This window comes from Streptomyces sp. NPDC036764 (genome assembly GCF_055609385.1).
On sequence record NZ_JBVJPT010000001.1, the window covers coordinates 1,522,902 to 1,638,244 of the forward strand.

The 115,343-nt window shown below is 74.3% G+C and carries 16 protein-coding genes and 1 pseudogene (2 of these 17 cut by a window edge); all 17 read left to right on the top strand.

Annotation, left to right across the window (positions count from 1 at the left end):
- A protein-coding gene (locus ACZ69Q_RS06420) for an SDR family NAD(P)-dependent oxidoreductase (RefSeq protein WP_471037272.1) crosses the window boundary here: on the top strand, positions 1 to 3,572 show its 3' end. Its footprint begins 10,930 nt before the window's first position; the window shows 3,572 of its 14,502 coding nt (coding positions 10,931-14,502); its start codon lies off the left edge, out of view; its stop codon occupies positions 3,570 to 3,572.
- A gap of 50 nt (positions 3,573 to 3,622) precedes the next feature.
- Positions 3,623 to 18,706, top strand: coding sequence for a type I polyketide synthase (locus ACZ69Q_RS06425; RefSeq protein ID WP_471037275.1), 15,084 nt, complete (start codon positions 3,623 to 3,625; stop codon positions 18,704 to 18,706).
- Between the two features lie 155 nt (positions 18,707 to 18,861).
- Positions 18,862 to 22,017: pseudogene (locus tag ACZ69Q_RS06430) on the top strand (type I polyketide synthase); the annotation flags it as partial.
- 108 nt (positions 22,018 to 22,125) lie between these two features.
- On the top strand, positions 22,126 to 31,479 hold the full coding sequence (locus tag ACZ69Q_RS06435; RefSeq protein WP_471037278.1) for a type I polyketide synthase: 9,354 nt from the start codon (positions 22,126 to 22,128) through the stop codon (positions 31,477 to 31,479).
- 28 nt (positions 31,480 to 31,507) lie between these two features.
- Entirely contained in the window at positions 31,508 to 52,489 is a 20,982-nt protein-coding gene (locus ACZ69Q_RS06440; RefSeq protein WP_471037281.1) for an SDR family NAD(P)-dependent oxidoreductase, read from the top strand.
- A gap of 128 nt (positions 52,490 to 52,617) precedes the next feature.
- The gene (locus tag ACZ69Q_RS06445) at positions 52,618 to 54,603 is read left to right on the top strand and encodes an ABC transporter ATP-binding protein/permease (protein WP_471037287.1); all 1,986 of its coding nucleotides are present in this window, start codon (positions 52,618 to 52,620) and stop codon (positions 54,601 to 54,603) included.
- Between the two features lie 310 nt (positions 54,604 to 54,913).
- Positions 54,914 to 57,610 carry a BTAD domain-containing putative transcriptional regulator gene (locus ACZ69Q_RS06450; RefSeq protein WP_471037291.1) on the top strand — a complete coding sequence of 899 codons (2,697 nt, stop codon included), beginning with the start codon at positions 54,914 to 54,916 and terminating at the stop codon, positions 57,608 to 57,610.
- A 233-nt stretch (positions 57,611 to 57,843) separates the two neighbouring features.
- Complete coding sequence (locus ACZ69Q_RS06455; RefSeq protein WP_471037294.1) at positions 57,844 to 59,118, top strand: glycosyltransferase; 1,275 nt, start codon at positions 57,844 to 57,846, stop codon at positions 59,116 to 59,118.
- A 26-nt stretch (positions 59,119 to 59,144) separates the two neighbouring features.
- On the top strand, positions 59,145 to 59,807 hold the full coding sequence (locus ACZ69Q_RS06460) for a class I SAM-dependent methyltransferase (protein ID WP_471037297.1): 663 nt from the start codon (positions 59,145 to 59,147) through the stop codon (positions 59,805 to 59,807).
- Between the two features lie 32 nt (positions 59,808 to 59,839).
- Positions 59,840 to 61,042, top strand: a complete 1,203-nt coding sequence (locus ACZ69Q_RS06465) for a DegT/DnrJ/EryC1/StrS family aminotransferase (protein ID WP_471037301.1) — start codon at positions 59,840 to 59,842, stop codon at positions 61,040 to 61,042.
- A gap of 94 nt (positions 61,043 to 61,136) precedes the next feature.
- Positions 61,137 to 62,600: an NAD(P)/FAD-dependent oxidoreductase gene (locus tag ACZ69Q_RS06470; protein WP_471037303.1), complete on the top strand. Its 1,464-nt coding sequence runs from the start codon at positions 61,137 to 61,139 to the stop codon at positions 62,598 to 62,600.
- Between the two features lie 58 nt (positions 62,601 to 62,658).
- Positions 62,659 to 64,197 carry a GMC oxidoreductase gene (locus ACZ69Q_RS06475; protein WP_471037306.1) on the top strand — a complete coding sequence of 513 codons (1,539 nt, stop codon included), beginning with the start codon at positions 62,659 to 62,661 and terminating at the stop codon, positions 64,195 to 64,197.
- Between the two features lie 35 nt (positions 64,198 to 64,232).
- Complete coding sequence (locus ACZ69Q_RS06480) at positions 64,233 to 65,561, top strand: UDP-glucose dehydrogenase family protein (protein WP_471037307.1); 1,329 nt, start codon at positions 64,233 to 64,235, stop codon at positions 65,559 to 65,561.
- Positions 65,562 to 65,593: 32 nt separating this feature from the next.
- A complete protein-coding gene (locus ACZ69Q_RS06485; RefSeq protein WP_471037311.1) occupies positions 65,594 to 66,802 on the top strand; it encodes a glycosyltransferase in 1,209 nt (402 codons plus the stop codon).
- A 240-nt stretch (positions 66,803 to 67,042) separates the two neighbouring features.
- Positions 67,043 to 89,269, top strand: a complete 22,227-nt coding sequence (locus ACZ69Q_RS06490) for a type I polyketide synthase (protein ID WP_471037315.1) — start codon at positions 67,043 to 67,045, stop codon at positions 89,267 to 89,269.
- An 88-nt stretch (positions 89,270 to 89,357) separates the two neighbouring features.
- Positions 89,358 to 107,207, top strand: coding sequence for an SDR family NAD(P)-dependent oxidoreductase (locus tag ACZ69Q_RS06495; protein WP_471037319.1), 17,850 nt, complete (start codon positions 89,358 to 89,360; stop codon positions 107,205 to 107,207).
- A 47-nt stretch (positions 107,208 to 107,254) separates the two neighbouring features.
- On the top strand, positions 107,255 to 115,343 hold the 5' portion of the coding sequence (locus ACZ69Q_RS06500; RefSeq protein ID WP_471037322.1) for an SDR family NAD(P)-dependent oxidoreductase. It continues 4,574 nt past the right edge of the window; only the first 8,089 of its 12,663 coding nucleotides appear in the window; its start codon is at positions 107,255 to 107,257; the stop codon falls past the right edge of the window.

Below are 115,343 nucleotides of genomic sequence, written 5' to 3' on the forward strand. Positions count from 1 at the left end.
CCCACGTCGCCGGCATCCTCACCCTCGACGACGCCTGCGCCCTGGTCGGCGCCCGCGCCCGCCTGATGGGCGAACTTCCGCCCGGCGGCGTCATGGTGGCCGTCGCCGCCACCGAGGACGACGTGGCGCCGCTCCTCAACGGCGAGGTCGCCGTCGGTGCCGTCAACGGCCCCGACGCGCTCGTGCTGTCCGGTGCCGAGCCCGCCGTGGAGGCCGTCCTCGCCCGGCTCGGCGACCGCCGCTCCCGCCGACTGGAGGTGTCCCACGCCTTCCACTCCCCGCTGATGGACCCGATGCTCGACGACTTCCGGACCGTCACCGCCACCCTGACCCACCACCGGCCCCGCATCCCGTTCGTGTCCGCCGCGACCGGCGCCCCGGCCGGCGACGACCTCGTCTCGCCCGAGTACTGGGTGCGGCACCTGCGCGAACCCGTCCGCTTCGCCGACGCCGTCCGCACCCTCGCCGGCGCCGGAGCCGACGCCTTCCTCGAGATCGGCCCCGACGGCGGCCTCACCTCCCTCGTCGCCGACCTCGCACCCGGGGCCGCCGTCGCCGCAGCGCTGCTGCGCCGCGACCGCCCCGAGGAGGCGTCGGCGGTGGCCGCGCTCGCCGCCCTGCACGTCGAGGGCGTCACGGTCGACTGGACCGCCCTGTACGCCGGTACGGGTGCCCGGCGCCTGCACGACCTGCCGACCTATCCGTTCCAGCGGCGCCGGCTGTGGCCCACCGCCTCCCTGCGCTCCGCCGACGCGACCGGACTCGGCCTCGCCGCCACCGACCACCCCCTGCTCGGCGCCGCGCTGCCGGTCGCAGGGGCCGGGGACCTGGTCCTCACCGGCACCCTGTCGCGCACCCTGCACCCCTGGCTGGACGGTTCGGCCGTGGACCGCGCGGTCCGGCTGCCCGGTGCCGCCCTGGTGGAGGCCGCCGTACGCGCAGGCGACCAGGTCGGCACACCGCACGTCGCCGAACTCACCCTGACCGAGCCGGTGACGGTGCCCGACCAGGGCGCGCTCCAACTCCAGCTCCGTATCGCCGCCCCCGGCGACGACGGCGCCCGGCCGGCGTGGTGCCACTCCAGGCCCGCCCACGAACCGGACGCCGCCTGGACCGAGCACGCCCACGGCCGGCTCACCCCCGAGCCGCCGGCCCCCGCACCCGACACCACCCGGTACGCCGCCGGCCAGTGGCCCCCGCCCGACGCCACCGAACTCGCCCTGGACGACCTCTACGACCGGCTCGCCGACGCAGGTGTCGAACACGGCCCCGCCGCCCGCGCCCTGCGCGCCGCCTGGCGGCACGGCGACCACCTGTACGCCGAACTCGCCCTGCCCAAGGAGACCGGCGAACACGCCGGGTTCGGACTGCACCCGGTACTGCTCGACGCCGCCCTGCACGCCGCGCACGTCGTCACCGAGGCCGAACAGACCGAGCCCGAGCGGCTGCTCGCCGCCGAGTGGCGCGAGGTGACCCTGCACGCCGCATCGGCCACCGAACTGCGGATACGGCTGAGCGGCAGCGGCGACACCCGCGACCTCGTCGCCGCCGACCCCTCCGGTGCGCCCGTACTCACCGCCCGTGCCGTCGTCCTGCGCCCCGCGCAGCGCCGCGCCGACGCCCCCGCCACCGGACCCGACCTGCGCACCTCCCTGTTCCACCTGGACTGGGAGGAGCGGCCCGTACCGGCCGCCCCCGCCGAGCCGGCCCCCTGGTACGTCCTCGCGGCCGACGACACCGACCAGGCCCTCGCCCTCGGGTCGCTCGCGGAACCAGTGAAGTCCCTAGCCGAACTGCGAGAAGGTGACGACGCGCCGGTGCGGCTGCTCGCCGTCCCGCTCACAGGCCTCGACGACGCGGCCGTAGCGGTCCACGAACTGACGCACCGCGCACTGACGTTGACGCAGGAGTTCCTCGCCGAGGACCGGTTCGCCCGCACCCGCATGGTGTTCCTCACCCGCGGCGCGGTCGCACCCCACGGCGAGGACGTCACCGACCCGGCCGCCGCGGCGGTCTGGGGCCTGGTGCGGTCCGCGCAGATGGAGCACCCCGGCCGGTTCCTCCTCGTCGACGTCGACGGCGGCGCGTCCACCGCGGCCGTGCTGCCCGCCCTGCCGGACACCGACGAGGAGCAGTTCATGGTGCGCGACGGATGCCTGCGCGTGGCACGGCTCGCCCGCGTGCCCGACGCCGCCGCCACGGCCGACGTCGGCCCGGCCGGCTGGCGCACCGACGGAACCGTGCTCATCACCGGCGGCACCGGCGGCCTGGCCCGCATCCTCGCCCGGCACCTGGTCACCGCCCACGGCATACGCCACCTGCTGCTCGCCGGCCGGCGCGGCCCCGACGCCCCCGGCGCCGCGGAACTCCGCGACGAACTCGAGGCTCATGGCGCCCGGGTCACCCTGGCCGCCGCCGACGTCGCCGACCCGGCCGACGTGACCGCACTGATCGCCGGCATCCCGGCCGAGCACCCGCTGACCGCCGTCGTGCACACCGCCGGCATCCTCGACGACGGCGTCCTGGACGCCCTCACCCCCGACCGGTTCGACACCGTCCTGCGGCCCAAGGCCGATGCCGCCTGGCATCTGCACCGCGCCACCGGCCATCTGGACCTGGACGCGTTCGTCACGTACTCCTCCACCGCAGGTGTCGTCGGCAGCCCCGGCCAGGCCAACTACGCCGCCGCCAACGCCTTCCTCGACGCCCTCGCCCAGCACCGCGCCGCCACCGGACGGCCGAGCCACTCGCTGGCCTGGGGTCCCTGGGCGCACAGCTCCGGCATGACCGGCGCACTGAGCGAGGACCACATCCGGCGCATGAACCGCTCCGGCACCCCGCCCCTCGAACCCGAACTGGGCCTCGCCCTGTTCGACGCCGCCACCGCCCGCGACGACGCCCGGCCCGTGCTGATGCGCACCGCCGCCCGCACCGGCGCGGCGCTGCCCTTCGCCGGACCGGTGCCGCCCGTCCTGCGCGGACTGATCGGCGGACGCCGCACCGCCGCCGGCCGCAACCGCGCCGCCGAACTCGCCGCCCGCCTCGACGGACTGCGCCCCCAGGACCGCACCCGGCACCTCACCGAACTGGTGCGCACCGAGGCCGCGACCGTGCTCGGCCACGAAACACCCGAACAGATCGGCGCCGAGGACGAGTTCGCCGCCCTCGGCTTCGACTCCCTGACCTCCGTGGAGATGCGCAACCGCCTCGGCACCGTGACCGGCTTGCGCATCCCCGCCACCCTCGTCTTCGACCACCCCACCCCGCTCGCCGTCGCCGAGCACCTCGCCCGGCGACTCGGCCGCGGCCCCACAGCACCCGCCGACGCACTGCACGCCGAACTCGACCGCCTGGACACGGCCCTGGCCGGCGCGCTCGACGCCGACGGCCTCGACCCCGCCGCGCGCACCGGCGCCGTCGCCCGGCTGCGGGCCCTGCTCGCCCGGATCACCGACGACGGCGGCGAACGGCAGGGCGCGGACGACGACGTGCGCAAGCGCCTCGACGCCGCCGGCGCCGAAGACCTCATCGCCTTCATCGACAGCGAGATCGGCCGACCCACCGACCGCTGAACCGGGTCACATCTCCCCACCGGTCTCCCACCGAGGAAAGGGCATTGACCATGCCGGACGAAGCAAAACTCGTCGAGTACCTCAGGTACGTCACCGCCGACCTGCACGAGACCCGGCGACGTCTCGACGAGGCCGAGTCGGGGCGCCACGAGCCGGTCGCCGTGGTCGGCATGGCCTGCCGTTTCCCCGGCGGGGTGCGGACGCCGGAAGAGCTGTGGGAGCTGGTCGCCTCCGGCACCGACGCCATCACCGCGTTCCCCGCGGACCGCAACTGGGACCTCCAGGGCCGCGGCGGCTTCCTGGACGACGCCGGCGGCTTCGACGCGGGCTTCTTCGGCATCAGCCCGCGCGAGGCACTCGCGATGGACCCGCAGCAGCGGCTGCTGCTGGAGACCGGCTGGGAGGCGTTCGAGCGGTCCGGCATCGACCCGCAGGGCCTGCGTGGCAGCCAGACCGGCGTCTTCGTCGGCACCAACGGCCAGGACTACGTCCGCCTCGTGCACACCGCGAAGGAGGACCTGTCGGGACACGCCGGCACCGGCCTCGCCGCCAGCGTGATCTCCGGCCGCGTCGCCTACGTCCTCGGCCTGGTCGGCCCGGCGGTCACCGTGGACACCGCGTGCTCGTCGGCGCTGGTGTCGCTGCATCTGGCGGCGCAGGCGCTGCGCAGCGGCGAGTGCTCCCTGGCCCTGGCCGGCGGCGTCACCGTGATGACGACCCCGGCCGCCTTCGCCGGTTTCGACGTCCAGGGCGGCCTCGCCGCCGACGGCCGCTGCAAGGCGTTCTCCGACGACGCCGACGGCACCACCTGGTCGGAGGGCATCGGCGTCGTCGTACTGGAGAAGCTCTCGGACGCGATACGCAACGGCCGCCGCATCCTGGCCGTGGTGAAGGGCTCGGCGGTCAATCAGGACGGTGCGTCCAACGGTCTGACGGCGCCGAACGGGCCGTCGCAGCAGCGGGTGATCCGGCAGGCGTTGGCGTCGGCGGGGTTGAAGCCGGCCGAGGTGGACGCGGTGGAGGCGCACGGCACCGGCACCCGACTGGGTGATCCGATCGAGGCGCAGGCGCTGCTGGCGACCTACGGTCAGGACCGTGAACGGCCGCTGCTGCTGGGCTCGGTGAAGTCCAACATCGGGCACACGCAGGCCGCGGCCGGTGCCGCGGGACTCATCAAGGCCGTCATGGCCCTGCGCCACTCCGTCCTGCCGCCCACCCTGCACGTCACCCGCCCCTCCGGGCACGTCGACTGGACGGAGGGTGCCGTCGAGATCGCCACGACCACCACCGACTGGCCCGACACGGGGCATCCGCGTCGTGTCGGTGTGTCGTCCTTCGGTATCAGCGGCACGAACGCCCACGTCATCGTCGAGCAGCACACCCCGACCGCCGCCGAGCCGGAGCAGCCCGAAGTCACCCCCGGCGTCGTCGCCTGGCCGATCTCGGCCCGCACCGAGGCCGCACTGGAAGAACAGCTCGACCGGATCCGCGCGCAAGCGCAGGGGCGCCCGGCGCTGGACATCGGCTACTCACTGGCCATCGGCCGCTCGGCCTTCTCCCACCGGGCCGTCCTGCTCGCTACTCCCGACGGACTCTCCGAGGTCGCGAGGGCGGTCGCCGAGCCCGGTCCGCTTGCTGTGCTGTTCTCGGGTCAGGGGGCTCAACGGCTGGGTATGGGTCGGGAGTTGTATGGCCGGTTCCCGGTGTTCGCGCAGGCCCTCGATGAGGTGTTGGGGCTGTTGCCGCCTGGGGTGCGGGAGGCTATGTGGGGTTCGAGCCCGGAGGCGTTGGAACGTACGGGGGTGGCGCAGCCCGCGTTGTTCGCGGTCGAGGTGGCGCTGTATCGGCTGGTCGAGTCGCTGGGCGTCGTGCCCAAGTACGTGGCCGGTCATTCCGTCGGCGAGATCACGGCCGCACACGTCGCTGGAGTGCTGTCGCTGGCGGACGCGTGTGTGCTGGTGTCTGCGCGGGCGCGGTTGATGGAGGCGTTGCCGGAAGGCGGCGCGATGGTCGCGGTGGAGGCGGCCGAGGAGGAAGTGGTCCAGCATCTGGCGGACGATGTGGCGTTGGCCGCGGTCAACGGGCCGCGTTCCGTGGTGCTTTCCGGTACCGAGGGCGGTGTTGAGCGGGTGCTGGCCGCACTGGGGGAGCGGCGCCGCACACGTCTGTCCGTCAGCCACGCCTTCCACTCGCCGCTGATGGACCCGATGCTCGACGACTTCCGCACCGCCCTCACCGGGCTCACCGCCCACGAGGCGCACATCGATGTCGTCTCCACCCTCACCGGGGCGCCGATCCGGCCGGCCGGCCTCGCCTCGCCCGACCACTGGGTGCGGCACGCCCGGGAGACCGTGCGTTTCGCCGACGGCGTCAGTGCCCTCGCGGACGCGGGCGTGCGGCACTTCCTGGAGGTCGGCCCGGACGCCGTCCTCACGCCCCTGGTCGAGACCGCCGTACCGTTGCTGCGCCGGGACCGCGACGAGGAGACGGCCGCCGTGACGGCACTGGCCCGGCTCCACGCCGGTGGCGTCCCCGTGGACTGGCCGGCGCTCTCCGCCGGGACCGGCGCCCGCACCGTCGATCTGCCCACCTACCCCTTCCAGCACGAGCACTACTGGCCCGAGCCCGCCGACGCGGTGGCCCTGGCCGCCTCCGGTGACGGTGTGGACGCCGAGTTCTGGGCGGCCGTGGAGCGAGAGGACCTGGCGGCGCTCGCCAACCGGCTGGACATCGGCACCGAAGCGCTCGGCGGTGTGGTCCCCGCGCTGTCCGCCTGGCGCAGCAGACGGCGCGCCCGGTCGCTGTCCGACGCGCTGCGCTTCCGCGAGACATGGCAGCCGCTGCCCACGGCACCGCCCGCCGGACCCTCCGGCACCTGGCTCGTCCTGCTGCCCGCCGACGGGCCCGACGCCGACGGCGCCTGGCTCGACGCCGTGACCGGCGCGCTCGGACCTGACACCGTGACCGTCCGGGTCGGCAAGCGGCCGGCACGTGGCGAACTCGCCGAGGAACTGTCCCGGCTCACCGCCGACGGCACCCGTTTCACCGGGGTGCTCTCTCTGCTCGCCGGGACCGACGCCACCCGCTGGACCAGTGTTCCCGTCGGCCTCGTCGACACCGCCGTACTGCTCCAGGCCATGGACGACGCCGGGATCCGCACCCGGATCTGGGCCGCCACGCGCGGCGCGGTCGCCGCCTCGCCCGATGACACCGTGCAGCCGCTGCAAGCCGCGCTGTGGGGTCTGGGGCGGGTCGCCGCTCTGGAGTACCCCGACCGGTGGGGCGGGTTGATCGACCTGCCCGGGGAGCCGGACGACGTCGCGCTGCGTCGGTTCACCGCCTTCCTCGCCGCTCCCGGTGACGAGGACGAGGTCGCCGTGCGCGGCACCGGCCTCTTCGGACGTCGTCTCGTGCCGGCGCCGGGTGCGGACGAGGCCCCGGTGTGGGAGCCGTCGGGGACCGTCCTGATCACGGGTGGCACGGGTGCGCTGGGCGGTCATGTGGCCCGGTGGGCGGCCGAGCACGGCGCCGAGCACCTGCTGCTGCTGAGCCGGCGTGGCCGGCAGGCGCCCGGGGCGGCGGAGTTGGAGACGGAGCTGACCGCGCTCGGGGTGCGCGTGACCATCGCCGCGTGCGACACGGCCAACCGTGCGGAGCTCACGGCCGCGCTGGAGGCGATCCCGGCCGACGTGCCGCTCACCGCCGTCATCCACGCCGCCGGCGTCCTCGACGACGCCGTACTCAACGGCCTCACCCCGCAGCGCTTCGGCGCGGTGTTCCGCGCGAAGGTCAGCCCCGCGCTGCTCCTGGACGAACTCACCCGCGAGCATGGCCTGTCGGCGTTCGTGCTGTTCTCGTCGGTGGCCGGTGCGGTCGGCAACCCCGGACAGGGCAACTACGCCGCCGCGAACACGGTGTTGGACGCTCTTGCCCAGCGCCGCCGTGCCGAGGGCCTGCCCGCCACGTCCGTCGCCTGGGGTGCCTGGGACGGCGGAGGCATGGCCGCCGCGCTGACCGAGGCGCTGCGTGAAACCGGCACCACCGCCCTGGAACCCGGGCTCGCCCTCGGCGTGCTCGCCGAACTCGCCGTCGACGCCGCGCCCGTGACCGTCGTCGCCGACCTCCAGCAGCAGGACACCCTGCGGATGCTGTTCAGCATCCGCCCGTGCGCCGCCCTCAGCGCCCTGCCCACCGCCGAGGAGGCCCGCAGCGCGGCCCGCAGGCTCCGCGACGACACCCGCTCCGCCGCCTCCGTGCTGCGTCGCAAGGTGTACGCCGCCCCCGAGGACGAGCGTGTCCCGCTTCTGCTCGAACTCGTCCGCACGCACGCCGCAGGCGTCCTCGGCCACGCCGGACCGGAGGCCGTGGACGCCGAACGCGCCTTCCACGACATCGGCTTCGACTCGCTGACGTCGATGGAACTGCGCAACCAGCTCGCCCGCGCCACGGGCCTCGCCCTGCCCGCGAGCCTCCTCTTCGACTTCACCCGGCCCCGCACCCTCGCCGAGCACCTCGCCGCAGAACTCCTCGGCAGTCAGGACGAGTCGGACGGCCCGCTGCTCGCCGCGGAGCCCGCCGACACCACCGATGACCCGGTCGTCGTGGTCGGCATGGCCTGCCGCTTCCCCGGCGGCGTGCAGACTCCGGAGCAGCTCTGGGAACTGGTCGCCTCCGGCGGCGACGCCATCACCGCCTTCCCCACCGACCGCGGCTGGGAGATCCAGGGCCAGGGCGGCTTCCTGCACGACGCCGCCGACTTCGACCCCGGGTTCTTCGGCATCAGCCCGCGCGAAGCGGTCGCCATGGACCCGCAGCAGCGTGTCCTGCTGGAGACCGGGTGGGAGGCGTTCGAGCGGTCCGGCATCGACCCGCAGAGCCTGCGCGGCAGCCGCACCGGCGTCTTCGTCGGCAGCAACGGCGTCGACTACCACCACCTCATCGCCCGCGCCAAGGACATGGAAGGCCGCGGCGTCATGCTGTCGGCCAGCGTGATCTCCGGTCGGCTCGCCTACGTCTTCGGCCTGGAGGGCCCGGCGGTCACCGTGGACACGGCCTGCTCGTCGGCGCTGGTGTCGCTGCACCTGGCGGCGCAGGCGCTGCGCAGCGGCGAGTGCTCCCTCGCCCTGGCCGGCGGCGTTACCGTCATGACCACCTCCGCCGCCTTCATGGGCTTCCGCCACCACGGCGGCCTCGCCGAGGACGGCCGCTGCAAGGCCTTCGGCGACGACGCCGACGGCACCGGCTGGTCCGAGGGCGTCGGCATGGTCGTACTCGAACGACTCTCGGACGCCGTGCGGCACGGGCATCCCGTCCTCGCCACAGTGCGCGGCTCGGCGGTCAATCAGGACGGTGCGTCCAACGGTCTGACGGCGCCGAACGGGCCGTCGCAGCAGCGGGTGATCCGGCAGGCGTTGGCGTCGGCGGGGTTGAAGCCGGCCGAGGTGGACGCGGTGGAGGCGCACGGCACCGGCACCCGACTGGGTGATCCGATCGAGGCGCAGGCGCTGCTGGCGACCTACGGTCAGGACCGTGAACGGCCGCTGTTGCTGGGCTCGGTGAAGTCCAACATCGGGCACACGCAGGCCGCGGCCGGTGCCGCGGGACTCATCAAGGCCGTCATGGCCCTGCGGCACGCCGTCGTCCCGCGCACCCTGCATGCCGACGTGCCGTCGTCCCACGTCGACTGGTCCGTTGGGGCCGTCGAGATCGCCACCGCCAACACCGACTGGCCCGACACCGGCCGCCCGCGCCGCATGGGCGTGTCCTCGTTCGGCATCAGCGGCACCAACGCCCACGTCCTCCTGGAGCAGGCCCCGCGGGTCGAGGCGGAGGAGACGGTCGCTGTCACCCCGCGCGTCGTGCCGTGGCCCGTCACCGCCGTCAGCGAGGCCGCCCTCGACGCCCAGCTCACCCGCATCCGCGCCCACGCGGAGGACCACGCACCCGTGGACGTCGGCCACTCCCTGGCCATCGGCCGCTCGGCCTTCTCCCACCGGGCCGTCCTGCTCGCTCCGCCTGACGGACTCGCCGAGGTCGCGAGGGCGGTCGCCGAGCCTGGTCCGCTTGCTGTGCTGTTCTCGGGTCAGGGGGCTCAACGGCTGGGTATGGGTCGGGAGTTGTATGGCCGTTTCCCGGTGTTCGCGCAGGCTCTCGATGAGGTGTTGGGGCTGTTGCCGCCTGGGGTGCGGGAGGCTATGTGGGGTTCGAGCCCGGGGGCGTTGGAGCGTACGGGGGTGGCGCAGCCCGCGTTGTTCGCGGTCGAGGTGGCGCTGTATCGGCTGGTGGAGTCGCTGGGTGTCGTGCCCAAGTACGTGGCCGGTCATTCGGTCGGTGAGATCACGGCCGCACACGTCGCTGGAGTGCTGTCGCTGGCGGACGCGTGTGTGCTGGTGTCTGCGCGGGCGCGGTTGATGGAGGCGTTGCCGGAGGGCGGCGCGATGGTCGCGGTGGAGGCGACCGAGGCCGAGGTGCTCCCGTATCTGACGGAGGACGTGTCCCTGGCCGCGGTCAACGGGCCGCGTTCCGTGGTGCTTTCCGGTACCGAGGGCGGTGTTGAGCGGGCGTTGGCGGCACTGGGGGAGCGGCGGCACACCCGTCTGTCCGTCAGTCACGCCTTCCACTCGCCGCTGATGGACCCGATGCTGGACGACTTCCGCACCGCCCTCGCCGGTCTGACCTTCGGCGAGCCCACTCTGCGTCTGGTCTCCAACCTGGCCGGGGGTGACGGGCGTTCCGTCGAGCACTGGGTGCGTCATGTCCGTGAGACCGTACGGTTCGCCGACGGTCTGCGGGCGCTCGGGGACGCGGGCGTGCGGCACTTCCTGGAGATCGGCCCGGACGCGGTTCTCACCCCGCAGGTCCGGGAGAGCGTCACGGACGCCACCGAGGCCGTGCCGCTGCTGCGCCGGGACCAGGACGAGGAGACGGCCGCCGTGACCGCGCTGGCCCGGCTCCACACCACCGGCGTCCCTGTTGACTGGCCCGCCTTCTTCACCGGGACCGGCGCCCGCCGCGTCGACCTGCCCACGTACGCCTTCCAGCGGGCCCGGTACTGGCCCGAGGCCGCCGAGACGGCACCGCAGGGCTCCGGCGCGGACGCCGAGTTCTGGGCCGCCGTGGAGCGCGCGGACATCACCGCCCTCGCCGGGCGCCTCGACGTGGCCCCCGACGCGCTCGACGCGATCGTCCCCGCGCTGTCCTCCTGGCGCAGCCGCAACCGGGTACGTACGACCGTCGACTCCTGGCGTCACCGCGAGACCTGGCAGGCGCTGACCGCCACGGCATCCGGCCGTCGTGAAGGCACCTGGCTCGCGGTCCTGCCCGCCGACCCGGGCGCCGCGCCCTGGGCCCGCGCCGTCACCGACGCCCTCGGCCCGGACACCGCGCTGCTCGTCGTGGACACCACCGAGCGTGACGAACTCGCGGCGCGGCTACGGCAGTTCGCGACGGCCGACCCCGTCACCCGCGTCATCTCCCTGCTGGCCGCCGACACCGCCACGCTCTCCGGTGACGTGCCCGCCGGCCTGCCCGCGACGGCCCTGCTCCTCCAGGCACTCGACGACGCCGGTCTCGACGCACCGGTGTGGTCGGTGACCAGTGGCGCCGTCGCCACCGCCGGTTCCGGTGAGGGCCCCGTCGATCTGGCGCAGGCTGCCCTGTGGGGGCTGGGGCGGGTCGCCGCTCTGGAGTATCCGGACCGGTGGGGCGGGTTGATCGACCTGCCCGGCTCGCCGGACGATGCCGCGCTGCGCCGGTTCACCGCCTTCCTCGCCGCTCCCGGTGACGAGGACGAGGTCGCCGTGCGCGGGGCCGGTGTCTTCGGCCGGCGTTTCGTGCCGGCGCCGGGCGTGGACGAGGCTCCGGTGTGGGAGCCGTCGGGAACGGTGCTGATCACGGGTGGCACGGGCGCGTTGGGCGGGCATGTGGCCCGTTGGGCGGCCGAGCACGGCGCCGAGCACCTGCTGTTGCTCAGTCGGCGTGGCCGACAGGCGCCCGGTGCCCAGGAGTTGGAGGCCGCGCTCGGGGTGCGCGTGACCATCGCCGCGTGCGACACGGCCAACCGTGCGGAGCTCACTGCCGCGCTGGAGGCGATCTCGCCCGACGTGCCGCTCACCGCCGTCATCCATGCCGCCGGTGTCCTCGACGACGCCGTACTGGACGGGCTCACCCCCGACAGGTTCGCGGACGTCTTCCGGGCGAAGGTCCAACCGGCGCTGCTGCTGGACGAGTTGACCCGCGAGCGCGACCTGTCGGCGTTCGTGCTGTTCTCGTCGGTGGCCGGTGCGGTCGGCAACCCCGGACAGGGCAACTACGCCGCCGCGAACACGGTGTTGGACGCTCTTGCCCAGCGGCGCCGTGCCGAGGGCCTGCCCGCCACGTCCCTCGCCTGGGGTGCCTGGGACGGCGGAGGCATGGCCGCCGGAGTCCAGGACACCGAACGCGCCTCCGGGGCCGCGCTGCTCGACCCCGGCGCAGCGCTCACCGCGCTCGCCGAACTCGTCGCCGAACCGCACCCCGTCACCGTGGTCGCCGACCTCCAGCATCCGCCGTTCCTCCAGGCGCTGTTCAGCCTCCGACCGTCGCCCGCCCTTGCCGCCCTCCCCGCCGGCCGGGAGGCGCTGCGCACCGCACGCACCTCCCGGTCCGCCGGTGATGAGGCCCGGCGAGCGCTACGCGACCGGGTGCACGCGACGCCCGCCGGCGAGCGGCTGCCGCTGCTGCTCGACCTGGTGCGCACGCAGGCCGCCGCCGTACTCGCGCACCCCGACCCCGCCGCGATCCGCCCCGACAAGCCCTTCCAGGACCTCGGCTTCGACTCGCTCACGTCGATGGAGCTGCGTACCCGGCTGGCCCGGGTCACCGGCCTGCCGCTGCCCGCCGGTCTGCTCTTCGACCACCCGCGACCGCGCACGCTGGCCGAGCATCTCCTCGACACCCTGCTCGGCGAACCGGTCGCCGCCGCCGCGCCGCTGCCGACCGGTCGGGCCACCCCCGACGAACCCCTCGCGATCGTCGGCATGGCCTGCCGCTTCCCCGGCGACGTCCGGTCCCCGGAAGACCTGTGGGAGCTCGTCGCGGGCGGCCGGGACGCCATCGGCCCGTTCCCCACCGACCGGGGATGGGACCTCGACGTCCTCACGGGGGCGGGCCGGGGGCACAGCGCCACCGCCGAGGGCGGATTCCTCAGCGACGTCGCCGACTTCGACCCGGAGTTCTTCGGCATCAGCCCGCGCGAGGCCCTGGCGATGGACCCGCAGCAGCGCGTCCTGCTGGAGACGACCTGGGAAGCCTTCGAGCGGGCCGGCATCGACCCGCACACCCTGCGCGGCAGCCGCACCGGCGTCTTCGTCGGCACCAACGGCCAGGACTACGCCGAACTCGTCTCCCGTTCCAGCGAGAACATGGAGATGCACCTCGGCACCGGCCTCGCGGCCAGCGTCATCTCCGGCCGCATCGCCTACGTGTTCGGCCTGGAGGGGCCCGCGGCCACCGTCGACACGGCCTGCTCCTCCTCCCTGGTCTCCCTGCACCTGGCCGCCCAGGCGCTGCGCGGCGGTGAGTGCGAACTCGCCCTCGCCGGTGGCGTCACGGTGATGACCAGCTCCTCCAGCTTCTCCGGCTTCACCGCGATGGGCGGCCTCTCCGGGGACGGCCGCTGCAAGGCGTTCTCCGATGCGGCCGACGGCACCGGCTGGTCCGAGGGCGTCGGAGTCCTCGTCGTGGAGCGGCTGTCCGACGCCGAACGGCACGGGCACCGCGTCCTCGCCGTGGTCCGCGGCTCCGCCGTCAACCAGGACGGCGCCTCCAACGGGCTCAGCGCCCCCAACGGGCCCTCCCAGCAGCGCGTCATCCGTCAGGCCCTCGGCGCCGCCGGGCTCACGCCCGCCGACATCGACGCCGTCGAGGCGCACGGCACCGGCACGACGCTCGGCGACCCCATCGAGGCAGAGGCCCTGATGGCGGTGTTCGGGGCGCCCGAGCGCGCCCGGCCGCTGCTGCTCGGCTCGGTGAAGTCCAACATCGGCCACACCCAGGCCGCCGCCGGAGTCGCCGGCGTCATCAAGACCGTCATGGCCCTGCGCCACGGCACCCTGCCGCCCACCCTGCACGTCGAGACACCGTCCTCGCACGTCGACTGGTCCTCGGGCCCGGTGACACTGCTCGACCACGCCATCCCGTGGCCGGTCACGGGCCGGCCCCGCCGGGCGGGCGTGTCCTCGTTCGGCATCAGCGGCACCAACGCGCACGTCGTCCTCGAACAGGCCGCCGACCCGGTCCCGTCTGCGACGGCCGCCGACAAGGGCGCCGCGGCGGAGGCCGAGCGTGCGTTGCCGTGGGTGCTGTCCGCCCGCACCCCCGCCGCACTGCGCGGCCAGGCCGCCGCGCTCGCCGACGGCATCAGCCACAAGCCCGCCGCGGACCTCGCGGACGTGGCCCACGCCCTCGCCGCCGACCGGGCCGTGTTCGAGCACCGCGCGGTCGTCGTCGGCACCGGCCGCGACGCCCTCCTCGCCGGACTGGACGCGCTCGCCGCGGGCGACGCTCCGGCCGCCGGCGTCGTGCGCGGCACCGGCGACGGCGAGGGACGTACCGTACTCGTCTTCCCCGGGCAGGGCGCCCAATGGGCCGGCATGGGTGCCCAGTTGCTGGAGGAGTCCCCGGTGTTCGCCGCGCGCATCGCCGAATGCGCCGCCGCGCTCGCCGAGTTCACCGACTGGTCCCTCACCGACGTCCTGCGCGGCGCCGACGGCGCCCCCGCACTGGAGCGCGTGGACGTCGTCCAGCCGGCAACCTGGGCGGTCATGGTCGCGCTCGCCGCGGTCTGGGAGGCACACGGTGTCGTCCCCGACGCGGTCCTCGGGCACTCCCAGGGCGAGATCGCCGCGGCCGTCGTCGCCGGGGCGCTGTCCCTGACCGACGGAGCCCGCGTCGTCGCACTGCGCAGCCAGGCCATCGCCCGCCGGCTCGCCGGACGCGGCGGCATGATCGCGGTCCCGCTGCCCGCCGCCGACGTCGAACCCCTCATCGCCGCCCGCGACGGGCAGCTCTCCCTCGCCGCGGTCAACGCGCCCGACGCCGTCGTCGTCAGCGGCGACGCGGCCTCGCTCGACGAGTTCTTCGGCCGGCTCACCGACGACGGCGTCCGCGTCAAGCGCATCGCCGTCGACTACGCCTCCCACTCAGCCCATGTCGCCGACCTGCACGCCGACCTGCTCACCGACCTCGCGCCCCTCACCCCCCGCGCCCCGCGGATCCCGCTGCTGTCCACGGTCACCGGCGAACGCCTCGACACCGCCGCGATGGACGCCGAGTACTGGTACCGCAACCTGCGACAGACCGTGCGGTTCGCGGACGCCGTCCAGGCGCTGCTCGACCAGGGCTTCACCCGGTTCGTGGAGTGCGGTCCGCACCCCGTGCTCGCCGGCGCCGTCCAGTCGTGCGCCGAGGCGGCCGGCACCGACGCCGTCGCCGTCGGCACACTGCGGCGCGGCGAGGACGGCACGGACCGCGTGCTCACCTCCCTCGCCGAGGCCTTCGTCCGCGGGGTGCCCGTGGACTGGGCGGCAGCGGTCGGCGGCCGTTCCCGGGCCGTCGACCTGCCCACGTACGCCTTCCAGCGGCAGCGGTACTGGCCCACCGCCGGGGCCGTGACCACCGACGTGTCCGGCGCCGGCCTCGACGCGACCGGGCACCCGCTGCTCGGCGCCGCCGTCACCGTCGCCGACTCCGGCGACCTGGTCCTCACCGGCACCCTGTCCCTGTCCGCACAGCCCTGGCTCGGACAACACCGCGTGTCCGGCGCCGTGTTCTTCCCCGGCACCGGCTTCCTCGAACTCGCCGTCCGCGCCGGTGACGCCGCCGGCTGCGGCCGAGTCGACGAGCTCACCATCGCCGCCCCGCTCGTCCTGCCCGAACGTGGCGCCGTCCAGGTGCAGGTCCGGGTCGACGCGGCCGACGAGGAGGGCCGGCGCGGCATCCGGTTCCACTCCCGGCCGGCCCGCGGCGACGCCCCCTGGCAACTGCACGCCACCGGCGTCCTCTCCCACGACCCCGCCACCCCGGCCCCGCTCGACACCACCCAATGGCCGCCCGCCGGAGCCACCGAGATCGACGTCAGCGACATCTACCGGCGCTACGCCCGCGCCGGACTCGACTACGGGCCCGCCTTCCAGGGACTGCGCGGCGTGTGGCGGCTCGACGACGACGCCTACGCCGAGGTCGTCCTGCCCGAACCGGCAGGCACCACCCAGGGCCTCGGACTGCACCCCGCGCTCCTGGACGCCGTACTGCACGCCGGTGTCCACGCGGGCGAGGAGAACCACGAGCGGATGCTGCCGTTCGGCTGGCAGGACGTCACCCTGCACGCCTCCGGCGCGACCGTGCTGCGTGCCCGCATCACCCGCACCGGCCCCGACACCCTCACCATCGCCGCGACGGACGTCGAGGGCGACCCCGTCGTCACCGTCGGCACCCTCACCCTGCGCGCCGGCACCGACCGGCCCACCGCCACCGCCGCCGACGACCCGCGCGAGGCCCTGCTGCACCTCACCTGGGAACCCGCGCCGGCCGACCTGCCCGCACCCGCGGGCGCCCGCTGGGCAGTCGTCGGCGACGACGCCCACGGCCTCGGCCAGGCCCTGGCGCTGGCGGGGGAGAGCGTGGTCGCCTACGCCGAGACCTTCGCCGCCGCCATCGGCGAGGACGGCGACAACGGGCCCGTCCCGCACGGCTTCCTCCTCTCCGTCACCGGCGGCGAAGGCCCCGACGCCGTGCACGACACCGTCACCCGGACCCTGACGCTGCTTCAGGACTGGCTCGCCGACGAACGACTCGACCGCTCGCGGCTCCTCCTCGTCACGCGCGGCGCCGTCGCCCCTGACGGCGATGAGGTGACCGACCCGGCCGCGGCCGCCGTATGGGGGCTCGTCCGCTCGGCCCAGTCGGAGAACCCGGGCCGCTTCGTCCTGGTCGACCTCGACGAGGCGGAGACCTCCGCCACGGCCCTGCCCGCCGTGCTCGTCGCCGAAGAGGAACAGTGGGCGGTCCGCGACGGCCGCCCGCGCGTGCCCAGGCTCGCCCGGACCACCTCCGAGCGGCCGGACGAGAGCACCGGCGGCGTCCCCGACGGGAGTCCGGGCGGCACCGGCGGGATCGCCGACTGGAACCCGGACGGCACCGTCCTCATCACCGGCGGCACCGGCGGCCTCGGCGGCGAACTCGCCCGGCACCTCGTCACCCGGCACGGCATACGTCATCTGCTGCTGGCGTCCCGTGGCGGCGAGGCCGCGCCCGGCGCCGACGCCCTGCGCGCCGAACTCACCGACGCCGGCGCCTCGGTGACCGTCGCGGCCTGTGACGTCACCGACGCCGACGCCGTCGACGCACTGGTCGCCGCCGTGCCCGCGGAGCACCCGCTGACCGCCGTCGTGCACACCGCGGGCGCCCTCGACGACGGCGTGCTGTCCTCGCTGACCGCCGAGCGGGTCTCCGCCGTGCTGCGCCCCAAGGCCGACGGCGCCTGGCATCTGCACCGCGCCACCCGCGAGTCGGACCTCGCCGCGTTCGTGCTCTACTCCTCGGTCTCCGGCGTCCTCGGCAGCCAGGCCCAGGCCGGCTACTCCGCCGCCAACGCCTACCTCGACGCCCTCGCCCTCCACCGCCGCGCACAGGGGTTGCCCGCCACCTCCCTGTCCTGGGGGTTCTGGGCCCGCCGTACCGGCATGACCGCGCAGCTCACCGAGACCGACGTGCAGCGCATGGAACGCTCCGGGACCCCGCCGCTCGGCCTGGAGTTCGGGCTCGCGCTGTTCGACGCCGCGCTCACCCGCGACGAGGCCCACCTCGTGCCGCTGCGGATCGACCGGACACGCGCCGGCGGCGACGTACCGCCCCTGCTGCGCGGCCTGCTCGGCGGAGCCCGGCGCACCGCCGCCACCGCCACCCGGTCCTTCGCCACACTCCGTGACCGGCTCGCCGGGCTCGACGCCGCCGAGCAGCACAAGGCGCTCACCGACCTCATCGTGGAGACCTCCGCCGTCCTGCTGGGCCGGCGCGAGGACGGCCCGCTGGACCCCAACCGCGAGTTCCTCACCCTGGGCTTCGACTCGCTCATCGCCCTGGAGCTGCGCAACCAGCTCGGCGAGGCCCTCGGACTGCGGGTGCCGACGTCCGCCGTCTTCGACCACCGCACCCCCGCCCGGCTCGCCCAGTGGCTCCAGGGCCAGTTGGCCGCCCTCGGCAACCGCGCGGCGGCCGGCCCCGGCACGCTCACCGCGAACACCCGCGACAGCGCCCCCGACTCGGTGGTCAACCTGTTCTTCGACACCGTCAGGAACGGCAAGACCCTGGAGGCCATGCGGCTGCTGATGGCGGTCGCGGCGACCCGCCCGCAGGTCGAACTCACCGCCGAGGTACCGGAACTGCCGCAGCCCGTCGCCCTGGCCGAAGGACCCGCGCGGCCCCGGCTGATCTGCGTCAGCGCGCCCGGCGCCACCGGCGGCGTGCACCAGTACGCCCGTATGGCCGCCCCGTTCCGCGGCAGCCGGCACGTCAGCGCGCTGCCGCTGCTCGGCTTCGCCGAGGGCGAGGCGCTGCCCGCGGACAGCGAGGCCGCGGTACGGCTCATCGCCGAGAGCGCCCTGCTGGCCAGCGAGGGCGAGCCGTTCGTCCTCGTCGGCTACTCCATGGGCGGCACCTTCGCCTACCGCGCGGCGGGCGTCCTGGAGGAGACCTGGGGCATCCGGCCCGAAGGCGTGATCATGCTCGACACGCTCAGCCTCGAGTACAAGGCGGGGGAGGGCGTCGACTGGGACCAGTTCCACGAGAACTACCTCGCCGACATGGACAAGCCCGCGGTGAAGCTCGACAGCGCCCGGCTGTCGGCGATGGCCCAGTGGTTCCTGCGGATGACCACCGGCGGCGCGGAACGCTACAAGACCGGCGTGCCGAGCCTGCTGATCCGCTGCACGGCCTCCATGCCCGCGGTCGACCGCGGCGACCAGGCCCCGCCCGTTCCGGCCCACACCACCCGCATGATCGACGCCACCCATCAGACCCTCATCGCCGAGCGGTCCCACGAGACCGCCCGGCTGATGGAGGAGTGGCTGCGGGCCCTGGAGTCCGAGGGGAACTGACCGCACCTGCCCGCCGGGATGAGGTCTAAGGAAAACCGAGACCGCCCCGACCTACCTTCCACAACAGTCTCGTTGAGTGCTTGAACCATCGGAGGCGGTGCGGCATGACCATCCTGTCCGGACTGGAATTCTTCGACCTGCACGACCCGGTCGCCGCCGAGCCGGTCGCGGTCGTCGCCATGGCCTGCCGACTGCCCGGCGGGATCACCGGCCCAGAGGAGCTGTGGGAACTGCTCCTCGCCGGCGGCGACGCCATCGGCCCGCTGCCCGCCGACCGGGGCTGGGACCCGGACGACCTGGACGGGCCGGACCGGGCCGCCGTGCCCCGGCGCGGCGGATTCCTCGAATCCGTCGCCGATTTCGACGCCGACTTCTTCGGGCTCTCACCCCGCGAGGCCGTCGCCACCGACCCCCAGCAGCGGCTGCTCCTCGAGACCGCCTGGGAGGCCGTGGAGCGGGCCGGCATCGACCCGCTGTCGCTGCACGGCACCCGCACCGGCGTCTACGTCGGCGTCAGCGGCGAGGACTACGCCCTGGCCACGGCGCGCGCCGCCGGTGACGCCGCCGCAGGCGCCGTCACCGGCACCGCGCCCGGCGTCGCCTCCGGCCGCCTCGCCCACGTCCTCGGGCTGCGCGGCCCCGCACTGACCCTCGACACCGCGTCGTCCTCCTCACTGACCGCCCTGCACTGCGCGGTCCGCGCCCTGCGCGCCGGGGAGTGCACCCTCGCCCTGGCCGGCGGGGCCAACGTGCTGTCCACGCCGCGCAGCCTCGTCGGCTACGCCCGGCAGGGCGGCCTCGCCCCCGACGGCCGCTGCAAGCCGTTCTCCGCCGACGCCGACGGCACCGCCTGGGCCGAGGGCGTCGGCGTCCTCGTCCTGGAGCGCCTCTCCGACGCCCGCCTGAACGGCCACCCCGTGCTCGCCCTCGTCCGCGGCACCGCCGTCAACGCCGACGGCGCCACCGACCGGCTGACCGCGCCGAGCGGCGTCGCCCAGCGCGAGCTGATCGCCCTGGCCCTGCACGACGCGGGGCTCGGCCCCGGAGACGTCGACGCCGTGGAGGCACACGGCACCGGAACCCGCGTCGGCGACCCCGTCGAGGCCGAGGCCCTCCTCGCCACGTACGGGCGTGAGCGCGAACACCCGCTGCTCATCGGCTCCGTGAAGGCCAACCTCGGCCACGCCCAGGCCGCCGCGGGAATCACCGGCCTCATCAAGACCGTGCTCGCCCTGCGGCACGGGACCCTGCCCGCCACCCCGCACCTGTCCGAGCCGACCCCGGCCGTCGACTGGACCGCAGGGTCGGCGCGGCTGCTGACCGAGTCCACCGACTGGCCCGCCACCGGAAGGCCGCGCCGCGCCGGCGTCTCCTCCTTCGGCATCGGCGGCAGCAACGCCCATGTCGTCCTCGAACAGGCACCGCCCGCACCCGTCGCGGCCGAGGGACCCGACAGCAGCCCGCACGTCGTGCCCTGGGTGGTCTCCGCGCGGTCGGCGAACGCCCTGGACGCTGCGGTCGCCCGACTGCGCAGGCTGGACCCCGCCGATGACCGGGCCCGCGCCGACATCGCCCACTCGCTGGCCGCCGGACGGGCCACCACGCTGCCGCACCGCACCGTCCTGCTGGCCTCCGCCGACGGCACGCCCACCGTGGCCCGCTGCATCGCCGAACCCGGCCTGTCCGCCGTGCTGTTCGCCGGACGCGGCGGCCCGCACGCCGCACAGACCCGTGCCCTCGCCGAGCGGTTCCCGGTGTTCGCGCGAGCCTTTGCCGCCGTACGCGAGGCGTTCGACGGTCTGCTGCCCGAACCGCTGCCCGACCTCGTGGGCGGCGACACGCCCGGCACGGACACGACCGGCACCGTCGAACCCCTCCTGTTCGCCCACGAGATCGCCCTGTACCGGCTCCTGGAATCCCTCGGCCGGACCCCCACCCACGTCGCGGGACACGGGCTCGGCGAGATGGCCGCCGCCCATGCCGCAGGCGCGCTGTCCCTCGCCGACGCCTGCCGGGTCGTCGCCGCCCGGGTCCGGCTGGCCGAGCGGCTCGCGCCCGCCGCCACCATCGCCGTACGCGCCACCGAGGCCGAGGTGGTACCGCTGCTCACGGCGGGCGTCGCCATCGCGGCCGTCGACGGCCCCGACCGGCTCGTGCTGTCCGGCGCGGCGCGGGAAGTCGCCCGTATCGCCGACACCTTCGCGGCGCAGGGGCGCGCCACCACCGCACTCCCGGCCCCGCACGGACTGAACTCCCCGCTCGTGGCCGACGCACTCGACGCGTTCCGCAGGGATCTGGCCGGCCTCGAACCACGCACCCCGCGCATCCCGGTCGTGTCCACCCTGACCGGCACCCGCGTCACCGGCACCGACCTCGCCTCGCCCGCCCACTGGAGCGGCCAGGTGAGCGACACCGTACGGTTCGCCGACGCCGTCACCGCCCTGCGTGACGCGGGGGTGCACACCTTCCTCGAAGTGGGCACGGATGCCGCCCTCACCGCGAGCACCGTCGAACTGCTCGCCTGGAGCGGCGTGGTGACCGTCGCCGCGCAGCGCGCCGGCACCGACCCCGAGACGGCCCTGCTCACCGCGCTCGCCCGGCTCCACGTCACCGGCAGCGACGTGCACTGGCCCGCCCTGTTCACCGGCACCGGCGCCCGCCGCACCGAACTGCCGACATACCCCTTCCAGCGCGAACGGCACTGGCCCACCCCGGCGGACCCGACCGCCCTGCCCGCGCCCGACCTCGCCCGTGCCGACGACCTGCCCGCCGCCGACCCCGACGCGCTACGGGCCCTCACCGGCCCGCGCCGGGTCCGCGCGCTGCTCACGCTGGTGCGCACCGAGGCCGCCGCCGCCCTCGGACACGCCGATCCCGGCCGCGTCGAACCCCGCGTCGCCCTGCGCTCCCTGGGGCTCGACTCCTATGCCGAGACCGAGCTGCGGGTGCGCCTCGGCAAGGTCACCGGCCTCGACCTGCCGGCCACCCTGTTCTACGACCAGCCGACCCCGGCCGCGCTCGCCGCCCGGCTCGCCGAGCACCTCGACGACCAGCCGCGCCCCCTGCCCGACTGGCCCGCCGGCTTCGAACAGGCCCTGCGCGGCCTGCCCGGGGACCACCCCGAGCGCCGCCGCGCCGTACACCGCCTCGAAGCCCTGCTGACCGACCTCGGCCATCGCGCACGGGGAGGCCGCGTCAACGGCGGCCGTGCCACGGCGGACGCCACCGACATCGCCGCCGCTCCCGTCGACCGGCTACTGGACCTCATCGACCAGGAGTTCCCGATCGACAAGGAGTTCCCGGTCCGCTGACCGGCGCTTCAGGGCGGCACCCCACCTCCCGAAGCCAGCGACCCACACGACCCGGCGGGCCCCCACCCGCGGGTCACGTACGCCCCCGCCGACGCGATGGGACATCCCGTGCAGGAAGAGCAGCAGGACACAGTCGTCGACTACCTCCGACGGGTCACGGCGGAGCTGCGCCGCGCCCACCGGCGCATCGAGGAACTCGAGACCGACCGCGCCCCCGGAGCACTGGGCGACGACCCCGTCGCCGTCGTCGGCATGGGCTGCCGCCTGCCCGGAGACGTCACCTCGCCCGAGGACCTGTGGCGGCTCGTCGACTCCGGCGGGGACGCCGTCACCGCCTTCCCCGCCGACCGGGGCTGGGACCTGACCGCGCTGCTCGCCGAGAGCACCGCCCGCGGCGGCGGGTTCCTCGGGGGTGCCGACGCCTTCGACGCGGAGTTCTTCGGCATCGCGCCCCGCGAGGCGGCCGCGATGGACCCGCAGCAGCGGCTGTTCCTCGAAGTCGCCTGGGAGGCCCTGGAGAACGCCGGCATCGACCCGCAGTCCCTGCGTGGCAGCCGCACCGGCGTGTACGCGGGCACCTACCAGTGGGACTCCGGCCGCCCCGGCCCGGGCGACGGCCCCGGCGACGGTGCCGGACACGTCATGACCGGCACCGCCTCCAGCGTCCTGTCCGGCCGGCTCGCCTACGTCCTCGGCCTCGAAGGCCCCGCCCTGACCGTCGACACCGCCTGCTCCTCCTCGCTGGTCGCCCTGCACACGGCCGTCCAGGCGCTGCGGGCCGGAGAGACCGCACTGGCCGTCGTCGGCGGCGTCACGGTGATGTCCGACCCGGCAGTGTTCACCGAGTTCAGCCGGCAGGGCGGACTCGCTCCCGACGGCCGCTGCAAGCCGTTCTCCGCGGACGCCGACGGCACCGGCTGGTCCGAGGGTGTCGCCGTCCTCGTCGTCGAGCGCCTGTCCGACGCCCGCCGCCACGGGCATCCCGTCCTGGCGCTCGTACGGGGCAGCGCCGTCAACTCCGACGGCGCCTCCAACGGCCTGACCGCCCCCAGCGGCCGCGCCCAGCAGCAGGTCATCCGGCAGGCCCTCGCCACCGCCGGCCTCGACCCCGCCGACGTCGACGCCGTCGAGGCACACGGCACCGGTACCCGGCTCGGCGACCCCGTCGAGGCGTCCGCGCTGCTCGCCACCTACGGCCAGGACCGCGAACGGCCCCTGCTGCTCGGCTCGTTGAAGTCCAACATCGGGCACACCCAGGCCGCCGCGGGTGTCGCCGGAGTCATCAAGACGGTGCTGGCGATGCGGCACGGCAGGCTGCCGCGCACCCTGCACGCGGACGACCCGACCGGCGCCGTCGAGTGGACCGCCGGCCGCGTCGAACTGCTGCGGGACGGCACCGACTGGCCGCGCACCGGCCGTCCCCGGCGCGCCGCCGTGTCCGCGTTCGGCATCAGCGGCACCAACGCCCACGTCGTCCTGGAGGCGGCGCCCGAGCCGCAACCGGCGGCCGAGCAGGCCCCGTCGCCCGCACGCGCGGTGCCCTGGCCGCTGTCCGCCCGCAGCGCCGAGGCGCTCGCCGACCACATGAGCCGAGTGCGTGAGCGGGCCGCCGGGTACGACCCGCTCGACGTCGGCCACTCGCTGGCCGCGGGACGTTCCTCCTTCGAGCACCGGGCCGTGCTGCTCGGCTCAGCTTCGGACACCCCGCCGCTCGCCGAGGCCGTGGCAGGCGACGACGAGCCGTCCGTCGCAGTGCTGTTCTCCGGGCAGGGCAGCCAGCGCCTGGGCATGGGGCGCGAACTCGCCGCCCGTTTCCCGGTGTTCGCCGCCGCCCTGGACGAGACCCTCGCCGAGCTCGACCCCCGTGTGCGGTCCGCGATGTGGGGCGAGGACGAAGGGACGCTGCACCGCACGGAGTTCGCGCAGCCCGCCCTGTTCGCCGTCGAGGTCGCCCTGTACCGGCTGGTGGTCTCCTGGGGTGTGCGGCCCGAGTACCTCATGGGCCACTCCGTCGGCGAGATCGCCGCCGCCCACGTCGCCGGTGTGCTGTCCCTGGCCGACGCCTGCCGCCTGGTGTCCGCGCGGGCCCGCCTCATGCAGGACCTGCCGGCCGGCGGTGCGATGGTCGCCGTGGCCGCCGGCGAGGACGAGGTCCGTCCGCTGCTGAGCGACGGCGTCGTCCTCGGCGCGGTCAACGGGCCGCGTTCCGTTGTCCTTTCCGGCCCGGACGAGGCCGTGGAGTCCGTCGCGACCCGCTTGGCGGAGGCCGGGCACCGCACCGCTCGCCTGCGGGTGTCGCACGCCTTCCACTCACCGCTGATGGAGCCCGCCCTCGACCCGTTCCGTGCGGCCGTCGCGGAGCTGTCGTTCGCCGAACCCGCCCTGCCCGTCGTCTCCAACGTCACCGGACGGCTCGCCGAGCCCGGCGAACTGACCTCCCCCGACTACTGGGTACGCCATCTGCGCGAGACGGTCCGCTTCGCCGACGGCGTGCGCACCCTGGCCGGGCACGGCGTCGGCGCCTGGCTGGAGGTGGGCCCCGGCGGTGTCCTCGCGGCCCTCGCCCAGGAGACCCTGCCGCCCGGCGCCGTCGTCACACCCCTGCTGCACGGCGGCCCCGACGAGGAGCACTCCGCCGTCACGGCCCTGGCCAGGCTCTACGTCCACGGCGTCCCGGTCGACTTCACGGCGCTGTTCGCCGGGACCGGGGCCGGGCGGGTCGCGCTGCCCACCTACCCGTTCCGCCGCAGCCGCTTCCCCTTCCGCCACGCCACCCGGGAGGCGGACGGCACGGACCTGTGGTCGGCGCTCGGCCGCACCGAACCGGCCGCGCTCGCGGGCCGCCTCGGGGTCACCGAGGACGCCGTCCGCTCCGTCGTGCCCGCCCTGCTCTCCTGGCGGTCCCGGCACCGCAGCCGGGCCGCCCTGGACGCCCTGCGCCACCGGGAGCACTGGCAGCCGTACACCATCCCGTCGCCCGGTCGGACGACCGGCACCTGGCTGCTTCTCCTGCCCGAGCACGACGATCCCTGGGCCGACACGCTGGCCGCCGCCCTCGGCACGGCCGCCGCACCGGTTCGCTGCCCCGCCGACACCGACCGAGCCACGCTCGCCGCAATGCTGCGGGACGCAGCGGGCGACAGCGAGCCGGCGGGCGTGCTGTGCCTGAGCGCGCTCGACGACTCGGACACGATGGGCAACGCTTCCGTGCCGGCCGGGCTGCTCGCCGCGCTCACGGCCGTACAGGCGACCGGCGACGCCGGGCTGCGGGCACCCGTGTGGTGTGCGACCCGGGACGCCGTGGCCGCCGCCGACGTCGACCGGGCCCGGGGCCTTGCCGGATCCGCTCTCTGGGGCTTCGGCCGGGTCGCCGCCCGGGAGATACCCGACCGCTGGGGCGGCCTGCTGGATCTGCCCGCCGACGACCCCACCGCCCACACCGTCGCTCTCGCGCTGGCCGCCCTCACGGCCCCGCAGGGCGAGGAGGAAGTGGCCGTACGCGCCGGCGGAGCCCTCGTGCGACGGCTCGTGCCGGCGCCCCGGCGGGAGCCCGAAGTGCCCGGCGCGACGTCCAGCGGGTGGCGTCGCGCCGGCACCACCCTCGTCACGGGCGGCACCGGCGGTCTCGGCGCGCAGGTCGCACGTCGGCTCGCCGAGGAGGGCGCCGAGCATCTGCTGCTGGTCTCGCGCCGCGGCCCGGACGCGCCGGGCGCGGACGACCTGAGACAGGAACTCGCCGAGGCGGGATGCGGGGTGGACATCGCCGCGTGCGACGTCGCCGACCGGGACGCGATCGCCGCTCTGCTCGCCGCGATCCCGGCCGACCGGCCGCTGTCGGCCGTCGTGCACGCGGCGGGAGTCCTCGACGACGGCGTGCTGGAGCGGCTCACCCCGGACCGGTTCGCCGACGTGTTCCGCGCCAAGGCCACCGCCGCGCTGCACCTCGACGAACTGACCCGGCACCACGACCTGTCGGCGTTCGTGCTGTTCTCCTCCGTGTCCGGCACCCTCGGCAACCCCGGCCAGGCCAACTACGCGGCGGCCAACACCGTCCTCGACACCCTCGCCGCCCGCCGCCGCGCCGAGGGGCTGCCCGCCGTGTCGATCGCCTGGGCGGCCTGGCGCGGCGCCGGCATGGCCGCCGGACTCGACGACGCGCAGGGCCGGCGGTCCGGACTGGGCGGCCTCGACCCCGAACTGGCCCTGACCGCCTTGCTGGAGGCCACCGCCGACCCCCACCCCGCCCTCCTGGTCGCCGACCTCGCCCCGCTGGCCGCCGCACTGCGAGCAGGCCCGCGCAGCAGCCCGGTCCTCGACGGCCACCCCGCCGCACCGGCCCCGGACCGCACATCGGACGCGGCCGGCACCGCCCTGGCCGACCGGCTGCGTACGGCGCCGCCCGCCGAGCACCCCACGCTCGTCCTGGACGCGGTGCGTGCCGAGGCCGCCGCGGCCCTCGGTCACCGCCGGGCCGCCGACGTGCCGCCCGACCGGGCGTTCCGTGGCTCCGGGTTCGACTCGCTCACCGCCGTGGAACTGCGCAACCGGCTCGTCGCCGCGACCGGGCTGCCACTCGCCGCCGGAGTCGTCTTCGACCACCCCACACCGCGCGAACTCGCCGGACACCTGCTGGCCGCCCTCACCGGCACCGGCGACACCCGTGAGACTGCACCCGTCGATCCACCCGGACCCGGCGGCGACGCCGACGACCCGGTCGTGATCGTCGGCATGGCCTGCCGGCTGCCCGGCGGCGCCGACTCCCCGCAGCTCCTGTGGGATCTGCTGACCGAGGAACGCGACGCCATCGGGCCCTTCCCCGGCGACCGCGGCTGGGACCTGACGGAGTTCGCGGACGGCGGGCGCCTCGAAGGCGGATTCCTCTACGACGCCCACGACTTCGACGCGGCCTTCTTCGGGATCTCCCCGCGCGAGGCGGTCACCATGGACCCGCAGCAGAGGCTCCTGCTGGAGACCGCCTGGGAGGCCGTGGAGCGGGCCGGCATCGACCCGCAGACCCTGCGCGGCACCCGCACCGGCGTCTTCGTCGGCAGCAACGGTCAGGACTACGCCCATGTCGTCAGCGGCTCCGCCGAGCGCACCGAGAGCCATGCCGCCACCGGCCTCGCCGCCAGTGCCCTGTCCGGCCGCGTCTCCTACTCCCTCGGCCTGACCGGGCCCGCGGTCACCGTCGACACCGCCTGCTCCTCCTCGCTGGTCGCCCTGCACCAGGCGGTGCGCGCTGTCCGCGCCGGTGAGTGCGCGCTCGCCCTCGCCGGCGGCGTCACCGTGATGACCGACTCGGCGAGCTTCGCCCGCATCCAACGTCTCGGCGCCATCGCCCGCGACGGCCGCTCCAAGGCGTTCTCCGACGACGCCGACGGCACCGGCTACTCCGAGGCCGTCGCCCTCCTCGTCGTCGAACGCCTCAGCGAGGCACGGCGCCGGGGCCATCGGGTACGGGCCGTGATCCGCGGGTCGGCCGTGAACCAGGACGGCGCCTCCAACGGGCTCACCGCGCCCAACGGGCCCGCCCAGCAGCGCGTCATCCGCGAGGCCCTGGCCGACGCCCGGCTCGGCCCGGCAGACGTGGACGCCGTCGAGGCCCACGGCACCGGCACCCGGCTCGGCGACCCCATCGAGGCCGAGGCCCTCCTCGCCGCCTACGGCCAGAACCGCGAACGGCCCCTGCTGCTGGGGTCGGTGAAGTCCAACATCGGGCACACACAGGCGGCGGCCGGCGCGGTCGGCGTCATCAAGACGGTGCTGGCCCTCGAACACGGCACCGCGCCGCGCACCCTGCACGCCGACACGCCGTCCACCCGTGTCGACTGGACCACGGGCGCCGTACGCCTGCTGCGGTCCGCCCAGGAATGGCCCGACACCGGACGCCCCCGCCGCGCGGCCGTGTCCGCGTTCGGCATCAGCGGCACCAACGCCCATCTCGTACTGGAGCAGGCGCCCCCGCAGCCCGCCGAAGAGCCCACCGCGGACATGACCCCGCCGGCCGACACCCCCGACGTGCCCCTGCTCCTGTCCGCCCGGACCGCTCCCGCGCTGGCCGAACAGGCCGCCCGCATCGCCCAGTTCCTGCGCTCCCGGCCCGGGACCGAGCCCGCGGCGGCCGGCTGGTCGCTCGCCACCACCCGCGCCGCCCACCAGCACCGTGCCGTCGTCGTCGGTCACGACCGAGTCCGGCTCCTCGACTCGCTGGACGCCCTCGCCACCGGCACCGCCGACCCCGCCGTCGTACGCGGCACGACCGCCGAGAGCGCCAGCGGACCGGTGTTCGTCTTCCCCGGCCAGGGCTCCCAGTGGTGGGGGATGGGCCGCGAACTGTACGACACCTCGCGGGTGTTCCGGGCCACGGTCGACGACTGCGCCGACGCCCTCGCCCCCTACGTCGACTTCTCGCCCGTCGATCTGCTGCGCGGCGACGGCGACGACCCCGACGTACTGCACCGGGCCGATGTCGTGCAGCCCGTCCTGTTCTCCACCATGGTCGCGCTCGCCGCCCTCTGGCGTTCCCTCGGCGTCGAACCCGGGGCCGTCGTCGGCCACTCGCAGGGGGAGATCGCCGCCGCCCATGCGGCGGGTGCGTTCACCCTGGAGGAGGCGGCGCGGCTCGTGGCGCTGCGCGGCCGGACCATGCTCGAACTCGGCGGGCTGGGCGGCCTGATGACGGTGTTCGCGCCCGTCGACCAGGTCGAACCGCTTCTGGAGGCATGGCCCGGACGGGTCGGCGTTGCCGTCCTCAACGGGCCCTCCACGGTCGTCGTCTCCGGAGAGAACGCGGCCCTCGACGAACTGCGCGAGGAGTGCGCACGCAGGAACCTGCGCACCAAGGACGTCAAGTCCGACATCGCCGGGCACGGCCCCCAGACCGAGGCCGTCAAAGCCCAACTCATCGCGGCCCTGGGTGAGTTGCACCCGCGCCCCGCGCGCGTCCCGTTCTACTCGACGGTGACCGGCGGCCGCCTCGACACCACCGCCCTCGACGCCGGCTACTGGTACCGCAACCTGCGGCAGACCGTGCGCATGGAGGCGGCCACCCGTGCGCTGGTCGCGGCCGGACACCGGGTCTTCGTCGAAAGCAGCCCGCACCCCGTCCTGGCCGGCGCGATCGGAGAGACCTGCGAGGCGGCGGGCGCCGAGGACGCCGTCGTCCTCGGATCCGTGCGCCGACAGGCCGGCGACGCCCGCGCCTTCCTGCTGTCGGCGGCGGCGGGCTGGACGGCGGGCCTGCCCGTCGACTGGCGGCCCTGCTTCCCCTCCGCCGCCCGCTCCGAGCCGGTCGAACTGCCCACCTACCCCTTCCAGCGGCGCCGCTACTGGCCCACCCCCGACACCGCCCCCACGCAGGCCGGCGCCGGCGAGGACAGTGCCTTCTGGGACCTCGTCGACGACGCCGACACAGCCCGCCTCGCCGCCGAGACCGGAGCCGGTGAGCCCGAACTCGCCGCCGCCCTGCCCGCCCTGGCCGGCTGGCGGCAGCGGTCCCGGCGCCGGGCGCTCGCCGCGTCCTGGAGCTACCGGGAGGTCTGGCAGCCGACGGCCACGAGCATCGCGGCGACTCCTGTCGATCGCCTCGTCGTCGTCCCGGACACCCACAGCGCCGACCCCTGGGTGGCCGCCGTCGTAGCCGCCCTCGGACCCGGCACCACCCGCGTGGACATCGACCCCGCCACCGCCGACCGCACCACCATCGCCGCCGCACTGCCTACCGAACTCACGCTTGTGGTCTCCCTGTTGGGGCTCGCCGAGGACCCCGCCGACGTCCGCCACCCGGCGGTCCCCGCCGGGCTCGCCGCGACCGTCGCCCTGCTCCAGGCTCTCGCCGACCGGCCTGCCGGCCCCCGCCTGTGGTGTCTGACCCGCGAAGCCGTCGCCGCCCTGCCCGGCGACCTCGCCCGCCACCCGGTCCAAGGCGCCCTGTGGGGACTCGGCCGGGTCGCCGCCCTCGAACACCCCGCACTGTGGGGCGGCCTGGCCGACCTGCCGGACACCGTCGACACCCGCTCCGGCACACTTCTCGCCGCGCTGCTGACCGCCGACGCCACCGAGGACCAGGTGGCCCTGCGCCCCTCCGGTGCCCACGCCCGCCGTCTCCTGCCCGCCGGAGAGTCCACCGCGGCCAAGCCCTGGCGCACCGGCGGCACCGCCCTCGTCACCGGCGGCACCGGCGCCCTCGGCAGCCGCCTCGCCCACTGGGCCGTGGCCCGGGGCGCGTCCCACGTCCTGCTCCTGAGCCGGCGCGGACCCGACGCCCCCGGAACCGACACCCTCACCAAACAGCTCACCGAACTCGGCGCCCGTGTCACCGTCGCCGCCTGCGACACCGCCGACCGGGCCGCCCTCGCCGCCCACCTGGACGCCCTGCCCGCCGACCAGCCGCTGACCACCATCATCCACGCCGCCGGCGTCTCCGACGGAGACAGCGAGACCACCGCCCTGACCCCGGACACCTTGGAGGCGCTGCTGCGGGCCAAGCTCCTGGGCGCCCGCCACCTCCACGAACTCACCGCGGACCGCGACCTCGACGCGTTCGTACTGTTCTCCTCCGGCGCCGCCTCCTGGGGCAGCGGAGGCCAGCCGGCCTACGCCGCCGCCAACGCCTACCTCGACGCCCTCGCCGGGCACCGCCGCGCCGCCGGCCTGCCCGCCACCTCCGTCGCCTGGGGCGCCTGGGGCGAGACCGGCATGGCCACCGAACCAGGACTCGCCGCCGAACTCGCCCGCCGCGGCGTCCACCCCATGGACCCCGACACCGCGCTCACCGCCCTGCAACGCGCCCTCGACGAGGACGTGACCGGCCTGACCGTCACGGCCACCGACTGGACGGCGTTCCTGCCCGCCTTCACCGCCGCCCGGCCCAGCCCCCTGCTGTCCGAACTGGCACAGGCCACCGAACCCCGGCCCGCCGACGCCCCCGAACCGGAGAGCGGCCCCGGCCTGCGCGACCGGCTCGCCGATCTGCCAGACGTCGAACGCGGCCGACTGCTCCTCGACCTCGTCCGCACCGAAGCCGCCGCCACCCTGGGCCACTCCGGCGCCGACGCCGTACCCGCCGAACGCGCCCTGCGCGACCTCGGCTTCGACTCCGTCAGCGCCGTCGACCTGCGCAACCGGCTCAAGGCCGTCACCGGCCTCGCCCTGCCCGCCTCCCTCGTCTTCGACCACCCCAACGCCGCCGCCGTCGCCGCCCACCTGCGCACCGAACTCTTCCCCGACGCCCCGGCCGCCACCGCCGCCGGCGACGACCCGGACGCCGCCGTCCGCGCCGCCCTCGCCGCCATCCCGCCCGCCCAACTGCGCAAGGCCGGTCTGCTGGAGCTGATCCTGCAACTCGCCGACGGCGACCCCGCCACCACCGAAGCCCCCACCGGCGGGGGCGACGCACACGACCTGGACGCCCTCGACGGCGAGAGCCTGCTGCGGCTCGCGGCCGAGACCACCTCGGACTGACGCCCCGCCCGACTTGAGAGAGCCCGCATTGAACACACCCAACCCCTACGTCGAGGCGCTGCGGACCTCCCTGAAGGAGAACGAGCGGCTGCGCCGGCACAACCAGCAGTTGATCTCGGCGGCCGTGGAACCCATCGCCGTCGTCGGCATGGGCTGCCGCTACCCCGGCGGCGTCGCCTCCCCGGAAGACCTGTGGGACCTCGTCGTCGACGGCCGCGACGCCATCGGCCCGTTCCCCGCCGACCGCGGCTGGGACCTGGCCCGCCTCACCGGCGACGGACCCGGCCGCAGCCGCGCCCACGAGGGCGGCTTCCTGGACGCGATGACCGAGTTCGACCCCGGGTTCTTCGGCATCGCCCCCCGCGAGGCACTCGCCATGGACCCGCAGCAGCGGCTCCTGCTGGAGACCGCCTGGGAGGCCCTCGAACGCGCCGGCATCGCCCCCACCGCACTGCGCGGCAGCCGCACCGGCGTCTTCGCGGGCACCACCATCCAGGACTACGGCAAGGTCGTCGCCGAAGCCCGCGAGAACATGGACGTCTACGCCACCACCGGCCACGCCGCCGGCGTGATCTCCGGACGCATCTCCTACGTCCTCGGCCTGGAAGGGCCCGCCGTCACCGTCGACACCGGCTGCTCCTCCTCCCTCGTCGCCCTGCACTGGGCCGTGCAGTCCCTGCGCGCCGGCGAGTCCGCGCTCGCCCTCGCCTGCGGCGCCACCGTCATGTGCACCCCGGGCACCTTCGTGTCCTTCACCGCCCAGGGCGGCCTCGCCTCCGACGGCCGCTGCAAGCCGTTCTCCGCCGCGGCCGACGGCGTCGGCTGGAGCGAGGGCGCCGGCGTCCTCGTACTGGAACGCCTCTCCGACGCCCGGCGCAACGGCCACCCCGTGCTCGCCGTGGTCCGCGGCACCGCCCTCAACCAGGACGGCGCCTCCAACGGCATCAGCGCCCCCAACGGGCCCGCACAGCAACGCGTCATCCGCGCCGCCCTCGACAACGCCGGTCTCACCCCCGCCCAGATCGACGCCGTCGAGGCCCACGGCACGGGCACCACGCTGGGCGACCCGATCGAGGCACAGGCCCTCCTCGCCGCCTACGGCCAGGACCGCGAACGGCCCCTGCTGCTGGGCTCGGTGAAGTCGAACATCGGCCACACCCAGGGCGCCGCCGGAGTCGCCGGCGTCATCAAGACCGTCATGGCTTTGCGGGCCGGCCTGCTCCCGCGCAGCCTGCACGCCGAGCAGCCGACCCCCGACGTCGACTGGACCGCCGGTTCCGTACGACTCCTCACCGCGAACACGCCCTGGCCGCGGACCGACGCCCCACGCCGCGCCGGTGTCTCCTCCTTCGGCATCAGCGGCACCAACGCCCACATCGTCCTCGAACAGGCCCCGCCCGCCGAGGAACCCGAGGCCACGCCCGCCCCGGCCCTGACGCCGTGGCCGGTCTCCGCCCGCACCGCCACCGGCCTCGACACCCAGCTCCACCGGGTCACGGCCGCCGCCGCCGACCTGGCCGCCCTGGACGTCGGCCACTCCCTCGCCGCCGGACGCGGCTACCTGGAACACCGCGCCGTCCTCCTGCCGCACGAGGACGGAGTGAGGGAACTGGCCCGCGGCACGGCCGGAGAGGGCGGACTCGCCGTCCTGTTCACCGGCCAGGGCAGCCAACGCCTTGGCATGGGCGGCGAGTTGTACGAGCGCTTCCCCGTCTTCGCCGAAGCCCTGGACGAGCTGCTCGGCCACCTCGACCCCGCCCTGCGGGACGTGATGTGGGGCGACGACGAGGCCGCGCTCAACCGCACCGAACACGCCCAGCCCGCCCTCTTCGCCGTCGAGGCCGCCCTCTACCGGCTCACCGAATCGCTGGGTGTGCGCCCCGGCTTCGTCGCCGGGCACTCCATCGGCGAGATCACCGCCGCGCACGTCGCCGGAGTGCTGTCCGCCGAGGACGCCTGCGCCCTCGTCACCGCCCGTGGCCGTCTCATGCAGGCGCTGCCCGAGGGCGGCGCCATGGTCGCCGTGGCGGCGTCCGAGGACGCGGTGCGCCCGCTGCTCGGGGACGAGGTCGCCCTCGCCGCCGTCAACGGCCCGGCCTCCGTGGTCCTTTCCGGAGCCGAGGACGCCGTACTCGCGGCCGCCGAGAAGCTGCGCGACGCCGGGCACCGCACCCACCGGCTGACGGTCTCGCACGCCTTCCACTCACCGCTGATGACGCCCGTCCTCGACGACTTCCGCACGGTCGTCGCCGGGCTCACCTTCAACGACCCGTGGCTGCCCGTCGTCTCGACCGTCACCGGCCGCACCGCCACCGCCCGCGAACTGCGCGACCCCGACCACTGGACCCGGCACACCGTCGCCACCGTGCGGTTCGCCGACGCCGTACGCAGCCTCGCCGCCCAGGGCGTGCGCGCCCATCTCGAACTCGGCCCCGACGGTGTGCTCAGCCCCCTCGCCGACGAGACCCTCGCCGACCCCGAGACGATCGCCGTACCCGTCCTGCGCGCCGGCCGCCCCGAGGAACTGTCCCTGATCACCGGCCTGGCCCGGCTGCACACCGCCAGCGCCGCCGGCACCGTCGACTGGGCCGCCCTCTACCAGGGCACCGGTGCCCGCCGCGTGGACCTGCCCACCACCGCCTTCGAACGGCAGCCCTACTGGCCCACCGGCACCGGCCGGGCCCGGGACGCCGCCGGGCTCGGCCTCGGCGCGTCCGGTCACCCGCTGCTGGCCGCCACCGTCGACCTGGCCGACGGCGAGGGCGTCGTCCTCACCGGACGCCTGACCCCCGCCCGGCAACCATGGCTCGCCGACCACGTCGTCCACGGCCGCGTCCTGCTGCCCGGCAGCGCCTTCCTGGAACTCGCCCTGCGGGCCGGCGACGAGGTGGGCTGCGACCGCGTCCACGACCTCACCCTCACCGCCCCGCTCGAAATCGCCGAACGCGAGGCCGTCCACCTCCAGGTACGCGTCGGCCCACCCGGCGCCGACGGCCGCCGCCCCGTCACCGTCCACTCCCGCCCCGACACCGCCGACCCCGACGCCGAGTGGACCGTCCACGCCACCGGCCGGCTCGACACGGCGTCGGACAGCGTGGACCACGCATCCCTCGGCACGGCGTCGGACAGCCCGGCGGACCCGAACCTCGGCACCGCCTGGCCACCGCCCGGTGCCGAACCCATCGACCTCACCGACTGCTACGACCACCTGGCCGACCTCGGCTTCGAATTCGGGCCGGTCTTCCGCGGCCTGAGCGCCGCCTGGCGACGCGGCACCGAACTCTTCACCGAGGCCACCCTGCCGAACGCGGCGCACGGCGACGCCACCGCCTTCCTGCTCCACCCGGCCCTGGCCGACGCCGCCCAGCACGCCGCCACCCACGGCGACCTCGGCACCCTCAGCGAGGGCGGCCTGCCCTTCGCTTGGGAAGGGGTCCGCCTGCACGCCTCCGGCGCCACCGCCCTGCGCACCCGCATCGCCCGCCTGGCCGACGACACCGTCACCCTGACGGCCACGGACCCCGGGGGCAACCCGGTCCTGACGGTGGACGCCCTGCTCACGCGCCCCGCGGCAGCGACCTCCCGCAACGCCCCCGACGCCCTGTTCACCGTCGACTGGCAGACCCTCACCGAGACCACGGACACCGGCCTCCACCTCGTCGTCATCGGGCCCGACGCCGACGGCCTGGCGGACACCCTGCGCGCTCCCGACACCACCGTCACCGCCGCTCCCGACCTCGCCGCGATCGACACGGCACCCCCCGTGGTCCTCACCCGCATCACCTGCGAAACCGACGACACATCCATGCCCAGGGCCCTGCGGGCAACCACCGAACACGTCCTGAGCCTCGTCCGGTCATGGCTCGCGGACCCCCGCTTCACCGACTCCCGCCTCGTCGTCGCCACCCCCGCCACCGGCGACCTGCCGGCCGCCGCCGCACGCGGCCTCCTGCGCACCGCGCAGAGCGAGAACCCCGGCCGCATCACCGTCCTCCACCTCGACGGCCCCGTCGACAGCCCACTGCTGCGCCGCGCCCTGACCACCGCCGAACCCGAAGTGCGCGCCGACGCCGAGGGCCTGCGCGTCCCCAGGATCGTCCGAGCCCCGCGCGCCGCGGCACAGCCGCCGACTTGGGAAGTCTCCGGCACCGTCCTGGTCACCGGCGGAACCGGCGGCCTCGGCGCCCTCGTCGCCCGCCACCTCGTCACCCGGCACGGCGCCCGCGACCTCCTGCTCGTCTCCCGCCGAGGCCCCGACGCCCCCGGCGCCGACCGGCTCACCACCGACCTCACCGAACTCGGCGCCCGCGTCCGCGTCGCCGCCTGCGACATCGGCGACCGCGACGCCCTCGCCCGACTCCTGGACGGCGAGCACCTCACCGCCGTCGTCCACGCCGCCGGTACCGTCGACGACGGAGTGGTCGGCGCCCTCACCGCCGAACGCCTAGACACCGTGCTGCGGCCCAAGGCCGACGCCGCCTGGCACCTCCACGAACTCGCCCCCGGCGTCGGCACGTTCGTCCTGTTCTCCTCCGCCGCCGGCACCCTGGGCGGCGCGGGCCAGGCCAACTACGCCGCCGCCAACGCCTTCCTCGACGCCCTCGCCGCACACCGCCACACCCTCGGCCTGCCCGCGCTCTCCCTCGCCTGGGGTCCGTGGGACGTCGCGGGCAGCGCCATGACCGGCGATCTCACCGACGTGGACCGGGCACGCCTCGCCCGCTCGGGCTTCCCCTTCCTCACCCCCGAGGACGGGCTGGCCCTCCTCGACGCCGCCCCCGCCACCGGACACACCACCGTCCTCCCCATCCGCATCGACCTCGCCGCGCTGCGCACCCGGGACGACGTCCCCGCACTCCTCAGCGGCCTGGCGACCCGCCGCCCCACGACAGGCCGTACGACACTCACCACGGCCGCTTCCGCCACCGCGCCGACGGACGCCCTCGCACAACGGCTCACCTCACTCGAACCCGCCGACCGCAGGGCCGCGCTCCTCGACCTGGTCCGCGAACACGTGGCCGCCGTCCTCGGCCATCAGGACCCCCGACGCGTCGAGGCCGGCCGGGCCTTCCGCGACCTGGGCTTCGACTCCCTGACGGCGGTGGAACTGCGCAACGCCCTCGCCACGGCGACGGGTCTGCGGCTCCCCGCCACCCTGATCTTCGACCACCCCACACCCCGGGCGCTGGCCGAGCACCTGCTGTCGAACCTGCTCCCGGACACCGCCACGGACACGACGGCACAGGTAGCGCCATCCTCGACGACTCACGCCGACGACCCGGTGGTGGTCGTCGGGATGGCGTGCCGGTACCCCGGCGGAGTCCGCTCACCGGAGGACTTGTGGCGGGTGGTGTCGGAGGGTGTGGACGCGGTGGGCGAGTTCCCGTCGGACCGCGGCTGGGACCTGGAACGCCTCTACCACCCCGACCCCAACAATCCGGGCACTTCCTCCACCCGGGCGGGTGGCTTCCTCTACGACGCCGGCGACTTCGACGCGGACTTCTTCGAGATGAGTCCGCGTGAGGCGTTGGCGACGGATGCGCAGCAGCGGTTGCTGCTGGAGTCGGTGTGGGAGGCGATCGAGCGGGCGGGCATCGATCCGTCGTCGTTGCGCGGCAGCCGGACGGGTGTCTTCGCGGGCGTGATGTACAACGACTATCGGGAGCTGTTGCCGGGGGAGGAGTTCGAGGCTTTCCGGGGCAATGGCAGCGCGCCGAGTATCGCTTCGGGGCGAGTTGCTTATGCGCTGGGCCTTGAAGGGCCTGCGGTATCCGTGGATACGGCGTGTTCGTCTTCGCTGGTGGCTCTGCATCTGGCGGCGCAGGCGTTGCGTGGTGGTGAGTGTTCGCTGGCGGTGGCCGGTGGTGTGACGGTGATGTCGACGCCGACGACGTTTGTGGAGTTCTCCCGGCAGGGCGGTCTCGCCGCCGACGGCAGGTGCAAGGCGTTCTCCGACTCGGCTGACGGTGTCGGCTGGGCCGAGGGTGTGGGTGTGCTGCTGCTGGAGCGGCAGTCGGACGCGGTGCGTAACGGGCACCGGATCCTGGCGGTCGTCCGCGGTAGTGCTGTCAATCAGGATGGTGCGTCGAACGGGCTGACCGCGCCGAACGGGCCTTCGCAGCAGCGGGTGATCAGGCAGGCACTGGCGTCGGCTGGGCTGGGTGCCGGGGACGTCGATGTCGTGGAGGCGCATGGCACGGGTACGACGTTGGGTGACCCGATCGAGGCGCAGGCGCTGCTGGCGACGTATGGCCAGGATCGTGAACGGCCGTTGCTGCTCGGCTCGGTGAAGTCGAATCTGGGTCACACGCAGGCCGCTGCGGGTGTCGCTGGTGTGATCAAGAGTGTGCTGGCGATGCGGCATGGTGTCGTCCCGCGCACCCTGCACGTGGATGCGCCGTCCTCGCATGTGGACTGGTCGGCGGGTGCCGTGGAGCTTGTCCGCGAGCCTGTGGCTTGGCCGGACAACGACCGTCCGCGCCGCGTCGGCGTGTCCTCGTTCGGCGTCAGCGGCACGAATGCCCATCTGATTCTTGAGCAGGGGCCGGTGGAGCCGGAGGTCGAGAAGACGGCGGACCCGTCCGGGATCGTCCCCTTGGTCGTGTCCGGCAAGACGGCCGACGCGCTCGACGCTCAACTCGACCGCCTGCGCTCCGGCATTGAGGGCTCCACCCTCAACCTCGGACAGGTACTCGCGACCGGCCGGACCCGGTTTGCGCATCGGGCGGTGTTGCTGGCGTCGGCGGAGGGCGTCACGGAGGCGGCCAGGGGAGTGGTGGCCGAGGGTCCGCTCGCGTTCGTGTTCTCCGGCCAGGGCGCTCAGTGTCTCGGCATGGGTCGTGAACTGTACGACCGATTCCCGGTGTTTGCCCGGGCCCTGGACGAGGTCCTTGCCCAGCTCGACCCTGCCATGCGCGAGGTGATCTGGGGCGAGGACGAGGAGGCCCTGAACCGCACGGAGTTCACCCAGCCCGCGCTCTTCGCCGTCGAGGTGGCCCTGTACCGGCTGGCCGAATCCCTAGGGGTGCGGCCGGACTTCGTGACCGGTCACTCCGTCGGGGAGATAGCCGCCGCGCATGTCGCGGGCGTGTTCTCGCTCGCGGATGCGTGCACGCTGGTGTCGGCACGTGCCCGGCTGATGCAGGCCCTTCCCGAGGGTGGGCTCATGCTGGCCGTGGAGGCGGGTGAGGGCGAAGTCGCTGCTCACCTCGTCGACGGTGTGTCCATCGCGGCGGTCAACGGGCCGTCCTCGGTGGTGCTTTCGGGCACGGAGGAGGCTGTTCTCGCGGTCGCCGCCGCCCTGCCCGGCCGCCGTACCAGCCGCCTACGGGTCTCGCACGCCTTCCACTCCCCGCTCATGGATCCGATGCTGGAGGACTTCCGCGCCGCGATCGCCGGTCTCCACTTCGCCGAGCCGCGCATCCCGCTCGTCTCGAACCTCACCGGCACCCTCACCACCCCGAACACGGCCGACTACTGGGTCCAGCACGTCCGCGAGACCGTCCGCTTCGCCGACGGCATCCACACCCTCACCGACCAGGGCGTGACGCGCTTCCTGGAGATCGGCCCCGACGGCACCCTCACCGCCCTCATCGAGCAGACCGCCCCCCAGGACGCTCTCGTCGTCCCGACGCTCCGCAAGAACCGTTCCGAAGAGGAAGCCGCTCTCACGGCGCTGTCCCGGCTCTTTACGAACGGCGTTCCGGTGGACTGGGCTGCCCTCTTCGCCGCAAACGGAACCGGAATCGGACTGCCTGAGGTCGTCCCGACCTACCCCTTCCAGCGTCGGCGCTTCTGGCCGGAGCGCTCGCTGTCGGTTAAGGACGCCATCGCCCTGGGGCTGGAGCCCGTTGGGCATCCGCTGCTCGGCGCAGCCGTGCCGCCGGCCGGTTCGGACGGCATCGTTCTGACGGGTCGGCTGTCGCTCGCCGCGCACCCGTGGCTCGCCGACCACACGGTCCATGGCCGCTCGTTGCTGCCCGGCGCCGCACTCGCCGAACTCGCCCTGCGGGCCGGTGAGGAGTACGACTGCCGACGCCTCGCCGAGCTGACGCTGGGCACGCCGCTGATCGTGCCCGACGAGGGGGCCGTACGCCTTCAGGTGACCGTCGGCCCGGCCGACGCGGACGGGCGGCGGCCGGTGACCGCGCAGTCGTGTCCGGAAGCCGATCCGGGGGCGTCTTGGACCGTCAACGCGTCCGGGCTGTTGGAGGGTGGGGAGGAAGTACCCGCGTCCGAGCCGGAGTTGGCGGTGTGGCCACCGGCCGGCGCCGAGCCGGTCGAACTCGACTCCTTCTACGCCGACCGGGCGTTGACCGGGTTCGGGTACGGGCCCGCCTTCCGGGGGTTGCGTGCCGCCTGGCGGCGTGGTGACGAGATCTTTGTCGAGGCCGAGCTGCCCGAAGGTACGGAGCCGGGTGGTTTCGTACTGCATCCCGCCCTGTTCGACGCAGCTCTGCACGGTACTTCGCTGCTCGTGGGGGACGGTGTGGTGCCGTTCTCGTGGGAGGGTGTCGCGCTGTACGCCGAAGGGGCCGCGGCGGTGCGGGGCCGGTTGTCGCTTCTCCCGCCGGACCGTGTGCGGGTGACCCTCGCCGACTCGGCGGGACAGCCCGTGGCCGGTGCCGACGCGCTCGCTGTCCGTGCCGTCACGGCGGGGCAGTTGGCCGAGGGAGGCGCGCCCGGACCGCTCTACCGGGTCGAGTGGGTCAGGCCGGCCGTGGACGTGGCCCGCGACCCCGGTGCGGTGTGCGTCTCCGGGGACGGCGACGGCACGTTCGCCGCGGTGTTGCGCGAGGCGGGCCTCGTTTCGGAGGAGGACGGCGCGGAGGCCGAGGTCCTGGTACTGCCGCCGCCCGCGCGGGAGGTGCGGACTGCCGTCGGCGACGCGCTGGCGCTGTTGCAGGGCGCCCTGGCCGAGCAGTCCGAGCGCCGCGTGGTCCTGGTCACCCGGGACGGCGTCGATCCCGCCGGGGCCGCGCTGCGTGGGCTGTTGAGGTCTGCCGCCGCCGAGCACCCCGGCCGGCTGGCCGTGCTCGCCCTCACCGATCCGGCTCCGCAGGCGCTGCGTACCGCACTAGGCTTGCTCGGCGACGGGACCGAGCCCGAGGTCGCTGTGCGGGGCGAGGAGGTTCTGGTGCCCCGGCTGGGGCGGTTGCGGGGGCCGGCCGGTGAGAGGCAGGCACCGGCTTGGGGCGAGGGCAGTGTTCTGCTCACCGGTGGCACCGGGGGGCTCGGTGCTGCCGTGGCACGGCATCTCGTCGCCCGGCACGGAGTGCGGGATCTGCTGCTGGTCTCGCGCCGAGGTCCGGACGCGCCGGGGGCCGCGGACCTGGTCGCCGAGCTGACGGAGGCCGGTGCCCGTGCCGAGGCCGTGGCGTGTGACGTGGCCGACCGTGCCGCGCTGGCGGCGCTGCTGGCCGTGCGGACCGTCGGCGGTGTGGTGCACGCGGCCGGGATCCTCGACGACGGCGTGGTCACCGCGCTGACCGAGGAGCGGGTTTCGGCCGTACTGCGGCCGAAGGTGGAGGCCGCCCGGCACCTGCACGAACTCGTCGACGCCCATGTGCCGTTCGTCGTGTTCTCGTCGGCCGCAGGGGTGCTCGGAAGCGCCGGCCAGGGCAACTACGCCGCCGCCAACGCCGCCCTGGACGCGCTGATGCGCGAGCGGCGCGGCGCGGGGCTGCCGGGGCTGTCGCTTGCCTGGGGCCCGTGGGAGGCCGCCGCCGGAATGACCCGGCAGCTCACCGACGCCGACCGGGCCCGCATGGCACGCACCGGGCTGCTGCCCCTGTCCACGGCGACCGGGCTCGCCCTCTTCGACGCCGCCCTGACCCACGACGAACCCGTCGTGCTGCCCCTGAGCCTCGACACCCAGGCACTGGCCCAAGCCGGACCCGACGCACCGGCCGTACTTCGCGGACTCGTGCGAGACCGAGTCCGGGACCGTGTTCTCGACCGGCGCCGTACCACCGCGTCGCCCACCGCCGGTGACGTGGGTCTCGCGGCCACACTGGGGCGGCTCGGGCCCGAGGAGCAGTGGCGCGAGCTGCTCGGTCTGGTGCGCGGGCAGGTCGCCCGCGTCCTCGGGCACCGCCGCGCCGACGCCGTGGATTCCCGGCGGCCCTTCCGCGAGCTGGGATTCGACTCCCTCACGGCCATCGAGCTGCGCAACGGCCTCGCCGCCGCAACCGGCATGCGACTGTCCGCGACCCTCGTCTTCGACCACCCGACCGCCGCCGACCTCGCCGCGCATCTGCACGAGCTGCTGACCGGCGGCCCGGTCCCCGGCGGGGACACGGCCGAGGCGGACGCCCGGCGGGCCGCCACCGACGACGACCTCGTGGCGATCGTCGGCATGGCCTGCCGCTTCCCCGGCGACGTCGCCTCCCCGGACGACCTGTGGCGGCTGGTGACCGACGGCGTCGACGCGATCGGCGACGTACCCGCGGAGCGCGGCTGGGAGGAGACCAGGCGCGGCGGATTCCTCGGTCGTGCGGGCGACTTCGACGCCGAGTTCTTCGGAATGAGCCCGCGCGAGGCACTCGCCACGGACGCGCAGCAGCGGCTGCTCCTGGAGGTCTCCTGGCAGGCCGTCGAGGACGCCGGGATCGACCCGGTGACGCTGCGCGGCAGCCGTACCGGAGTCTTCGCCGGCGTCATGTACGGCGACTACGGCACGCTCCTCACCGACGAGCGGTACGCGGGCCTGCGCGGCGCCGGCAGTGCCCACAGCGTGGCCTCCGGGCGGGTGGCGTACACCCTCGGCCTGGAAGGGCCGGCCGTCACCGTCGACACCGCCTGCTCCTCCTCGCTCGTGGCCCTGCATCTGGCCGCCCAGGCGCTGCGCGGCGGCGAGTGCACCCTCGCCCTGGCAGGCGGCGTGACGGTGATGGCGACCCCCTCGACCTACGTCGAGTTCGACCGCCAGGGCGGCCTCGCCGCCGACGGCCGCTGCAAGGCGTACTCCGACACGGCCGACGGCGTCGGCTGGGGCGAGGGCGTCGGCCTGGTCGTGCTGGAGCGACTGTCCGACGCCCGCCGCAACGGGCACCCCGTGCTGGCGGTCCTGCGCGGCTCCGCCGTCAACCAGGACGGCGCCTCGAACGGCCTGACCGCACCCAACGGCCCCGCTCAACAGCGCGTCATCCGCCAGGCGCTGGCCGCCGCCGGGCTCGACCCGAGCGACGTGGACGCCGTCGAGGGCCACGGCACCGGAACCCGGCTCGGCGACCCCATCGAGGCGCAGGCCCTGCTCGCGACGTACGGACAGGACCGCGCGCAACCCCTGCTGCTGGGCTCGGTGAAGTCCAACATCGGGCACACCCAGGCCGCCGCCGGAGTCGCCGGAGTCATCAAGACGGTGTTGGCCCTGCGGCACGGGATCGTGCCGCGCACCCTGCACGCCGACACGCCGTCCACGCACGTGGACTGGGAGACGGGCGCCGTGCGCCCGGTGCGTGCGGACACCTTGTGGCCGGAGGTGGACCGGCCGCGCCGGGCAGCCGTCTCCTCCTTCGGCGTCAGCGGCACCAACGCCCACCTCATCCTGGAGGCCGCCGCGCCTCAGTCGCCCGAGCCCGAACGGGAGCCCGCCGCCGTGACACCGGCCGTGGTTCCCTGGGTGATGTCGGCCCGCACCCCCGCCGCTCTCGACGCCCGAAAGGCCCGGATCGCCCACCGCGACGACATCCTGGACGTCGGCTTCACCCTCGCGGCCACCGCCCGCACCGCCTTCCCGCACCGCGCCGTGGCCCTCGCCACGGACACCGGCGGCCCGGTCGAGATCGCCCGGGGCATCGCCGCCGAACCCGGCCCGACGGCCTTCCTCTTCTCCGGTCAGGGCGCCCAACGCCTCGGCATGGGACGCGAGTTGTACGACCGCTTCCCGGTCTTCCGCGCCGCCGTGGACGAGACGCTGGAGCTGCTCGACCCAGGTCTGAGCGGCGTGTTGTGGGGCACCGACGAGGCGGCGCTGAATCGGACCGGCGCCGCCCAGCCCGCCCTGTTCGCCGTCGAGGTCGCCCTGTACCGGCTGCTGGAGTCCCTCGGCCTGCGCCCCGACGTCGTGGCCGGGCACTCCGTCGGTGAGATCGCCGCGGCGCACGTCGCCGGAGTGCTGACGCTGTCCGACGCCTGCCGCCTGGTCACGGCCCGGGCCACGTTGATGGAGGCCCTGCCGCAGGGCGGTGTCATGGTCGCCGTCGAGGCCGGCGAGGACGACGTACGCCCCCACCTCGCCGCCGGGGCGTCCCTCGCCGCCGTCAACGGACCCGCCGCCGTGGTCGTCTCCGGCGACCCCGGCGCCGTCGAGGCGACCCTCGCCGCGCTCCCCGGCCGGCGCGCCACCCGCCTCCCGGTCAGCCACGCCTTCCACTCGGCGCACATGGACCCGATGCTGTCCGACTTCCGTGCCGTACTCGACACCCTGGAGTTCCGGGCGCCATGCCTGCCCGTCGTGTCCGCCCTCACCGGAACCGCCGTCGGGGAGGACGAGTTGACCGACCCAGGCCACTGGGTACGGCAGGTGCGCGACACCGTCCGCTTCGCCGACGCCGTCCGCGCCATGGCCGGCACCGGGGTACGGACCTATGTCGAGGTCGGCCCCACCGCCGCTCTCTCGGCGCTCGTCGAGTCGATCCTGTCCGAGGGCGCCGACACGGACCTGGACCCCGAGGCCGAATCGGATGCCATCGCCTTCGCCGTGCCGGTGCTGCGGTCGGGCAGGCCCGAGGAGAGCACGCTGGTCACCGCGCTGGCCCGGCTGTTCACGACCGGTGTGCCCGTCGACTGGCCCGAGCTCTTCGCCGGGACGGGCGCCATCCGCACCCGACTGCCCGGATACCCCTTCCAGCACCGCCACTACTGGCCGACCGCCACAACCCTCCGCGGTGACGTCCGCGGCTCCGGACTCACGGCCGTGCACCATCCGCTGCTGGGAGCGGCGGTCCGCCTCGCCGACAGTGACGCCGCCCTGTTCACCGGCCGCGTCTCCACGGCGACCCATCCCTGGACGACGGGGCATCGCGTCGCCGGCCGGGTCGTCCTGCCCGGCACGGCCCTCGCCGAACTCGTCGCCCGAGCCGGCGCCGAACTCGGCCACGGGCACATCGCCGAACTCACCCTCGCACAGCCACTGGTGCTGCCCGACAGCGATGCCCTGACCCTTCAGGTGTCGGTCGCCGAACCCGACGACGCCGGCCTGCGCCCCGTCACCGTCTCCTCCCGGCACGACGGCGACCCCGACGCGCCCTGGCTGCGCCATGCCGTCGGCCTGCTCGCCGCCGACACCACCGTCGCACCCGGCCTTGAGCCGGGAACCGAAGCGGCCGCCTCGTGGCCGCCGGCCGGCACGGAGGAGGTCGATCTCGACGCCTTCTACGCCGAACTGGCCGACACGGGCCTCACCTACGGCCCGCCGTTCGGCGTGCTCACCGCCGTCTGGCGGCGCGGAACCGAGGTGTTCGCCGAGGCCGCCCTCCCCGACGACACCGACACCGACGGCTTCCTCCTGCACCCCGCCCTGTTCGACTCCCTCCTGCACGCCGCCGCGTTCACCGGGGGCACGCCGGGGCTCCCGTTCGCCTGGCGTGACGTGGACCTGTATCTGCACGGCAGCCGCACGGGTGCACGTGCGCTGCGCGCCCACATCGTCCGCGACGCGGACACGAGTACGGACATGGGTACGGGCGCCGCCACGGACGCTGTGCGCCTCACGGTCACCGACCCCTCGGGCACACCGGTGGCATCCGTGGGTTCGCTGGTCACCCGACCGCCGTCCCCGACCAGCGGCACGACGGCCCCCAACGCCCTGTACCGACGTGCCTTGGCGCCGGTGGCGTACCCCGAAGCGTCGACGGCTCCTCGTCTCGCCGTACTCACCACGGACTCCGCCCCGGCCTGGGCGCCACAGGACGCCGAGATCCTGCGCGTCCTGGACGCCGCCCCCGACCCCAACACGGCGGCGCCGGATCTCGTCCTCACGGAGATCACCGCCGGGGAACTGCACACCACACTCCGCCACACCCTCGACCTCCTCCACACATGGCTCGCCGCCAGCCAGTTCACGACGTCCCGCCTGGTCGTCGTGACCGTCGACGAGGAATCCCCGGTCCTCGAAGCCGTCCGGGGTCTGACCCGCTCGGCGGCGAACGAACACCCCGGCCGCCTGGCCCTGCTCACCCGCGACCCCAGCGAGTCCCAACTCCCCTCCCCGGCACGGCTACTGAGTGCCTACGAGACAGGCGAGACGGAGATCGTCACACGCGGCACAGACCTGCTCGCACCCCGCCTGACCCGTCACGAGCCCGCAACACCGGACGACGAGCGAGACATCTGGACGGGCCCGGGCAGCGTGCTCATCACGGGCGGCACCGGCGGCATCGGCGCGGCCCTGGCACGCCATCTCGTCACCCACCACGGAGCACGCGACCTGCTGCTGGTGTCCCGGCGAGGGACGAACGCCCCGGGCGCCGCCGAACTGCGCGCCGAACTCACGGAGTTCGGTGCCCACGTGGAGATCGCCGCCTGCGACGTGTCCGACCGCGACGCGCTGGCGGACCTGCTCACCGGCCGCACCATCGGCGCCGTGGTCCACACGGCCGGCGTCCTCGACGACGGCGTCCTCACCGCGCTCACCCCTGAGCGCCTCTCCGCAGTCCTCCACCCCAAGGCCGACGCCGCCCGGCATCTGCACGAACTCCTCCCGGACGCCCGGGCGTTCGTCCTGCTCTCCTCTGCGGCCGGCGCCTTCGGAGGTACCGGCCAGGCCAACTACGCCGCCGCCAACGCCCACCTGGACGGCCTCGCCGCGCACCGCCGTGCCCTGGGCCTGCCCGCGACCTCCCTCGCCTACGGGCCCTGGGCGATGACCGACGGAATGACCGGCGAACTCGACCACGCCGCCCACGAACGCCTGACACGATCCGGCTTCCGGCCGCTCACCGTCGAGGAGGGCCTGGCCCTGTTCGACGCGGCAACGGCCGATCCAGCCGCCTCGGTCCTGCTGCCCGTACGGCTCGACCACCCGGCCCTGCGGTCGCGCGCCGACGTCCCGCCGCTCCTGAGGGGCCTGTTCCGGGGCCGTACGACCGCCGCCGGCGAGGGTGACCTCGTGCGCCGCCTCGCCGGGAGGACCGCAGAGGAACAGCGGGCCCTGCTCCTCACCGTGGTGCGCGCCCGCGCCGCAGCAGTCCTCGGCCACGACGACACCGACTCCGGCGCCGGCTCCATCGAACCCCGACGTCCCTTCCGAGACCTGGGCTTCGACTCGCTGACGGCGGTGGAACTGCGCAACGGCCTCGCCGCTGCGACGGGTCTGCGGCTGCCCGCCACCCTGGTCTTCGACCACCCGTCGGCCGAGAAGCTGGCCGCTCATCTGCATGAACAACTTGCGGGCGCCGAGACGGCACCGCGGGTGATTCCCACCGGGATGCCCCTCGCCGACGATCCGGTCGTGATCGTGGGGATGGCGTGCCGCTACCCCGGCGGCGTGTCGTCGCCGGAGGACCTGTGGCGGCTGGTCTCGGAGGGCGGTGACGCGGTCGGGGAGTTCCCGTCGGACCGTGGCTGGGACCTGGAGCGGCTCTACCACCCCGACCCGCAGCACACCGGCACCTCCTCGACCCGGGCCGGTGGCTTCCTGTCCGACGTCGCCGGGTTCGATCCCGAGTTCTTCGGGATGAGTCCGCGTGAGGCGTTGGCGACGGATGCGCAGCAGCGGTTGCTGCTGGAGTCGGTGTGGGAGGCGATCGAGCGGGCGGGTATCGACCCGACCTCGCTGCGCGGCAGCCAGACCGGTGTCTTCGCGGGCGTGATGTACAACGACTATCGGGAGCTGTTGCCGGGGGAGGAGTTCGAGGCTTTCCGGGGCAATGGCAGCGCGCCGAGCATCGCTTCGGGCCGTGTCGCCTATGCGCTTGGCCTCGAAGGACCGACGGTGACGATCGACACGGCATGTTCGTCGTCGTTGGTGGCTCTGCATCTGGCGGCGCAGGCGTTGCGTGGTGGTGAGTGTTCGCTGGCGGTGGCCGGTGGTGTGACGGTGATGTCGACGCCGACGACGTTTGTGGAGTTCTCGCGGCAGGGTGGGTTGGCGGCGGACGGTCGGTGCAAGGCGTTCTCCGATTCGGCTGATGGTGTTGGCTGGGCGGAGGGCGTGGGCGTGCTGCTGCTGGAGCGGCAGTCGGACGCGGTGCGCAACGGGCATCGGATTCTCGCCGTGGTGCGGGGTAGTGCGGTGAATCAGGATGGTGCGTCGAATGGGCTGACTGCGCCGAATGGTCCGTCGCAGCAGCGGGTGATTCGACAGGCGTTGGCATCGGCCGGGTTGTCCGCCGCCGAGGTGGATGCGGTCGAGGCGCACGGTACGGGCACGACGTTGGGTGACCCGATCGAGGCGCAGGCGCTGCTGGCGACGTATGGCCAGGATCGTGAACGGCCGTTGCTGCTCGGCTCGGTGAAGTCGAATCTGGGGCACACGCAGGCCGCTGCGGGTGTCGCCGGTGTGATCAAGAGTGTGCTGGCGATGCGGCATGGTGTCGTCCCGCGTACCCTGCACGTGGATGCGCCGTCCTCGCATGTGGACTGGTCGGCGGGTGCCGTTGAGCTGGTCCGCGAGCCTGTGGCTTGGCCGGACAACGAACGCCCGCGCCGGGCCGCCGTTTCCTCCTTCGGCCTCAGCGGCACCAACGCCCACGTCATCCTCGAAGCCGGCCCCGAGCAAGAGCCTGCCGCCGACGGCAGTGAGCGCACAGTCCCGTTGGTCGTCACGGCACGTTCGGAAGCGGCACTGGACGCCCGAATACGGCAACTCCAGCCAAGCGAGCCGTCGGTGAACATCGGTTTCACGGCAGCGACCGGCAGGGCTTCCTTCGCTCACCGGGCGGTGTTGCTGGCGTCGGCGGGGGGCGTCACGGAGGCGGCGAGGGGAGTGGTGGCCGAGGGTCCGCTCGCGTTCGTGTTCTCCGGTCAGGGCGCTCAGCGTCTCGGTATGGGTCGTGAACTGTACGACTGTTTCCCGGTGTTCGCCCGGGCGCTGGACGAGGTCCTTGCCGGGCTCGACCCTGCCATGCGCGAGGTGATCTGGGGTGAGGACGAGGAGGCCCTGAATCGCACGGAGTTCACCCAGCCCGCGCTCTTCGCCGTCGAGGTGGCCCTGTACCGGCTGGCCGAATCCCTAGGGGTGCGGCCGGACTTCGTGACCGGTCACTCCGTCGGTGAGATAGCCGCCGCGCATGTCGCGGGTGTGCTGTCGCTCGCGGACGCGTGCACGCTGGTGTCGGCACGTGCCCGGCTGATGCAGGCACTTCCCGAGGGCGGGCTCATGCTCGCGGTCGAGGCCGCCGAGGACGAGGTGATCCCGCACCTCACCGACCACGTGAGCGTCGCGGCGGTCAACGGCCCGACCTCGATCGTGCTCTCCGGCACCGAGGAGGCCGTTCTCGCGGTCGCCGCCGCCCTGCCCGGCCGCCGTACCAGCCGTCTGCGGGTCTCGCATGCCTTCCACTCCCCGCTCATGGATCCGATGCTGGAGGACTTCCGCACCGCGATCGCCGGTCTCCACTTCGCCGAGCCGCGCATCCCGCTCGTCTCGAACCTCACCGGCACACTCACCACCCCGGACACGGCCGACTACTGGGTCCAGCACGTCCGCGAGACCGTCCGCTTCGCCGACGGCATCCACACCCTCACCGACCAGGGTGTGACGCGCTTCCTGGAGATCGGCCCCGACGGCACCCTCACCGCCCTCATCGAGCAGACCGCCCCCCAGGGCGCTCTCGTCGTCCCGACGCTGCGCAAGAACCGTTCCGAGGAAGAGGCGCTGGCTGTCGCGTTGGGCCGGCTCTTCGTGGACGGTGTACCCGTCGACTGGGCGGAGTACTTCGCCGGTACCGGCGCCCGACTCACCGACGAACTCCCCACCTACCCCTTCCAGCGGCAGCGCTTCTGGCCGGAGTCGCGAACCGGGCTGGGCGGCGGTGATGTGCGCTCCGTCGGGCTCGTGCCGGCCGGGCACCCCGTGCTCGACGCGGCGATGCTGCTCGCGGACGGCGGCGGCGCGGTGTTCACCGGCCTCATGTCGCCGCAGGCGCAGCCCTGGCTCGCCGACCACACGGTGCTCGGACGCACCCTGGTGCCCGGCGCGGCCCTGGTCGACCTCCTGATCCGGGCCGGTGACGAAGTCGGAGCCGGGCGTATCGAGGAACTGACCACGGTCGCCCCTCTCGTGCTGCCCGACGACGGCGCACCCGTCAGATTGCAGGTGCGCGTCGATGGCGCAGACGACGACGGGCGGCGCACTTTCGCGCTGCACGGACGGCCCGAGCGGGCCGGCGTCGACGCTCCCTGGACGGCGTACGCGCACGGTGTGCTCACCCACGCCCTTGCCGAGGGGGTGGCTCTGGGTACGGACGTGTGGCCTCCGGAGGGCGCTGAGGCCATCGAACTCGCCTCCCACTACGACATGTTGGCGGACGCCGGCTTCGACTACGGGCCGTCGTTCCGCGCACTGCGCCGAGCCTGGCGGCGGGGCGACGAGGTGTTCGCGGAGGTGTCGTTGGACGCGGACACAGACGGGGACACCGGCATCGATACGGCCACGGATACCCGCGGATACGGGGTTCACCCGGCCCTCCTCGACGCCGTACTGCACGCGGCCGGCTTCACGGGCGCGGGCGGCGGTGACGGTGCGGCGCTCCCCTTCTCCTGGGAGGACGTGGCCCTGTTCGCCTCCGGTGCCGGGACCGTGCGGGCGCGGCTGGAGCGGACGGGGGAGCGGACCGTGCGTATCGCGGTCGCCGACACCGGGGGCGGGGCGGTCCTCAGCGTCGGCGGGTTGACCGTACGGCCCGTCGACGGCGAACAGATGGCCGGTGCCGGGTCCGCCGCCGCGCCGGACGTGTTGTTGCGGACGGTGTGGACACCGGTCGGCGAGCTCACCACCGGCATGCCCGCCGACCTGCCCGCCGAGATCGCCGTACTTGGAGAGCTGTCCGAGGATCTCGCCGGTGAGCTGGCCACGGCCGGGGTCAAGGCGGTGGCGTACGACGATCTCGCCGCCGTAGCGGCGCATCACGGCCTCGTGCTCGCTCCGCTGCGCGAGACCGGCACCGATCCGGCCGACTCCGCCCATGCACACGCGCGTGCGGCGCTTTCCCTCGCCCGGACCTGGCTGGACGACGAACGCCTCGCCGGGGCACGGCTCGTCGTCCTGGAGCGCGGGGCCACCACCGGGGCGGAGCCGGGTGCCGCCGCGGCGTGGGGGCTGCTGCGGTCGGCGCAGAGCGAGCATCCCGGCCGGATCGGCCTGCTCGACGTGCCCGGGGATCCGGCCGGCCTGGCCCGTGCGTTGAGTGTCACCGAGCCGGAAGTGGCCGTGGTGGACGGCGAGGTGCTGGTCCCACGGTTGGAGCGAGCGTCCATCGACGGCTCCAAGGGCTCCGACGGTTCCGACGGCTCTCACGGTTCCCGCGGCCCCGATAGTTCCGGCGGCTCTCACGGTTCCGGCGGCCCCGATGGTTCCGGCGGCTCTCACGGTTCCGGCGGCCCCGATGGTTCCGGCGGCTCTCACGGTTCCGGCGGCCCCGATGGTTCCGGCGGCTCTCACGGTTCCGGCGGCCCCGATGGTTCCGGCGGCCCCGACGGCCAGCCGGAAGCCGGCGTATCCCTCGGCCGCGGCGGAGCCGTGCTCATCACCGGTGGCACCGGCGGCCTCGGTGCCCTCCTCGCCCGCCATCTTGTCGCCCGGCACGGCGTACGCGATCTGCTTCTGCTGTCCCGGCGCGGGGCCGAGGCGCCCGGCGCCGCGGATCTCGTCGCCGAGCTGACCGGGCAGGGTGCCCGCGTCGAGGCGGTGGCCTGCGATGTCGCGGACCGGGACGCCCTCGGGACCGCCCTCGCCGGGCACCGGGTCGGTCATGTCGTGCACGCGGCCGGCGTACTCGACGACGCGACCGCCGCGCATCTGACGCCCGAGCGGGTCGCCGCGGTCCTGCGGCCCAAGGCCGACGCCGCCTGGCATCTGCACGAACTGCTGCCGGACGTACGATCGTTCACGGTGTTCTCCTCGGCGGCCGGCACCTTCGGCAACGCCGGCCAGGGTGCGTACGCCGCCGCGAACGGCTTCCTCGACGCCCTCGTGCGGCACCGTCGAGACGCCGGGCTGCCGGGCCGGTCCCTGGCCTGGGGGCCGTGGCAGCAGGCGGACGGCATGGCCGGCGCGCTGAGCGCACGGGACGTCGAGCGGATGCGTGCGGCCGGGTTCCCGCCGCTGAGCACCGACGAGGGTCTGGCGCTCTTCGACCTGGCCGTCTCCGCCGCCGACCCCGTCCTGCTGCCGGTGCGGATCGACGTGGCCGCGCTGCGCGCCCGCGGCGCCGACGTACCCGCGCTGCTGCACGGCCTGGTCCCGGTACGCCGGTCGGTGGCCCGGCCGACCGACTCGGGACTCGTGGCGCGGCTCGCGGCGCTCGACGAGGACGAAGGGCGAGTGGCCGTACTGGAGCTGGTGCGGGACCAAGCCGCCCGGGTGCTCGGGCACCGGCCCGGCAGCACCACCGAGGTGGGACCGGCCCGGGCCTTCCGCGACCTCGGATTCGACTCGCTGATGTCGGTGGAGCTGCGCAACGCGCTGAGCACCGCCACCGGTCTGCGGCTGCCCGCCACGCTGGCCCTGGACCACCCGACGCCGGAGGCGGTCGCCGCGCACCTGTACACGCTGCTCGCACCCGAGCCCGAGCGGACCGGGGCCGACGGCCTGCTGGCCGCCCTGGAGCGGGTCGAGCAGTTGATCGCGGCACTGCCGGAGCCGGCCGCCGACGGCGCGGCGCACCGGCAGATCGCGGGACGCCTCGACGTCCTGCGCACACGCTGGTCGGCGCTCGCCGCGGCGGGCGCCGCACCGCAGCAACTGGACGTGGACGACCCGGAGAAGGCGACGGCGCTCGACATGGACAACCTGTCGGACGACGAGATGTTCGCCTTCCTCGACGACGAACTCGGCAATGGGTGACCGAGGGGTGGAGAGCTTCCACTGATGTCCCCGGACGCGCCACGCCTAGCGTGGGCGAAACCGGTACACGAACGGCGGACCAGCGGCGCGGCCGGGTCCCTGAGCCGAAGAGGCGATGAGACGTGGGCATGGTCAAGACGGACGACGGTCCGGCCATAGAGGTGCGTGATCTGGTACGCGCCTATCGCGGCCGGGGCGGTGAACTCATCAGAGCCAATGACGGGTTGACGTTCAGCGTGCCGCGCGGGCAGGTGTTCGGCCTGTTCGGTGCCAACGGCGCCGGCAAGACGACGCTCGTCCTTCAGATGCTGGGGCTGGTCCGCCCCACGTCCGGCTCCATCACCGTCAACGGCATCGACGTGGTGCGCCACCCCGAGCTGGTGAAGTCCACCGTCGGCTTCCTGCCGCAGCGGGGCCTGTCGATGCGGCTGATCGAGGCCCGCCGCGCCCTGCACTACACGGGGCGGCTGCGCGGCCAGAGCGAGACGGACGCCCGGCGCCAGACCGACGAACTGATCGACGAGCTGGGTCTCGGGCCGTACGCCGACCGGCAGGTGGAGCGGCTCAGCGGTGGCCTGATGCGGCTGGTGAACTTCGGCATGACCCTGATGGGCCGCCCCGAACTCATCGTGCTGGACGAGCCCACCAACGAACTCGACCCGCACAACCGGCGGTTGATCTGGGACATCGTGCAGCGCCGGGCCGCCGAGGACGGTACGACGATCGTCCTCGTCACCCACAACGTGCTGGAGGCGGAGAAGGCCGTCCACCGGGTCGCCGTCATGCACGGCGGCCGCATCACCGCGATGGGCACTCCCGGCGAGCTCAAGGAACAGACCGGCGCCCAGGCGCGGTTGGAGCTGTTCGTCCGCGACGGCGGCAACCTCACCGAGGCGGAGGCCGCCCGGCTCGGCCGGATCGGTGTCGTCTCACCCGGCGACCGCAGCGGCAGCTACCTAGTCACCGCACCGCCCGACCGGATCCAGCCCCTGCTGGAGGTCCTGGTCACCGACGTCGGTGTGACCCGCGTCGACGACTTCCGGTTCGCCCGGCCCACGCTGGAGGACGTCTACCTCAGCCTCAAGCCCGAACCCGTCAGCCTCAAGCCCGAACCCGTCGGCGAACCGGAGGAACCGGCCGAGTCCGAGCCGGCCCACCAGGCGCCCGACTCGTCCGGACCGCCGCCCCCCGTGAAGGAACTCGCCACCGTCGGTGCCCCTGGTGCCGAACCCGAAGCCGCCGCGCCCACGAGCACCCCGCCCGCCGCCCGGCGCACCCCGCTGCCCGCCGCCGCGCATACGCCCCGGCCGGCGCCCCCGAGCGCCCCGACCCCCGCCCGGGTCCCCCGGCGCACCCTCGGGTCACGGCTCGCCAACTTCGGCACCTCCTTCAAGTACCTGTGGTTCGAGCACATGCTGATCGTGCGGACCTCCTGGCACGTCCACATGGTCTTCGGCATCTTCATGCCGCTGACGATGGTGTTCGGGTTCTCCCGCATCGGCAGCGGCCTCACCGACCAGGCAAGCCTGCTGTACATCGCGAGCGGCTCCGGCGTGTTCTCCATCGCCGCGCTCGGCACCACGGCCATCGCCCAGCGCATCGGCGCCATCAAGGCCGAGGGCTCGATGATGTACTACGCCTCGCTGCCCATCAGCAAAGTGGCCTTCGTGACGGCGTTCGTCGCAGCCCGGCTGCTGCTCATCGCGCCCGGCCTGGTCACCTCCCTGCTCGCGGTGGAGGTGCTCTACGACATCAAGCTGACGCTGTCGCCGACGCTGCTGTTCGTGTACCCGCTGACCGCCCTGCCGCTCGCCGCGCTCGGCCTCGTCATCGGCAGCCTCATCGACCGGATCGAGCTCATCTCCATCGTCACCTACATGCTCAACTTCCTGCTGCTGCTGGGCGCCCCGCTGCTCATCCCGATGGAGTCCCTGCCGGTCGCCTTGCGCGTCATCAGCTACGTCATGCCGACCAGCTACGGCGCCGACGCCATCCGGCACAGCGTCACCGGGGACATCGACGGCATGTTCGCCCTCGACGTGGCCGTCCTCGCCGTCGCGTCCGTGGCGTCGCTGTGGATCGCCGACCGGGCGTTGCGCTGGCGCGCCTCCTGACACCGGCACAGGACCAGTGTTTTCCCCAGTGACCGCCCCGCCGGGACGCCGATAGCATTCTTTGCGGATCCAGAGGGTGAATGTCCGACGGCCGTTCTCCGGGCCTGGTGCGAGGCCGGAGAACGGCCGTACGGGTCCCTCGGAATCATCTCGGAGAACGGTAAGAACGGCACCGGAAAATCGGCTCGGCGCATTCGGGAAAACCGGCGGGAACACCGGGAGAGGGAGCCGTCCCTTTTCATCGTCTCTTTCGTCTCCTTCCGGTTCTCCGTGTGTTTTCCGGGCCGGAGCGAACGGGAGCGACACGGGCATGAAATTCCAGGTACTGGGCCCGCTGACGGTCCTCGACGACAGCGGCCCGGTCGCGCTGAGCGGCGTCAAACAGCGCGCCACACTCGGCCATCTGCTGCTGCACGCCAACGAAGTCGTCGCGACCAGTGCCCTGATGCGGGCCCTGTGGGCCGGTGAACCGCCGCCCACCGCCCGCAAGATGCTCCAGAACGCGGTCTCCGCCCTGCGCGGACTCCTCGCCGCCGAGGACACCGAAGCCACTCGCGGCGCCCCCGTCCTGCTCACCCACGCCCCCGGCTACCTGCTGCGCGTCGACGGCGACGACCTCGACCTCAGCGCCTACCGGGCCCTCGCCGACCGTGGCCGCGCCGACCTCGCCGCCGGATCCTGGTCCGCCGCCGCCCGTACCCTGCGCGCCGCCCTCGACCTGTGGCGCGGCCCCGTCCTCGCCGACCTCGCCGAGTCGGGCACCGACTGGCCCGAACTGCGCACCCTCGCCCAGGCCCGCTCGGCCACCCGTGAGGACCTGTACGAGGCCGAACTCGCCTGCGGACGGCACCACGACGTGCTGGAGGAACTCCGCATCCACGCCCAGCGGGAGCCGGAACGCGAGCGGCTGTGCGCCCAGTTGATGCTCGCCCTCTACCGCCGCGGCCATCAGTCCGACGCTCTGGACGCCTACCGCCGCACCAGGGCCGCGCTGGCATCCCGGCTCGGCCTGGAACCGGGCCGGGTGCTGCGCGCCGTGGAGCGTGCCGTCCTCGACCACGATCCCGTCCTCGGCCAGCCCGACGCGCTCGCCATCATGGCCCTCGACGGCGAACCCCGCCGCCCCCGGACAACCGCCGCCACACCCCGCCCGGCCGCCCGCATCACCCCGGTCACCCCCGTCGGCTTCGACAGCCGCCCGGCGCCCGGGCCCCCCGCCGCACCGGCACTCCCCGCACCGTCACGCACCCCCGCCTTCCCGTATCCCGCCGCACCCGCCGGCGTCCTGACCGAACAGCACAAGCAACTGTCGATGCTGCTCGTGCGGACCACTCTCGGAAAGGGCCTCGGCGGTGCCCCGGAGGACGCCGCCCGGCTCTCCGGGGAACTGGCCGTCGCCATCCGCGACGAGGTCGCCCGGCACGGCGGAAAGGTCTCCGGCGTGCTCGGCCCGGTCACGTTCGCCCTGTTCGGTGTCGTCCGCACCCGCGAGGACGACGCCGAACGCGCGGTCCGGGCCGGCCGGGCGATCCTGCGCAGACTCCGCCAGTACGGCGCGGGCGGCCCCGTCCCCGTGCACGGCGGCTCCGCTCCCCGCGTGGCCGTGGCCACCGGCGACGTCGTCGTCACCTGTGCCGCCGACGGCACCGGCGCCGTGCCGATCGTGAACGGCGCCGTACCGAAGAGCTGCGCCGACCTGCTCGAGACCGTGCCGCCCGGCGGCATCAGGGTGTGCGCCACGACCCGCTCCGGCACCGAACGCTCCCTCGTCTACGGCCCGGCCGGACCCGACGGCGCGTCCGAGCCGATCGGCGCACGCACGGCCTGCACGGACACCCCGCCCGCCCTGGTGGGCCGGGACCGCGAGCTGGAACAACTGGGCGGAGCGCTCGCCGACGTGGCCCGCCGGCAGCGGCCCTGCCTGCTCACCGTGCTCGGCGAACCCGGCTCCGGAAAGACCCGGCTGATGGCCGAACTGGCCAGGCTCGCCCGCCGCTCCCCGTACGGTTTCCGAGTCGTCACCGGGCACAGCTCCTGGTGCGACCGCGACCGGCCGCTCGCCCTGCTGGAGCGCACCCTGGCCTCGGCCACCGGCGCGGACGACTGCGCCCGCGACGCCCTCGCCCGCACGGTCCACGCCCTGTTCGGCACCGGCGACCGCGGCGCCTGGCTGCTCGACCGGCTCGGCCCGCTCCTGCGCGCCGAACCGCCCGCCCCCGCCGACTGGCCCGACCTCGCCACCGCCTGGCGGCTCCTGCTCACCGGCCTCGCCGCCGAACGCCCCCTGCTGCTCGTCCTGGAGGACCTGCACTCCGCGCCCGACCCGGTCCTGGACCTCGTCACCGAACTCGCCGACGCCGCCGGACCCGTACCACTGCTCCTCGCCGTCACCGCACGCCCCGAACTCCTCGACCGCAGGCCCAGTTGGGGCGGCGGCCGGCGCGACGCCCTCGCCCTCACCCTCGACCCGCTCGACGAGCCCTCCTCGGCCGCGCTGCTCGACGCCCTCCTCGCCGGCGACGGCGGCACCGCGTTGCCCGCAGACCTGCGGCGCGATGTCCTCGCCCGCGTCGGCGGCAACCCCCTCTACGCCGTGGAGTACGCACGGGAGCTGGCCGGTGCAGGGCACGGCCGCCCGGCGGGGCCACCCGTGATGCCCCGCCATGTGCGGCAGGTGGTCGCCGCCCACCTCGACACGCTGCCGCCGCTCGCCAAGGCCGTCCTCGTGTGCGCCTCCGCCCTGGGAGGCGTGTGCTGCGCCGACGGAGTCGCGGCGGTGGGCGGCGTGGACCGTGCCGAAGCCGCGCACTGGCTCGACCACCTGGAACGCCGGGACTTCCTGCGCCGCTCCCGGCACCCCTCCGCCACCGGCGCCCTGCGCTACGCCTTCCGGCACCCGGCCACCCGCGAGGCCGTCGACGCGCTCGTGCCGCGCACGGTGCGCGAGGACCGCAGGCGCCGCGCCGAGGCCTGGACCGAGAACACGGCCGCCCAGCTCACCGCCTGATTCCGGTACGCCTTCTAATTCGTCTTTCGCCGAATACCCGCAACGCCGCGAAGTCGTCCGCTCATTGAGCCGATTACCCGCCGGTGGAAACACCCAACTGGGTCGCCGCATCCGGATCCCATAAGTTCTTCACCGAGCGGCGCGGAAAGCGCGCCGAAGACTCGGGAAAACACCGAGCGCGGCGGCACATCATGACGTGTCCGAACGTCGCTTCCGCACGGAAAGGAATGGTTGTGCGCATTCTCTGCAGCCTCGCGCTGTCGCCTTCCAACGCACGTGCCCTGCTGCCGCTGGCCCGAGCCGCGGCGGAGGCCGGTCACGAGGTCACCGTCGTCTCCCCGCCGGAGATGGCCGGTGTCTTCGAGGGCGAGGACATCCGCGTCCTGCCGCTGTTCACCGACATGGCCGAGATCGTGCTCAGCCTGCTCCAGCAGAAGCGCATCGACTTCGCCCCCTCCGACCCGTTCTCGCCGCAGACCCTCCTCGCCACCGCCTGCGGTCCGCACGTCACCGACGCCTACCGGCAACTCCTCGACGTGGCCCAGGAGTTCAAGCCGGACGTGATCCTGCGCAGCGGCGTCGAGTTCGCCGGCTACCTCGTCGCCGAGACCCTCGGCGTCCCGCACGTCACCGCGCCCTCCGGCGGCGGCCAGTACCTCGACGCGAAGCTGGCCCTGGCGGAGCTGAACCTGCGCCGCGCCGAACTGGGCCTGCCCGAGAGCGACTCGGCCGAGGCGATCCACGCGCACGGCCGCTTCGACTGCATGCCGCCCGAGTACGCCTTCACCGCCAACGAGATGGGCGGCACCTTCGCCTACCAGCAGCCGTCCGCCATCGTGCGCGGCGAGACCGGCCCCGAGTGGCTGCGCGACCTCCCCGGCGACAAGCCGCTCGTGGTGGTCTCCAGCACCAACGTGTTCGCCTCGCTGATGCACCACTCCGTCTTCCCGCGCATCCTCGACCTGTTCTTCGACGGCGTGGTCGCCGGGCACCTCTTCGAGGGCCTGGACATCGAGGCCGACCCGGCGCTGGTCGTCGGCGCGTTGATGCCCGGTGACGCCAACCCGCTCACCACCATCGTCAAGGGCCTGTCCCAGGTGGACTGCACGGCCGTCGTCGCCACCCGCGGCATGCCCGTCGACCCGGCCGCCGTCGGCGACAACGTCCACCTCCACGACAGCATCCCGCAGCCGCTGCTGCTGGAGACCGCCCAACTCCTCTTCACCCACGGCGGCTACAACAGCGTCCGCGAGGCCGTCCGCGCCGGCGTCCCCATGGCCGTCCTGCCCGAACTCAGCGACCAGGCGCACAACGCCGACCGCGTCACGGAGCTCGGACTCGGGCTGCGCGTGCCCAGCGCAGCGGCCGACGATGTCGCCGACACCGTCAAACGTCTGCTCGCCGACCCCGGTCACACCCACGCGGCCCGTACCGCGCAGCGCCACATGCTCGCGCTGCCCCAGGTCACCGCCGCCGTCGACCACCTCGTCGCCCTCGCCGGCCACTGAACCGGAATCCAGACAGGAGCAGGAAGATGGACACGCAGTTCCTCCGGGCGTTCTACGACCTGGCCTCGTGGATCCGGCTCTCCCCGCTGCTGAACGGCCCCTACCTGCCGTTCTCCGCGTGGTCGCTGCGCCCTGGCGCCCTGATCAAGCTGCTCGACGACATCGCCCTGGGCGACCGCAAGGTCCTCGTCGAATGCGGCAGCGGCACCTCCACGATCGTCTTCGCCCGCTATCTCGCCCAGCGCGGCTACGGCAACGTGCTCTCCCTGGAGCACGACGAGAAGTGGGCACGCTGGGTCAACGACCAGTTGGCGCAGGAGGGCCTGACCGAGGTCGCCCGCGTCGTGCACGCCCCGCTCGCCGAGCACCCGGCCGCCGTCAAGCGCGTCGAATGGTACGAGCCCGGCACCGTCGAGGACGAGATCGGCGCCTTCACCGACAAGCACGGCAAGATCGACCTGCTGCTCGTCGACGGCCCGCCCGGCTGGGAGCAGGGCCGCAAGATGGCCCGCTACCCGGCCGTACCCGCCCTCAAGGACCACCTGGCGCCCGGCGCCACCGTGATGCTCGACGACGTCAACCGCTCCGAGGGCGTGGAGATCACCAAGCGCTGGGAGGACGAGTGCGGCCTCACCATGCAGCTCGACCCCTACGGCACCCGCACCGCGTTCGGCAACCTCCCCGGCTGACCGGCGCCACCCCCCCCCGGAAGGAGAGGGCAATGCTGGCCCTGAACGGCGGGCCCAAGGTGCGGACGCAACCCTTCCCGCGCTGGCCCGAGTACGACGAGACCGAGAACCTCGCCCTCGCCCGCGCCCTCCAGCAGGGCGAGTGGGGGCGGCACGGCGGCAAGGAGGTCCAGGCGTTCGAGCGCGAGTTCGCCGAGTTCGGCCAGGCGCCCGCCGCGCTTGCCGTCACCAACGGCTCGCACGCCCTCGAACTCGCCCTGGAACTCGCCGGGATCGAACCCGGTGACGAGGTGATCGTGCCTGCCTACACCTTCGTCGCCACGTCCACCGCAGTGCAGCGCCGAGGTGGTGTCCCGGTGCTCGTCGACGTCACCCCGGACACCTTCTGCCTGGACCCCGCCGCCCTCGACGCCGCCGCCACCGACCGAACCCGCGCCGTCATCCCGGTCCACATCGGCGGCCACGTCGCCGACATGGACGCCATCACCGCCTGGGCCGCAGCCCGCGGCGTCACCGTCATCCAGGACGCGGCCCAGGCCCACGGTGCCACTTGGCTCGGCAAGGGCCTCGGCGCCCTCGGCTCGATCGCCACCTTCTCGTTCCAGAGCACCAAGGTGATCACCGCGGGCGAGGGCGGCGCCCTGCTGCTGCCCGACGAGGAGACCTACGAGGCCGCCTGGATACGGCACAACTGCGGCCGTGACCGCGAACTCCACCTCGCCACCGGCTCCTCCAACTTCCGCATCTCCGAACTCACCGCCGCCCTGCTGCGCGCCCAACTGGCCCGGTTCGCCGACCAGAACGCCCGCCGCGCCGCCCGCCACACCGAACTGGCCGCCGCGCTCGGCGAGATCCCCGGCATCCGCCTCCAGGGCCGCGACCCGCGCTGCACCGGCAACCCGCACTACATGACGACGTTCGTCCTCGACCAGGACGAGCTCGGCGGGCTCGACCGCGACACCGTCGCCCTCGCGCTGCTGATGGAGGGCATCCCCGCCTTCGGCAGCCACCAGCCCCTGCACCGCACCGACGCCTTCTGGACCGGCGCCACCGGCGGCGCCCGGCCCGAGGAACTCGCCGAACGCTGCCCCAACGCCGAACGCGTCGGCCGCGACGGCGTGCTCATCGGGCACCAGGCCCTGCTCGGCACCCGCCAGGACGTCGACGACGTCGCGACCGCCGTCGCCAAGGTCCTGGCCGAACTGCCGCGCGACGGCACCCCCGCGACCGCCTGACGCCGCGGGAACCGACGACCCCGACACCGAACCCGACACCGACTTCGCACACCCCGCGCCCGGCGCGGCGGTTCACAGGATGGGAACGAAAGCGATGACCAGCGACAACCCGGCCGGCCGGACCTTCGAGGTCCTCGTCGTCGGCAATGGTGTGCTCGGCCTGTCCCTGGGCCTGACCCTCGCCCGCCGTGGCACCAAGGTGGCCGTCCTCGGCCGCACCGACCGGCCCTGGGCCGCCTCCACCGCCGCCGGCGCCATGCTCGGCACCTTCGGCGAGGTCACCTCCACCCTCATAGCCAGCGAACAGGGCCGCGCCAAGCTCGACCTCGGCGTCCAGGCCACCCGCCTGTGGGACGACTGGCTGGAGCAACTGTCCGAGGACACCGGCGAGAGCGACGACCTGCGCTGCGCCGACGGCACCGTGATGCTGCTGAACTCGGTGGGCGTACCCGGCATCGACTCCGCCAACTACGCCGCCATCCGCAAGACCCTCGACGAGTACAAGGAGCCGTACGAGGACATCGACCCGGCCGAGCTCGGCTGGCTCGACCCCGACCCGCTGGCCCGGCCGCTGATGGGCATGTTCATCCCCGGCGAGCACGCCGTCGACTCCGGCCGCCTGCTGGCCCGGCTGCAGACCGCCCTGCTGAAGGCCGGCGGCACCCTCCTCGACGGCTTCGGCGAGAGCCTGGTCACCGAGGGCGAGCGCATCACCGGCGTCAAGCTCACCAGCGGCGACACCCTCACCGCCGGCCAGGTCGTGCTCGCCGCCGGCGCCGCCTCCCAGACCCTCCTGGACACCGTGCCCGCGCTGAACGGCAGCATCCCGCGGCTGTGCGCCGGCGTCGGCGTCTCCGTCGTCGCCCGCGTCAACCCCGACGTGCCCGGCCCCACCAGCGTGCTGCGCACCCCCAACCGCGCCTTCGCCTGCGGCCTGCACCTCGTGCCGCGCGGCCAGGGCCACGTCTACCTCGGCGCCACCAACGCCATCGAGCCCGAGCCCGCCGACGTGCCCTCCATCCGCGACGCCACCTTCCTGCTCGGCTGCGCCCTGCGCCAGTTGCGCCGCGACCTCGACACCGCGGGCATCGAGAAGATCCAGGTCGGCAACCGGCCCGTCGCCTTCGACGGCTTCCCGCTCGTCGGCGGCACCGGCCTCGACGGCCTGTGGATGATGACCGGCACCTACCGCGACGGCCTGCACCTGTCGCCGCTGCTCGCCGACGAGATGGCCCGCCGCATCCTCGGCGACGACACCCGCCACGACCTGTCCGTGTTCCAGCCCGTCCGCAAGCCCACCCAGGCGCACAGCCGCACCGACGTCGTCGAGACCGCCGTCACCCACCTGCTCGCCACCGGCTACGAGGACGAGTGGAAGATCCCCAACGCCTGGCCCGCCGTCATCGAGGCCCAACTGCGCGCCGGATTCGCCAAGTTCGCCGACGCCCTCGACGACGACTACACCCCGCCCGCCGAGATCCTCGCCAAGGCCCAGATGAACCCGGCCTTCGCCCAGCAGGTCCGCCAGTACTACGCCGCGAGCCGCGCGGCTCACTGACCGGACGCGCGCCAACACCACCCCCCACAGCACCACACAGAAGGAGAGTCGCGTCACCATGAGCTGTCCCGAACTTCCGCCGACGGTCGACCTGCTCGTCGTCGGAAGCGGCCCCGTGGGGTCGGCCGTCGCCCGCCGTGTGTACGACGCCGTACCGCACGCCCGGATCCTGATGGCCGACCTCGGGCCGCGCCTGACCGATCAGGCCGGGCTGCACCTCGGCAACCTGCCGGCACCGGAACGGGCCGCGGCCCAGGCCCGTTCCCAGGGGCGCGATCCCGAGACCGCGCCCGGTGAGGACGGCGCCCTGGTGAAGAAGTACGCGGACCGCGGCACCCATCTGCTGCGGCCCCGCCGCGACGACGAGCCCGAGCAGTCCGGCATGCCGGCCGCGGTCATGTCCAGCAACATCGGCGGAATGGGCGTGCACTGGGCCTGCACCGCCCCCCGCCCGCTGGACAGCGAACGGCTGCCGTTCCTGCCCGCCGACGACCTCGACGCCGCCCTGTCCGTCGCCGAACACCTGCTGAGCGTCACCCGCGACGCCTACCCGGCCACCGAGGCCGGCGACCTCGTGCTCAAGACGCTCGGCCAGCTCTTCGACGGCGACTACCCGGTCGGCCGCGGCGTCGGCACCATGCCCCTCTCCTGCACCCCCCGCCCGGGCCGCCGCCCGCTGTGGGGCGGCCCCGACACCGTCCTCGGCCCGCTCGCGCACGCCGGAGCGACCGCGGGCGACGGGCGCTTCCGCATCGCGGACGAGACCATGTGCCGGCGCCTGCTGTTCAACGGGCGAAAGGTCACCGGAGCGCTCCTCGAACACCTCCCGACCGGCACCGAGTTCGCCGTACGCGCCTCCGCCGTCGCCGTCTGCGCCGACGCGCTGCGCACCCCGCAGTTGCTGTGGGCCTCCGGCATCCGCCCCGACGCCCTCGGCCGCTACCTCAACGACCAGCCCAAGACCGTCAGTTCCGTCCACGTCAAGGACGGCCCCACCGCCGGGGTCGCCGCCCGCGGCACCGTCGACTTCGGCGGCGACATCCGCGACCTGGAGACCGGCCGCTTCTGGGTGCCGTTCGCCGACCCCGGCCGCCGCAACCACGGCCAGGTCATGACCATCGACACCTCACCGCTGGAAGGCGTCGACCCGGCACTGTTCGTCGGCATGGTCTGGTACGGCGCCAAGGAGATCCGCGCCGACGACCGCATCGAGTTCTCCACCAGCGAGGCCGACGCCTACGGCATGCCCGACATGACCGTCCACTACGACCTCACCGCACGCGACCTCGAAGGCGCCGAACAGGCCCGCGCGGACCAGGAGGCCGTCGCCGAGGCACTCGGCGGCGAGTTCCTGGAACGGCCCGAACTGTTCCCCGCCGGCAGCTCCAAGCACTACCAGGGCACCGTGCGCATGGGCCCCGTCGACGACGGCACCTCGGTGTGCGACACCGACAGCCGCGTCTGGGGCTTCGACAACCTCTACGTCGGCGGCAACGGGGTCATCCCGACCGCCACCGCCGTCAACCCGACGCTGTACAGCGTCGCCCTGGCCGTCCGTGCCGCGGCGTCCATCAGCGCCCGGCTCATCGGCGTCTGACCGCAGCGAAGCAACCGAGAATCGAGGTGGCTGCCGTGCACCGCCACACCATCGCCGTCATCGGCACCGGCTATGTCGGACTCACCGCAGGTGCCTGCCTGGCGTCGCTCGGACACCGGGTGGTCTGCGCCGACCTGGACCCGGTCAAGGTCGCGGAGCTCAACCGCGGCGAAGTGCGCATCCTGGAGGAGGGCCTGCCCGAGCTGGTGCAGGCCGGCCTCGACGCGGGCCGGCTGCGTTTCGTCGTCGGCGCCGCCGACGCGGTACGCGGCGCGCGCACCGTGTTCATCTGCGTCGGCACCCCCACCGGACCCGACGGACGCGCCGACCTCACCGCCGTCGACGCCGTCGTCGAGGAGATCCGGACCCTGCTGGAACCCGACAGCGTCCTGGTCACCAAGTCGACCGTGCCGGTCGGCACCGCCGCCCGCGTCACCGCCGCCCTCGGCCGGCCCGACGTCGGCGTCGTCAGCAACCCGGAGTTCCTGCGCGAGGGCACCTCCGTCGCCGACTTCCTCCAGCCCGACCGGGTCGTGATCGGCTCCGCCAGCCCCTGGGCCGCCGCCCAGGTCGCCGAGCTGTACGCCGGGGTCGACGCGCCCGTCGTCATCGCCGACGCCGCCAGCGCCGAGGTCGTCAAGTACGCCGCGAACTGCTTCCTCGCCGTCAAGCTGTCCTACGTGAACACCCTCGCCGAGCTGTGCGAGGAGGTCGGCGCCGACATCGGCCGGGTCACCACCGCGCTCGGCCAGGACCACCGCATCGGCGGCGCGTTCCTGCGCCCCGGACCCGGCTGGGGCGGCTCCTGTCTGCCCAAGGACACCCGCGCCCTGCTCGGCACGGCCGACGCGCTCGGCGTCGACTTCCCGCTCGTGCGGGCGGCCATCGACACCAACGCACACCAGCGCACCCGGATCGCCGACCGGATCGCCCGCCTGTGCGGCGACGCCGACGGCTCCCTCGCCGGGGTCCGCATCGGGCTGCTCGGCCTCACCTTCAAGGCCGGCACCGACGACCTGCGCGACTCACCGGCCCTCGCGCTCGCCGCCGAACTCGCCGGCCGCGGCGCCGAACTCACCGCCCACGACCCGGCGGTCCCCGCCACCCGGCACACCGAACTCCCCGCCGACATCAATGTCGTCGACGACCCCCATCAGGCCGCCAAGGGCGCCTCCGCGCTCGTCCTGTGCACCGAGTGGCCGCAGTATCGCGGCCTCGACTGGCCCCGGATCGCCGCCGACCTGCACCATCCGCTCGTCGTCGACACCCGCAACCTCCTCGACCCGGCCGCGCTCAGCGCCGCGGGCCTCGCCTGGCACGGCACCGGCACCAGCCCGGTCGAGCCCGCCCTGACCGCCGTATAGACCTGTAGAGCCGCTCAGAAAGGTCCGTCACCATGCGGGTGCTGTGCAGCATCACCGGCTCGCCCTCCCACGCGCGCGCCTGCCTGCCGCTCGTGCGGGCCCTCGGCGACGCCGGACACGACGTCCTCGTCGTCACCGCCGACAAACTCGCCCCCGTCCTCGCCGGCGAGCGGGCCCGCGTCGAGGGCGTCTACACCGACATCACCGCCCAGGGCATGCGGCTGCTGTTCGAGGGCAAACTGCCCATCCCCGAGGAGTTCAGCCGTTTCGCCCACGACCTGTGGGCCACCCTCGGCGCCGGACCCCAACTCACCGACGCCTACGACCTGTTGCTGCCGCTGGCTCGTGAGTTCCGGCCCGACGTGATCCTGCGCGACGGCTACGAGTTCGCCGCACTCCTCGTCGCCGAGACCCTCGGCGTACCCCACGTGCCCGCGCCCTCCGGCTCGGGCCAGTTCCTGGACCCGGAACTGCTGCTCCCGCTGCTGAACGACCGCCGCAGCGCCCTCGGCCTGCCCGAGACCGACGACCCGGTGGCCGTCTACCGGCACGGACGCCTCGACTGCATGCCCGCCCCCTACTCCTTCGCCCGCCCTCTCGCCCCCGCCGCCGTCGCCTACCGCCAGCCCCGCACCGTCACCCGCGGCGAGCGCCTGCCCGACTGGTTCGCCGAACTGCCCGCCGACAAGCCCCTCGTACTCGCCTCACTCGGCACGGGACTGCCCGGCACCGTCCTCGAATTCCTCGACAAGGCCCGCGAGTTCGGCGCCCCCATCCCCGTCTACGACCCCGCCGAACCCCTCGACACGGTCGTCGAGGCCCTCTCCGAACTGGACTGCGCCGCCGTCGTCTCCACGCTCGGCATGCCCGTGGACACCGCCAAGGCCGCGCCCCACGTCCGCGTCGTCGACCGCTTCCCGCAGCAACTCCTCCTGGAACACGCCGCGTTGTTCGTCACCCACGGCGGCTACAACAGCATCCGCGAAGCCGTGCGCGCCGGCGTCCCCATGGCGGTCCGACCCATGTTCGGCGACCAGCGGTACAACGCGCTGCGCGTCGCCGACCTCGGACTAGGCGAGCACATCGCGTCCCGGGGCGCCGAACCCATGCTGGAGGCCTGCCGCCGGCTCCTGGCCGACGAGAGCGTCACCGACGAGGCACGGCGTGCCCAGAAGGACATGCTCGCCCTGCCCGGCATCGACGCCGCCGTCACCCACCTGCAACGCCTGGCCGCGAACTGACGGCCTCTCCCGCACTCGCGCACCGACGCCGACGCGGCCCCCGTGGCCCGTCGGCGCCGTCATGATCACGCAGCGCGCTCCATCTCCTTGTGATTCCCCCAGTCGTCCGTCCGAATAATCGAACCAGTTGGGCGAACGGATCAGGCCACCCCCACGTTCCCGGCCGCCGCACGCCGACGCCCCCCACAGGCCCGGTCCAGCATCCGAAGACGTGGCGACGAGTCATCCGCGGGAGAGAACGTGTCCGATCAAGCTCGCTCCACCTCGGCCACCCGCCCGTTCGCGGGCACCCCACGCCCCTGGCTCCTCACCGGGCGGGGCACCAGGGCGGTACGGGAACAGGCCCGCATCCTGCGCACCCTCGTACGCGACGGAGCGCCGGACCGCATCGCGGCGGCCCTGCTGCACGGCACCGACCCGGCCCACCCCTGTCGCGCGGCCGTCACCGCGACCGGCCCCGACGAACTCGCCGCGGCCCTGGACGCCCTGGCCGACGGCACCCCCACCGACCACGTCACCGAGGGCCGGCCCGCCGCACGCGACGGCGGTCCCGTCTTCGTCTTCCCCGGCCACGGCTCGCAGTGGCCCGGCATGGCCCGCGAGCTCCTCGACGCCTCGCCGGTGTTCGCGCGCCGCATGGCAGAGTGCGCCGACGCCCTCGCCCCGCACCTCGACCACGACCCCGTCGACGTCCTGCGCGGCGCGCACGCGCTGACCACCCCCGACGTCACCCAACCCACCCTCTTCGCCGTCATGGTGTCGCTGGCCGCCCTCTGGGAGAGCGTCGGCGTGCGGCCCGCGGCGGTCGTCGGCCACAGCCTCGGCGAGATCGCCGCCGCCTGCGTCGCGGGCGCGCTCACCCTCGACGACGCGGCACGCGTCGCCGCGAGCTGGGGCACCGCGCAGCTCGGCCTGCACGGGCGCGGCGAGATGGTGTCCGTGCTGATGCCCGTCGAGCGGCTACGGGAACGCCTCGCGCCCTGGCACGGCAGGCTCCACCTCGCGGCCGTCAACGGCCCCGACAACGGCGTCGTCTCCGGCGACGCCGACGCCGCGGCCGAACTCCTCGCCGAGCTGACCGCCGAAGGCGTGCGCGCCCGTACCGTCGACTACGGCGTCGCCGCCCACTCACCGCACGTCGACGAGATCACCGACCGCATCCGCACCGACCTCGCCGCCCTCACCCCCCGTGCCGCCCGCGTCCCCCTGTACGCCGCCTCGGCCGGTACGGCCCTCGACGGCGTGACCCTCGACGCGGACCACTGGGCCGCCGCCCTGCGCGACACCGTCGAGTTCGTCGCCGCGATCGGCAGCGCACTCGACGCCGGCCACCGCCACTTCCTGGAGATCAGCCCGCATCCGCTGCTCACCACAGGACTGGAGACCGTCCTCACCCGGGCCGGCCTCACCGGCACCGTGAACACCACCCTGCGCCGGGACGCCGCAGACGCCGACCGCTTCCAGCGCGCCATGGCCGAATACTGGTCGACCGGCGGCGAACCCGACTGGGCCGCCCTGCACGACCCGGACACCGACCCGGCCGACCTGCCCGCCGAACTCGCCGCCGCAGCAGCCGTCGAGGACCCCGACACCGCCGGCACACCCCTCGGCGTCCAGGCGGCCGCGCTGCGCGAGCGCCTCGGGGACCTGCCCGAACCCGACCGGCGCGGCGGCCTCGTCGACCTCGTCCGCACCCAGATCGCCGACCTGCTGGAACTGCCCGGCGGCGCGCCCGCGCACGTCTCCTTCCGCGACCAGGGCGTCGAATCTGCCACCGCCGTCGCCCTGCGCGACCGGCTGCGCACCGCGACCGGACTGCCCCTCGCCCCGACCGTCGCGTTCGACTACCCGACCCCCGCGGCCCTCGGCCACCACCTCTACGAGCAGCTCTACGGCACCCCCTCGGCCGATCCCGAGACCACCGCCGGTCACGCGCACTCCGACGAGCCCATCGCCGTCGTCGGCATGGCCTGCCGCTTCGCAGGCGACACCGACTCGCCCGAGGCCCTGTGGCAGCTCCTGCTGGACGGCACCGACGCCGTCACCCCGCTGCCCGACGACCGGGGCTGGGACATCGAGGGACGCTACGACCCCAGCGGCACCGCACCCGGCGGCTTCCTCCAGCGCGAGGGCGGATTCCTGCGCGCCGCCGCCGACTTCGACGCCGCCTTCTTCGGCATCAGCCCACGCGAGGCCCTCGCTATGGACCCGCAGCAGCGGCTGCTGCTGGAGACTACCTGGGAGGCACTGGAGCGGGCGGGCATCGACCCGACGACGCTGCGGGGCACCGCCACCGGCGTCTACCTCGGCCTCATGACCGTCGACTACGACCGCGCCGCCGCCCACGCCTCCACCGACGTCGCCGGCCACGTCCTGACCGGCAACGCCGTCAGCGTGGCCTCCGGCCGTATCTCCTACACCCTCGGCCTGGAGGGCCCCGCCCTCACCGTCGACACCGCCTGCTCCTCCTCCCTGGTCGCCCTGCACCTGGCCTGCGAGGCCCTGCGCAGCGGCGCCGCGACCACGGCCCTCGCCGGCGGTGCGACGGTCCTGCCGAGCCTGGAGATGTTCGCCGAGTTCTCCCGCCAGCGGGCCCTCGCACCCGACGGCCGCTGCAAGGCGTTCTCCGCCCAGGCCGACGGATTCTCGCTCAGCGAGGGCGCCGGCATGCTCGTCCTGATGCCGCTGTCCGAGGCCCGCCGCCAGGGCCGCGAGGTCCTCGCCGTGATCCGCGGCAGCGCCATCAACCAGGACGGCGCCTCCAACGGACTCACCGCCCCCAGCGGCCCCGCCCAGCAGCGCGTCGTCCGCCAGGCCCTCGCCAACGCAGGTCTGGGCCCGGCCGACGTGGACGCCGTGGAGGCACACGGCACGGGCACCCGGCTCGGCGACCCCATCGAGGCACACGCCCTCGCCGCCGCCTACGGCCGGGACCGCAAGGAGCCCCTGTGGCTCGGCTCGGTCAAGTCCAACATCGGCCACACGCAGGCCGCCGCGGGCGTCGCCGGCGTCATCAAAATGGTCATGGCCCTGCGCGAGGAACGTCTGCCGCGGACCCTGCACGCCGACGAGCCGTCCTCCCACATCGACTGGACGCACGGCACACTGCGGCTGCTCCAGGAGGCACAGCCCTGGGCGCGCGGGGAGCGTCCGCGCCGCGCCGGTGTCTCGTCGTTCGGCATCAGCGGCACGAACGCGCACCTCGTCCTCGAAGAGGCCCCGGAGACCGAGGAGTCGGCCGAGGAACCTCTCACGCACCTGCCGGTCGTGCCGTGGGCCGTCTCGGCGCGCAATGAGCGGGCGCTGCGGGACCAGCGGGACCGGCTGAACGCACTGCACGCCGACCCGCTCGACGTCGGCCTGTCCCTGGCCACCACCCGCGCCGCCCTCGAACACCGCGCCGTCGCCCTTCACCCCGGCCCCGTCGTCACCGGGACGGCCTCGGAGGGCCGTACGGCGTGGATGTTCACCGGCCAGGGGAGTCAGCGCCCCGGCACAGGCCGGGAGTTGTACGACACGTTCCCGATGTTCGCGAGTGCGCTCGATGAGGTCTGCGAGCTGCTCGACGCCGAGCTCCGCTTCGCACGGCCGCTCAAGGACGTGCTGTTCGCCGAGCAGGCGGAGGACGGGACCGGGTACGCGCAGTCGGCGCTCTTCGCCCTGCAGACGGCGCTGACGGCGCTGCTGCGGTCGTGGGGCATGCGGCCGGACCTGGTACTGGGCCACTCGGTGGGCGAGTTCGCCGCAGCCCACGCGGCCGGGGTGCTCGAACTTCCCGACGCGGTACGGCTGGTGGCGGCGCGCGCCCGGCTGATGCAGGCGCTCCCCGAGGGCGGCGCGATGGCCGCCGTCGAGGCGTCCGCGGCCGAAGTCGCCGAGTGGCTGGTGGACGGATCGGTGATCGCCGCCGTGAACGGGCCGACGGCGGTGGTGGTCTCCGGCGCCCAGCCGGCGGTCGCGGCCGTCGCCGAGCGGGCCCGGGAGGCGGGACGGCGGACGACCCGGCTGAAGGTGTCGCACGCGTTCCACTCGCCGCTGATGGAGCCGGTGCTCGCCGAGTTCACCGCCGTGGCCGAGCAGGTCCGCTTCAACCGGCCGGCCGTGGCCGCCGTCAGCACGCTCACGGGCGCCCCGTTGTCCGACGCCGACTGGACGAGCGCCGCCTACTGGGCCGAGCAGATCGTCAAGCCCGTCCTGTTCCATGACGCGCTGACCGCCGCCCGCGCCCAGGGCGCCACACGCTTCCTGGAGATCGGCCCCGATCCCGTGCTGACCGCGCTGGCCGATGACGTGCCCGCCGCCGCGACCCTGCGCAAGGGCCGCCCGGAACCGGAGGCGCTGCTGACGGCCGCCGCCGAACTCTACGTCCGGGGCGCCGAGATGGACTGGCCGGCGCTGTTCGCGGGCACCGGCGCACGCCGCGTCGACCTGCCCACGTACGCCTTCCAACGGCAGCGGTACTGGCTGCCCGACCACGCCCGCCCGGCCACGAGCGCGGACGGCGTCGCCGACGGGGGGTTCTGGGAACTCGTCGACCAGGGCGACGCCGACTCGCTCGCCGGAGAACTCGGCGTGGACAGCGGGGCCCCACTGGACGCCGTCCTGCCGGTGCTCGCCGACTGGCGCCGCAAGCGCCGGGAGGAGTCGCAACTGGCCGGGCTGCGCTACCGGATCACCTGGCGGCCCGTCCGCACCCCGGACCCGGGCCGCCTGGACGGCACCTGGCTGATCGCCGTCGACGAGGACACACCGGCCGATCTGGCCGACGCGGCCGCAGCGTCACTCCGAGCCGTCGGCGCCGACGTGACGGTCGTGACCGGACCGGCCGCCGACCCGCAGACGCCGTACGCGGGCGTGCTGTCCCTGCTCGCCGACCCCGCGCACGTACTGGCGCTGACGCAGGCGCACCCCGAGAGCCGGCTGTGGTGCGTGACCTTCGGTGCCGTGGCCGTGTCAGGCCGCGAGGGACCCGCGCGCCCGGACCAGGCCGCCGTATGGGGGCTGGGCCGGGTCGTGGCGCTGGAGCAACCCGAACGCTGGGGCGGGCTCATCGACCTGCCGGACGAACCGGGGCCCCGGCTCTGGCAGCGGGTCGCGGCGATGCTCGCCACCGGGGGAGCGGGGGAGGACCAGCTCGCCGTGCGTGCGAGCGGCGTCCACGCCGCCCGGCTGGTGCGCGACCGTTCGGCACGGCCCACGCGGTCCTGGCAGCCGCGCGGCACCGTCCTGGTCACCGGCGCGACCGGCGCCCTGGGCGCTCACCTCACGCGGTGGCTGGCGACCGGCGGGGCGGAACACCTCGTACTCGTGTCGCGGCGCGGAGCCGACGCCCCCGGCGCCGCCGAACTCGGCGCGGAACTGGGCGAGTCGGGCACCACCGTCACCTTCGTCGCGGGAGACGTCGCCGACCGGGAGACCGTCGCGTCCGTCCTGGACACCTACGCGCCGACGGCCGTCGTGCACGCCGCGGGCATCCTCGACGACGGGCTCGCCGCCGACCTCACCCCCGAACGTCTGACCCGTGTCCTCGCAGTGAAGGCCGGGGCCGCCCGGCATCTGCACGAGCTGACACAGGAGCGGGAACTGGACGCCTTCGTCCTGTTCTCGTCCGTCACCGCCGTCCTCGGGAACGCCGGACAGGCCGCCTACGCCGCCGCCAACGCGCGCCTCGACGCGCTCGCCCAGCACCGCCGCGCCGCCGGGCTGCCCGCGACGTCCCTCGCCTGGGGCCCGTGGGGCGGTGCCGGCATGGCGGCCGACGAGACCGTCGCCGAACACTTCCGCCGCCAGGGCATACGGCCCCTGGAGCCGTCACGCGCCCTGGACGCACTCGGCCGAGCCCTCGACGAGGACGTCACCTGCACGACCGTCGTCGACGTCGACTGGCAGCGCTTCACCGCCGCCGCCTACACCCCGCGTCCGCTGCTGGCCGACCTCCCCGAGGCCGCGCCGCCCGCCACCGAGGCCGGACCGAGCGCGCCCGCCGCGGGTACCCTCGGCGCCGAACTGTCCGGCCGCACGGCCGCGGAGCAGGACCGGCTGCTGCTCGACCTCGTCCTCGACCACGTCGCCGCCGTCCTCGGACACGCCGACGCGGCCGCCGTCGACGCCGGCCGCGCCTTCAAGGACCTCGGCTTCGACTCGCTGACCGGCGTCGCCCTGCGCCACCGGCTCGCCGCCGCCACCGGCCTGTCCCTGCCCGCCACCCTCGTCTTCGACCACCCCACCCCGACCGCGCTCGCCGCGTTCCTGCGCACGCAGGTCCTCGGCGTCACCACGGACGAGATCGAACGCGGCGGCCCCGCCCTCACGCCCGTCGGCGCCGACGACGACCCGGTCGTCATCGTCGGCATGGGCTGCCGCTTCCCCGGCGGCGTGAGCACCCCCGACCAGCTCTGGGACCTGCTCGCCTCCGGCACGGACGGCCTCACGCCGTTCCCCGAGGACCGCGGCTGGGACGTCGAGCGCCTCTACCACCCCGACCCCGGCCACTCCGGCACCACCTACGCCCGCGTCGGCGGATTCCTGCACGACGCCGCCGACTTCGACGCCGAACTGTTCGGCATCAGCCCCCGCGAGGCCCTCGCCATGGACCCCCAGCAGCGGCTGCTGCTGGAGACCGCCTGGGAGGCGCTGGAGCGCGCCGGGATCGACCCGCTGTCCCTGCGCGGAACGGCCACCGGCGTCTTCGCCGGCACCAACGGCCAGGACTACCGCGAGACCGCCCACGCGCCGGGCGAGGACGTCGAGGGCTACGTCGCCACCGGCTCGGCCGCCAGCGTCCTGTCCGGCCGCGTCAGCTACACCCTCGGCCTGGAGGGCCCCGCCCTCACCGTCGACACCGCCTGCTCCTCCGCGCTGGTCGCGCTCCACCTCGCCGCGCACGCGATCCGCCGGGGCGAGTGCCGCACCGCCCTCGCCGGCGGGGTGACCGTGATGGCCACGCCGGGCATCTTCGTCGAGTTCTCCCGCCAGCGTGCCCTGTCCGCCGACGGCCGCTGCAAGGCCTTCGCCGAGGGCGCCGACGGCACCGGCTGGTCCGAGGGCGCCGCCGTCCTCGTACTGGAACGCCTCTCCGACGCGCGCCGCGCCGGCCACCGGGTGCTCGCCGTGCTGCGCGGCTCCGCCGTCAACCAGGACGGCGCCTCCAACGGCCTGACCGCCCCCAACGGGCCGTCCCAGCAGCGGGTGATCCGGCAGGCCCTGACCGCCGCCGGACTGCGGCCCGCCGACGTGGACGCCGTCGAGGCGCACGGCACCGGCACGAGCCTCGGCGACCCGATCGAGGCGCAGGCCCTGCTCGCGACCTACGGCCAGGACCGCGACGAGCCCCTGTGGCTGGGGTCGGTGAAGTCCAACATCGGCCACACCCAGGCGGCGGCGGGCGCGGCCGGCGTCATGAAGATGGTCCTCGCCCTGCGCGCCGGGCAACTGCCGCCCACCCTGCACGTCGACGCCCCCTCCAGCCGCGTCGACTGGGACTCCGGAGCCGTACGGCTGCTCACCGAGACGCGGTCCTGGGCGCGAGGGGAACGCCCGCGCCGGGCCGGCGTGTCCGCCTTCGGCATCAGCGGCACCAACGCCCACGTCATCCTGGAGGAGGCGCCGACCGAAGAGGCACCGCACGGGAATACGCCGGCCGTCGGCGCACCCGCTAGCGAGGCACCGCAAGCGGACACGTCGGCCGCCGACGCCCCCGCCACCGAGGCACCGCACGCGGACACTTCCGCCGTCCACGCCGCCGCCACCGACGTACCGGCCCCGCGCCGGCCCGTCGGCGCGGTGCCCTGGATCCTGTCCGGCCGAACCCGTCAGGCCCTGCGGGCGCAGGCCGCCCGACTCGTCGCCCACCTCGCCGACCGGCCCGCCCTCGACCCTGCGGACGTGGGCCGCACGCTGGCCACCGCACGCGCCGCCCTCGATCACCGCGCGGTCCTGGTCGGCGATGACCTGGCCACCCTGACCGCGGCCGCCACCGCTCTCGCCGACGGCGACCCGGCCGCGCCGGTCACCTCGGTGGCGGGCGAGGGCCGCACGGTGTGGGCGTTCACCGGGCAGGGCAGCCAGCGCCCCGGCATGGGCCGCGAACTGTACGACGCCCACCCGCTGTTCGCACGGACCCTCGACGACACCTGCGCCCTGCTCGACGCCGAACTCGCCGGCGGCTTCGACACACCGCTGCGCACCGCGCTGTTCGCCACGCCGGACAGCCCCGAGGCCGCCCTGCTGGGGCGTACCGGCTACGCGCAGGCCGCGCTGTTCGCCCTGCAGATCGCCCTCGCCGAACTGCTGCGCTCCTGGGGTCTCACGCCCGACGCGCTGGCCGGCCACTCCATCGGCGAACTGGCCGCCGCCCACACCGCCGGGGTCCTCGAACTCCCCGACGCGGTACGGCTGGTGGCCGCCCGCGCCCGGCTGATGCAGGCGCTGCCCGAGGGCGGCGCGATGGCCGCCGTCGAGGCGGACCCCGAGGAGGTCGAGCCCTGGCTGACCGACGGCGCGGTCGTCGCCGCCGTGAACGGTCCGGCCGCCGTGGTGGTCTCCGGCACGGAGGCCGCCGTGGACGCAGTGCTGACCAGCGCACGCGAACTGGGCCGGCGCGGCACCCGGCTCAAGGTCTCGCACGCCTTCCACTCGCCGCTGATGGAGCCGATGCTGGCCGAGTTCGCCGCCGTCGCGGGCGACCTCACCTACCGCCCGGCCCGAATACCGGCCGTCAGCACCGTCACCGGCCGGCCCCTCGCCGCCGACGACTGGGCGAGCGCCGACTACTGGGTACACCAGGTGCGCCGGCCCGTCCAGTTCCACGACGCCGTCCGCGCGGTCACCGGCGAACTCGGCGCCACCCGCCTGCTGGAGCTCGGCCCCGACCCGGTCCTCGCCGGGCTCGCCCAGCGCACCGCCCCCGACCTGACCGTGGCGGTCGCGGCCCTGCGCGCCGGCCGACCCGAGCCCGGCACCCTGCTCACCGCCGTCGGCGAACTCTTCGTACGCGGCACCCGCGTCGACTGGGCGGAGGTCTTCCGCGACACGGACGCCCAGCTCACCGACCTGCCCACCTACGCCTTCCAGCGCGAGCGTTACTGGCTCCCGGACCGCGCCGCCCACCGGCCCGCCGACGAGGGCTCCAAGGACGATTTCTGGCAGCTTGTCGACACCGCCGACCCCGCCGCCGTGGCCCATGAACTCGGCCTGCCCGAGGGCGCCTCGCTCGACGAGTTCCTCCCGGCCCTGACGCAGTGGCGAAGCAGGCACGAGGAGCGCGCAGCGCAGGACCGCCGGCGCTACCGGGTCGTGTGGAAGCCGGTGCCGACACCGCGCACGGCTCGCCTCACCGGCCGCTGGCGGATCGTCGCCCCGGCCGGCGCACAGGACACCGACGCCTGCCTCGACGCACTGCGCGCCGCGGGCGCCGACGCCGAACTCCTGCCCGCGCCGACCGCGGAACTCGCCGCCCACATCCGCGAGTACGGCCCGGACGGCATCGTCGTCCTCCCGGACAGCGCCGATGCCCTCCCCGCACCCCATCTGAACCTCCTCCAGGCCCTGGCCACCGCCGGACTGGAGATCCCGGTGTGGGCCGTCACCCGGTCCGCCGTCGCCGTCACGGCCGGGGACCCCCTCACCCACCCCGACCAGGCGCAGATCTGGGGCTTCGGCCGCACGGCCGCCCTCGAACTGCCCCGCCTGTGGGGCGGACTCGTCGACCTCCCGGACGACGCCGGCCCCGACGACTGGCATCGCCTTGCCGCGGTCCTCGCCGCCCCCGGTCCGGAGGACCAACTGGCCGTCCGCGCCTCGGGCGTCCACGCCGCCCGCCTCGCCCACGATGTGCCGAGCGGCACCGGCGCCGGAGCCCCGGGACTGCTCGCGCCGCGCGGCACCGTGCTGATCACCGGCGGCACGGGCGCACTCGGCGGCCACGTCGCCCGACGCCTCGCCGCCCTCGGTACACCGCACCTGCTGCTGGTCTCCCGCAGCGGCGCCCAGGCGCCCGGCGCCGAAGCACTGCGCGACGAACTCACCGCCCCCGGCACCCGCGTCACCCTCGCCGCCTGCGACGTGGGCGACCGCGACGCCCTGGCCGAACTGATCGCGGGGATCCCGGCCGAGACGCCGCTGACCGGCGTCGTCCACACCGCCGGGCTGCCCCAGAACACCCCGCTCACCGACACCACCCCGAACAGCCTCGCCCGGGTGGTCTCCGCCAAGGTCACCGGGGCGAGGCACCTGCACGAACTGACCTCCGGCCTCGACCTCGACCTGTTCGTGCTGTTCTCCTCCGTGGCAGCCGTCTGGGGCAGCGGCGGCCAGGCCGCCTACGCCGCCGGCAACGCCTACCTCGACGCCCTCGCCCGGCACCGCCGTACCCTCGGCCTGCCCGCGACCTCCGTCGCCTGGGGCCCGTGGAGCGGCGGCGGCATGGCAGCCGACGAGGAGATCGCCGAGCATCTGACCGGACGGGGCCTCGCCCTGCTCGCGCCGGACAGCGCCCTCAGCGCACTGGAGCAGGCGCTCCTCGCGGACCGCACCTGTGTGACCGTCGCCGACGTGGACTGGGAACTCTTCGCCCCCACCTTCACCTTCACCCGGCCCAGCCCGCTCATCGCCGACCTGCCCGACGTCTTCGCCTCCCAGGCCGCGACGACGGGCGCCCACGACGCACTCGACACACCCGGCGCTCCCGAGGGCGAACTCGCCCGCACCCTGCGCACACTGCCCCCGGCCGAACAGGACCGCACCCTCCTGGACCTCGTCCAGTCCCAGGTCGCCGCCGTCCTCGGGCACGCCTCCCCGGCCGGCATCGACCCCGAACGCGCCTTCAAGGACCTCGGGTTCGACTCCCTCACCGCCGTCGACCTGCGCAACCGGCTCGCCGCGAGCACCGAAGCCGCCCTGCCCACCACACTCGTCTTCGACCACCCCACCCCGAGCGCCCTCACGGCGCACCTGCGCGACCGCCTGCTCGGCACGGGCCCCGCCGCGGGGACAGTCGCCCCCACGGCCACCTCCATTGCCGACGACGAACCCATCGCCGTCATCGGCATGGGCTGCCGGTTCCCCGGCGGCATCCAGTCCCCGGAAGGCCTCTGGGACGTCCTGACCGCCGGCGAGGACCGCATGTCGCCGTTCCCGGACGACCGCGGCTGGGACATCCCCGGCCTGCTGGAGTCCACCTCGGCGGCCCTCGGCACCCCGTTCGCCGGACGCGGCGGCTTCATCCCCGACGTCGCGGGCTTCGACGCCGAACTGTTCGGCATCTCCCCGCGCGAGGCGCTCGCGATGGACCCGCAGCAGCGGCTGCTGCTGGAGACGGCGTGGGAGGCGCTGGAGCGGGCGGGCATCGACCCGACCTCCCTGCGGGGCACGGCGACCGGCGTCTACGCGGGCGTCTCCGCCAACGGCTACGGCGGCTCCGTGCACGAGGCCGACGGCGACTCCGCCGGCTACCTGCTCACCGGAAGCACTCCCAGCGTCGCCTCCGGCCGCCTCTCCTACGTCCTCGGCCTGGAGGGCCCGGCCGTCTCCGTCGACACCGCCTGCTCCTCCGCGCTCGTCGCCCTGCACCTGGCCTGCCAGGCCCTGCGGTCCGGCGAGTGCGACACGGCCCTCGCGGGCGGCTCCACCGTCATGGCCAACCCCACGGCGTTCGTGGAGTTCTCCCGCCAGCGCGGCCTCGCCCCCGACGGCCACTGCAAGCCCTTCGCCGAGGCGGCCGACGGCACCGGCTGGTCCGAAGGCGCCGGCGTGCTGGTCCTCATGCGCCGCTCCGAGGCCGAACGGCGCGGCCACCGGATACTCGCCCTCGTCCGGGGCTCCGCCGTCAACCAGGACGGTGCCTCGAACGGTCTGACCGCTCCGAACGGGCCGTCCCAGCAGCGGGTGATCCGGCAGGCCCTGGCGGCGGCGGGACTGAGCGCCGCCGACGTGGACGCGGTCGAGGCGCACGGCACCGGCACCCGCCTCGGCGACCCGATCGAGGCCCAGGCCCTGCTCGCGACCTACGGCCAGGACCGCGACGAACCCCTGTACCTCGGGTCGATCAAGTCCAACATCGGACACACCCAGTCCGCCGCCGGAGTCGCCGGCATCATCAAGATGGTCATGGCGCTGCACGCCGAGCGCCTGCCGCGCACCCTGCACGTCGACGCCCCGTCCTCGCACGTCGACTGGACCGCCGGCGCGGTACGCCTGCTCACCGACGAGCACGACTGGCCGCGCCGCGAACGCCCGCGCCGCGCCGGTGTCTCCTCCTTCGGCATCAGCGGCACCAACGCCCACGTCATCCTCGAAGAGGCCCCACCCGTCCCGGCGGCGGAGCCGGAGCAACGGCACGGCACGCCGCCCCTGGTGCCCTGGGTGACGTCCGCACGGACGGCCACCGCCCTGAAGGCCCAGATCGAACGACTGACCCCGCTGGACGCCGACCCGCTCCACATCGGCCTGTCACTCGCCACCGGTCGCGCCACCCTCGAACACCGCGCGGTGCTCGGCCTGACCGATACGGCGGTCATGGGCTCGGTCATCGAGGGTCGTACGGCGTGGATGTTCACCGGGCAGGGGAGTCAGCGTCCCGGTATGGGCCGGGAGTTGTATGAGGTCTTCCCGGTGTTCGCGGCGGCGCTGGACGAGGTGTGCGGGCTGCTGGATGCCGAACTCGGCTTTGAGCGTCCGCTCAAGGAGGTGCTGTTCGCCGTGGAGGCGGAGGACGGCACGGGGTACGCGCAGTCGGCGTTGTTCGCGTTGCAAGTTGCGCTGGTGGCGTTGCTGCGGTCGTGGGGGATGGCGCCGGAGGCCGTACTGGGCCATTCGGTGGGCGAGTTCGCCGCCGCGTACACGGCGGGAGTCCTCGAACTGCCCGACGCCGTAAGGCTGGTGGCCGCTCGCGCCCGGCTGATGCAGGCATTGCCCGAGGGTGGCGCGATGGCGGCCGTGGAGGCTTCGGAGGCCGAGGTCGCCGCGTGGCTGGAGGACGGTGCGGTGATCGCCGCCGTCAACTCGCCCACGGCCGTCGTGGTGTCCGGTACCGAGGCCGCCGTCCAGACCGTCGCCGAGCGGGCTCGGGACGCGGGGCGGCGGACGACCCGCCTGAACGTCTCGCACGCGTTCCACTCGCCGCTGATGGAACCGGTGCTCGCCGAGTTCACGGCGGTGGCCGAGCGGGTGACCTACCACCGGCCGACCGTCGCGGCGATCAGCACCCTCACGGGCGCCCCGCTGTCCGACGGCGACTGGACGAGCGCCGCCTACTGGGCCGAGCAGATCGTCAAGCCCGTGTGCTTCCACGACGCGTTGGACGCGGCCCGCGCGCACGGTGCCGCGCGCTTCCTGGAGATCGGCCCGGACCCGGTGCTGACCGCACTGGCCGGAGACGTATCGGCCGCCGCGACCCTGCGCAAGGACCGCCCCGAACCGGAGACCCTGCTCACCGCCTGCGCCGAACTCTTCGTCCGGGGCGCCGACCTCGACTGGTCCGCCCTCTTCGCCGGCACCGGCGCCCATCGCGTCGACCTGCCCACCTACCCCTTCCAGCGGCAGCGCTACTGGCTCGAACCCACTCGGCCCGTCCTCGACGCCGGCGGGCTCGGCCTCGGCGCGACCCGGCATCCGATGCTCGGTGCCGCCGTACGGCTGGCCGGTTCCGACACCGCCGTCCTCACCTCGCGGCTGTCCGTGCGCACACACCCGTGGCTCGGCGATCACACAGTCGACGGGACGGTCGTCGTCCCCGGTACCGCGCTGCTCGAACTCGCCGTCCAGGGCGCCGATCACGTCGGTCTACACGGAGTGGACGAGCTGACGCTGCGAGCCCCCCTGGTGCTGGCGCACGACAGTGCCGTACAGGTGCAGACGTCGGTCGACCCGGCCGACGCTGAAGGAACCCGTACCGTGCGCATCCACGCCCGGCCGGACGGTGCGCCCGACGACGAGCCGTGGACTCTGCACGCGACCGGCACCCTCGGTGCCGCCCGGACCGCCGAGCCCGACCGGGACCTGCGGGTCTGGCCGCCCGCCGGTGCCGAACCCGTCGCGGTCGACGACCTGTACGCGCGCCTCGCCGAGACCGGGATGGTCTACGGCCCGGCGTTCCAGGGGCTGCGTTCGCTGTGGCGTGCGGGCGACGACCTGTTCGTCGAGGCGGCGCTGCCCGAGCACACCGCCGACGACGCCTCCGGATTCGCCCTGCACCCGGCTCTCCTCGACGCCGTGCTGCACGCCCTCGGCATCGACGAAACCGACGCCGACGACCAGGCGAGGGAGGGGCGTCGGAAGGCACTGCTGCCCTTCCTGTGGTCCGGCGTCCGCCCGACGGCCGTCGGAGCGTCCGCCGTGCGGGCCCGGCTGACCGTCCGCGCGCCCGGCGAGGTCGCCCTGCGGATCGCCGACGCCGCGGGTGAACCGGTCGCCGACATCGACCGGTTGGTGCTGCGGCCGGTGGCTGCCGGTGAGGTCGGAGCCGGTGGCGCCAGGCACCTCTACCGGATGCGGTGGACGCCGGTGCCTGCGTCGCGGGCGGGAGGGGGCACCAGCCTAGCCGTGCTCGGCGACGCCACGTCCCTCCCGGCCGAGGCCGGGGCCACCGCGTTCCCAGACCTCGCGGCGCTCTCGGCCGCCGAAGCGGCTCCCGCGACCGTCCTGCTGCCCGTACCCGCGGGGCTCGCGCCGGCCGAGGCGGCGTCCGGTGTGCTCACCGCGCTCCAGGGCTGGCTGGCCGAACCCGGCCTGGCCGGCGGCCGTTTGACCGTGGTCACCACCGGTGTCCGCACCGACCCGGCCGCCGCCGCCGTATGGGGTCTCGTCCGTACGGCGATCAGCGAGCACCCCGACCGGTTCGCACTGGCCGACACCGATGCGACCCCCGAGTCGTGGCAGGCGCTCACCGAACGGCTCGGCGCGCTCCTCGACGCCGGAGCGACCCAACTCGGCTTCCACGACGGCCAGGTGCTCCAGCCCCGCCTCAGCCGGGTGACGGACGCGGTGACCGGCGACCCGGGCTGGCCCGGCGACGGCACCGTGCTGATCACCGGCGGCACCGGCGGGCTGGGCGCCCTGGTCGCCCGGCACCTCGTGACCGCACACGGCGTACGCGACCTGCTGCTGCTCTCGCGCAGCGGCGCCGACGCGCCCGGCGCCGACGAACTGGTCCGCGAACTCAGCGGCCACGGGGCGAGCGTCGGCGTCACCGCCTGCGACGTCACCGACCGCGACGCGCTCGAAGCGGCCCTGTCCGGCGTGCCGCTGAGTGCCGTGGTGCACACGGCGGGCGTCCTCGACGACGGTGTGCTCACCGACCTCACGCCCGACCGGCTGGCACGCGTTGTCGCCGCGAAGACCGAATCGGCCCTGCATCTCGAGGAGTTGACGTCCGGCCGCGACCTGCGCGCGTTCGTGCTGTTCTCTGCCGTGGCCGGCGTCGTCGGCTCCGCCGGGCAGGCCGCCTACGCCGCCGCCAACGCCGCGCTCGACGCCCTCGCCGCCCGCCGCCACGCGCGCGGTCTGCCCGCGACGTCCCTGGCCTGGGGCATGTGGGAACACTCCGCCGGCATGGGCGGCCGTCTCACCGACGCGGACGTGGCCCGCATGCGCCGCCTCGGCTATCCGGCCCTGGCCACCGGCGACGCGCTCGCCCTTCTCGACGACGCGCTGCGCACCGGTGAACCGGCCCTCGTGCCCGCCGCCCTCGACACCGCCGCCCTGGCCGCACGCGGCGACGCCCTGCCCGCCGTACTGCACGGCCTGGTCCCGGCATCCCGCCGCAGGCGCTCGGCCCACCGCACCGCGGCCGGCGCGGACGTGCCGCTCGCCGCCCGACTGCGCGGCCTGCCCCGCGCCGAACAGGACCGCGCCCTGCTCGACCTGGTGCAGAACCAGGTCGCCGCCGTGCTCGGCCATGCCGACGCCGGTGCCGTGGACCCCTCCCGCGCCTTCAAGGACATCGGCTTCGACTCGCTCACCGCCGTCGACCTGCGCAACCACCTCGGCACCGCGACCGGCCTGCGCCTGCCGGCGACCCTCGTCTTCGACCACCCGAGCCCCAGCGCCCTCGCCGCGTTCGTGCACCGCGAACTCCTCGGCGAGGACCCGGCCGACGGGCCCGCCGCCCCGGCCGTACGCCCGGCCGGAGCCGACGAACCCGTCGCGATCGTCGGCATGGGCTGCCGCTACCCCGGCGGCATCACCTCCCCCGAGGACCTGTGGCGCCTGGTCGCCGACGGCGGCGACGGCATCACCGGCTTCCCGGCCGACCGGGGCTGGGACCTCGACGGGCTCTACGACCCCGACCCCGACCGGCCGGGCACCGCCTACGTCCGCGAAGGCGGATTCCTGCACGACGCCGCCGACTTCGACGCCGAACTGTTCGGCATCTCCCCGCGTGAGGCGCTCGCGATGGACCCGCAGCAGCGGCTGCTGCTGGAGACGGCGTGGGAGGCGCTGGAGCGCGCGGGCATCGACCCGACCTCCCTGCGCGGCACCGACACCGGCGTCTACGCGGGCCTGATGTACCACGACTACGCTGCCCGGCTGCACACCGTCCCCGACGAGGTCGAGGGATACCTCGGCAACGGCAACGCGGGCAGCGTCTTCTCCGGCCGCATCGCCTACGTCTTCGGCTTCGAAGGCCCGGCCGTCACCGTCGACACCGCCTGCTCCTCCTCCCTCGTCGCCCTGCACCTGGCCTGCCAGGCCCTGCGGTCCGGGGAGTGCGGTACGGCACTGGCCGGTGGCGTGACGGTGATGGCCACCCCGCAGACCTTCGTGGAGTTCTCCCGCCAGCGCGGCCTGGCCGCAGACGGGCGCTGCAAGTCCTTCGCGGACGGCGCCGACGGCACGGGCTGGGCCGAGGGCGCCGGCGTGCTGGTGCTCATGCGGCTGTCCGAGGCCCGCCGCCGGGGCCACCGCGTGCTCGGCGTGATCCGCGGAACCGCCGTCAACCAGGACGGTGCCTCGAACGGTCTGACCGCTCCGAACGGGCCGTCCCAGCAGCGGGTGATCCGGCAGGCCCTGGCGGCGGCCGGACTGCGGCCCGCCGACGTGGACGCGGTCGAGGCGCACGGCACCGGCACCCGCCTGGGCGACCCGATCGAGGCCCAGGCCCTGCTCGCGACCTACGGCCAGGACCGCGACGAGCCCCTGTACCTCGGGTCGATCAAGTCGAACATCGGGCACACGCAGGCCGCCGCCGGAGTCGCCGGCATCATCAAGATGGTGATGGCGCTGCACGCCGAGCGCCTGCCGCGCACCCTGCACGTCGACGAGCCTTCGTCGCACGTCGACTGGGAGGCCGGCGCCGTCACACTGCTCACCGAGGAACGCCCGTGGACCCGCGGCGAACGCCCACGCCGGGCCGGTGTCTCCTCCTTCGGCATCAGCGGCACCAACGCCCACGTCGTCGTCGAGGAACCCCCGCTCGCCGTGCGGGCACCCGACCCCGCCCCCACGGCCGGGCTTCCGCTCATCCCCTGGATCGTCTCCGCCCGCACCGCCGACGCCCTGCGCGCCCAGACCGAGCGCCTGGCGTCCGCTACCGGCGACCCGCTCGACATCGCCCTCTCCCTGGCCACGACACGGGCACGGCTCGAACACCGGGCCGTCGTCCTGGGCCCCGACACCACCACCCTGCACGCCGCACTCACCGAGCCCGTCGTCAGCGGCGCGGCGATCGAGGGTCGTACGGCGTGGATGTTCACCGGGCAGGGGAGCCAGCGTCCCGGTATGGGCCGGGAGTTGTACGACGCCTTCCCGGTGTTCGCGGCGGCGCTGGACGAGGTGTGCGGGCTGCTCGATGCCGAGCTCGGCTTTGAGCGTCCGCTCAAGGAGGTGTTGTTCGCCGTGGAGGCGGAGGACGGCACGGGGTACGCGCAGTCGGCGTTGTTCGCGTTGCAAGTGGCGCTGGTGGCGTTGCTGCGGTCGTGGGGGATGGCGCCGGGTGTGGTGCTGGGGCACTCGGTGGGGGAGTTCGCCGCAGCCTATGTGGCCGGTGTTCTCGAACTCGCCGACGCTGTACGACTGGTGGCGTCTCGTGCGCGGTTGATGCAGTCGCTGCCCGAGGGTGGCGCGATGGCGGCCGTGGAGGCTTCGGAGGCCGAGGTCGCCGAGTGGCTGGTGGACGGTGCCGTGATCGCGGCCGTCAACTCGCCCACGGCGGTGGTCGTGTCCGGTACCGAGGCCGCCGTCCAGACCGTCGCCGAGCGGGCTCGGGACGCCGGGCTGCGCGCCAGGCGACTACGGGTGTCCCACGCGTTCCACTCGCCATTGATGGAGCCGGTGTTGACGGAGTTCACGGCGGTCGCGGAGCAGATGAGCTTCAACAGGCCGACCGTGGCTGCCGTCAGCACCTTGACCGGTGAGCCGCTGGCCGAAGGTGATTGGACGAGCGCCGCCTATTGGGCCGAGCAGATCGTCAAGCCCGTCCTGTTCCATGACGCGCTGACCGCCGCCCGCGCGCACGGTGCCGCGCGCTTCCTGGAGATCGGCCCCGATCCGGTGCTGACCGCACTGGCCGGGGACGTATCGGCCGCCGCGACCCTGCGCAAGGACCGCCCCGAACCGGAGACCCTGCTCACCGCCTGCGCCGAACTCTTCGTCCGGGGCGCCGACCTCGACTGGTCCGCCCTCTTCGCCGGCACCGGTGCGCATCGCGTCGACCTGCCCACCTACCCCTTCCAGCGGCAGCGCTACTGGCTCGACGCCCCGCCCGTGGTCTCGGACGCCGACGGCCTCGGCCTCGCCCGGACGGACCATCCGCTGCTGGGCGCCGCGGTGCCGGTGGCCGGTTCGGACACCGTGTTGCTCACGTCGAGCCTGTCGGTGCGCACGCACACCTGGCTGGCCGACCACGTCGTGGCCGGTTCCGTCGTGGTGCCGGGTACGGTCCTCGTGGAGCTGGCGCTTCAGGCCGGGGAGCGGGTGGGCGCCGGGCAGTTGGCGGAGCTGGCCCTGCGTGCCCCGATCGTGCTGCCCGAGCACGGCGCCGTACAGCTACAGACAGCCGTGGGAGCCGAGGGCGCACAGGACGCGCCGGACGGTGGCCGCACGCTCCACGTGTACGCCCGCCCGCAGGAGGCCGGACCCGACGAGCCCTGGACGCTGCACGCCACGGGCACCCTGGACGCCACCGAACCGGCCGCCGCCGACTGGGACTTGAAGGTCTGGCCGCCCACCGGAGCCGAGCCCGCGGAGTTCGGTGACCTGTACGACCGGCTCACCGCGTCCGGCCTCGACTACGGTCCCGCCTTCCGCGGTCTGCGCCGGGTCTGGCGACACGACGGTGAGCTGTACGCGGAGGCCGAACTGCCCGAGCCCGTGGCCGGGGACGCCCCGTCCTACGGCCTGCACCCGGCCCTGCTGGACACCGTCCTGCACGGCCTCGGCCTGCATGAGGAGACCACCCACGGCTCGCTGCCCTTCCTGTGGTCCGGCGTCCGCCTGACCGCCGTGGGCGCGGGCACCGTACGGGCCCGGCTCACCCCGCGCGGCGCCGGGGACGTCGCCCTGCGGGTCGCGGACGCGACGGGCGAACCGGTCGCGGAGATCGACTCCCTCGTACTGCGCGCCCAGTCCCCGGGACACCTCACCGCCGCCGGCCCCGACGACCTGTACCGGCCGTACTGGACCCCGGCCCCGGAGCCGGCGGTCGTGCCGGAGCGGCTGGTGTGGACGGTCGTCGGCAGCGCCCTGGACGGCGTCCCCGCCATCGCCCACGTCGACTTCGACGCGCTGGCCGCGGCCGGCGACGTACCCGACACGGTGCTGCTGCCGGTCGCCGCGAGCGACGGAGATGACGTGGCCGCCACCGTCGCTCCCGTCCTCTCCCGGCTTCAGCAGTGGCTGGCCGACGAGCGGTTCGCCGCCTCGCGCCTCGTCGTGCTGACAGAGGGGGCCGTACGGGTCGAGAGCGCTGCGGACGGGGCGCCGGATGTCGCGTCGGCGGGTGTGTGGGGGCTGGTCCGTTCCGCGATCAGCGAGAACCCCGGCCGGTTCGCCCTCGCCGACACCGACGACGACCCGGCCTCCCTCGACGCCCTCGCCGCGGTCCTGCGCGCCGGTGACGAGACGCAGTTCGCGGTGCGCGCCGGACGGGTGTGGCTGCCGCGGCTCGTCCACATGGCCGCCGACGGGGTGCTCGCCCCGCCCGCCGGTCACGATGACGCATGGCGGCTGGACATCGTCGACCAGGGCCGCCTCGACGGCATCGCCCTCGTCCCCGAGGAGCGGCGCCCGCTCGGCCCCGGCGAGGTCCGGGTCGCGATACGGGCGGCGGGCGTCAACTTCCGCGATGTGCTGAACGTCCTGGGCATGTACCCCGGGGACGCCGGCCGGATGGGTCTGGAGGGCGCGGGCGTCATCGTCGAGACCGGGCCCGGCGTGGACCGCCTGGCCGTCGGGGACCACGTGATGGGCATGCTCGACGCCGCCTTCGGCCCCACCGCCGTGGCCGACGCGCGACAGCTCGCGCCGATCCCGACGGGCTGGACGTACGAACAGGCCGCGTCCGTGCCGATCGTGTTCCTCACCGCCTACTACGCCCTGGTCGACCTCGCCGGACTCCAGGAGGGCGAGTCCGTGCTCATCCACGCCGCCGCCGGTGGTGTCGGCATGGCGGCCGTACAGCTCGCCCGGCATCTCGGGGCCGAGGTGTACGCGACGGCGAGCGAGGGCAAGTGGCCGGCCGTGCGGGAGCTCGGCGTCCCCGCCGACCGCGTCGCCTCCTCCCGTACGACCGAATTCGAGCACCGCTTCCGGGCAGACGGCGACGGCGTCGACGTCGTCCTCGACTCGCTCGCCGGGGAGTTCGTGGACGCCTCGCTGCGGCTGTTGCGGCCGGGCGGACGCTTCGTCGAGATGGGCAAGACCGACATCCGCGAGGCGGACGTGGTCGCCGCCGAGCACGGGGTGTCGTACCGGGCCTTCGACCTCGTGGAGGCCGGGCCCGACCGGATCGGCGAGATGCTCGCCGCCCTGCTGGAGCTGTTCGAGCAGGGCGCGCTGCGACCGATCCCGGTGACCGCCTTCGACATCGCCCGCGCTCCCGAGGCGCTGCGGCTGCTCCAGCAGGCCAGGCACGTCGGCAAGGTCGTCCTGACCGTACCCGCGCCCTGGTCGCGGCCGGGCACCGTGCTGATCACCGGCGGCACCGGCGGCCTCGGCGCGCTGCTCGCCCGCCACCTCGTCGAACGGCACGGCGTCCGCGATCTGTTGCTGCTGTCCCGGCGGGGCCCCGACGCCCCCGGCGCCGCCGAACTGCGCGCCGCGCTCGCCGAGTCGGGAGCCCGTGCCGACATCGTCGCCTGCGACGTGAGCGACCGCGAGCAGCTCGCGGCCGTCCTCGACGGCGTCCCGCTGAGCGCCGTCGTGCACACCGCCGGCGTCCTCGACGACGGCGTCCTCACCGGCCTCACCGGCGAGCGCCTGGCCCGCGTGCTCGCCGCGAAGACGGATGCCGCCCGGCATCTGCACGAACTGACCGCCGGTCACCGCCTGGACGCCTTCGTGCTGTACTCCTCCGTCGCCGGAGTCATCGGCTCCGCGGGCCAGGCCGCGTACGCCGCCGCCAACGCCGCGCTCGACGCGCTGGCCGGCGCCCGCCGCGCCCAGGGGCTGCCCGCGGTGTCCCTCGCCTGGGGCATGTGGGAGACCGAGGCCGGCATGGGCGGCACCCTGACGCGGACCGAACTCGCCCGCATGCGCCGCCAGGGCTTCCCCGCCCTGCCCGGCGACGAGGCCCTCGCCCTGCTCGACGCCGCCCTGCGCGTCAACGAGCCCGTCGCCGTCCCCGTCGCGCTGCGCCCGGCCGCGCTCGCCGAACACGCCGACAACCTGGCCGGCGTACTGCGCGACCTCGTCCCCGCCGCCCGCAGGCGCAGGGCCGCCGCCCGCGACGCGTCGGGCACGGCCGAGAACCTCACGGCTCGGCTGGCCGCCCTGACCGCCCCCGAACAGGACCAGCTCCTGCTGGACCTGGTCCGCGCCCAGGTGGCCGCCGTACTCGGCCACTCCTCGCCCGCCTCCGTCGAACCCACCCGTGCCTTCAAGGACATCGGCTTCGACTCGCTCACCGCCGTCGACCTGCGCAACCGGATCGGAGCCGCCGCCGCGCTGACCCTCCCGGCCACGCTCGTCTTCGACCACCCCACCCCCGAGGACCTGGTACGGCTCCTGCGCGACCGGCTCCTCGCAGACACGGCCGCACCTGCGGCGGCCGACGCCGCCGCCGACGGCATCGACCCGCAGGTACGGGACCTGCTGACCGCGATTCCGATGGCCCGGCTCCGTGAGTCCGGCGTGCTCGACATGCTGCGCCGGCTCGCCGACCGGCCGCCCGCCGCCACCGGTCCCGACGACGCGCGGCCCACCACCCCCGCCGCCGCCCCCGCAGAACAGCCCCGACAGCCCGAATCCCTGGACGCGATGGGCGCCGACAGCCTCGTCCAGTTGGCCCTGAAGCGAGTGCAGCGACCGGCGTGAGGGCCGGTGCCGGCCGGTCGCACACCAGCGCACCGGCCGGTACCCGGGACCGCGCCCCGACTCGTTCACCGCGACCGTGGAGAAGGACATGACTGCATCCTCCGAAGAGCTCGTCGAAGCCCTGCGCGAGTCCCTCAAGGAGAACGACCGGCTCTGGCAGCGCTACCAGGACCTCGTCACGGCGTCCCGGGAGCCCGTCGCCGTCGTCGGCATGGGCTGCCGCTTCCCCGGCGGCGCCGCCACGCCCGAGGCCCTGTGGGAGCTCGTCGCCGGCGAACGGGACGGCATCACGCCCGTGCCCGAGGACCGCGGCTGGGACCTCGGCGCCCTCGGCGACACCACCGCCGCCGGCGGATTCCTCCACGACGCGCCCCTGTTCGACCCGGACCTCTTCGGCATCAGCCCGCGCGAGGCCCTCGCCATGGACCCGCAGCAGCGCCTGCTGCTGGAGACCGCCTGGGAGGCGCTGGAACGGGCCGGCCTCGACCCGACCTCGCTGCGCGGCTCCCGCACGGGCGTGTTCACCGGCGTCTCCGGCAACGGCTACGGCGGCCACCTCCACGAAGCCACCCCGGAGACCGAGGGGTATCTGCTCACCGGCAGCATCCCCAGCGTCGCCTCCGGCCGCATCGCCTACACCCTCGGTCTCGAAGGCCCCGCCGTCACCGTCGACACCGCCTGCTCCTCCGCACTCGTCGCCCTGCATCTCGCCTGCCAGGCGCTGCGGTCCGGCGAGTGCGACGCGGCCCTCGCGGGCGGCGCCACCGTCATGGCCAACCCGGGCATGTTCCTGGAGTTCGCCCGGCAGGGCGGCCTCGCGGGCGACGGCCGCTGCAAGTCCTTCGCCGACGATGCCGACGGCACCGGCTGGTCCGAGGGCGCCGGCGTCCTCGTCCTCGAACGCCTCTCCGACGCCCAGCGACTCGGCCACCCGATCCTCGCCGTGATCCGCGGCAGCGCCGTCAACCAGGACGGCGCCTCCAACGGGCTCACCGCCCCCAACGGCCCCTCCCAGCAACGCGTCATCCGCCAGGCCCTGGACGCCGCCGCCCTCACCACCGCCGACATCGACGCCGTCGAGGCGCACGGCACCGGCACCCGGCTCGGCGACCCCATCGAGGCCCAGGCCCTCATGGCCACCTACGGGCAGGACCGCACCGAACCCCTGTGGCTCGGCTCCGTGAAGTCCAACATCGGCCACACCCAGTCCGCCGCCGGCGTCGCCGGACTCATCAAGACCGTCATGGCGCTGCGAGCCGAACTCCTGCCCCGCTCCCTGCACTCCGGGACGCGCTCCACCCGGGTCGACTGGACCGAGGGCGACGTCCGCCTGCTCACCGAGTCCCGCCCCTGGCCACGCGGCGAACGCCCCCGCCGGGCCGGCGTCTCCGCCTTCGGCATCAGCGGCACCAACGCCCACGTCATCGTCGAGGAGGCCCCGGCCCCCGCCGACCCCGAGCCGCGCACGGGGACCGTCCCGCCGGTCGTGCCCTGGGTGCTGTCGGCCCGCAGCCAGGACGCGCTGACCGCCCAGGCAGCCCGCCTCACGGCCCATGACGCCGACCACACCGACACGGGCCTGTCCCTCGTCACCGGCCGCGCCCGCCTCGACCACCGCGCCGTCGTCCTCGGCACCGGCCCCGGCATCCTGCGCGAGCGCACCGCAGCCCTCGCCGCGGGCGACCCCACCCCCGGCACGGTCACAGGAACGGTCACCGACGGTCGTACGGCATGGATGTTCACCGGCCAGGGCAGCCAACGCCCCGCAATGGGGCGCGAGTTGTACGACGCCCATCCGGTCTTCGCGGCCGTCCTGGACGTCGTCTGCGAAACCCTCGACGCCGCCCTCGCGGATACACCCGGCTTCGAACTCCCCGTCCGGGACGTCATGTTCGCCGCCGAAGGCACCCCCGAAGCCGCCCTCCTCGACCGCACCGGGTACGCCCAGACCGCCCTGTTCGCCCTCCAGACCGCCACCGCCGAACTGCTGCGCTCCTGGGACACCCGGCCCGACATCGTCCTCGGCCACTCCATCGGCGAGTACGCCGCGGCCTACGTCGCCGGCGTGTTCGACCTCGCCGACGTGGCACGCCTGGTCGCCGCCCGCGCCCGTGTCATGCAGGCACTGCCCGAGGGCGGCGCGATGGCCGCCGTGGAGGCCGGCGAGGCCGAGGTCGCGGACCTGCTCGACGGAGCCGCGGTCACGATCGCCGCCGTCAACGGGCCCCGCGCGGTCGTCGTCTCCGGGACCGAGGACGCCGTCGAGCAGGTCATGGCCGCCGCCCGCGAGCTGGGCCGGCGCGTCACCCGGCTGCGCGTCTCGCACGCCTTCCACTCGCCCCACATGGCCCCCGCCGTCGCCGAGTTCACCCGCGTCGCCGAGACCGTCACCTTCCGCCCGCCGACGCTCGCCGCCGTCAGCACCGTCACCGGGGCCCCCGTCACCGCCGCCGACTGGGCCACGCCCGCCTACTGGGCCGACCAGATCGTCCGCCCCGTCCGCTTCCACGACGCGCTCACCACCGCCACCGACCGCCAGGCCGCGAGCCGCCTGCTGGAGATCGGCCCCGACCCGGTCCTGACCGGCCTCGCCCGCACGGCCGGCGACATCCCCGCCGCGTCCGTCCTGCGCAAGGACACACCGGAACCCGAGTCGCTGCTCACCGCGCTGGCCGAGATGTACGTCCACGGCGCGGCCGTCGGCTGGGCCGCCCTGTTCGACGGCACCGGCGCACGCCGCACCGACCTTCCCACCTACGCCTTCCACCACCGGCCGTTCTGGCTACGGCCCACCAGAACCGTCACCGACGTCGGCCGCCTCGGCCTCGGCAGCGTAGGCCACCCCCTGCTCGGCGCCACCCTGCGCCCCGCGGGCACCGACACCGTCCTGCTCACCGCCGCCCTGTCGGCCGACGCCCACCCGTGGCTCGCCGACCACACGGTCGCCGGACGTGTCGTCGTGCCCGGTACCGCCCTCGTCGAACTCGCCGTGCAGGCAGGCGACCAGGCGGGCTGCGGCACCCTCGCCGAACTCGCCCTGCACACCCCCCTCGCCCTGCCCGAGCACGGCACCGCGCACGTCCAGATCGCCGTCGAGCCCGCCGCGGCCGACGGCACCCGAGCCGTGCGCGTCCACGCCCGCCCCGACGGCGCACCCACCGACGCGCCCTGGACGCTGCACGCCGCGGGCACCCTCGCCCCCGCAGGTCCCTCCCCTTCCTGGGACCTGCGGGCCTGGCCCCCCGCCGGAGCCGAACCGCTCCCGCTGGACGGCCTGTACGACCGGCTCGACGCGGCCGGTCTCGCCTACGGTCCCGCGTTCCGCGGCCTCACCGCGGCCTGGCGGGACGGCGACGACCTCCTCGTCGAGGCCACCCTGCCGGACGGCGCCGGAGACGCCACCGCCTTCGGCCTGCACCCGGCCCTGCTCGACAGCGCCCTGCACGCCCTCGCGCTGGCGCACGACACCGCCGACCGGGCCCGGCTGCCGTTCCTGTGGAGCGGCGTACACCTGCACGCCGTCGGTGCCGCCACCCTGCGCGCCCGCCTCACCCGGCAGGGCGACGACACGGTCACCCTGTACGCCGCCGACGAGACCGGCGCGCCCGTCGCCGACGTCGAGGGCCTCGTCCTGCGCCCGTTCACCGCCCTCAGCGACGACACCCCCCGCATGGGCGGCCTCTTCCGGCTGGAGTGGACGCCGGTCACGCTGCCGTCGTCCGAAAGCGGGGGCCATGCGGCGCCCGTCGTGCCGGGGACGCAGACCACCTTGCCGTCGTCGGACATCGGGGGCCATGCCGCGCCCGTCGTGGCCGTCCTGACCGACGACCCGTCCCCGTGGACGGCCGCCGACCCGACGATCGTCCACGGGACCAACCTCGACGCCCTCGCGGCGACGAACCCGGCGACGGTGCTCCTCCCCGTCGGCTCCGGCACCACCACCGAGGTCGACGCCCTTGCCGCCGGCGTCCTGGCGACGGTGCACGCATGGCTCGCCGACGACCGCTTCGCGCACGCCCGCCTGGTGCCGGTCACCACCCGAGCGGCCGGCGACGACGCCACCGATCCCGTCGCCGCCGCCGTATGGGGCCTGCTGCGCACCGCAGCGGGCGAACACCCCGGCCGCTTCGCCGTCGCCGACATCGACGGCACCCCGGAGGCACAGCGCACCCTTCGCACCGCGCTGACCACCCTCGACGCCGACCAACTAGTCGTCCGCGGCGAGCAGGTCCTGCTGCCGCGCGTCACCCGTACCCCCGAACCGGCGGCCACCGCGCCCACAACCGATGCCACCGAGGCCGCAGAACCCGGGGCCGAGGCAGGCCCCTGGCCGGAGACCGGGACCGTCCTCGTCACCGGCGGCACCGGTGGTCTTGGTGCGCTCCTCGCCCGGCACCTGGTCGCCGAGCACGGCGTGCGCGACCTGCTGCTCATGTCCCGCCGCGGCCCCGAAGCGCCAGGAGCCGAGGTCCTCGTCGCCGAACTCGCCGAGGCCGGCGCCCGCGCCCGGGTCGTCGCCTGCGATGCCGCCGACCGCGACGCCCTGGCCGCCGCCCTGACCGACGTACGGCTCAGCGCGGTGATCCACGCGGCCGGAGTGCTCGACGACGGCCTCCTGAGCGACCTCACCCCCGACCGGCTCACCCGCGTACTCGCCGCCAAGGCGACCGCCGCCCTGAACCTGCACACACTGACGGCCGACCAGAACCTGCACGCCTTCGTGCTGTTCTCCTCCGTCGCCGGCATCTTCGGCAACCCCGGCCAGGCCGCGTACGCCGCCGCCAACACCGTGCTGGACGCCCTCGCCACGGCCCGCCACGGCCAAGGACTGCCCGCACTGTCCCTGGCATGGGGCATGTGGGAGACGGCCGACGGCATGGGCGGCCGCACGGCCGAGGCGGACGTCGCACGGCTGCGCCGCCACGGCTTCCCGCCCCTGGACACCGACGAGGCCCTCACCCTCTTCGACACCGCGCTGCGCACCGAGCACCCGCTCGCCCTGCCCTTCGCGCTCGACACCACGGCCCTCGCCGCACACCGCGACACCGCCCCCGCCGTCCTGCACGGCCTGCTGCCCACCGCCCGCCGCCAGGCCGCCGTCGGCACGGACACCGGCAACGCCCTTGCCCGTCGCCTGCTCGCCCTGCCCGGCGACGAACAGCACCGGCTGCTGCTCGACCTCGTACAGACGTCGGTCGCCGCAGTCCTCGGCCACACCGGCACGGGGTCCGTCGAACCCACCCGCGCCTTCAAGGACCTCGGCTTCGACTCCCTGACCTCCGTCGACCTGCGCAACCGACTCAAGACCGGCACCGGACTCCAACTCCCCGCCACCCTCGTCTTCGACCACCCCAGCCCGCTCGCCCTCACCGCCCACCTGCGCACCGAACTCCTCGGCGCGGCGGACCTCCCGGCCACGACCGCCCGCACCACGGCCGGCACCGACGAGCCGATCGCGATCGTGGGGATGGGCTGCCGGTTCCCGGGCGGAGTGGACTCGCCGGAGGCGCTGTGGGACCTGGTGGCGTCCGGCGCCGACGGCGTCTCGGAATTCCCGACGGACCGCGGCTGGGACCTGACCGCCCTGCACGGCGAGGGCCCAGGCAGCTCCGCCACACGCGAGGGCGGCTTCCTGCACGACGCGGCCGACTTCGACGCCGAACTGTTCGGGATCTCGCCTCGTGAGGCGCTCGCCATGGACCCGCAGCAGCGGCTGCTGCTGGAGACGTCGTGGGAGGCCCTGGAACGGGCCGGCGTTGACCCGCTGTCGCTGCGCGGCTCGCGCACCGGCGTGTTCGCGGGCCTCATGTACCACGACTACCACGCCCGCCTGCACACCGTGCCCAGCGAGGTCGAGGGCCTGCTCGCCAACGGCAACGCGGGCAGCGTTTTCTCCGGGCGCGTCTCCTACGTCTTCGGCTTCGAGGGCCCCGCGGTGACCGTCGACACCGCGTGCTCCTCGTCCCTCGTGGCGCTGCATCTGGCGTGCCAGTCACTCAGGTCGGGGGAGTGCGACACGGCCCTCGCGGGCGGCGTCACCGTCATGGCCTCGCCGACCACCTTCGTGGAGTTCTCCCGGCAGGGCGGACTCGCCGCCGACGGCCGCTGCAAGGCCTTCGCCGACACGGCGGACGGCACGGGCTGGGCCGAGGGCGCGGGCGTGCTCGTGCTGATGCGGCTGAGCGAGGCACGCCGGCAGGGACGGCCGGTGCTCGCGATCGTGCGGGGCAGCGCCGTCAACCAGGACGGCGCGTCCAACGGCCTCACCGCGCCCAATGGGCCCTCCCAGCAGCGCGTGATCCGCCAGGCCCTCGCGAACGCCGGTGTCTCACCGGCTGACGTCGACACGGTCGAGGCCCACGGCACCGGCACCCGGCTCGGCGACCCCATCGAGGCCCAGGCCCTCCTCGCCACCTACGGCCAGGACCGCGACGAGCCGCTCTGGCTGGGCGCCGTGAAGTCCAACATCGGCCACACGCAAGCCGCCGCGGGCGCGGCCGGCGTCATCAAAACGGTGATGGCGCTGCGTGCCGAACGCATGCCGCGCACCCTGCACGCCGGCCGGCCGTCCACCCACGTGGACTGGGAGTCCGGCGCGGTGCGGCTCCTGCACGAGGAGCGCGCCTGGCCGCAGGGCGACCGACCGCGCCGCGCCGGTGTCTCCTCGTTCGGCATCAGCGGCACGAACGCCCACGTCGTCATCGAGGAGGCCCCCGCCCCCCGCCCCACAGTCGAACCCCGCCCCGAGCACCCGCTGCCGACCGTGCCGTGGGTGGTCTCGGCACGCTCGGCCGACGCGCTGCGCGCCCAACTCGCCCGGCTGGCCCCCGTCGACGCGGACCCGCTGGACACCGGCCTGTCCCTCGCCACGACACGGGCGGTGCTGGAACACCGTGTCGTCCTGCTCGGCCCCGACCTGGACGCCCTGCGCGCCCAGCTCGCCGGGCCCGGCATCACCGGGTCCGCAACCGACGGCCGTACGGCATGGATGTTCACCGGCCAGGGCAGTCAACGGGCAGGCATGGGAAGGGAGTTGTACGAAACCCTCCCCGTGTTCGCCGCCGCGCTTGACGAGGTGTGCGCGCTGCTGGACGCGCAGCTCGGCTTCGACCGGCCCCTCAAGGACGCCCTGTTCGCGGACGACGCGAGTGTGCTGGACGGCACGGGATACGCCCAGCCCGCGCTGTTCGCGGTACAGGTGGCGCTGGTCGCGCTGCTTCGGTCGTGGGGGATGGCGCCGGAGGCCGTACTGGGCCACTCGGTGGGCGAGTTCGCCGCCGCCCACACGGCCGGAGTCTTCGAACTGCCGGACGCCGTACGGCTGGTGGCGGCCCGTGCCCGGCTGATGCAGGCGTTGCCCGAGGGCGGAGCGATGGCCGCGGTGGAGGCGGCCGAGGCGGACCTGTCCGGCAGGCTTCCGGACGGCGCGGTGCTCGCGGCCGTCAACGGACCCACGTCGGTCGTCGTCTCGGGCACCCAGGCCGCCGTGGACGCGGTGGTCGAGCGGGCCCGCGAGGAAGGCCGCCGGGCGACACGCCTGCGTGTGTCGCACGCGTTCCACTCGCCGTTGATGGAGCCCGTCCTCGCCGAGTTCACCGAGGTCGCCGCAGAGATCACCTACCGCACGCCGCGGGTCCCCGCCGTCAGCAGCGTCACCGGCGCCCCGCTCGGCGAGGACGACTGGACGACGCCCGCCTACTGGGCCGACCAGATCGTCCGCCCCGTCCGCTTCCACGACGCCTTCACCGCAGCCCGGACCCAAGGCGCCGGCCGCTTCCTGGAAATCGGCCCCGACCCCGTCCTGACCGCGCTCGCCGACGACGTACCCGCCGCGGCGACCCTGCGCAGGGACCGCCCCGAAGCCGAGACCCTGCTGCGGGCCGTCGCCGAGCTCTTCGTACGCGGCACCCCGGTCGACTGGGCGGCCGTCTTCGCCGGCACGGGCGCCCGCGAGGTGCCCCTGCCGACGTACGCCTTCCAGCGCCGCCGCTACTGGCTCGACGCGCCGCGCGCCACCCTGGCCGCCGGTGACCTCGGCCTCGGCACCCCCGGACACCCGCTGCTCGGCGCCGCCGTGCCCGTCGCAGGCTCGGACACCGTCCTGCTGACTGCCCGGCTGTCCACCGCCGACCAGCCCTGGCTCGCCGACCACACCGTGGCGGGCTCGGTGATCCTGCCGGGCACGGCCGTACTCGAACTGGCCCTGGCCGCCGGCGAACGCGTCGGCCTCGACCGCGTCGACGAACTCACCCTCCACACCCCGCTCGTCCTCCCCGACACCGGCCCGGTACAGATCCAGCTCGGCGTAGAGGCGCCCGGCACCGACGGCCGCCGGCAGTTGTACGTCTACGGCCGCCCCGAGACCGCCACCGACGAGCCCTGGACGGTGCACGCCTCCGGCGTCCTGGCCTCGACCGAGCCCTCGGCCGAGGGGCAGGAGTGGGACCTGCGGGCCTGGCCCCCACAGGGCGCCGAGCCCGTCGAACTGGACGGGCTGTACGAGAGGTTGGGAGCAGCCGGACTGTCGTACGGCCCGGCCTTCCGCGGCCTGGAGGCCGTATGGCGCTCCGGCGACGACTGGTTCGTCCAGGCCGCGCTGCCGGAATCCGCGACGGGCGGCGCCGACGGATTCGGGCTCCACCCCGCCCTGCTGGACGCCGTCCTGCACACGCTGGGGCTGTGGGAGCGCGAGGACGCGGGCGCGCTGCTGCCGTTCCTGTGGTCCGGCGTCGAACTGTCGGCCGTCGGCGCCGGCGCAATCCGCGTCCGGATCTCACCCCGCGCCGACGACACCGTCACGCTGTACGTGGCCAACCCGACCGGTGAACCGGTCGCCCGCGCCGACGCCCTGACCCTGCGCCCCCTGTCAGCAGGCGCGCTCACCACCGCCGACAGCGCCTTCCGCGACAGCCTGTTCCGCCTCGACTGGCGCCCCCTGACGGAAGCCGAGGCCGCGGCCGACGCAACGACAGCGACGTGGACCGTGCTAGGCGACCCCGGGCTCCTGCCCGACGCCCCCGCCCGCGTCCACGCCGACCTCGCGGCCCTCACGTCGGCACTCGATGCAGGCGAGGAGGCGCCGCACACGGTCCTCGCACCGGTCGCAACGGCCGACCGCTCCCTCACCGACGTGGCCTCCGCCGCCCTCGCGCTCGTTCAAGGCTGGCTGGCCGAACCCCGCCTCGCGGGCTCCCACTTGCTGTTCGTCACCTCCCGGGCCGTCGGCGACGACGTCACCGACCTCGCCGGCGCGACCGTCTGGGGCCTGGTGCGCTCGGCGGCCGGCGAGAACCCGGGCCGGTTCCGGCTCGCGGACGTCGACGGTTCGGCGGAGTCGTATCGGGCGCTGGCCGGCTGCCCCGGCCAGGCCGAACTGCTCGTCCGCCAGGGCACTGTGCGCGTCCCGCGTCTCGTTCGGGCGGTCACCGACGACGTACTGCTGCCGCCCGCCGGATCGAGCGACGGGTGGCGGATGGATGTCGTCGCCCAGGGGCGCCTCAATGGCGTCGCACTCGTCCCGGAGGACCGACAGCCACTGGGACCCGGCGAGGTACGGGTCGCGGTGCGGGCCGCGGGGGTGAACTTCCGTGACGTACTGAACGTCCTCGGCATGTACCCCGGCGACCCCGGCCGGCTGGGGCATGAGGGTGCCGGTGTGGTCGTGGAGGTCGGCCCCGAGGTGACCGGTCTGGCAGTCGGCGATCGGGTGATGGGGCTGCTGGACGGCGCCTTCGGCCCGTCGGCCGTCTCCGATGCGCGGCTGTTGGCGCGGGTCCCGGACGGGTGGTCGTTCGAGCAGGCGGCCTCGGTGCCGATCGTGTTCCTGACCGCCTACTACGCCCTGTTGGACCTGGCCGAGCTGCGGGCGGGCGAGTCGGTGCTGATCCACGCCGCGGCCGGTGGTGTCGGCGTGGCTGCTGTGCAGCTTGCCCAGCACCTTGGCGGCGAGGTGTACGCGACGGCGAGTGAGCCGAAGTGGCCGGTCGTACGGGGGCTGGGTGTCGCGGAGGAGCGGATCGCCTCGTCGCGGACGACGGACTTTGAGGAGCGCTTCCAGCCGGGTGTGGATGTGGTGCTGGACTCGCTTGCGGGTGAGTTCGTGGACGCTTCGCTGCGGTTGGTGCGGCCGGGTGGGCGGTTCGTGGAGATGGGCAAGACCGACATCCGCGATGCCGACGAGGTGCGGGCCGAGCATGGGGTGTCGTATCGCTCGTTCGACCTGATGGACGCCGGTCCGGACCGGATCGCCGAGATGTGGACCGCGCTGCTGGAGCTGTTCGAGGACGGCATCCTGCGGCCCGCCCCGGTCACCGCATACGGGATCTCCCAGGCGCCGGAGGCGCTGCGCCTGCTCGGCCAGGCCAAGCACGTCGGGAAGGTTGTCCTTTCCGTGCCGTCGCCGTGGGGTGGTGAGGGCACGGTGTTGATCACGGGTGGGACGGGTGGTCTGGGTGCGGAGGTCGCCCGGCACCTGGTCACCAAGCACGGGGTACGGGATTTGCTGCTGGTGTCCCGGCGCGGTCCCGGGGCCCCTGGTTCCGCCGAACTCGCGGCAGAACTAGAGGAGATGGGTGCTCGTGTCCAGGTGCGGGCATGTGATGTGGCTGATCGTGATGCGCTGGCCGCTGTCCTTGACGGGGTGGATCTGTCGGGTGTGGTGCATGCGGCGGGTGTGCTCGATGACGGCCTGATCGGTGACCTGTCGGCTGAACGGCTGGGCCGTGTGGTGGCCGCGAAGGCTGAATCGGCGTTGCTTTTGCATGAGTTGACGGCTGATCGTGAGCTGTCGGCGTTCGTGCTGTTCTCGTCGTTCGCCGGTGTGGTCGGCAATCCTGGCCAGGCGGCTTACGCCGCCGCGAACAACGCCCTGGACGCTCTCGCTGCGGCGCGCCGGGCCGAGGGGCTGCCGGCCGTGTCGCTGGCGTGGGGCATGTGGGCGAATGCCGACGGCATGGGCGGCACGCTGGATGCGGCCGAGTTGGAGCGGATGGCGCGGCAGGGCTACCCCGCGCTGGAGACCGGCCAGGGCCTCGCCCTGCTCGACGCCGCGCTGCTGCTCGACGAGCCGACCGCCGTGCCTGTCGCCCTGCGCTTCCCCGCGCTCGCCGAGGCCGGTCACGACACCCTGCCCGCTGTCCTGCACGACCTGGTCCCCGCCGTCCGACGCCGTCGCGATGCCCGCCGCCCGCTCGGTACCGGAGGCGGCGAACTCGCCGACCGACTGCGCGGGTTGCTGCCCGACGAGCGGGAACGCCTCCTGCTCGACACGGTGCGTGCCCAGGTCGCGGCGGTCCTCGGACACGCCTCGCCCGCACAGATAGACCCGGACCGGGCTTTCAAGGACCTCGGCTTCGACTCGCTCACCGCCGTGGACCTCCGCAACCGGCTGCGCACCGCCACCGGCATCGCCCTGCCCGCCACGCTCGTCTTCGACCACCCCACGCCCGGCGCCCTCGTCGCCCACCTCCGCACCCACCTGCTCGGCGACGACGACCCGACGGACGCGGCCGGCACGACCCGCTCCGCCGGGCACGCCGACGCCGACGACCCGATCGCGATCGTGGGCCTCGGCTGCCGGTTCCCGGGCGGCGCGGACTCGCCCGACGCCCTGTGGAACCTGGTCGTCACCGGCAAGGACGCGATCACGCCGATCCCGTCCGACCGCGGCTGGGACACCCGTGCCCTCGACGGCACCGCGGCCGTCGGCGGCTTCGTCACGGACGCCGGGGACTTCGACGCCGAGCTGTTCGGCATCTCCCCGCGCGAGGCGCTCGCGATGGACCCGCAGCAGCGGCTGCTGCTGGAGACGGCGTGGGAGGCGCTGGAGCGCGCGGGCATCGACCCGACCTCCCTGCGCGGCACGGCGACCGGCGTCTACGCGGGCGTCTCCGCCAACGGCTACGGCGGCCACCTCCACGAGACGACCGCAGAGACCGAGGGCTACCTGCTCACCGGCAGCACCCCGAGCGTCGCCTCGGGCCGGCTGTCCTATCTGTTCGGCCTGGAAGGGCCGGCGGTGTCGGTGGACACCGCCTGCTCGTCGGCTCTGGTCGCCTTGCATCTGGCCTGTCAGGCGCTGCGGTCCGGTGAGTGCGACATGGCCCTCGCGGGCGGTGCCACCGTCATGGCCAACCCGGGCATGTTCCTGGAGTTCGCCCGTCAGGGCGGCCTCGCCGCGGACGGGCGCTGCAAGTCCTTCGCCGACGACGCCGACGGCACCGGCTGGTCCGAGGGCGCCGGCATCATCGTCGTCGAACGCCTCTCCGACGCGCTCCGCAACGGTCATCCCGTCCTGGCCGTGGTGCGGGGCTCGGCCGTCAATCAGGACGGTGCGTCCAATGGGCTCACCGCGCCGAACGGGCCCTCCCAGCAGCGGGTGATCCGACAGGCTCTGTCGGCGGCCGGTCTTCGCCCCGAGGACGTGGACGCGGTCGAGGCGCACGGCACCGGTACCCGGCTCGGCGACCCGATCGAGGCACAGGCCCTGCTCGCGACATACGGCCAGGCCAAGACCGACGAGGACCCCCTGTGGCTCGGCTCGGTCAAGTCGAACATCAGCCACCCGCAGGCGGCGGCCGGTGTCGCGAGCGTGGTGAAGATGGTGATGGCGCTGCGGGAGGAGACCCTGCCGCGCACGCTGCACGCAGCCGAGCCCTCGACACACGTCGACTGGGACTCCGGTGCCGTACGCCTGCTGACGCGGGAGCGGGCGTGGCCGCGCGGTGAACGGCGGCGTCGGGCAGGCGTCTCGTCCTTCGGCATCAGTGGCACCAACGCCCACGTCATCCTCGAAGAGGCGCCGGCCGTCCAGGAGCCGGAGCAGCGCACGGTGACGGCCCCGCCGGTCGTCCCGTGGCCCGTGTCCGGCCGCGGCGCGCAGGCTCTGCACGCCCAGCTCACCCGCCTCTCGCAGGACCTCGACGCACGCCGGCCCGACCCGGTGGACGTCGGACTTTCGCTGGCCACGGCGCGGGCCGCCCTGGAACACCGGGCCGTGGTCCTCGGGCGTGACGGTGAGGCGCTTCGGTCGGGGCTCGCCGGGCCCGCTGTGACCGGCGTCGTCACCGAGGGCCGTACGGCGTGGATGTTCACCGGTCAGGGCAGTCAGCGTCTCGGCATGGGACGTGAACTCCACTCTGTCTACCCGCAGTTCGCGCACACCTTTGACGAGACCGTCGCGCTGCTGGAGGCGGAGCTGTCCGGCGTGGAGGGTTTCCCGCTGCCGTTGCGTGACGTGCTGTTCGCAGACGAGGGCTCCCAGGCCGCCGTCTTCCTCGACCGCACTGGTTACGCGCAGGCAGCTCTGTTCGCGGTCCAGGTCGCGTCCGTCGAGTTGCTGCGTTCGTGGGGTGTGGCGCCTGATGTGGTGCTGGGGCACTCCATCGGCGAATACGCCGCCGCGTACACGGCCGGCGTCTTCGAACTCCCGGACGCGGTGCGGCTGGTGGCGGCTCGGGCAAGGCTGATGCAGGCGCTGCCCGAGGGTGGCGCGATGGCCGCCGTCGAGGCCGGCGAGGCGGAGATCGCCGGCCTGCTGACCACAGGGGATGTGTCGATCGCCGTCGTCAACGGCCCCGCCGCCGTGGTGGTCTCCGGGAGCGAGAAGGGCGTCGAGCGGGTCATGGCGGCGATTCGTGAACGTGGTCGCCGGGTCACCCGTCTCCGCGTCTCGCACGCCTTCCACTCCCCGCTCATGGAGCCGATGCTCGACGAGTTCGCCGCCGTCGCCGAGCGGATCGACTACGGCACCCCGCGGTGCACGGCGATCAGCACCGTCAGCGGTGCCCCGCTCGCCGACGGCGACTGGACGAGCGCCGGCTACTGGGTACGCCAGATCCGGCAACCGGTCCGGTTCCACGAGGCCGCCACCGAGGCGGTCACGGCCGAAGGTGCCGTACGGCTGCTGGAGATCGGCCCCGATCCCGTGCTGAGCGGTCTGGTCGAGGCCGGCGCCGGGGGCACGGCGGTGTCCGTGCTGCGCAAGAGCAGGCCCGAGGCCGAGACGTTCCTCGGCGCGGTCGCCGAGCTGTTCGTCCGGGGCGCCGACGTCGACTGGGCCGCCGTCCTCGCCGGATCCGGCGCGCGCAACGTCCCGCTGCCGACGTACGCCTTCCAGCGGCAGCGCTACTGGCTGCGGCCCAACCGGGCCAACGCCGCCGCCGACAGCCTCGGCCTCGGCGACCCCGGGCATCCGCTGCTCGGCGCGGCGCTGCCCGTCGCCGGGTCGGACACCCTGCTGCTCACCTCGCGGCTGTCCGCCGACACTCACCCGTGGCTGGCCGAGCACGTGGTCGCCGGACGGGTCGTCGTTCCCGGCACCGCTCTGCTCGAACTCGCCGTCCAGGCCGGTGCCCGGGTCGGCCGCGACCATGTCGCCGACCTCGCCCTGCATGCGCCGCTCGTCCTCGCCGAGGGCGGCGCCGCACAGGTCCAGATCTCCGTGGAGTCTCCCGAGGCCGACGAGACCCACGTCCTGCGCATTCACGCCCGCCCCGAGCACGCACCCGCCGACGCGCCCTGGACCCTGCACGCCACCGCCACCCTCGCCACCCGCCGGGCCGAGCCCGACTGGGACCTGCGCGCCTGGCCGCCGGCCGACGCCGAACCGCTGCCGCTCGACGGACTCCACGAGCGACTGGCCACGGCCGGACTGGACTACGGCCCCACCTTCCGCGGACTGAGCCGCGCCTGGCGGCAGGGTGACGACCTCTACGTCGAGTCCGAACTGCCCGAGCCCGGCGCCACCGAGGCCGCCGCCTACGCGGTGCACCCCGCGCTGCTGGACAGCGTCCTGCACGCGCTCGCCCTGCCCACCGGCGGCAACGACGACGGCGAGGCCCTGCTGCCGTTCCTGTGGTCGGGCGTCTCCGTCACGGCCGCCGGTGCCACGACCCTGCGCGCCCACCTCCACCCGACCGGCGACGGCGAGGTCGCCCTGCGCGTGGCCGACGCCGTCGGCGCCCCCGTGGCCGCCGTACAGTCCCTGCTGCTGCGCCCGGTGTCCGCCGCCGACCTGCGCACGCCGGCCGGCGTCGACCACCTGTACCGACTGGCCTGGGCGCCGGCTGCCCACACCCCGGACACCGACGAACTCGCCCTCGGACAGCGCCTGGTGCTGCTCTCGCCGGACGCACACGCCGAGGAGTCGTGGGCCGCCGCCGATGTCCCCATCACCCGGCACCACGACCTAGCAGCTCTCCTCGCCGCCCTCGACGCGGGCGCAGAGGCGCCCGACGCGGTGATAGTTCCCATAGCGGGCAGCAAGCGCGACGGCACCGCGTCCCGGCCGGAGATCACCGTCAACTCTGGTGAAGTCCTCAGCCCGATCGCTGGTCTCCTGGGGACCATGCGGACCTGCCTGGCGGACGAGCGCCTGACCGGAACGCGTCTGGTCGTCACGACCTACGACGCGGTCCCGGCCGGAGCTGCCCCGGGCGCACACGGCGCCGACCTGACCGGCGCCGGCGCCTGGGGCCTGGTCCGGTCGGCGATCAGCGAGCATCCCGACCGGTTCCTCCTCGCCGACCTGGACGACGACTCCGCCTCCCACCGCACCCTCGCCCACCACCTCGCACACGGCGAGGAACCCCAACTCGCCGTCCGCGAAGGCCGGATCCGGCTCCCGCGCCTGACGCCGATGGCCACCGACGGCCTGTTGGTACCGCCGCCCGCGACCCCGGACACGTCCTGGCGCGTGGAGGTCGCCGAGCGGGGCCGTCTCGACGGCGTGGCGGTGATCACCGAGGAGCGGCGAACGCTGAGGGCCGGTGAGGTACGGGTGGCGGTACGGGCCGCCGGTATGAACTTCCGTGACGTACTGAACGTGCTGGGCACCTACCCAGGCGATGCGGGACGGCTGGGGTACGAAGGTGCCGGTGTCGTCGTGGAGCTGGGCCCTGAGGTGATCGGCTTCGCGGTCGGTGACCGGGTGATGGGTCTGCTGGACGGTGCGTTCGGTCCGTCGGCCGTCACTGACAGCCGGTTGTTGGCGCGGGTGCCGGAGGGGTGGTCGTTCGAGCAGGCGGCGTCCGTGCCGATCGTGTTCCTGACCGCCTACTACGCCCTGGTCGACCTCGCCGGACTCAAGGAGAGCGAGTCCGTGCTGATCCATGCCGCCGCCGGTGGCGTCGGCATGGCCGCCGTGCAGCTCGCCCGGCACCTTGGCGGCGAGGTGTATGCGACGGCGAGTGAGCCGAAGTGGCCGGTGCTGCGTGAGCTGGGGTTGGCGAAGGAGCGGATCGCTTCCTCGCGCACGACCGAGTTCGCGGACCGGTTCCGGCCGGGCGTCGATGTCGTGCTGGACGCGCTCGCGGGTGAGTTCGTGGATGCCTCGCTGCGGTTGGTGCGGCCCGGTGGCCGGTTCGTGGAGATGGGCAAGGCCGACATCCGTGACGCGGAGCGAGTGCGGGCCGAGCACGGCATCGACTACACCGCCTTCGACGTCATGGACGCGGGTCCGGAGCGGATCGCCGGGATGTGGGCCGTGCTGCTCGACCTGTTCGAGCAGGGCGTGCTACGGCCGGTGACGTTGACTTCGTACGACCTGTGCCGAGCGCCGGAGGCGTTGCGTCTGCTGGGGCAGGCCAGGCATGTCGGGAAGGTCGTGCTGCGGGTGCCGTCGCCCTGGAGCGGCGAGGGCACGGTGCTGATCACGGGCGGGACGGGTGGATTGGGTGCGGAGGTCGCGCGGCACCTGGCCGCCGAGCACGGGGTACGGGACTTGCTGCTCGTCTCCCGGCGTGGGGACGGAGCTCCCGGTGCCACCGAACTCGCCGCTGAACTGGCGGAGTTGGGTGCCCGTGTTCAGGTGCGGGCGTGTGACGTCTCCGATCGCGCGGCGCTGGCCGCCGTACTGGACGGCGTCGATCTGTCCGCCGTCGTGCATGCGGCCGGCGTTCTCGATGACGGTCTGATCGCTGACTTCACCGAGGAACGCTTGGTGGCTGTCATGGCGGCGAAGGTCGAATCGGCTCTGCATCTGCATGAGTTGACGGCCGACCGTGACCTGTCCGCCTTTGTTCTGTTCTCCTCCTTCGCGGGTGTCGTGGGTAACGCCGGTCAGGCCGCCTACTCCGCCGCGAACAACGTCCTCGACGCCCTCGCGGCCGCTCGCCGTGCCCAGGGGCTGCCCGGCGTATCGCTGGCCTGGGGCATGTGGGCGCACGCGGACGGTATGGGCGGCACCGTCGGCGGGCCGGAACTGGAGCGGCTCGCCCGGCAGGGCTTCCCGGCGCTGGAGACGGGCGAGGGGCTGGCTCTGCTGGATGTCGCGCTCGCCGTCAACGAACCGAACGCCGTCCCTGTCGCCTTGCGCACCTCCGCGCTGACGAGCGGGCAAGTGCCTTTCGTCATGCGGGACTTGGTCCCGACGGCGGGACGGCGTTGGGAGGCGGCCGCTTCGAACGGTGCCGCCGACGGCGGCGGCTTTGTGGAGCGGCTGCGTGGGCTGGGCTCGGTCGAACGGGACCGCATGGTGCTGGACGCGGTGCTGGCCGAGGTGGCCGGCGTGCTGGGGCACGCCTCGGCCGGATCGGTGGACGCGTCGCGGGCGTTCAAGGAGCTGGGCTTCGACTCGCTCACGGCCGTGGATCTCCGTAACCGTCTGAAGACCGTGACCGGGTTGCAGCTCCCCGCCACCCTCATCTTCGACCACCCGACCGTGGCGGATCTCGCCGCGCGTCTGAGCACCGAGTTCGCCCGCGCCGAAGGCGGCGCCGCGCCGAGCCTGTCCGAACTCGACCGGCTGGAGGCGGCCGTCCTCGCGATGGCCGATCAGGACGGAACGGCGCGCAAGGAACTGCGCGACCGACTGCGGGCCATGACGGCCCGCCTCGACGACGAACCGAGCACAGCAGCAACCGAGCAGGACAACGACGACATCGACTCCGCCTCGCTGGACTCGATGTTCGCGATCATCGATCGGGAACTCGAGGGCTGACGCCGGGCCTTGGCGTGCCCCTGAGGTGACAAAGGGACAGGATTCGCGTGCCCACTGACGACAAGACTCTGACGTATCTCAAGCGGCTGACCACCGACCTTCGCCAGACCCGTCAGCGGCTGCGCGAGGTCGAGGCCCGGGACCACGAGCCGATCGCGATCGTGGGGATGGGCTGCCGGTTCCCCGGCGGTGTGGACTCGCCGGAGGCGCTGTGGGACCTGGTGGCATCTGGCGGCGAGGGTGTGTCGGGGTTCCCGGCGGACCGCGGCTGGGACCTGACGGGACTGTTCGGGGACGGGCCGGGCCAGTCGTCGTCGCGGCAGGGCGGCTTCCTGCACGACGGCGCCGAGTTCGACGCGGAGCTGTTCGGGATCTCGCCGCGTGAGGCGCTCGCGATGGATCCGCAGCAGCGGTTGCTGCTGGAGACGTCGTGGGAGGCGCTGGAGCGGGCCGGCGTCGACCCGCTGTCGCTGCGCGGCTCGCGCACGGGCGTGTTCGCGGGGCTGATGTACCACGACTACGCGTCCCGGCTGCCGGCGACGCCGGACGAGGTCGAGGGGCTGCTCGCCAACGGCAACGCCGGCAGCGTCTTCTCCGGGCGGGTGGCGTACGTCTTCGGCTTCGAGGGCCCTGCGGTGACCGTGGACACGGCCTGCTCGTCGTCGCTGGTGGCGCTGCATCTGGCGGCCCAGTCGCTCAGGTCGGGGGAGTGCGATACGGCCCTCGCCGCCGGTGTGACGGTCATGGCCACCCCGGCCACCTTCGTGGAGTTCTCCCGGCAGGGCGGGCTGGCGTCGGACGGCCGGTGCAAGGCGTTCGCGGAGTCGGCTGACGGCACGGGCTGGTCCGAGGGCGCGGGCGTCCTGGTGCTGATGCGGTTGAGCGAGGCGCGTCGACAGGGTCGGCCGGTACTCGCGGTGGTACGGGGTACGGCCGTCAACCAGGACGGTGCGTCCAATGGGCTGACCGCGCCGAACGGGCCCTCCCAGCAGCGGGTGATCCGCCAGGCCCTCGCGAACGCCGGTCTGTCACCGGCCGAGGTCGACGCGGTCGAGGCGCACGGCACCGGCACCCGGCTCGGCGACCCCATCGAGGCCCAGGCCCTCCTCGCCACCTACGGGCAGGCACGCGACGGCGACGGTGAGCCGCTGTGGCTGGGGTCCGTGAAGTCCAACCTCGGGCACACCCAGGCGGCGGCGGGCGTGGCCGGTGTGATGAAGATGGTGATGGCGCTCGACGCGGAGCGACTGCCGCGCACCCTGCACGCCGAGCAGCCGTCCTCCCACGTGGACTGGGAGTCGGGTGCGGTGCGGCTGCTGACCGAGGAGCGGGCGTGGCCGCGCGGTGAGCGGCTGCGCCGGGCGGGTGTGTCGTCGTTCGGCATCAGCGGTACGAACGCCCACGTCGTCATCGAGGAGGCGTCGGCCCCTGCCGCGACGACATCCGACGGCGCCCCGGCCCCCGGCGAGCCCGACGCCGAGGACGCCGAGACTCCGGCAGCCACTGCGGCTGTCCCGGTCCCCCCTGCCACGGCGGTCGAACTGCCCGTCATCCCCTGGGTCGTCTCCGGGCGCAGCGCCGACGCCCTGCGCGCCCAGACCGAACGACTCGCCTCGGTCGACGCCGACCCCCTGGACACCGGCTTCTCCCTCGCGGCCACCCGCGCCGCCCTCGACCACCGCGCCGTCGTCCTCGGCCGCGACCTCGCCGACCTGCGCGCGCAGCTCACCGCGCCCGTGATCAAGGGCGCGGCGACCGAGGGCCGTACGGCGTGGATGTTCACCGGACAGGGCAGCCAGCGACCCGGCATGGGACGCCAACTCGCCGCCATCTTCCCCGAGTTCGCCACCACCCTGGACGAGGTCTGCGCACTCCTCGACGCCGAACTCGGCTTCGGGCAGCCCCTGCGCTCCGTCCTCTTCGGCGACGACGAACAGACCCTCCAGGACACCGGCTACGCCCAGTCCGCCCTCTTCGCGCTGCAAGTCGCCCTCATCCGGCTGATGCGCTCCTGGGGCACGGAGCCCGACGTCGTGCTGGGCCACTCGATCGGCGAGTTCGCCGCCGCCCATGCCGCCGGAGTCCTCGAACTCCCCGACGCCGTACGGCTGGTGGCGGCCCGGGCACGGCTCATGCGCGCCCTGCCGCAGGGCGGGGCCATGGCCGCGATCGAGGGCACGGAGGCGGAGACCGCCGAGCTCCTGACCGACGGCGTCGTCATCGCCGCGGTGAACAGCGCCACGTCCGTCGTGGTCTCCGGCCATGACGACGCCGTACGACAGTTGCTCGAGACGGCACGTCAACAGGGCCGCCGGGCCACACTGCTGCATGTCTCGCACGCCTTCCACTCCCCGCTCATGGAGCCGATGCTGGCGGAGTTCGCCGAAATCGCCGCCCAGGTGACCTACCACCGACCCACCCTCCACGCGGTGAGCACCCTCACCGGAGCCGTGCTCGACGGCGACGACTGGGCGAGCCCCGACTACTGGGTACGACAGGTGCGGGAGGCCGTACGCTTCCATGCCGCCGCCCGCACGGCCGTGGACGAACTGGGCGTCGCCCGCTTCCTCGAACTCGGCCCCGACCCCGTCCTGTCCGCCCTCGTCGACACGGCCCCCGCGGCATGCGTGCTGCGCCGAGACCGCGACGAACGCGAGACAGCCCTGGCCGCCGTCGCCGAGCTCTTCGTCCGCGGCACCCCGGTCGACTGGGCGGCCGTCTTCACCGGCACCGGCGCCCGCGAGGTGCCCCTGCCGACGTACGCCTTCCAGCGCCGCCGCTACTGGCTCGAAGCCCCGCGCACCACCGCCGACGCCGCGGGCCTGGGCCTGCGCCCCGTCCGCCACCCGCTGCTGGGCGCCGCCGTGTCCGTCGCCGACACCGACACACTGCTGCTGACGGCTCGGCTGTCCGTCGCCGACCAGCCCTGGCTCGCGGACCACGTAGTGGCGGGCACGGTGATCGTCCCCGGCACCGCGCTGCTCGAACTGGCGCTGGCCGCGGGGGAGCGGGCCGGCTGCGACCACGTCGACGACCTCACCCTCCACGCCCCGCTCGCTCTCCCCGCGGACCGGGCCGTCGAACTGCAGGTGGGCGTCGAGTCGCCGGACGCCGCCGGACACCGAGCCCTGCGCATCCACGCCCGCCGGCACGACCCGGCCGACGAACTGCCCTGGACGCTCCACGCCTCCGGCACCATCGCCGAGACCGCCCCGGCGGGAGAGACATGGGACCTGCGCGTGTGGCCGCCGCAGGGCGCGGAGCAGGTCGAACTCGGCGGTCTGTACGAGAGGTTGGGAGCAGCAGGACTGTCGTACGGCCCGGCCTTCCGCGGCCTGGAGGCCGTATGGCGCTCCGGGGAGGACTGGTTCGTCCAGGCCACACTGCCCGAAGCTGCCACGGACGGCGCCGAGGGATACGGCGTGCACCCGGCGTTGCTGGACTCGGTGCTGCACGTCCTGGGCCTGTGGGAGCAGGACGGCACCCGGCTGCCGTTCCTGTGGTCCGGTGTGGAGCTGTCCGCCGTGGGGGCGTCCACGGTCCGCGTCCGCGTGCGGCCGCGAGGCGAGGACACGGTCGAACTCCGGGTCGCCGACGCGACCGGCGAACCCGTCGCCACCATCGACAGCCTCCTGCTGCGCCCCGTCACACTCACGGAGCCGGAGACCGGCGACTCCTTCGTCCGCGACGCGCTGTTCCGCGTGGACTGGCGCCCCCTGACCGAGACCGGAGACGCCGGGACCGCCGAGTGGGCCGTCCTGGGCGCACTCCTGGACGGGCACCCGTCCGCCCGCCACGGCACCTCGTACGCCGACCTGGACGCCCTGCGCACGGCACTCGACGCCGGCATGCCAACGCCGGGCACCGTGGCCCTGCCGCTCACGGCGGCCCCCGCACGCACCCTCCGGGAGACCGTCGCCGAGACACTCGGCACGATCCAGGAGTGGCTGCGGGAACCGGGCCTCGCCGACTCCCGCCTGCTGATCGTGCTCTCGGGGCCGGCCGACGACGACGAGCCCCTCACCGATCCGTCCATCGCCGCCGTCCGGGGCCTGGTCCGCACGGCCGCGACCGAACACCCGGGCCGTATCGCCCTCGCCGACATCGACCTCGACCCAGCCTCCTGGGAGACGCTCGCCGGGGTCCCGCAGACGGTGAGCGAAGTACTCATCCGCCGGGGGCTGGCACGGGTGCCGCGCATGGTGCGGATGGCGTCGGGTGGGGTGCTGGTGCCTCCGGTGGGTGCGGGTGCCGGTTGGCGGATGGATGTGGTGGCTCAGGGGCGGCTTGATGGCGTTGCTCTGGTGCCGGAGGTGCCGCGTGCGTTGCGGGCCGGTGAGGTGCGGGTCGCGGTGCGGGCGGCGGGGGTGAACTTCCGTGACGTGCTGAACGTCCTGGGGATGTATCCGGGCGATGCCGGCCGGCTGGGGCATGAGGGTGCCGGTGTGGTCGTGGAGGTTGGTCCGGAGGTGACCGGTCTGGCGGTCGGTGATCGGGTGATGGGCCTGCTGGACGGGGCGTTCGCTCCGACTGCGGTGACCGATGCGCGGCTGTTGGCCCGGGTGCCGGAGGGTTGGTCGTTCGAGCAGGCGGCGTCTGTGCCGATCGTGTTCCTGACCGCGTATTACGCGCTGGTGGATCTGGCCGGGCTGCGGGCGGGCGAGTCGGTGTTGATCCATTCGGCTGCGGGTGGTGTGGGGATGGCTGCCGTGCAGCTTGCCCAGCACCTTGGCGGTGAGGTCTATGGGACCGCGAGTGAGCCGAAGTGGCCGGTGGTGCGTGAGCTGGGGGTTGCGGAGGAGCGGATCGCCTCGTCGCGGACGACGGAGTTCGAGGAGCGGTTCCGGTCGGGTGTGGATGTGGTGTTGGACTCGCTTGCGGGTGAGTTCGTGGATGCCTCGTTGCGGTTGGTGCGGCCGGGTGGGCGGTTCGTGGAGATGGGCAAGACGGACATCCGCGACGCTGAGCAGGTGCGGGCCGAGCACGGCATCGACTACACCGCCTTCGACCTCATCGACGCCGGTCCGGACCGGATCGCCGAGATGTGGACCGCGCTGCTGGAGCTGTTCGAGGACGGCATCCTGCGGCCCGCCCCGGTCACCGCATACGGGATCTCCCAGGCGCCGGAGGCGCTGCGCCTGCTCGGCCAGGCCAAGCACGTCGGGAAGGTTGTCCTTTCCGTGCCGTCGCCGTGGGGTGGTGAGGGCACGGTGTTGATCACGGGTGGGACGGGTGGTCTGGGTGCGGAGGTCGCCCGGCACCTGGTCACCAAGCACGGGGTACGGGATTTGCTGCTGGTGTCCCGGCGCGGTCCCGGGGCCCCTGGTTCCGCCGAACTCGCGGCAGAACTCGAGGAGATGGGTGCTCGTGTCCAGGTGCGGGCATGTGATGTGGCTGATCGTGATGCGCTGGCCGCTGTCCTTGACGGGGTGGATCTGTCGGGTGTGGTGCATGCGGCGGGTGTGCTCGATGACGGCCTGATCGGTGACCTGTCGGCTGAACGGCTGGGCCGTGTGGTGGCCGCGAAGGCTGAATCGGCGTTGCTTTTGCATGAGTTGACGGCTGATCGTGAGCTGTCGGCGTTCGTGCTGTTCTCGTCGTTCGCCGGTGTGGTGGGTAATGCCGGTCAGGCGGCGTATGCGGCGGCGAACAGTGTGCTGGATGCTCTGGCGGTAGCCCGCCAGGCGCGCGGGCTGCCGGCCGTGTCGCTGGCGTGGGGCATGTGGGCGAATGCCGACGGGATGGGCGGCACGCTGGGCGAGGCCGAGTTGGAGCGGATGGCGGGGCAGGGCTTCCCGGCGTTGGAGACGGGTGAGGGGCTGGCGCTGCTGGATGCCGCTCTGCTGGTGAACGAGCCACTCACCGTCCCCGTCGCCCTGCGCACCTCGGCACTCGGCGAGGCGGTCCACGGTGCCCTGCCCGCAGTGCTGCACGATCTGGTGCCCCTCCGGGCACGTCGTCGTACTCTCGGCGCTGCCACCGGGGCAGGCGGCGAGCTCGCACGCCGTCTCGGCGGGCTGGCGCCGACCGAACAGCGCAGGGCTGTACTGGAGTTGGTCCAGGCGCAGGTCGCAGTGGCGCTCGGCCATGCTTCGGCCGCGTCCGTGGACGAGACCCGCAGCTTCAAGGACCTCGGGTTCGACTCGCTCACCGCCGTCGATCTGCGCAACCGCCTCGGTTCCGCGACCGGTATCGCGCTCCCCGCCACCCTCGTCTTCGACCACCCGAACCCCAACTCACTGACCGACCACCTCCTCGAACTGGTCCTCGGCGAGATCGCCGCGCAGACCCCCTCGCAGCCGCGTGCACAAGTGGCGTCGGCTGTGGATGAGCCGGTGGCGATCGTGGGGATGGGGTGCCGGTTCCCGGGTGGTGCGGATTCTGCTGAGGGGTTGTGGGATCTGGTGGTGGAGGGGCGGGACGGTTTGTCGGCGTTGCCGGCGGATCGTGGTTGGGATCCCGCTTTGTTGGAGGGGTTGGCTGCGGTCGGTGGTTTCGTCGAGGGGGCGGCGCTTTTCGATGCTGAGTTGTTCGGGATTTCGCCGCGTGAGGCGTTGGCGATGGATCCGCAGCAGCGGTTGTTGTTGGAGACGGCGTGGGAGGCGTTGGAGGACGCGGGTATTGATCCGTCCTCGCTGCGTGGAACCCCGACGGGCGTCTACGCCGGCGTCTCCGCCAACGGGTACGGCAGCGGCACGGTCGACGATCCACAGGGCAACACCGAGGGGTACCTGCTGACGGGCAGCACACCCAGCGTTGCGTCCGGCCGCCTGGCCTATGCCCTGGGGCTTGAGGGGCCGGCGATGTCCGTGGACACCGCCTGCTCGTCGGCTCTGGTCGCCCTGCATCTGGCCTGCCAGGCGTTGCGGTCGGGTGAGTGCGATCTTGCGTTGGCCGGTGGCGCCACGGTCATGGCGACGCCGACGATCTTCCTTGAGTTCGCGCGGCAGGGTGGGCTGGCGGGTGACGGGCGGTGCAAGTCGTTCGCCGATGCCGCTGACGGGACCGGCTGGGCCGAGGGCGGTGGCGTTCTCGTTCTGGAGCGGCTGTCCGACGCTCGCCGTAACAACCATCCGGTGCTGGCGGTGGTGCGGGGCAGTGCGGTCAATCAGGACGGTGCGTCCAATGGGCTGACCGCGCCGAACGGTCCGTCCCAGCAGCGGGTGATCCGGCAGGCGTTGGCCGCGGCGGGTGTTGACGCCTCCGAGGTGGATGCGGTCGAGGCGCATGGCACCGGCACCCGGCTCGGCGACCCGATCGAGGCGCAAGCTCTGCTGGCAACTTATGGTCAGGCGCGCTCCGATGACGACCCGTTGTGGCTTGGCTCGATCAAGTCGAACATCGGGCACGCGCAGGCGGCGGCCGGTGTCGCGAGCGTGGCGAAGATGGTCATGGCGCTGCGGCGTGAGCGTCTGCCGCGGACCCTGCACGTTGATGAGCCGTCCTCGCATGTGGACTGGTCGGCGGGTGCGGTGGAGCTGCTGACGCAGGAGCGGGCGTGGCCGCGTGGTGAGCGTCCGCGTCGGGCAGGCGTCTCGTCCTTCGGCATCAGTGGCACCAACGCCCACATCATCCTCGAAGAAGCCCCCGCGACTCCTTCGGCTCGGAAGCCAGACCCCGTATCCGACCTTCCGGTGATTCCGTGGGTCGTATCGGCTCGCACCGCCGATGCCCTGCACGCCGCCACGGCACGGCTGGTGGCGCACGTCGAGACCCATGACGTCGGTCCGGTGGACGTCGGGTTGTCCCTGGCCACGGCCCGGGCTGCTCTGGAGCATCGGGCGGTTGCGCTCGGGCGTGATGGTGATGCCTTGCGGTCGGGGCTGGCCGGTCCCGCCGTGACCGGTGTTGTCGCGGACGGTCGTACCGCCTGGATGTTCACGGGTCAGGGCAGTCAGCGTCTCGGCATGGGACGTGAACTCCACTCCGCCTACCCGCACTTCGCCCGCGTCTTCGACGAGACCGCGGCTCTGCTGGAGACCGAGCTGTCCGGCGTGGACGGCTTCCCGCTGCCGCTGCGGGATGTCCTCTTCGCGGTCGAGGGCTCCGAGGCCGCAGCCCTTCTCGATCGCACGGGCTACGCCCAGGCCGCTCTGTTCGCGGTCCAGGTCGCGTCCGTTGCGCTGCTGCGTTCGT

Bases quoted from the DNA above. Each gene is read 5' to 3' on its own strand.
- ACZ69Q_RS06470 (WP_471037303.1), top strand. From the start codon at position 61,137: ATGACCAGCGACAACCCGGCCGGCCGGACCTTCGAGGTCCTCGTCGTC.
- ACZ69Q_RS06445 (WP_471037287.1), top strand. From the start codon at position 52,618: ATGGTCAAGACGGACGACGGTCCGGCCATAGAGGTGCGTGATCTGGTA.
- ACZ69Q_RS06475 (WP_471037306.1), top strand. From the start codon at position 62,659: ATGAGCTGTCCCGAACTTCCGCCGACGGTCGACCTGCTCGTCGTCGGA.
- ACZ69Q_RS06485 (WP_471037311.1), top strand. From the start codon at position 65,594: ATGCGGGTGCTGTGCAGCATCACCGGCTCGCCCTCCCACGCGCGCGCC.
- ACZ69Q_RS06425 (WP_471037275.1), top strand. From the start codon at position 3,623: ATGCCGGACGAAGCAAAACTCGTCGAGTACCTCAGGTACGTCACCGCC.
- ACZ69Q_RS06450 (WP_471037291.1), top strand. From the start codon at position 54,914: ATGAAATTCCAGGTACTGGGCCCGCTGACGGTCCTCGACGACAGCGGC.
- ACZ69Q_RS06465 (WP_471037301.1), top strand. From the start codon at position 59,840: ATGCTGGCCCTGAACGGCGGGCCCAAGGTGCGGACGCAACCCTTCCCG.
- ACZ69Q_RS06495 (WP_471037319.1), top strand. From the start codon at position 89,358: ATGACTGCATCCTCCGAAGAGCTCGTCGAAGCCCTGCGCGAGTCCCTC.
- ACZ69Q_RS06460 (WP_471037297.1), top strand. From the start codon at position 59,145: ATGGACACGCAGTTCCTCCGGGCGTTCTACGACCTGGCCTCGTGGATC.